Raw genomic sequence first — 114,382 nt, forward strand, 5'->3', positions numbered from 1 at the left:
CTCGGGAGTTTTGAGACCTTAGGCTCAAAACTTAGTCATGGAACTTCGAAGAAGGTCGCTGACGTCCGTACTCACCTAAGGAAAGTTTTCAATATGACTTTTTCTTTCTTACATGGTTTTATCCTTATCACGTACCACTAGTAAGTCTACTTTGGCGTGGCGAAGGATATATTCTGAGGAGGATCCGACCATTAACCGTTCGAAGGCATTGAGTCCGGTAGCTCCGACCATAATAAGGTCAACCCCTTCTTTACTTGGGATATCATTGGCTAAGAGGACTTTTGGATTTCCCATTTCTACAACAGTCACAACATTTTGAACGCCGACTTTTTCAGCACGTTCCTTGTAGCCCTTGAGCAATTCGTTGGCTTCTTCTTGCAATTCTTCGTAGACCTCAGCATCAAAAGTTGAGACGCTTTGAAGGGCACGGGTATCGATGACGTGGGCAATCGTCAATTTAGAGCCGTTGCGAAGAGAAACGTTAACCCCTTTTTCAAAGGCTAATTCTGCTTCATGAGAACCGTCGACAGCGACCATAATGTTTTCGTATTTTTGAGACATAATCCTACCTCCTTATAGCTTGAAAACATGGATAGAATAGAAGGGAATCCTATTCTTTATACACTTATATTTTATCTCTTTTGAGCTAGAATGTAAAGGTAAAGTCTCTCTTTTCTGCTATAATTTTGCTGAATTTTTAAAGTCCTCGGTTTGTACTCTATTTCAACTAGTGGTATAATAGAGATAATTTCGTGAATCGAGGCAGAATATGAAGGAATATAATAAATCAAGCAAACTCGAACATGTCGCTTACGATATTCGTGGTCCAGTCTTGGAAGAAGCCATGCGCATGCGAGCAAATGGAGAAAAAATTCTACGTTTGAATACGGGGAATCCTGCTGAATTTGGCTTTACAGCTCCAGATGAAGTTATCCATGATTTGATCATGAATGCGCGTGATAGTGAAGGCTATTCAGACTCAAAAGGAATCTTTTCAGCCCGCAAGGCTATCATGCAGTACTGCCAGTTGAAAAAAATTCCAAATGTGGATATTGATGATATTTACCTTGGGAATGGAGTGAGTGAGCTGATCGTCATGTCCATGCAAGGACTGCTCGACAATGGGGATGAAGTCTTGGTTCCCATGCCGGACTATCCTCTTTGGACAGCAGCCGTCAGCCTAGCTGGTGGGAATGCGGTTCACTATCTTTGTGATGAAGAAGCAAACTGGTATCCAGATATTGAGGATATCAAGTCGAAAATCACCTCAAACACCAAGGCTATCGTTGTCATCAACCCGAATAACCCAACAGGTGCCCTCTATCCGGATGAGATCCTGCTTGAGATTGTAGAGATTGCTCGTCAAAATAACTTGATCATATTTGCGGACGAGATCTATGATCGCTTGGTCATGGATGGGGAAAAACACACAGCTATCGCAAGTTTAGCGCCGGATCTCTTCTGTGTGAGTATGAATGGCTTGTCAAAATCTCACCGGATTGCCGGTTTCCGTGTTGGTTGGATGGTTCTGTCCGGACCCAAGCATCACGTGAAGGGCTATATCGAAGGCTTGAACATGTTGTCCAATATGCGTCTTTGTTCAAATGTCTTGGCTCAACAAGTTGTACAAACCTCTCTTGGAGGCTACCAATCTGTGGATGAACTCTTGCTTCCAGGTGGTCGCATCTACGAACAACGGAACTTCATCTACAAAGCTATTAATGATATTCCAGGCCTCTCAGCTGTTAAGCCAAAGGCTGGTCTCTATATCTTCCCTAAGATTGATCGGGACATGTACCGCGTGGATGATGATGAACAATTTGTTTTAGAATTCTTGAAGCAAGAAAAGATTCTCTTGGTTCATGGCCGCGGCTTTAACTGGAAAGATCCAGATCACTTCCGGATCGTTTACCTTCCACGTGTCGATGAGTTAGCTCAAATTCAAGAAAAAATGACTCGTTTCTTGAAACAATACAAACGCTAATCAGATGAAAGATTGAAGATGAAGGTCTTCAGTCTTTTTTGATTCATTTTATAAAATCCATGTCATCGAATCGACATTTTTCTGAATTGCGCATAATTGTAGAAAAAATAAATAATTTTCAGATAATTTGATTGAAATTCCCACACTTATATGATATACTTGAGCTGACTATATGCGAGGTTTATTATGGCAAACTTATTAGAAAAGACACGTAAAATTACATCCATCTTGAAACGGACTGATGAACAGTTGCAGTTCGAGATGCCTTACAATGATATTGCCCAACAATTAGCGGATATTATCCACTGTAATGCCTGTATCATTAATAGCAAGGGAACCCTTCTTGGTTATTTCATGCGTTACAAGACCAACAATGACCGGGTAGAAGCTTTCTTTCAAAATAAAAAATTACCAGAAGATTATGCCAAGGCAGCTAGTTTGGTCTACGATACAGAAGCTAATTTAGATGTGGACCATGATTTGAGTATCTTTCCGGTCGAAACCAAGTCTGAATTTCCTGATGGCTTGACGACCATTGCGCCTATTCATGTTTCTGGGATTCGATTGGGTTCCTTGATCATTTGGCGCAATGATAAACAGTTTGCGGATGATGATTTGATCTTGGTTGAGATTGCGAGTACCGTGGTAGGGATTCAAATGTTGAACTACCAACGCGAGGAAGACGAGAAGAATATTCGTCGTCGGACAGCGGTGAATATGGCTGTCAATACCTTGTCTTACTCTGAATTGCGTGCTGTTTCTGCCATCCTTAGTGAATTGAAAGGAAATGAGGGACAGTTGACTGCTTCTATCATTGCAGATCGGATTGGTATCACCCGCTCTGTGATTGTCAATGCACTCCGGAAATTGGAGTCAGCTGGTATTATTGAAAGCCGTTCTCTTGGAATGAAGGGAACCTATCTCAAAGTGTTGATTCCAGATATCTTTGAGGAAATTAAGAAAAGAGATTACTAATGACTAAAGCTTTGATTTCAATTGACTACACTGTCGATTTCGTAGCAGATGATGGTAAGCTTACAGCAGGTGCTCCTGCACAAGCTATTTCTGAGACTATTGCTCAGGTGACTCAGTTGGCCTTTGACCAAGGAGCCTATGTCTTTTTTGCCATTGATGCGCATGATGTAGAGGATCCATTTCATCCTGAAAGCAAGCTCTTCCCACCTCATAATATCATTGGGACCAGCGGACGTGATTTGTACGGCCCTTTGGCAGATTTTTATCAGGAGCATAAAACGGATACACGCGTCTTTTGGATGGATAAACGTCATTATTCTGCTTTTTCAGGAACGGACCTAGATATCCGCCTGCGGGAACGCCATGTAGATACCGTTATTTTGACAGGTGTCTTGACTGATATCTGTGTCCTTCATACAGCGGTTGATGCCTACAATCTCGGCTACCAGATCGAAGTCGTAGAACCTGCAGTGGCGGCGCTCACTCCTGAAAATCACCAGTTTGCCTTGAATCATTTCAAGCATGTCTTAGGGGCAAGCTTGGTAGACGGCGCACTAGCTGTATTAGATAAAAAATAAGAAAATTTTCTAAAAGAGGTCATAGACGGTTGTTTAGGCCTCTTTTTTGGGGCGTAGAAATTGTCTTCCTCTCTTGAAAATGGTATTCTAATGGAAGAAAATAAGGGGGAGTTATGAGTAAAAAAGCTGTCGTCTTTTCAGCGGATCTATCTTATATGGAAAAGTTGGAAACCGCTATGAAGTCACTGTGTGCCCATCAGGATCAGTTGAAAATTTATGTCTTAAATGAAGATCTACCAACAGAGTGGTTTGCCATCATGAATCAGCGCTTGCGCCAGTTGGATTCAGAAGTGATCAATTGTCGGATGTCTCCCGAGCAATTCCAATCCTTCTCGCTTCCAAGTGACCATATTCACTATGCGACCTATTTCCGTTACGCTATTCCAGAGTTTGTGGAGGAAGAACAGATCCTCTATCTGGATTGTGACATGATCTTTACACAGGATTTATCGCCTTTGTTTGAGGTCGATCTAAAAGGTTATGGACTGGGTGCGGTGGTCGATAAGCCAACGACGACAGATGGATTTAATGCTGGACTTTTGGTGATTGATAAGACTTGGTGGCAAGAGCACCAAGTGACAGAGGCGCTTTTTGACCTCACTCGTGAACACCATCAGCATGTTTATGGAGATCAAGGAATTTTGAATCTGTATTTCAAAGATGCGTGGTTTCCATTATCTTGGACCTATAATTTACAAGTAGGATCTGATAAGGATCAGTACCTCTATGGGGACTTGGATTGGTATGAAGCCTTTCAAGGGATTCCTGCGGTCATTCATTACACTTCTCATAATAAACCATGGACCTCCAAACGCTTCAATCGTTTTCGGGAACAATGGTGGTTTTACTATGCCCTCTCTTGGGAGGAAATTTTGCTTCGAAAACCGATTTTGAAGCAAACATATCAAGAGTTAGTGGGAGAATTTCCTTATCATGCTGCCATTTACACCAATACGGCAGATATCCACGAGTTGGAGACCTTGTTAAAAGAGCTACCAGACGTAGCGATTCATGTTCTTGCCCATAGCCATTTTGGTTTTAATTTGGTGCAATTGGAACGCTACCCCAACCTCTTTCTCTATCCCTCTTTTGATCCCTTGACCAGTCGAAAGGTCCTAGAAAAATTGGATTTCTATCTGGATATCAATCCCTATGATGAGGTGGATCAGATGACGCAAAGGATCCATCAATTGGGCTTACCGATTTTCTCTTTTGAAGGAACCAATCATGTGGAGAATGGAGAGAATCAAGTGTTTGCGGATGATCAGGTGCAGGAGATGGTGGCAACGATTCGCGATTATTTAAAGAGAAATGAGAAGAAGCATGGAAACAAATGAAGTAGTGAGTATCATCATTCCCATCTATAATGTAGAAGCTTATTTGAGACAATGTTTAGAAACGGTTATCCATCAGACTTACCCGCATTTAGAGATCATATTGGTCAATGATGGTTCGCCAGACCAGTCAGAAGAGATCTGTAAAGAATTTTTTAGGAAGGATGCGCGCATCCGCTACGTTCGCTAAGAAAATGGGGGCTTATCTGCTGCTCGGAATACAGGGATTGAGCTAGCGACTGGGGATTACATCACCTTTATTGATCCAGATGACTGGGTGACGGAGGACTATGTGGAAGTGCTCTATCGCCAACTGAAGAAGTATGATGCGGATGTTTCCGTAGCCAACTATAACCTCTATGATGACAGTAGTAGCAAATACTTGATCAAGGTAACGGACGACGATTATTCAGAGACCCTTTATGAGGGACGCGAGATCATGGACCACGATGCCATCCAGGAGACCAGAGATATGGCCTGGGCTTGTGCCATGATGAAGCTCTATAAGCGTAGCTTATTTGAAGGGCTTCGTTTTCCGGTTGGAAAAAATGTCGAGGATAACTTCCTGATGTACAAGCTCTTCTTAAAAGCCCATCGGGTAGTTCATACGGAGAAATGTATTTATTGGTATCGTGTGGGCCGTGCAGATACTCTGTCCCAGGTTTGGACAGAAAAGCGGGTACTCGATGAGATGGAAGCCAAGCAGGAGAAGTTGGCTCTACTGGGGATGTTGGGCTATGATTTGACTTGGCATCGCTATATCTACAAAACGCGCTTGAAACGGGCCCTTGAAAAATTAGAGGAAGCAGGCTTGCAAGGGTCAGAAACCTATGAGCGCGTGGTGACCAACCTCCGTTTTATTGAAACGATGGACTAATCCCTTATTGATGAGAAAGGATCAGCATGTTCATTATTGCATCAGAGCAGACCAGAGAGCTGGATCGTTTGCAAAAATACTTGGACAAACTTGGCCAGCCCTACCGGGTATTTGTGACCAATTTGGAGACAGATTTAGATCAACAGACAGAGAGTCTTGCGACCTTTTTTACCCAAAAAGACCCAGCATCAAAAATTGGAAAACCTTTATTTTTCAATGATCTAGCAGTTCCAGAATTATGGGAATGTTGGACACTAGGGATCACGACCTATCTTTTTGATGGTGAGGAACGTCGTGCCAATGTGGTTTTGCGAGGGGATATCTTGTCTCGAACGGTTGACAGAGTGGAGTGGTTTGGTCAGGGAGAAGAGATCGTATCCATTGATGTATACAACCGCTATGGCTGGAGAAGCAAACAGAGTCTCCTTACGGAAACCGGTCAATCCTATTTAGACATCTATTTGAACCCTCAGCAAGAAGAAGTCTTGCTTCACTTTGTCTCACAAGGAACCTTTTTGCATCAAACTCCTAAAGGACGGGATCGCCTGTATGCCAATAAGGAAGAGATGCAAAGAACTGTCCTAGAACAAGTCTTGCCGGAAGATGAAGCTGTTCTTTTGATGGACAAGTCATTACTAGATGTTGTGAAAGAGATACCAAAGGAAAGACTCGCCTACTGTGCCAGTGACGCGCATGATCTAGACGAGATCAAAGAACAAGTCAGTCAGATTTTGTTGGTAGAAGATGGTCTGTTGAGTGAGAAAATAGACGGAATCACAGCCTTGTCAGGGCTGGTAGATGTGGAGCAGGAAAGTTTTCAACCAGAAGCCATGGTTATGACGGCTTCTCAAGAGGTCGAAGGCCTATCTAGCCTGGTCCATCACTTCCCACAAGTCACCTTTCACATTGCTGCTTTGACGGCTATGGGGCCGAAATTAACAGACTTAGCGACTCGCTCCAATGTGCGCCTCTACCCAGGGATTTCGCTGGACAAATATGAGGACTTGTTATCCAGCTGCTCTATTTATCTGGATTGCAACCGAGGAGAAGAAGTGTGGAGTAGTAGTCTTCATGCTCTTGAAAATGGGCAAGTCTTATTTGGTTTGAAGAGCTCGGTTCATCAGGAAGCCTATAAAAACTTGAGCACAATCACAGATACAGTCGAAGAAATGAAACAGCAACTAGATACCTTGCTCCAGCATCCAGAGACCCACAAAGAATTGGTAAGAGAGCAGGCACGAATCTTGAAATTGCCTGAAAAAGAAGCTTTGGAAGAGCTGTTTAAGCGATTAGAGGGAGGAACCGCATGACCATTTATACCTTTAATCTATTAGTGGGATTCGAACCTAATGGGGTTGATGTTGCACAAGCCTCTCGGGCAAAGATGCTCCGGAGACTAGGAGTGGCAGCGAAGTTTGTCTTTACCACTTGGCCCACTCCAGAAAAATTGGCCTATTACCTCTCATTGGGGCACCGGGATGAGGAGTTGCTTTTTGCCCATTTAGCTTTTACGGATCAACAGACTACGGTCCCTCAAAAGACGGTAGGGGCCTTGCAAATGGAGTTTCAACTGACTCGTCTGGATGTTGTTGAAAAAACGGAAAGAGCCATTCGCTACCAATTTGCGGATGGAAACGCCTTAACCTTTCATCTGGATCCCTATCATCCAAACTGTGTCCGCTATGTAGACTATCTTTTGGCTGGAAATAGAATCAAGCGAGAGTATTATGGAGCTTGTAAACTCGCCACCGAGTATTTTCAGTATGGTAGTGTTGTCAGACGGACCTATCACAATCAAGATGGGACTATCGCTTTTGAAGAATCGAGGTTAGGTGGAAGCTGGCTCTATAAACTGGGGCCTGAGATTTTGACCAACCATACAGAAGTGATGAGACGTTTTTTGTCGCAGCTGTCGCTAAAAGAAGAAGATCTGATTTTGCTTGACCGGGCTTCGCGCATGGATTTTGCTCGTCCTTTGTTGGAGAAGGCTGCTCCTTCAAAGTTCGCCATGGTGTTTCATTCGGAGCATGAATTTGAAAATGGCCATCTCAATTATGAATATTATTATGTGTTCAAGTATGCCAAACGCTTCGATTATTTCATCACGGCAACGGATCTTCAAAAAGAAGTCTTGGAGCAGACACTTGCTAAACAAGGATGCCAAGGAATTCCAATCTATAGCATTCCAGTAGGGCATCTAGAAGAATTGACGGAATCACAAGGAGACAGACCTCCCTTTAGTGTGCTCACAGCTTCCCGCTTGGATCCAAGAAAACGCATCGATTTGGCCATTCGAGTAGTGGCTCAAGCTCATAAACGCCTCCCTGCCCTTCAGTTTGATATTTATGGAAAGGGTGGCGAAGCGGATAATTTGCACCATCTGATTCAGGAGCTTGCAGCACAAGATTATATTCACCTACGCGGTCATGCGGATCTTCAGCAGATCTATCCTTGCTACCAAGCCTACCTCACTACTTCTCAGTGGGAGACCTTTGGTTTGACTTTGATGGAGGCGGCTGGAGCAGGTTTGGCCTTGCTGGGCTTTGATGCCCGTTATGGCAATCCGACTTTTATAAAAGAGGGTGAAAATGGCTTTTTGGTACCTTATAGCGAGACAGTGCCAGAAGAACAATTGGTGAAAGAGTTGGCGGACAAGCTGGTCCAGCTCTTTGAAAGCGACCTTGCTCCATTTCACCAGGCTTCTTATGACTTGGCCTCTTCCTACCTCGCTTCTAAGGTCCAGGAAGTCTGGAAAGAGACTCTAATGGAGATGGGGCAATTCGGCGGAAAAGAAATATAAAAAGAAGAATCTGTAGCGACAAAAAAGTCCTACAGATTTTTTCTAAGGCAAGCAAATTGGGCTAAATTATGGTAAAATAGAGGGTATTGAATAATCATCATTTCACGAAAGGAAGCAAGATGAAAATTACGCAAGAAGAGGTAACCCACGTTGCCAATCTTTCAAAATTGAAATTCTCTCCAGAAGAGACAGCTGAGTTTGCGACAACCTTGTCTAAAATTGTCGACATGGTGGAATTGTTGGAAGAAGTGGTCACAACCGGTGTTGTCCCAACAACGACCATGGCGGATCGTAAAACCGTATTGCGTCCGGATGTTGCTGAAAAAGGGACGGACCGTTACCGCTTGTTTAAAAATGTACCTGAAAAGGATAACTACTACATCAAGGTACCAGCTATCCTAGAAGATGGAGGAGATGCCTAATGTCATTCAACCATAAAACCATTGAAGAGTTGCACGACCTCCTTGTCTCTAAGGAAATCTCAGCAACGGAATTGACACAAGCGACGCTTGACGATATCAAGGCTCGTGAAGAAGCGATCAATGCCTTTGTAACGGTGGCTGAAGAAGCTGCCCTTGCGCAAGCCAAGGCTATTGATGAAAAAGGAATTGATGCAAATAATCTCCTGTCAGGGATTCCGCTCGCAGTCAAAGACAATATCTCAACAGATGGCATCTTGACCACTGCAGCATCAAAAATGCTCTATAACTACGAGCCAATCTTTGATGCGACAGCTGTTGCCAATGCCAAAGCCAAAGATATGATTGTCATCGGAAAGACCAACATGGATGAATTTGCCATGGGTGGATCTGGTGAAACTTCATACTATGGACCAACCAAGAATGCTTGGGACCACAGCAAGGTGCCTGGTGGATCTTCTAGTGGTTCAGCAGCTTCTGTCGCTTCAGGTCAAGTTCGTTTGTCCCTTGGTTCTGATACTGGTGGTTCTATCCGTCAACCAGCCGCCTTCAACGGGATTGTTGGGCTTAAACCAACTTATGGAACGGTTTCCCGTTTTGGTCTCATTGCTTTTGGTAGCTCGCTTGACCAAATTGGGCCGTTTGCACCAACGGTTAAGGAAAATGCCCTCTTGCTTAATGTTATTACCAGTGAGGATGCCAAGGATTCGACATCTGCCCCTGTACGTGTAGCAGACTTTACTTCTAAGATTGGTCAAGACATTAAAGGCATGAAGATTGCCCTTCCGAAGGAATACCTTGGGGAAGGGATTGACCCAGAAGTCAAAGAAACTATCCTCAATGCGGCCAAACACTTTGAAAAATTGGGAGCAACTGTCGAAGAAGTTAGCCTTCCACACTCTAAATACGGGGTTGCCGTTTACTACATCATCGCTTCATCTGAAGCATCTTCAAACTTGCAACGTTTCGATGGGATTCGCTATGGTTTCCGTGCGGAAGATGCCAAAAACTTGGATGATATCTACGTGAACACTCGTAGTCAAGGCTTTGGCGATGAGGTCAAACGCCGTATCATGCTTGGTACCTTTAGTTTGTCATCTGGTTACTATGATGCTTACTACAAGAAAGCTGGTCAAGTCCGTACCCTCATTATCCAAGACTTCGAAAAAGTCTTTGCGGATTACGACCTCATCCTTGGTCCTACAGCTCCAAGCGTGGCCTTTGATTTGGATTCGCTTAACCATGATCCGGTTGCTATGTACTTGGCGGACCTCTTGACCATTCCAGTTAACTTGGCAGGTCTTCCAGGGATTTCGATTCCTGCAGGTTTTGCGCAAGGTCTTCCAGTTGGTTTGCAGTTGATTGGTCCGAAGTATTCGGAAGAGACCATCTACCAAGCTGCAGCTGCCTTTGAAGCAACAACGGATTATCACAAGCAACAACCCCTTATTTTCGGAGGTGACAATTAATGAACTTTGAAACAGTCATCGGACTTGAAGTCCACGTTGAATTGAATACAAACTCAAAAATTTTCTCACCAACCTCTGCTCACTTTGGGAACGAGCAAAATGCCAATACTAATGTGATCGACTGGTCTTTCCCAGGGGTGCTTCCTGTCTTGAACAAGGGTGTTGTGGACGCTGGTATCAAGGCTGCTTTGGCCCTGAATATGGATATCCACCAGCACATGCACTTTGACCGTAAGAACTATTTCTATCCTGATAATCCAAAAGCCTACCAAATCTCACAATTTGATGAGCCAATCGGTTACAACGGTTGGATTGAAGTGCAATTGGAAGACGGCTCAACGAAGAAAATCGGTATTGAACGGGCCCACTTGGAAGAAGATGCTGGTAAGAACACGCACGGAACAGATGGCTTCTCTTATGTAGACCTCAACCGTCAAGGGGTGCCATTGATCGAGATTGTATCTGAAGCAGATATGCGTTCTCCAGAAGAAGCCTATGCTTATTTGACAGCCCTCAAAGAAGTCATCCAGTACACAGGTATTTCTGACGTCAAGATGGAAGAAGGATCGATGCGGGTCGATGCCAATATTTCCCTTCGTCCATACGGTCAAGAGGAATTTGGTACCAAGACGGAGTTGAAAAACTTGAACTCCTTCTCCAACGTCCGTAAAGGTCTTGAATACGAAGTTGAGCGCCAAGCGAAAATCTTGCGTTCAGGTGGTGTCATTCGTCAAGAAACACGCCGTTATGATGAAGCCAACAAGAGCACGATTCTTATGCGTGTCAAAGAAGGAGCAGCGGATTACCGTTACTTCCCAGAACCAGACCTTCCTTTGTTTGAAATCTCAGATGAGTGGATTGAGGAAATGCGCACGGAGTTGCCAGAGTTTCCAAAAGACCGCCGTGCTCGCTATGTGGCAGAGCTTGGCTTGTCTGACTATGATGCCAGCCAATTGACAGCGACGAAAGTCACTTCTGACTTCTTTGAAGCAGCCGTAGCCCTTGGTGGAGACGCCAAGCAAGTGTCTAACTGGCTCCAAGGTGAAGTGGCGCAATTCATGAATGCAGAAGGCAAAACACTGGAAGAAATCCAATTAACACCAGAAAACTTAGTAGAAATGATTGCCATCATCGAAGATGGAACCATCTCTTCTAAGATTGCCAAGAAAGTCTTCGTTCATTTGGCGAAAAACGGTGGCGGTGCGCGTGAATACGTCGAAAAAGCCGGATTGGTACAGATTTCAGACCCTGAAGTCTTGATTCCAATCATCCACCAAGTCTTCGCAGACAATGAAGCAGCCGTAGCCGACTTCAAGTCAGGGAAACGGAATGCGGACAAGGCCTTCACAGGCTTCCTCATGAAAGCAACCAAAGGCCAAGCTAACCCACAAGTAGCCCTCAAGTTACTTGCTCAAGAATTGGCGAAGTTGAAAGAAGATTGATAGAAAAAGAACCAGCCGAGAGGTTGGTTTTTACTATCCATAAAATTGTGTTAGAATAGGAAAGACCATTACATATCAACTAGCATTAGGAGGAGTCACATGAACAAATTTTTAAGAGTTTTATTTATCCTAGTCATTATCGCTATGTCTGGAGCGATTATCTTCCAGCTATTCTTTCCATCCTATATGGGAAGTCATTCGGGATATGGTATTTCTGTCGGTTGGCAACGGGAGATTGGGGTTTGGAATATGGCTGTCCTTGTGATCTTGATTGCCGTCAATCTTAAATACGATTGGTTTTACCTTCGGACGGTGCTATTGGCCTTGATCATCGGTGGGCTTGGGATTGGGAGCAATCATCTTTTCAGTTATTTTCACTATCATCTGCCTGTCAATGGGATTGGTGTGCTTGAAAATTATCTCCTTGTCCTTGGTTGGATTGTAGGCTGGAGAATAGAGAATTCACGAATCAAGAAGAAGTAAGAAGGAGCAGTCGAAGGGCGGCTCTTTTTTATCTTCAGTTTCTTCTTGACAAAGTTTGTGAAAAGGCTTACAATAGATTTGTTGAGTTTCCTGAAAAGGAAAATGCAAATCATGGAAATATAAAGGAGATCATCATATGGCTACTATGAAAGCAGCTCGCTGGCATGCAGCAAAAGACGTTCGTATCGAAGAAGTGGAAGTACCTGAAGTACAACCACATCAAGTAAAAGTGGCAGTTAAGTTCACAGGGATCTGTGGGACGGACTTGCATGAATATTTGGATGGACCGATCTTCATCCCAACTGAAGAACATGTGTATTCTGGTCAAAAAGCACCGGTTACTTTGGGACATGAATTCTCTGGTGAAATTGTAGAAGTTGGAAGTGATGTGACTCGTGTCAAAGTTGGGGATCGTGTCACTATCGAACCAATTCTTGCAGAGCACAATTTGATTGGTGATTATAACCTTGATCCAAACTTGAACTTTGTCGGCCTTGCTGCAGATGGTGGTTTTGCCAATTATTGTGTTCTTGATGGGGATCTTGTCCATGTGATTCCAGATAGCTTGAGCTATGAACAAGCCGCTCTTACAGAACCTGCTGCGGTTGCTGTGTATGCCGTTCGTCAATCTGCTTTGAAAACTGGAGATACAGCTGTTATCTTTGGTTTGGGCCCAATTGGTCTTTTGATTGTTGAAGCCCTTCGTGCAGCAGGAGCATCAAAAATCTATGCGGTTGAATTGTCTCCTGAACGCCAAGCCAAAGCAGAAGAATTGGGAGCGATCGTTGTTCGTCCAGAAGAAGGAGAAACAATTGTAGAAGCCATCCATCGTTTAACAGGTGGTGGAGCAGATGTTTCTTATGAAGTTACTGGAGTTCCAGCTGTTTTAGGCCAAGCCCTTGCAGCCGTTCATAAAGCTGGGGAATGTATGGTTGTATCTATCTGGGAACGTGAAGCTAGCATCAATCCAAATGAATTCGCTATTCAAGAAAAATCCCTCAAAGGAATTATTGCCTACCGCCACATCTTCCCTAAAGTCTTGGAATTGATGGAACAAGGCTACTTCTCTGCTGAAAAATTGGTTACTAAGAAAATCAAATTGGAAAATATCGTTGAAGAAGGATTTATTGAATTAACACAAGATAAATCCCAAATCAAGATCTTGGTTCAACCTGAATAAGCGAATAAATTTATATGAAATAAAGCAAGGCTGAAACGTTTCGTTTCGGCCTTTTATGATACAATAAAAGTAAGGAATAGATTTGGGAGGGGACTATGTCAAAGACGATGAAAGGGACGCTCATGACCTTGATTGCTGGGATCGCTTGGGGCTTGTCAGGAGCCTGCGGCCAGTACCTGCTGGCTCATGGATTTACAGCAATTGGTTTGACAACGATTCGTTTAGTGTTTTCAGGAGCTGTACTACTGCTTCTTGCCTATCTAGCGGACCAGGAAAAAGTAAAGGCCTTTCTAACAGACCGCTCGTCATACATCCCCTTGCTTTTATTTGCATTTTTGGGTTTGTTAATGACCCAATTGACTTATTTAGAAGCGATTGATGCGACTAATGCAGGTACTGCAACTGTTTTTCAATATCTCTGTCCCATTGGAGTTTTGGCCTATTCTTGTGTTAAGGACCGAGTAGCTCCGACAGTATCTGAAATCTTTTCGATGATCTTAGCCATTGCAGGGACCTTTCTCATTGCAACCCATGGTCAACTCAATCAATTGGCAATCACTCCTAAGGGGCTAGCTTGGGGACTGGTTTCTGCCTTTGCCTATGCCCTCTACATCATTCTGCCTATTCAATTGATTCAAAAATGGGGCAGTATGTTGGTGATTGGTATCGGTATGCTCATTCCAGGACTTGTAATGATTCCCTTCACAGGAAGAAGACTTTTTCATGGCCAATATAGCATGGATAATCTAATGGGCTTGGTTGGCTTAGTGGTGATTGGGACCATATTTGCCTATACGGTCTTTTTGAAAGGGACAACTCTGATTGGACCGGTCAAAGGTAGCCTTCTTGCAGCTATTGAGCCTATTTCAGCTGTATTCTTTGCTTTTGCCATTATGAATGAACATTTCTTTGCCATTGATTTTATAGGAATGGCTATGATCCTCTTTGCGGTCCTCTTGATTTCCCTTAAGGATCTCATGATTCAAAAAGAAAAAGGAATCTTGTAAAACCAAAACCAATTATTTTTCAGTTAAAAGGTTGAGACGAAGATCTTGACCTTTTTATGATAGGGGAGAGTTATCACTATATAGCGTATACATAGCTAGAAAAAGATGTTAAAATAGAACAAAACTTTTTTAAGGAGATGAGAATGAAAAAGATTTTTAAATGGACCTTATTTGCTGTGGCGACCTTGAGTCTAGTAGCTTGTGGGACTGGTGCTCAAAAGACCAATTCGCAGCAAGCAAAGACAGAAAAAGCAGCGAAAAGCTCTGCATCTGACGGTCAAGTCGAGGTGAGTTTAAAAGGAGGGCAATACATCAAACCACCTGTCCTCAATGACTCAGAAGACGGAACCTATTTAGCCCTTCAATTAGAATTTAAAAATGTTGCCAAAGAATCTATCAACGTGTCAGATTCAGATATCACCATTTACGATGCAGATAATAACAAGGTCAAATTGCAGTCAGGAATTTATGACCACAGTGAAGCCTTCCAACTGCTCAAGAGTGATCAGTTGGCCCAGGATAAAAAATTAACCGGCTATATCGTTTTTCCAGTCGAAAAAGGCAAGAAGTACGAAGTGCAGTATGAACGAAAAAACTATAGCTCTGATAAAAAATCCAAGCCTTTAAAATTTGCGGTGGATTCTTCTCAGTATGAGGATAAGGTGGAAGCTTCCACTATTCTAGCAGATGAATACATCAATCAAGTTTACTTTAGTGGCCAACGAAAGGTCAAAAAGGATGACGCTTTTGTTTTGGGAACTGATTTGAAAAAGGAACGCAGTGATTTCCGTGCGAAATTTGCGGCTGATTTTACTCGTCAATTGCATGATTACCAATTCCCTGAAGAAGAAGTGACCCAGTTTATCGATGCTTATGAAAAAGAAAATGCTAAGCGTGCGAAATTAACCTATAAGGTTAAACAATATCTCCCGGACAAGGTGGTCATTAGTCTAAATCCTGAGACGGTCAGCATGGAAAAGACGATCTTAAACCACATGCAGACCTTCTATCAGGAACATCGAAAAGACTATCCAGGGATCATCGAAGCGAACCAGGCTCAAAACAAAGCCTATAGAGAGGAAATGATGGCTTCTCTGGCAGATCGCCCCTTGACGACGCCGGATCGATACGACTACCAGTTGACCTTTGTTAAGAAAGATGGCAAATGGGAAGTAGAAAAAGCCTACAATAGTGATAGTTTTATGGAAAAATTCGAGGGAAATCTTTCTTAATGCTGAAGTTGGCACTCCTAGGATATGAATCTAGGAGTGTTTTTATCTATAGTTTGAAACTATATCAAAACCCAAGAAACAAGAATTAGACGGAAACACCTATTAGTGATAAAATAATTTTAAGTTTGAAAGGAGATGAAGGCTTGTGTCTTTTTCTTATGAAGAGTTAGCAGAGATTCGCCACTATATCCACCAACACCCAGAATTGTCTGGTCAAGAATACCAGACAACCGCCTTTCTAAAAGAGCGTTTAGAAGAGTTGGGGATTCGTATTTTAGAGAGTGGATTAAAAACGGGTCTGATTGCAGAAATTGGGTCCGGCCAACCGGTGGTAGCACTTCGAGCAGATATCGATGCCCTTCCAATTTTGGAACAAACAAATCTTCCCTACCAAAGTCAGAATCCAGGAGTCATGCATGCATGTGGCCATGATTTTCATCAAACCAGTCTTCTGGGAGCAGCAGCCCTTCTCAAGGAAATAGAAGACCAGCTTGAAGGGACCGTACGCTTGATCTTTCAACCAGCAGAAGAAATCTCAGAAGGTGCTTTTGATGTTTTGGCAACAGGACTGTTGGAGGATGTTCAAGGAATTATTGGTTTTCACAACATTCCCCAGCTAAAAGCAGGGCAACTTGCCTTGAATGCTGGAGCTATGATGGCAGGGGTTGAGAAATTCAAGGTTACCGTGACAGGGGTTAGTAGCCATGCTGCAAGACCGGATTTGGGAGTTGATACGGTAACAGCCGTCACAACCATGGTTCAGAATGTACAATTATTAATTTCACGGACCATTTCTCCCTTTGAAACAGCTGTTTTATCGATTACGCATCTAGATGTGGGCTCAACCTGGAATGTGCTCCCAAAATCAGGCTATTTTGAAGGAACCATTCGTTCTTTTAATCCAAGTGTGCAAAGAGACTTGAAGGCACATTTTATTTCCATCATTCGACACATTGCAGAAAGTCTGGAAGTAGATGTGGCTTTTGAGTGGGGTGTGACACCGCCCGTTACCTTTAATGATGAGGAATTGACGAAAGTGGTTTGGGAAGCTTCACAAGGCTTGGCTGAAGTGATTCCAGCAAATCCTTCTACAGCTGGAGAAGACTTCGCCTTTTACCAAGAGCGAATTCCTGGAGTCTTTGCCTTTATTGGTTCGAATGGAGAGCCGGATGCGCCAGACCTCCATCATGATCACATGACCATCGATGATGCAGCCTTTGAGGTTTCGGTTCCCTATTATGTTGAAAATGCGCAAGCTTTATTGCGGTATTTTAAAGCCAAAGAAGTGTGATAAAGAAAAACTATCACCTCCATAAAAAATATATATTGGGCAAGTAAATGCTTTTTTGATAAAATTAAAAAATACTTTTAAAATGGCGTTTTATGTGCCTGAAACGAATAAGGAGATCCTATGAATCTAAAAAAAGTGATTAAGTATTCTGCTTTAGGATTAGTTGCAGTCCTTGCAACCAGTGCTTTAGTAGCATGTTCATCTGGTAAATCAGCCAGTGGTAAGAAAACCATTGAAGTTGGTACTGTTGGAACAACCAAACCATTCTCTTACGAAGAAAAAGACGGCAAGCTAACCGGTTATGAAATCGAAGTTTTGCGTGAAATCTTCAAAGGTTCAGACAAATATGAAGTAAACTTTAACAAAACAGAGTGGTCTTCAGTCTTCGCTGGCTTAGATAGTGACCGTTTCCAAATCGGTGCCAACAACATTAGCTACTCAAAAGAGCGGGAAGAAAAATACCTCTATCCAAATCCATATGCTCGCAATCCATTAGTATTGGTCGTACCAAAAGATTCTTCTATTAAATCTTTGGATGACATTGGTGGCAAGAAAACAGAAGTTGTTCAAGGAACATCTACTGCTAAACAATTAGAAGATTACAATAAAAAACATTCAGATAATCCAACTGACTTGCAATACACAGATGGAACCATTCAAACCATCATGGCTAATTTAGCGGATGGTCGTACAGATTACAAGATCTTCGAACGGATCTCAGTAGATACTATCATTCGTGATCAAGGCTATGACAACTTGAAGGTTATCGAGCTTCCAAGCGACCAACAACCTTATGTGTATCCAATTATTGCAAAAGAAGATAAAGACCTTCAAAAATTTGTCAACAAACGTATCAAGGAACTCTATGACAATGGAACCCTTGAAAAACTGTCTAAAAAATACTTTGGTGGAGTTTATCTACCAGAAGCAAAAGATATTAAAGAATAATATTTAATTAAAGGAGACTTCAAAATGAAATTGAAAAAAATTCTTGGTTTAACAGCTCTTGCAGCTATTGCAACATTTGCTCTTGCAGCATGTGGTTCTTCAAAATCATCTAGCAAAGATGGTGAAACAACTGTAAAAGTGGGTGTTATGACTTTGAGCGACACTGAAAAAGCTCGTTGGGATCAAGTTCAAAAGAACTTGGATGACGCTAAAACAGGAATCAAATTGGAATTCACTCAATTTACAGACTACTCACAACCAAACGTGGCTGTAAAAGATGGTAGCGTGGATATCAATGCTTTCCAACACTACAACTTCCTTGATAACTGGAACTCTAAAAACGACAATGCCCTTGTTGCAGTAGCAGATACCTACATCGCTCCAATCCGTCTTTACTCTGGTACAGAAAACGGTAAAAACAAATACACTTCAATTAAAGAAATTCCTAAAGGTGGAACAATCGCTGTACCAAATGACCCAACAAATGAAAGCCGTGCCTTGTATGTCTTGCAATCAGCTGGTTTGATTAAATTGGATACCAAAGATGGTCAATTGGCAAACGTGTCAAACATCAAAGAAAATCCAAAAGATTTGAAGATTTCTGAATTGGATGCTTCACAAACACCATCTGCTCTTCCATCAGTAGATGCTGCAGTCATCAACAATACCTTCGTTCGTGAAGCTGGCGTTGATTTCAAAAAAGCTATCTATGTTGAAAAGAAAGACAACAACTCAAAACAATGGTACAACGTGATCGCTGCTAAGAAAGATTGGGAAAAATCTGATAAAGCAAAAGCAATCAAAGAAATCATCAAAGCCTATCACAAAGACAATGTGAAGAAAGTGATCGAAGAATCTTCAGAAGGAATGGACCAACCAGTCTTCTAAGATTTGATCTCAAGTGTATGAAGGAGGTGGAGAAGCAATTCTCTACCTCTTATCGTGTATTAGGAGGAATGCATGCCTTTTGCAACAGAAGCGGAACAAATCCGTAAATTTGAAAATGATGAGGTCGCACAACACTATTTTGAAGTGTTGCGAACCTTGATTTCAAAAAAATCCATCTTTGCCCAACAAGTTGGTCTCAAGGAAGTAGCCAACTATTTGGGTGAAATTTTTACAGCTGCAGGAGCCAAAGTCGAAGTTGATGATAGTTACACAGCCCCTTTTGTGATTGCCAAATTTTTCTCGCCAAATCCTGAAGCCAAAACCATCATTTTTTATAACCACTATGATACGGTACCAGCTGATGGGGACCAACCTTGGACGGGAGACCCTTTTACCTTATCGGTTCATTATGGAACCATGTACGGTCGAGGGGTTGATGATGACAAGGGGCATATCACGGCTCGTCTCACAGCTCTTCGAAAATACATTCGTGAAAGTGGCGATTTGCCAGTCAATATCACCTTTATCATCGAAGGGGCAGAGGAGTCTGCATCGACGGACTTGGATAAATACTTGGCCAAACACAAGAAACACTTGCGTGGGGCAGACCTCCTAGTCTGGGAGCAAGGTACCCGAAATAATCAGGGACAGTTGGAAATTTCCGGTGGTAGCAAAGGGATCGTCACCTTTGATATGGTGGTGAAGAGTGCAGAAGTGGATATCCATTCCAGCTATGGTGGCGTGGTGGACTCTGCTTCTTGGTATTTGTTAAATGCTATCGCCAGTCTTCGTGACAAAGAAGGCCGAATCTTGGTGGATGGGATTTATGATCAGATCCAAGAACCCAATGAACGCGAGCTAGCTTTGATCGAGCAATATGCCAACAAAGGACCAGAAGATGTAGCGGAAACCTATGGTCTAACCCTCCCAATCTTGAAGGAAGACCGAAAAGAATTCCTGCGCCGTTTCTATTTTGAACCAGCCCTAAATATTGAAGGTTTTGGCTCTGGTTACCAAGGACAAGGTGTTAAAACGATTCTTCCGGCAGAGGCGCGTGCCAAGATGGAGGTGCGCTTGGTTCCAGGTCTAGATCCCAAGGATGTCTTAGAAAAGATCAAGCAACAATTGAAGAAAAATGGCTATGATCAGGTCGAATTGGTCTATACTCTCGGTGAAATGAGTTACCGAAGTGATATGAGTGCCCCATCGATTTTAAATGTCATTCGGCTGGCCAAAGACTTCTATAGTGAAGGAGTCTCTGTTCTTCCAACAACAGCGGGGACAGGGCCCATGCATACGGTATTTGAGGCTTTGCAGGTACCGATGGCAGCCTTTGGAATTGGCAATGCCAATAGCCGTGATCATGGGGGCGACGAAAATGTGAAAATCGCCGATTATTACACCCATATTGAATTGATAAAGGAGTTAATAGCAAGTTATGAGTAAAGCAATGATTCAGCTGGACCACATTGATGTGACCTTCCAGCAAAAGAAACGTCAGATCCAAGCCGTCAAAGATGTGACCATTCATATTAATGAAGGCGATATCTATGGGATTGTAGGGTATTCTGGAGCCGGGAAATCGACCTTGGTTCGGGTGATCAATCTCTTGCAAGTACCTAGTGCCGGAACCATCACTGTGGATGGAGATGTGATTTATCAAGATCAGGTGACCCTAAAACCGGCTGCCCTTCGGGAGAAACGTCGGGATATCGGGATGATTTTCCAACACTTCAACTTGATGGCCCAAATGACTGTCGCAGAAAATGTGGCTTTTGCTCTTAAACATTCTAAATTAAACAAAGAACAAAAGAATGAGAAAGTGGCGAAATTGTTGGATTTGGTTGGTCTAGCTGACCGTGCAGAAAATTACCCAGCCCAATTGTCTGGTGGACAAAAGCAGCGGGTAGCGATTGCGCGTGCCCTTGCCAATGATCCAAAGATTTTGATCTCAGATGAGTCAACTTCAGCCTTGGATCCAAAGACGACCAAACAAATTCTAGCTTTGTTGCAAGAATTGAACAAAAAACTTGGCTTAACCATTGTCTTGATCACCCATGAGATGCAAATTGTTAAAGATATTGCTAACCGGGTAGCTGTCATGCAAAATGGCGAACTGATTGAAGAAGGGTCTGTTTTAGATATCTTCTCAAATCCGAAAAATGCCTTGACGCAAGACTTTATCACAGTTGCAACAGGAATCGATGAAGCCATGGTAAAAATCAACCAACAAGCGATTGTTAAGAACTTGCCTGATGATTCGATTTTGGCGCATCTCAAGTATGCAGGTTCTGTGACGGATACAGCCATCATCAATGATATTTACAAGCAGTACCAAGTATCTGCCAACATTTTATTTGGGAACATCGAGATCCTTGATAACACGCCTGTTGGAGAATTGGTGGTCATCTTATCAGGTGAAAATCAAAATCTGGAAACGGCCAAAGCTGAGTTAGAAAATGCAGGAGTTTCCGTGACTATTGTGAAAGATGGGAGAAAAGCATGATCCAGTTAATTCAAACATATTTACCAAATGTCTATAAATTAGGGTGGTCTGGCCAGTATGGATGGGGAACCGCTATTTACTTGACTCTTTACATGACCGTTATTTCCTTCATTATTGGTGGATTTTTAGGCTTGGTGACAGGACTTTTGTTAGTCTTGACCCGTCCAGGCGGTGTCATCGAAAATAGAATCGTTTTCCAAATTTTGGATAAGATTACTTCCTTGTTCCGCGCCATTCCTTTCATTATCTTGTTGGCCTTTATTAATCCCTTGACCTACTTGCTCTTAAAAAATACCATCGGTCCTACAGCAGCTCTTGTTCCGCTATCCTTGGCTGTCTTTCCATTCTTTGCCCGCCAAGTCCAAGTAGTCTTGTCAGAATTGGATGGAGGCGTGATTGAAGCAGCACAAGCCAGTGGGGCAACCTTCTGGGATATTGTTGGTGTCTACCTTCGTGAAGGGCTTCCTGATTTGATCCGTGTAACAACAGTGACCATCATTTCCTTGATCGGAGAAACCGCCATGGCGGGTGCCGTTGGTGCTGGAGGATTAGGAACCTTGGCCATCAACTACGGGAAAAACATGTTTAACAATGATGTCATCTTTGTGGCGACCTTATTGATCCTGATTCTGATCGTTCTGGTCCAATTTATAGGGGACTTCCTTTCGAAGAAAATTAGCCACCGTTAGGATCAGTATCCAATGAATAGAATAAACGTGAATCAAATAAAACAAGTTGGAGCCTTCGTCTTTCTCTATTTTCTTGCGATTGGACTGGGGGTCTTAGTTGGAAATCTGGTCGATCATCAAGGAAATATGTTTTATGCTCCTGCCTTTTCGGCCCTGTTTGGCGGGACGATCTACCGCTATTATCTAGAAAAAATAAAAGGAGTTGGATCTATCTTTATAGTTGGCTGCGTGATCGGATCCTTCTTCCTCTTTTCGCGTCATGGTGCAGGGGCCTTTATTCCAGCCTTGATCGCCGGAAGTTTTGCGGAGATGGTCGCCTCAAGTGGTCGTTTTCGCTCGAATTTACGAAATGCCTTGTCTTTTGTTATTTTTGCCTTTGCGACAACAGGGCCCATTCTTATGATGTGGTTCTATCCAGCCAGTTACCGCATGTCGTTACTGGATCGTGGTAAATCGATAGACTATGTCAATCGGGTGATGGTATCACTAGATCTAGCAACCATCACTTGGTTTGTCCTCACGCTCATACTGGGTGCTGGATTAGGATGGGGACTATCATATATCCTACAGCCATTACTAATAAAAAGAAGAGGAAACTAAGAAAACCTGGGGAACCAGGCTTTTTTTGTTTTATCAAAAATATTTTTTACAAAATGTAAGATATATATTGCAAAATAGAAAATATAGTGTATAATAGAGCTATAAAAATAAGAAAGGAAAAGCCTGTGGCGAAAAATCTCAAATTAAAAATGGCCCGGGTCGAGCATGATATGACCCAGGGGGATCTTGCAGATGCCATTGGAGTGACGCGCCAGACCATCGGTCTGATTGAGGCGGGAAAGTATAACCCAACCCTCAGTCTCTGCCTTGCCATCTGTAAGACCTTGGATAAGACGCTGGATCAACTGTTCTGGGAGTAACAGTTTTAATAATAGAAAGAGGAAGAATATGAAACAAAAGAAAGAACCAATTGTAAAAGATGAACGGACCATGCTACTTGATGGAAAAATCGCAGGAGAACTTGTCCTTGGTATGACCTGCTTTATTGCCCTATCTGCCTTTGTGAAATCCAGTATCCTGGACTTAGACCTAGTAGCTTATCTCCCTGAGATGTTCCTTCTGATTGCCATGGGAGCCTATGCCTTTGTGAGAAGGATCAGTTCAGGGATTGATATCCGAGATATGTTAGAAAAAGATAGCTGGTTGAGTCGCCTTGGGTCAGGTCTATTCTTTGCTGTGCTTGTGACAGCTATGGATGTGATTGGAAAGCGAGAAGCAATGAGCTTTATGCTCAGTCCCAAGTATCTGGTCAAAATTTTATTAGAAATTCTCGTCTTTGCCCTCCTGACAGATCTGCTTGAAAAACCACTTGCTATTATCAATCGGAAAAAACAAGAGAAGATTGAGGCAGAGTTAGAGGATGAAGAATAAGGAGGAAGAGATGAGATTACAATTGCTGAACAAACAAATCATAGATGAACGAGAAGAAGGCTTAGCTAATAAGGCTGGTGCTGAGACGGCTGGTTTTCTTTGCCTTGCCTTAACTGTTTTTAGTGTGGGATCCATTTTTACATCTAAGGTGGGGCTCAGTCCAATCATGGTGGTAGCCTTACTCATCGTCTCAGGATTGTATTACTCTGTTCGTTGTCAACGATTGGGTGTGAAATTTATCAGTTATAGCTATCTAAATGCGACAGGAATTGTAGCAGTAACCTTTATTCTCTCCTTGTTCATCTGGGCCCAAAATTTTCAATTAAACCAAGCTGTCTATCAGGCCAATCCCTTCCATTCAAAATTTTTACTAGTACTTCCAATTACCTTTTTACTGAATCTTCCAATTGTATGGGGAGTGAATACCCTTGTAATGCTTCTTGCAAAAGTTGAGAAAAAACGCTATGAAGCCTATCTGGATCAGATGGAAAAAGAAGAGTAACTTGGTTTCATCGTGTAAAAGTCTGGTATCCCAGGCTTTTATTTTTCAGTCAAATAAATTGCATTCGTTTTCTTGGGAGAGTATACTGGTATAGTTGAATGAAAAATTCTGATAATTTAATCTTAGAAAAGAGAATATTATGGCAAAACCTATTCGCGTATTACTCTACTACCTCTATACTCCCATTGAAAATGCAGAACAATTTGCAGCCGACCACTTGGCCTTCTGTAAATCAATCGGCCTCAAAGGACGTATCCTAGTCGCTGACGAAGGAATCAATGGAACTGTTTCTGGTGACTACGAAACAACACAAAAATACATGGACTACGTTCACAGCCTTCCAGGTATGGAAGACCTCTGGTTCAAAATTGACGAGGAAGAAGAGCAAGCTTTCAAGAAGATGTTTGTACGTTATAAGAAAGAGATTGTCCACCTTGGTTTAGAGGATGATAATTTCGATAATGACATCAATCCTCTTGAAACGACAGGTGCTTACTTGTCTCCAAAAGAGTTTAAAGAAGCTCTTCTCGACGAGGATACCGTTGTTCTTGATACTCGAAACGACTACGAGTACGACCTTGGACACTTCCGTGGCGCTATTCGTCCTGACATCCGCAATTTCCGTGAATTGCCACAATGGGTCCGTGATAACAAGGAAAAATTCATGGACAAGCGTGTTGTCGTCTACTGTACTGGTGGAGTCCGTTGTGAGAAATTCTCGGGTTGGATGGTGCGTGAAGGCTACAAAGATGTTGGTCAATTGCATGGTGGAATCGCCACTTATGGGAAAGACCCTGAAGTTCAAGGCGAACTGTGGGATGGGAAAATGTACGTCTTTGACGAGCGGATTGCAGTCGATGTCAACCATGTCGATCCAAGTGTAGTTGGAAAAGATTGGTTTGATGGAACACCATGCGAACGCTATGTCAACTGTGGAAATCCTTTCTGTAACCGTCGGATCTTGACTTCAGAAGAAAACGAAGATAAGTACCTTCGCGGATGTTCGCATGAGTGCCGGGTTCACCCTCGCAATCGTTATGTTGAAGAACACAACTTGTCACAAGCAGAAGTTCGTGAGCGTTTGGCCCTTATCGGTGAAACGCTTGATGGAGCACCAGCATAATAGAAACAAACAGTCTGAAAGCTCAGGCTGTTTTTATATGGAAATTGGTTGAAAATTGTGCTATACTTTAGGTAAGCGATTTCACAAAGGAGAAAACAAATGAGTATCGTGTTTTCAATCAAAAATAAAAAGAGCTTATTTGGCTATCAGAAAGTACTCGCAGCACAGGAAGTTCTTAAATTAGTGGAGGGGTTAACAACCTACAACTATGATCCTGCCACCCTTCATCGTCCCTTAAATGATTTTGAAGGCTTGAACTGTATCGTATTTGGTAAGAGCGGTCTTCCTCTGCAGTTACGCTATTTTGATGAGGAAGAGTCTTATCAGATTCAGGTGCCCTCTTTTGCGATAGAAGAAGATTGGCAGTTGGCCCTTCGATGGATCAGTCGCCTAGGAGAAGTATTAGGAACGGAGATTGTGGCTAGCGACGGCGTGAGCTATACTCCAGATTCTATTTTCCATTTTGATTATGAAGTCGTTATCCTAGAAACGCTGGGTAATTTGACGAAAGAAAAAGATCTAAAAGAGTTTGAAGTACAAGGCTTCGCTCATCCGGTCTATTTGGATCGGGATACAGTGCAGGAAGTCTTGAACCATGTCCATCCACTAGAAGCCTACTCTGCCTTTATCAAGAAGATTCAATATAGTGCAGCTTATTTCAGTCAAGTCCGTTTTTATCAACAGGAGGAGACAGGAGCATTTTTAGCTAGCTATAGCTTGACAGAAGATACGGATACGGTCTTGCCAAGCGTGCCACATGTTCCTGCAGAATATGTAGAAATTGTGGGCTTAGCGGGTATCATTGATTGGCAAGTTCTTTTGGTTGCGATCGATGGAGATCCGGATAAGCCAGAAAACTACCATCCAATTGGTTCTCTTGCTCTGAAGAAACTTATAGAAGCGCTAGAGCCAGATGAATATCAGCTGCTAGATGCTAGTCAAATTGAAATTAAAAAATTATCCAAAGAACGCTTGCTAGAATTAGCGCAATTGGAGAACAAGTAAAAAATATCATAGTGAACTGTCCCTCCGACGTTTGATCCGAAAAATCTAACGTCTGGGAGCAGTTCTTTTTTATGCCCTTCCTTTGATCAAAAACCAATGACTAGGCTAATTGTGGTATAATAGGGGCCTAGAAGTAGAATGAAAGAGGTGCACGAAATGCTGTTAGAAGAATTTGATGCCAATCGACAGGCGATTATCAATCCACAAGACTTACACGAACCAATTGAAGGATTTCCCAAAGTAGTCATCTCTTGCTTTTCAAGAGTAACTTTTGCGCGCCTCCTTGAAAATTATGAACATGAGGTCGTTGCAAGAACCTCCATGGCTAATTTTGAAGTCATGGTCTATGGGATCACTATTGGAGACCAACAAATTGGTGCCTTTAATGCACCAGTTGGGGCTGCTTCCTGTGTGGGAATTATAGAGGACCTGATTCAATTTGGGATGGAAAAACTGGTGCTCTTTGGGACCTGTGGGGTATTAGATCGAGATATCGAAGCAACCTCCATCATCATTCCAACAGCGGCTCTTCGCGACGAGGGGACCAGTTACCACTATCTTCCGGCTAGTGATGAAGTGGAAGTAAACAAGAAAACCCTTCCTCTCTTCCAAGCCTTTCTGGACAGCCACAAGGTTTCCTATCAGTCAGGAAAAGTGTGGACGACAGATGCACCTTACCGGGAAACCACCGACAAGATGAAGCGACGAAAGGAAGCGGGAGCCATCTGTGTGGATATGGAATGTTCGGCAGTGGCAGCCCTAGCAGCTTATAGGGGCTTTGAGCTCTGCCATTTCTTCTACGCAGCTGACCACCTCTCGGAAGAAAAATGGGATATCCGAACCTTATCTAGTCATGAGGATTTAGATAGCAAGGATCGAATCGCGGAGTTAGCCATCCAATTTGCGCTCTTTTGGGGAAAGGCAAACTAAATGAAAGAAGCAATGATTGAACTGAAGGATTTTTCCTTCCAATACAAGAAGTAATTTTGCAAGATAGGATTGTTTCATCTAGATTCTAAGTCGAGACAGAACCTGATGGATCTTTCTCAATCAGGGACGTTTTTACAATCCATGGAGGTAATGACATGTCAGAAACGATTTTAGTAACAGGAGCTTCAGCTGGCTTTGGTCAAGCGATTTGCCGTCGCTTAGTAGCAGATGGATACCGTGTGATCGGGTCAGCTAGACGCATCGATAAATTACAGGCCCTTCAAGAAGAGTTGGGAGAAGCCTTTTATCCCCTGCAAATGGATGTGACGGATCTTTCTCAGGTAGATCATGCACTTTCCAGTTTGCCAAAAGATTGGGAGAAAGTGGATGTTTTGGTCAATAATGCTGGCTTGGCCCTAGGCCTCGCCCCAGCTTATGAAGCAGAGGTCGCAGACTGGCTGACCATGATTCAGACCAATATTGTCGGCTTGACCTATCTGACAAGGAAAATCTTGCCCCAGATGGTGGAACGAAATGATGGCTATATTATCAATTTGGGCTCTACAGCAGGAACTGTGCCTTATCCAGGGGCAAATGTTTACGGGGCATCCAAGGCTTTTGTCAAGCAATTCTCCCTCAATCTTCGGGCGGATCTAGCTGGCAAAAAGATTCGTGTCAGCAATATTGAACCCGGTCTTTGTGAAGGGACAGAGTTCTCTTCTGTTCGCTTTAAAGGAGACGAAAAACGGGTAGAAGCCCTCTATCGTGATGCCCATGCCATTCAACCTGAAGACATTGCTAACACCGTAGCTTGGTTGATCCAACAGCCCAAGCATGTCAATGTCAATCGGATTGAAATCATGCCGGTTTCCCAAACCTTTGGCCCTCAACCCGTTTATCGTGATTAAAAAGAGAAGCAACCACTCCACAAGGGGTTGGTTGTTTTTTATGTTTCCTCTGGTATAATAGAAGGCAAAGTAAGGAGAAAAAGATGACAGCTGCGTTAATTATTGGTTCTACAGTTTGTGATGTGATGATCTACTTGGATCGTTTGCCAAGTCGTGAAGGAGATGCCCATATTGATCACCAGCAATGGTCTGTGGGAGGTTGTGCCTTTAATGTCGTTAATATCCTTCATTTTTTGTCGCAACCCTACCAGTTTGTCTCGCCAGTTGGTTCTGGGATGTATGGTGATTTTATTCGGAGAGAGTTGAAACAATTAGGAATTTCCTCTAGCATCTCATTAGAAGGGGCCAATGGTTGCTGTTACTGCTTTGTAGAGTCTGATGGTGAGCGGACCTTCTTATCGGACCACGGAGTGGAGTATAGCTTCCAAGCAGAGTGGCTAAAAGAGATCGAGACAGATCGGTTTGATTACATCTACTTGTGTGGCCTTGAAGTCGAGGAGCCAACCGGTCTTGCATTGGTCCAGTCTATTTCGCAACTAGAAGGCCAGGTGATTTTCGCACCTGGGCCACGCGGACACTTGATTCCAAAGGATCGACTGGAAGCAATTTATGATCTGCATCCGATTCTCCATGTTAATGAGGCTGAAGCACTGGCTTTTTCAGGGTGTAGAGAGATCCAGCCAGCCATCGAACACTTGTATCAGAGAACGGGACAATTAGTCATTGTCACCTTGGGTGAAAACGGAGCGGTTGCCTATGATGGCAACTGGTATGAGGCAGACGGTTTTCCAACAGAAGTCGTCGATACAGTAGGCGCTGGAGATAGCCATGTAGGAGCCTTTATATCCGCTCGTCTAGAAGGCTTAGACATCGCGCAAGCCTTAAGCTTTGCCAACAAAGTCTCTAGCCAGATTGTTGCAAGTAAGGGCGTTCATCTGACAAAAGAGCAGCAAGAAGCCCTGCGAACAGAATTGAAACAAAAATAAAAAAGAGAGTGGGACAGAAATCGGTAATTCGTTAGAATTCGATTTCGTCGTCCCACCTCCTCACAGTTGAGTAGGGCTGTAAAAGCTGATGAAATCAGCGTATTATAGCCCACTCAACCACTGCGTCTTGCTCGACAATCCAAAAATAATTGAGAGGCTAGGACTTTTGTCCCAGCCTCTTATTTGACTTTTATTCTCTTAGCCCTTTGTATCTTACTACAATGGCCGCTTATTAGGCATGCCTGCTTTTCTTGGGTATTTATTGGGTGTTTCTTTTTTCTTTTCGACTACAGTGATATAGCGTGGATCGCCATTTGGCAATTCATATTGTAAATTGTCTTCAACCTTGCTAAAGAGCAGATTGAGGGCATTTTTGGCTTCTTCCAACTCTTCTTGAGCATTGCTGGCCTTGAGAGCAAGAAGACGTCCTCCTACTTTCAGGTAAGGGATGGTCAGTTCAGAGAGGACCTGCATGCGGGCAACAGCGCGGGCAGTTACGATATCAAATTGGGCACGAAAAGCCTTTTCTTGCGCAAAGTCCTCCGCACGTCCATGGTAGAAATGAACTCCGCTCAAACCTAACTCTTCAGCCAGCAAGTGGAGAAAATTGATCCGCTTATTGAGGGAATCAATGATGGTCACATCCAGCTCAGGGAATAGGATCTTCATTGGTAGGCTGGGAAAGCCAGCACCAGCTCCGATATCCAAGAGACGGATGGGTTGGTTTTCGATCAAACCTTGTAAAATGGGTGCGATCGAATCATAAAAATGCTTGAGATAGACTTCGTCTTTTTCGGTGATGGCGGTGAGATTAATCTTTTCATTCCATTCCACGAGGAGCTCAAAATACCGTTCGTATTGCTCTTTTTGACGATCAGTTAATGGAAAGCCGAGGTCGGCTAAAAGGACATAAAATTCTTCTGGTTTCATGCTTTTATTTTACCACAAAATAAGGGAAATTTGATATACTGGTAGAAAGAAATGAAAGGAATTCAATAAAATGATTTGGATTATTCTTGGGATCATTGTGGTCCTTGTGTTGATTGTAGTAGGAGTTTACAACGGTTTGGTGAAAAGCCGCATGCAAACTCGTGAAGCATGGAGTCAAATTGATGTGCAATTGAAACGTCGGAATGACTTGATTCCAAACTTGATCGAAACCGTTAAAGGCTATGCCAAGTACGAAGGAGATACACTAGCAAAAGTGACTCAACTTCGCCAACAAGTAGCGCAAGCTTCTTCACCTGCAGAAGCAATGGCAGCCAGTGATGCTCTTTCACGCCAAGTAGCAGGCATCTTTGCGGTGGCTGAAAATTACCCAGACTTGAAAGCCAACACCAACTTCATGCAATTGCAAGAAGAATTGACCAACACAGAAAACAAAATTTCTTATGCTCGTCAATTGTACAATAGTGTCACAAGCAATTACAATGTCAAGTTGGAAACTTTCCCAACAAACGTGATTGCTGGAATGTTCGGCTTCAGACAAGCTGAATTTCTTCAAGTGCCTGAAGAAGAAAAAGCAGTACCAAAGGTGGACTTTAGCGGATTAGGAGACTAATATGCTCTTTGACCAAATTGCAAGCAATAAAAGGAGAACCTGGATTCTCCTTATTGCTTTTTTCATACTCTTAGCTCTTATCGGAGCAGCCGTTGGTTACCTCTGGTTAGGCTCCTCCCTTGGTGGCGTCATCCTAGCTTTGATTATTGGTGGAATCTATGCCTTTAGCATGGTTTTTCAATCCACCGAAGTTGTCATGCGGATGAATGGGGCGCGTGAGGTAACGGAAGAGCAAGCCCCTCAACTCTACCATATTGTACAAGATATGGCTATGGTAGCCCAGATCCCCATGCCTCGGGTCTATATTGTAGATGATCCTTCTATGAATGCATTTGCGACAGGGTCCAATCCTCAAAATGCTGCTGTTGCAGCAACGACAGGTCTTCTAGCTGTGATGAACCGTGAGGAATTGGAGGGAGTCATCGGACATGAAGTCAGCCACATTCGCAATTACGATATTCGCATCTCTACGATTGCAGTGGCCCTTGCCAGTGCCATCACCATGCTTTCTAGCATTGGTGGCCGGATGATGTGGTGGGGCGGTGGCCGTAGCCGGGACGATGATCGAGAAGGTAGCGGTGGTTTAGAAATTATTATTCTGATCCTTTCCTTGCTTGCCATCGTTTTAGCGCCATTAGCAGCGACCCTGGTCCAGTTAGCCATTTCTCGTCAACGGGAGTTCCTAGCAGACGCTTCAAGTGTCGAATTGACACGGAATCCTCAAGGGATGATCAATGCTTTGTTAAAACTAGACAATAGCGAACCCATGCAACGACATGTCGATGATGCGAGCAGTGCTCTTTTTATCAACGATCCAAAAAAAGAATCCGGATTGCAAAAACTCTTTTATACCCACCCACCCATTGCTGAACGGGTGGCTCGCCTAAGAAAAATGTAAAAAAAAAATCCACCAAACGGTGGACTTTTTATTTGGTTGTTAAGAGGAGGGTAGTGAAACCAAGCATGGCAAAGGTCCCCCAAGCTAGGGGAAGGCTCCAGATAGCTAGACTAGAAAAGAGAGCTGTCCCAAGTGGCATGGCAAAGCTGACCATCAGTCCCAAAAAGCTAGAGGTAGAAGCTAATTTTTCAGCGGGCAATTTACTCATTAAAAGACTGGAAACTTTTGGGTTGATTTTTGCTACAAGATAACCAAGGAAAGTGATGAGTAGAAGGGAAAGAATGTCCCAGTGTACCAGGAGATTTGTGAACCCAAGCATGGTCAGCCCACCTGCGATCCACAGGAGGGTATGGTGGAGCGATTGCTTGGAAAAATAATCGTGGGGTGTCAGGCTAGCCCAGACCATGCTTAAAATAGTCACTGCCTCTAAGATCAAGAGGGATTGGCTAAAGCTCAACTGAAAGAAGGGGGAGTGAAGCAGTTGCAGATTGTAGATACCAGAGATGGATCCCCCAAGGGCATTGATGAGAACCAATGAGAAGAGCAACTTGCCAAAGTGGTGGACCTCCTCATCTGCAAAAATACTTTTGGCGTTCTGGTACATCTCTTGGCATTCGTGTAGCAAAGAATTCTTACTTTTGGGCTCAATGACAGGATCATGTGTCAGCTGTTTTTTTCTGATCAGGAGACAGGTAGAAGACAGGAGAAAAGTCATGGCATTGATCGAAGCGACCAGAGCAAAATTTTGATGGCTGATAGCTAGCAGCCAAACTCCTAGAGCTTGTCCAGAAATCGAACAGACCATACTAAGCAGTTGGTTGAAGGAATAGGCTTCCATCAAATCCTCGTCGGGGATGTTCTTTTTCATGATGGGGAGTTGCAAGCCTCCGCGATAATCACTCAAACAATCTGAAACAATGTTTAAAAAGCAAACAATCGAAAAGGCTAGGTAACCCGGAATCTTGGTCATGAGAGCAATAAGGATGAAGAGGATGGCTTGAAGATAGCCAATGCGGATCAACCAGTTAGCTTTTTTCTTCGTGCGGTCAGCCTTCATCCCGACAAAAATGGTAAAGAGGCTAGGAATAAATACAATGAGATTAGCAATGCCAACAGCTAGGCTCGGCTGTGGCATGCTGGCAGCAAAGACCACAAAGACCAGGTTGTAGATGGCAGCACCAAGTGTATTCAAAAAGCGAGAAAGACTGAGTATGGCAAAAATTTTATTACGGACTAAGAGTTTCATAAGCTTTCCTCCTTCATGTGATCAGTTGCTAGGACTTGTTTGATAGATCGAACGATCTGTTTGAAGAGGTCTAGTTTCTCATCATCAGAGAGAAGAAGTTCCTGATCCTTCAGATAAACGCTGGTATGTGAGAGAAGAAAGCGGAGGAAGTGGTTTTTTAGTTTGGTCATCATGGGAAGAACCTTCTTTCTTTACTTGATAGTCCTATTGTAAACCTAAAAAGCAAGAAAAAATTAATGTTGCATATTTTCAACAAAAACTCACAGAGTAGATCTGTGAGTTTTTAGGATTTATTGATCAGTTCTTGCAGGCCCTGTTTGTAGTAGTTGGCACTGTCCTTACAATCCAGAATAGAGAGAACCTGGATGGCCTGTTCCATCTTTTCAAGACCGATTTCTTTTTCTCCCTTTCGATAGAGAAATTCTCCTTTGGCGTAGAGATAAACCGTCCGAAGGTAGGCTTCGTTCTCAGAGTAAAAGTGGTCGTTAATTAGGTGGTCAAAAAAACATGCATCTTCAAATTCATTTGAACTAATGGCCAGAAAAAAGCCATTAAGGAAAATAGAATTGATGGCAGGACGAGAGGAATCTAGGAGAAGCTTGAAATCCTCCCTTTGGACCAACTCCTCTGTGTATTGTCGATAGAGGCGACTAGAGAAAAGTGGAGAGGTCAGAGAAAACAGGTTTAATTCAAAATTTCCCCAGATTGTGACAGAGAAGAGATAATCATGGAGGAAATCGAGTTCCTCTTGGCTAGCGGTGAGCTCTACTTCAGGATAGAAGCCAAGCATTTGGACTTTGAGAATAATGCTGGCTAAGAAGTCTTCTTTTTTCTGATATTTCTGATAGGCTTGCTGGTAGCTTTGGTACAAGGCTTGGTCGTGTTCTAAGCTCATGTTTTCATAGTGCTCTTTCAACAATTTGGGAATAAAAGAGTGCTGATCGATTCCAGCTAGATGGGAAAACTCACTGAGGCTGGTTTTGATCTGTTGAAGGGCCTGAAAAAAACGTTGCGTGGTCAGGTCATTTTCCCCTCTTTCAAATCGAGATAGCATGGAGCGTGAAAATTCGCCACCCGTAGCCTCCTCTAAAGAGATGTGGCGACTTTCACGTATTTGCCGAAAAACTGCTCCGATATCTTTCATGAATTCTCCTCTATCTAACATTGCTCAATGCCCTAGCAAGTGACCCTCTTTTGTCCAAGAGATGGTGGGACCTTGTGTACAACACCAATTGGCCTAGTTACTGTATCTTTTTTCATGATTATAACAAATTTTTGAGGAGACTTCTTGGTTGAGGGGCAGCTTCATGATATACTAGTAGTATCTAGAAGATTTGAGGACAAAAGAATGAACCTATTTACACAAGAAATCCGTAAAAATCCTGAAGGACTAGCCTTTGATCAAGAGTTGGATTTGCTCAAAGAATTGCAAAAGCGTAATCCAGAAATTCTTGATTTAAAGAATGTGACAGCGACAGGACGAGTAGCCTATGATACAGGCCTCTATGTCTTGGATTACCAGTTGAGCTATACCATCGTTTTGGCCTCTAGCCGAAGCATGGAGCCTGTTGAGCTTCAAGAGAGCTATCCTGTAACAGAGGTGTTTGCGGAGGATGTACAGTCTGACGCAGATATCGAGGCCCTAGAGGAAGACTTGATCCTTCCAATCGAAGGTGGGAAGATTGACCTGAGTGAAAGCGTAGCGGATAATATCCTGCTCAATATTCCTCTCAAGGTTCTCACTCCAGAAGAAGAGGCTGGACAAGGTTTTATTGAAGGCAATGATTGGAAAATCCTATCCGAAGAAGAATACCAAGCCGCTCAAGCGATTAAGAAAGAAGAAAACAGTCCTTTCGCTGGTCTAAATGGCTTGTTTGACGAAGAATAAGCTAGAGATTACATTTGATAAATTTAGACATAAATACAGGTCTTTTCTTTGAGGAAAGGCCTTCTTTTGATATACTAGGATTAATAAATAACAGAGGGGAGACCTCTAAAAAGGAGAAAAAGTATGGATACTTTATTTATTCCAGGTTGGTTGATTACCGGCCTAATAGTCGCAGTTATTATTTTGATTTTGCTTGTTAAAGGTTATGTGAACGCTAAACCCAACGAAGTCGTGGTCATTACCGGTCTTCGGAAACAACGTCACTTGCGTGGGAAAGCTGGCTTTATGATTCCCTTTGTTGAACAACGCTCTTATCTTGATATTGAGCAATTCTCGACAGATGTTCGGACGTCAGAAGCAGTCCCAACATTGGACTTCATTAACGTCCGTGCCGATGCAGCTGTTAAATTAAAAATTGGTACAACCGATGAAATGATTGCCCGGGCTGCAGAAAACTTCTTGAACTGGAATACGACAGATATTTCCAACTCTGTCCAAGATGTCTTGGAAGGAAACCTGCGGGAAGTGATCGGTCAGATGGAACTCCGTAAGATGGTCAATGACCGTCAAGAGTTTGCCTCAAAAGTGCAAGACAACGTAGCGCCAGACTTGGCTAAAATGGGTCTAGAAGTCATCGCCTTTACGGTTCAATCCTTCTCTGATGAAGGGGGAGTCATCGATAACCTCGGGATTGAAAATGTTGAAACCATTAAGAAAGATGCCTTGATTGCCAAAGCCAAAGCAGAACGCGAACGCAAGGAAGTCGAAGCAGAACAAGATAAATTGGCCAACGACAAACGCGTCGCTGCCGATCTTGAAATCGCGCAAAAACAAAACGAATTAAAACTCAAACAAGCAGCCCTCAAGCAAGAAGCAGATATTGCCCAAGCAAAAGCAGATGCCGCTAAAGGGATTGAGGCAGAAGTGCAACGTCGTGAACAAGAGCGCGTGGCAGCAGAAGCCAATATCATGAAACAGGAAAAAGAAGCGGAAGTCAAAGAGCGCGAAGTTAAGGTTCGTGAGCAAGAATTGGATGCCAACATCCGCAAACAAGCTGAAGCTGAAAAATATGCGCGTCAACAAGCTGCAGAAGCAGAATTGATTGAACGCCAACGCAAGGCGGAAGCAGAACTCTTCGAAACACAAAAAGAAGCCGAAGCTCGAAAAGCTCAAGCCGAAGCTGAGAAATTTGCCCAATTGCAAGAGGCCGAAGCTATTGAGGCTAAAGGTCGTGCCGAGGCTGAAGCCATTCGCTTGAAACTGGAAGCCGAAGCCAAAGGTTTGGACCAAAAGGCCGAAGCGATGAAGAAAATGCAAGAAGCAGCCATTACTGAAATGGTCGTTGACAAGTTGCCTGAAATTGCGCGTGCTGTCGCAGAACCATTAACCAAGGTGGATAAGATCACCATGTACGGGGAAGGCAATGCTTCTAAGATGGTGGGAGATATTATGCAAAGTATCGACCAAGTCTCTCAAGGAGCTGGATTTGATATTCGTCAATTGCTAGCAGGAGCTCTTGGGGTCAATATGACGGTCAATAAACTCAAAGAAGGAGAACAACCGGTCATTGAAGCAGAGGAGTTGGCTTCTAAAGAAGATTAATGCCATTCATCAAGAAGTGTCTGAGAACTGTTTCTCGGGCACTTTTGTTTTTAAGATCAAATGACTTGCATGATCTTCTCCCTCTAGAGAAGGCGGGAAGCTATTTTCTGCTTTCTTTTGAGGAGGAAAAATGGTAGAATAAAGGCAAACTATAAAGAGGAGTGTCACATGACTAAAGCAAACTTTGGTGTTGTTGGTATGGCCGTAATGGGTCGTAACCTTGCCCTTAATATCGAATCTCGTGGCTACACAGTTGCCATTTATAACCGTAGTAAAGAAAAAACAGAAGATGTGATTGCTTGCCATCCTGATAAAAACTTTGTGCCAAGCTATGATATCGAAAGCTTCGTAAACTCAATCGAAAAACCACGTCGTATCATGCTTATGGTTCAAGCAGGACCTGGTACAGACGCAACTATCCAAGCCCTTCTTCCACACTTGGATAAAGGTGATATCTTGATCGACGGAGGAAACACTTTCTATAAAGATACTATCCGTCGTAACGAAGAGTTGGCGAACTCAGGGATCAACTTTATCGGTACAGGTGTATCTGGTGGTGAAAAAGGTGCCCTTGAAGGTCCTTCTATCATGCCTGGTGGACAAAAAGAAGCGTATGACTTGGTAGCGGACGTTCTTGAAGAAATCTCTGCAAAAGCGCCTGAAGATGGAAAACCATGTGTGACTTACATCGGTCCTGATGGAGCTGGTCACTACGTGAAAATGGTCCACAACGGGATCGAGTACGGGGATATGCAATTGATCGCAGAAAGCTATGACCTCATGCAACACTTGCTTGGACTTTCTGCAGAAGATATGGCTGAAATCTTTACTGAATGGAACAAGGGTGAATTGGACAGCTACTTGATCGAAATCACTGCTGATATCCTTGGACGCAAAGACGACGAAGGTCAAGATGGACCTATCGTAGACTACATCTTGGACGCTGCAGGAAACAAAGGAACTGGTAAATGGACTAGTCAATCAGCGCTTGACCTTGGTGTGCCATTGTCACTCATTACTGAGTCAGTATTTGCTCGTTACATCTCTACTTACAAAGAAGAACGTGTTCACGCAAGCAAGGTTCTTCCAAAACCAGCTGCATTCAAATTTGAAGGAGATAAGGCTGAATTGATTGAAAAAATCCGTCAAGCCCTTTACTTCTCAAAAATCATCTCATACGCACAAGGTTTTGCCCAATTGCGCGTCGCTTCTAAAGAAAACAATTGGAACTTGCCATTTGCGGACATCGCATCTATCTGGCGCGATGGATGTATCATCCGTTCTCGTTTCTTGCAAAAGATCACAGATGCATACAACCGCGATGCAGATCTTGCTAACCTTCTATTGGATGAGTACTTCTTGGATGTCACTGCTAAGTACCAACAATCAGTTCGTGATATCGTAGCTCTTGCTGTTCAAGCCGGTGTACCAGTACCAACCTTCTCAGCAGCCATCACTTACTTCGATAGCTACCGTTCAGCTGATCTTCCAGCAAACTTGATCCAAGCACAACGTGACTACTTTGGTGCTCACACTTACCAACGTAAAGACAAAGAAGGTACTTTCCACTATTCTTGGTACGACGAAAAATAATCTTGCTCTATGGTCAAACGAGTTCTACTAGTAGAAAATGAGAAGCAAATCGCTCGCTTTATTGATTTGGAACTTCAAAAAGAGGGGTATCAAGTTGATGTGGTCGAGGATGGAAAAGCGGGTCTGGCTTTGATTACTGCGACCAAATATGATCTGATCTTGTTTAATTACGATCTGTCAGATATGTCGGGTGAAGCATTCGCAGAGGAAATCAGTCAGATTCGCCCAGCTTCTGTTTTGATTGTGTTGGATAGCCGCGAAAAAATTGCTGAGCACCAAGAGAGTATTCAGCGCTTTGCTGTTTCCTATATGGTCAAACCCTTTATTATCAGCGATTTAGTCGATAAGATCACAGCGATTTTTAGAGGACGTGATTATATTGACCAACATTGTAGCCAGATGAAAATTCCAACCTCATACCGCAATCTGCGCATTGATGTGGAACACCATACCGTCTATCGTGGGGAAGACATGATTAGTTTGACCCGCAGAGAATATGACCTCCTAGCGACTCTGATGGGAAGCAAGGGAGTGGTGACACGAGATCAGTTGTTGGAAAGTGTCTGGAAGTACGAGAGTACGGGGGAGACCAATATTGTTGACGTTTATATCCGTTATCTCCGTGGGAAAATTGATCTACCCGGTCAAAAAAGCTATATAAAGACCGTTCGTGGGATTGGCTATGCCATGCAAGACGCATTAGAATAAAATATTCGAACCCTTAGAGGGTTCGAATATTTTTATGCCCCAAGGGAAACGTTTGCGTTTGGAAAGGCTGGGTTTTGAAAAGGATTTGGCTTAAAAAAGATAAAAAAAGATAAAATTTGGAGAAAAAATGAATGTAAGGCTTTACAAATTTTTAAAATATGGTATACTAGAAACAAATTAAGCGCAAACGTTTTCTCAAAACAAAAGCCTTAAACAATATAAGGAGGTTGAATGATGAATAAAGGATCATTCAAAAGTTTATTTAGCTTTGAATTCTGGCAGAAGTTTGGTAAGGCCTTGATGGTCGTTATCGCTGTCATGCCAGCTGCTGGGTTGATGATTTCAATCGGGAAATCAATCCCTATGATCAACCCGAATTTATCTCCACTTGTTATTACAGGTGGGATTCTCGAACAAATCGGTTGGGGGGTTATCGGTAACCTTCACATCCTCTTTGCCCTTGCTATCGGTGGTAGCTGGGCCAAAGAGCGTGCTGGGGGTGCCTTTGCTGCTGGTCTCTCTTTCATCTTGATTAACCGTATTACCGGTGCAGTTTTTGGAGTGACATCTGCAATGTTGGCTGATAAGGATGCTACCGTTCATACGATCTTAGGTGGATCAATTAAAGTTGCAGACTACTTCATTAGTGTCCTTGAAGCACCGGCACTTAATATGGGGGTGTTTGTAGGGATTATCTCAGGTTTTGTTGGAGCAACTGCTTTCAATAAATACTATAACTACCGTAAACTTCCAGAAGCCCTTTCTTTCTTTAACGGGAAGCGCTTTGTCCCATTCGTTGTTATCGTTCGTTCAGCTCTTACAGCCTTGGTTTTGGCAGCCTTGTGGCCAGTGGTTCAATCAGGAATTAATGGATTCGGTGTCTGGATCGCCAACTCACAATCAACAGCTCCAGTATTGGCACCATTCTTGTTTGGTACCTTGGAACGTCTTCTCTTGCCGTTTGGTCTTCACCACATGTTGACCATTCCAATCAACTATACTCAATTGGGTGGTAGCTACCAAGTTCTTACAGGTGCTGCCAAAGGAACAACTGTATTTGGACAAGATCCACTTTGGTTAGCTTGGGTAACAGACCTTGTTAACTTGAAGAAGGCAGATCCTAGCCAATACCAACACTTGCTTCATGCGTACACACCAGCTCGTTTCAAAGTTGGTCAAATGATTGGATCATTTGGTATCTTGATGGGGGTTGTAGTTGCTATCTATCGCAATGTGGACCCAGATAAGAAAGAAAAATACAAAGGGATGCTTTTTGCAACTGCCCTTGCTACATTCTTGACAGGTGTTACTGAACCAATTGAATACATGTTCATGTTCATTGCAACACCTTTATACCTAATCTATGCCTTTGTTCAAGGAGCTGCCTTTGCAATGGCTGACTTGGTTCACCTTCGTGTCCACTCATTCGGTTCAATCGAGTTTTTGACACGTACCCCAATGGCCATCAACGCTGGTTTGGCATTAGATATCTTTAACTTTGTATGGGTAACAGTCCTCTTTGCCTTTATCATGTACTTCATTGCTAACTTCATGATTAAGAAATTCAATTATGCAACTCCAGGACGTAACGGTAACTATGAACAAAATGATGATGCCCCTGCGGGAGATGGTGCAGCAGCAGGTGCTGCTACAAGCTCAGCAAGCTCACAAGTCATTAACATCATCAACCTTCTTGGTGGACGTGCCAATATCGTAGACGTTGACGCATGTATGACTCGTCTTCGTGTAACCGTTAAGGACGCTGAAAAAGTCGGAACAGAAGAACAATGGAAAGCTGAAGGTGCTATGGGTCTTGTCATGAAAGGACAAGGTGTCCAAGCGATCTACGGACCTAAAGCTGACGTGTTGAAATCTGATATCCAAGACGTTCTTGATTCAGGTGAAGTCATTCCTGAAACACTTCCTAGCCAAATGACGGCAGTTCAAAAAGCTGAAGCAACCTTTAAAGGGGTAACTGATGAAGTGCACTCTGTTGCAGATGGTGAAGTGATTAACATCGAAGATGTGAAAGATCCTGTATTCTCACAAAAAATGATGGGAGACGGATTTGCAGTTGAGCCTGAAAATGGCCACATCGTTTCACCAGTTGCTGGTAAAGTTACTAGTGTCTTCCCAACCAAACATGCCCTTGGTTTGGTAACTGATAATGGTTTGGAAGTCTTGGTTCACATCGGTCTAGATACTGTTAGTCTTGAAGGAAAACCATTTGAGGTTAAAGTTTCTGAAGGTCAAACAGTGGCTGCTGGAGACCTCTTGGTGGAAGCAGACCTTGATGCAATCCGTGCAGCTGGTCGTGAAACTTCAACAATTGTTGTCTTCACAAATGCAGATGCGATTAAATCCGTTAAGGTCGAGCATACTGGTAAATTGGCAGCAAATGCGCCAGTTGCAACAGTAGAATTATAAGAGACGTCGGCAAAGAAAATGAGGTTGGGGCAGTGCACCCGGCCTCTTGCCGTTTCTTGATTTGGAGAGAAGGAGAAATCAGGGGATGAAATTTTTAACATTAAATTCCCATAGTTGGATGGAAGAGAATGCTCAGCAAAAATTTGAAACCCTCAAGGAACAAATTTTGGAAGCGCAATATGATGTGATCTGTTTCCAAGAGGTCAATCAAGAAATGGGCTCAGAAGCAGTCGAAACAGATGAGTATTATCAAGCCTTGCCATCATCTGTAGCCATTCACAAAGATCACTTTGTTCGCGTATTGGTAGAAGAGTTAGCTGCTCAAGGACTCCACTATTATTGGACTTGGGCTTATAACCATATTGGCTATGATCACCTCAATGAGGGTGTGGCCGTTCTTTCGCGTCAACCCTTGAAGGCGGATGAGATTTTGGTATCCAATATGGATGATCCAACGGACTACCATACTCGTCGAGTAGCCGTTGCCCATACAAGTGTAGATGGCAAAGAGATTGCTGTTGCCAGCGTCCATCTTTCTTGGTGGGACAAAGGTTTCCAATTTGAGTGGCCACGCATTGAGAACTACTTCAGCCAAGTAGGCAAACCCTTTATTCTAGCTGGTGATTTCAATAATCCTGCCGGTCAAGAAGGGTATGAGACGATTCTATCCAGTTCCCTTAAGCTTCAAGATAGCTTTATCGAAGCTAAAGAAACAAAGGGGACTTATACTGTAGGTCCTGGAATCGATGGCTGGACGGATAATCAAGTTCCATTGCGAATCGATTACGTCTTTGCAAGTCCAGAATGGGACATCCAGCGTCTACATGTCATTTTTGATGATCAAAACAAACCCCATGTCAGTGATCACTATGGCTTAGAAGCCGAATTATCACTTTAATATAAATGGAGAGTCGAAAGGAAAACGATTTTATTCAATCGTCCTTCGACTCTTTTTTATGGATCAATGAGGAGCAAGCATAGGGGATTCTCCTGTTCTTCTGCTTTCTTTACGATTCAATTTATGGTAAAATGAAGTGTTAAAACAGTTTAAGGAGGTAGCAAATGCGTTGTCCAAAATGTGGTGGAAGTAAGTCTAGTGTGGTGGATAGTCGACAAGCTGAAGATGGGAATACCATCCGTCGTCGCAGGGAATGCGAAGAGTGCCATTATCGCTTTACTACCTACGAACGAGTGGAAGAGCGGACTCTAGTGGTCGTCAAAAAGGATGGGACACGCGAGCAATTTTCTCGTGATAAAATCTTTAATGGTATTATCCGCTCAGCTCAAAAACGGCCTGTTTCTAGTGACGAAATCGAAGAAATTGTAAACCGGATCGAGCAAAAGGTTCGCAGCCAAAGTGATAATGAAATCAACAGTGAATATATTGGTTCGTTGGTCATGGATGAGTTAGCAGATCTAGATGAGATCACCTATGTCCGTTTTGCTAGTGTTTACCGGAGTTTCAAGGATGTCGGTGAGTTAGAGACCCTCTTGAAACAAATTACGAAGGGAACCAAGAAGAAAAAGGAAAAATAGATGAAGCCCAATACGCCTTTCGCATTTTTAAAAAATAATCTTCTTCCACCGGCAGGGGCTGCATTGGAGCAGTATTACCTGCCTATTTTGGAGACGGAAACAGTAGCAGTTTATCGTTATCTGCTCGCCTCTTATGATCAGGGTGAAAAACAATATTTACTTGCTCAAATCCTCAATCACTTAAATATAGGATTTCCACAGTTGCTACTCGCCTTTGATCGCTTAATTGCCATGGGGTTGATCGATCTCTATGAGGAAGAAGTTGGGATCACCATCCAGTTACATGCTCCTCTTGCCTCAGAACAATTTTTTTCGAATGCTGTTTTCAAACGCTTGCTTGAAAAAAAGATTGGGGAAAAGGCCGTGGAGGATCTGCTCCCAGCACGCTCTTTAGGGACTAGACGGCAAGTTTCCTTCTCGCAAGTCTTTGGACTAGATGCTGGGGAGGTGACTGTTCTTCCAAGTAAGAAACAGCAGTTTGATATGGAGATGTTTAAGCGAATGATGGGGCGTGATGGACTTCGTTTTGTGGATGAAGGAGAAGCAACCCTAGCCCTCTTTGCCATCGCAGAAGAGCAACAATGGACCTGGTATGAAACTTATCTTTTAGCGAAAGAAACAGCTGTAGACCGGATTGTCTCTCCAAAGAGAATGAAGCAAAAGTTGGCTCAGGCGAGCCAAGAGCAACCACGCATGTCCTATAGCCGTCAGGAAGAAACCATTCTGAGGGAAGCTAAGGCAAAATCCAGCCTACAATTTCTAGCAGAGATTAAGAAGGCGCGCAATGCGACCATTACGCAGAGCGAACGCAAGACATTATCCAAGTTAGCTGATCTAGGCTTACTAGACGAGGTGATCAATATTATCTTGTTGTTGACCTTTAACAAGACCCAGTCTGCTAATCTCAATGAAAAGTATGCTTTGAAGGTGGGAAATGATTTTTCTTATCAAGGGGTCAACAGTGCAGAACTAGCGATTTTAAAAGTTCGAGAACGCCAGGAACAAGCTAAGGGTCAAGGAAACAAGGGGACGAGTCCTACATCAGCCAAGGGCAAGCACAGCAATGTTCCCAAGTGGAGTCAACCAAATTATCAAAATCAAACCAGCCAAGCAGAAAAGGTGGATCTTGCTAAAGAGAAACAACGTCTGTTAGAAAAACTGAATCAAGGAGGTGAGTAGATGGAAAGTGTAGGTCAAACCATGTCTCACATGAACCGTGCGCGTCAATTTAACTATGAGGATTTGGTCGCACAGATCTTGGCAGACCAAGAAGTAGCTGCCTTTATCAAGGACCAGTCTTTGTCTGAACAAGAAATTCGACGGAGTATTTCAAAATTTAATCAATACATTAGTGAACGCAACCGTTTCTTATTGGGAGATCCAGATTATATTGCCAAAGGTTATAAACCCATCCTCACCATGAATGAGGGCTATGCGGATGTCGCTTATGAGGAAACACCAGAGTTAATCGAAGCCCAAAAACGAGCTGCGATCAACCAACGTCTCAACTTGATCAATCTCCCTTCAACCTTGAAAGAGGCGAGTCTAGCTAAGGTAGAGCTCGATGATAAGGGACGATTTGAGGCCTTTGAAGAATTAGCCAATTTTGTGGCCAACTATCCTGAATATCAAAAGGGGATCTACCTCTATGGTGATTTCGGAGTAGGAAAGAGCTACATGATGGCAGCCTTGGCTCATGATTTATCCGAAAAACGCCAGGCCTCTACTACCCTACTTCATTTTCCAAGTTTTGCTATCGATGTTAAAAATGCCATCAGTTCAGGCTTGGTCAAAGAAACCGTCGATCAGGTGAAAAAAGCCGAAATTTTAATTCTGGATGATATCGGTGCGGAACAGATGTCAGCCTGGGTGCGAGATGAAATCTTACAAGTGATTTTGCAGCACCGAATGCAGGAAAATCTCCCAACCTTCTTTACTTCTAACTTTAATTTTGAAGAGTTGGAACGTCATTTTGCAGCTTCGCGTAATGGAGATGAAACCTGGCAGGCCAAACGGGTCATGGAGCGCGTGAAATTTTTAGCCAAGGAAATCCATTTGGAAGGAGTCAATCGCCGATGAATGAAACCATCCGTTTAATGAAATCTCATTTTTCTGTTCGCCGTTTTAAGGAAGATGCCATCAAAGAAGTTGACCTCAAGGAAATTTTATCAGCTGGGCAGATGGCGTCAAGTTGGAAAAACTTTCAATCTTATTCTGTGATTGTGGTCAAAAGCAAGGAAAAGAAAGAAGCTCTTTACGACTTGCTTCCTCAAGAAGCGATTCGCCAATCAGATGTCTTTCTCCTCTTTGTTGGAGATTTAAACCGCGCTGAAAAAGCTGTCAAACTTCATGAGCAGGATTTCCATCCTGAAGGGGTGGACAACTTACTGATCACCTCAGTGGATGCGGCTCTAGCAGCTCAAAATATGCTATTAGCAGCTGAAAGTCTCGGCTACGGTGGAGTGATGATCGGCATGTTACGTTACTGTTCAGAAGAAGTCGCAGAACTCTTCCGTCTGCCAGATTATACCTACCCTGTTTTTGGGATTGCTCTCGGAGTACCCAATCAGCAGCATGCAGTGAAACCACGTTTGCCATTGGAGCAGGTTGCTTTTGAAGAAGAATACCAAGAACAAGACCTATCAGTTGTGACTGCCTATGACAAGGTTCAGGCAGATTATGCTGGAGCGCGTGCAACAGATAGCTGGAGCGAGCGCCTTGCAGCTCAATTTGGTCAACCTGAACAAGAAGAGACCAAAAAACTACTAGAAAAACACAAACTATTATGAAATGAAGAGAGGCGTTCTTGAACCGAAATCTCGCCTTTCATTAGAAAAGAGGAAATCATGGCCCTACCAACTATTGCGATTGTAGGCCGTCCCAATGTCGGAAAATCTACACTCTTTAACCGGATTGCCGGTGAGCGGATTTCCATCGTTGAGGATGTAGAAGGAGTCACTCGTGACCGCATTTATGCAACAGCTGAGTGGTTAAATCGAAAATTTAGTATCATTGATACAGGGGGGATTGATGACGTAGATGCCCCATTTATGGAGCAAATCAAGCATCAGGCAGAAATTGCCATGGACGAAGCAGATGTGATCGTCTTTGTTGTTTCTGGAAAAGAAGGGATCACGGATGCGGATGAATATGTCACTCGTATCTTGTATAAGACCCATAAACCGGTCATTCTTGCAGTCAACAAGGTGGATAACCCAGAGATGCGCAATGATATCTATGACTTTTATGCCTTGGGACTGGGTGAGCCACTACCGGTATCCTCTGTCCACGGGATCGGAACTGGGGATGTGCTCGATGCCATCATCGAAAATCTTCCGAATGATACAGAAGAAGAAAATCCAGATATCATCAAATTTAGCTTGATTGGTCGCCCAAATGTTGGGAAATCAAGCTTGATCAATGCGATCCTTGGAGAAGACCGGGTCATCGCAAGCCCTGTTGCTGGAACTACACGGGATGCCATCGATACCCATTTTACCGATGCAGATGGCCAAGAATTTACCATGATCGATACAGCCGGTATGCGCAAATCTGGTAAAATCTATGAAAACACTGAGAAATATTCTGTCATGCGTGCCATGCGTGCCATCGACCGTTCAGATGTGGTTTTGATGGTCATTAATGCCGAAGAAGGGATTCGGGAGTACGACAAGCGGATCGCTGGCTTTGCTCATGAGGCTGGTAAAGGTATGATCATTGTTGTCAATAAATGGGATACTATTGAAAAAGACAACCATACCATGAAGCAGTGGGAAGATGACATTCGCGATCAATTCCAATACCTTTCTTATGCGCCGATTGTCTTTGTTTCTGCCCTAACTAAACAACGCTTGCACAAGTTGCCAGAGATGATTAAACAGATCAGTGAGAGTCAAAATACGCGGATTCCTTCAGCTGTCTTGAACGATGTGATTATGGATGCCATTGCCATTAATCCAACGCCGACCGACAAAGGAAAACGCCTCAAGATCTTCTATGCGACACAAGTGGCAACCAAGCCGCCAACTTTTGTGGTCTTTGTTAACGAAGAAGAACTGATGCACTTCTCATACCTCCGTTTCTTGGAGAACCAAATTCGCAAGGCCTTTGTTTTTGAAGGAACTCCAATCCATTTGATTGCGCGAAAACGGAAGTAGGGAATACGAGACAAATGGATCAAAGTGGAGAAGGATATTTCAAATGATAAAATGCTCATTCTTCCAACTATGAAAACAACTAAAAGTAGCGCATAAGCGTTGCTTTTTTTAATAAGCTGGTAAAATGAAGTGGAGGATAGTCAGATGCGTAGTATCATAGTCCGGATATGCTTTATTCCTTAGCTTTTTTTAAGGTTGAGAAGAGTAAACTCATGAAGATCATGAGAGCTTTAGGTTTGTGTACTTATTATTTAAAATCTATCTGTATCTCTTGTTTCTCGGTTCGATCGTAAGCTTGGAGCTCTTGATCCTATTGTTGGGGATTTATTAAAAAATAGGTCGTATTTTTTGTGGGCTATCGGGATCTTTCTCCTCTCTATTTATCTATTCTGTCTATTGTTCGCTCAGACGGTTAAAAGAGAAAAATCATGGATAGCTGATTGAGGTAACTCTATTACGAAATCAGGTGAAAAGCTGGGACAAGACTGTCTCAGTTTTTTTCTAAAAGTAAGTTAAAATCCTTTTAATAGTAAAATTATCTTTTCTAATTTTATCTTAAATATGGTATAATAAAGGGATTAATCTAAGGTGGTAAACATGGCAAAATTAATTCCTGGGAAGGTTCGTTCACAAGGGAGCCTTCTCTATGAAGCTGGGAAGGTTTCCCTTCAGGAAGTAAAAGAAAAATACCTATATTTTCGGGTGGAAGAAGAAAGCTTGCGGTACAGTTTGGACGACGATGCTGTTTTTTGTAGCTGTGCTTTCTTTCAAAAGAAAAAATTCTGTACGCATCTGGCAGCTGTGGAAGCTTTTTTGAAGAATGATGACAGTGGGAAAGCAGCTCTTGCAAGTCTTGAAGAAGACGCCACGGCGACTGAAGAAACGCAGGAGAAGGTCTCTTTTGGAAGTTTGTTTTTAGACCAGGTTCTTCCAAAAATCGAAAAGAAAGCAACACGTTATGTCTTATCAGCAGTCGGGCAGGAGGATGAATACTCTGGTCAATTCTTGTGGACCCTTCGCATTCGTCGCTTGCCAGACGAGCGTTCTTATGTGATCAGAGATGTGCTAGCTTTTTTGCAGACCCTTCAAAAAGAAGGCCACTTTGCAATTGGCAAAAGTTACTATGAACCCATTTCTTATTTAGAATTTGATGGGCCTAGTCAGGATGTGATCAATTTCCTACAAGGCTTGGTCACAGATAGTGGCTCGAAAGAGCAAGATTTCTTTCCCAATGCTGGGCGCCATCTTTATTTTCCACCGACTCTCTTTGAAGAAGCTGTAGAATTACTGATGAATTTGGATTCTTTCCTCTTGCAATACAGCTTGTATGATTTTTCTGAAGTCTATTTTCAGGATGTCCATGGGGAGGAAGATCTCTTTCATTTTCAGGTGGAAGACCATGGTGATTTTTACGAATTGATCATTACGGAGCCACAAGTGAAGGTTGTCGAGTCGGCTGTTTACCTGTTTCGAAATGGTGTCTTCTATCACCTGACGCCCCAACAGCGAACCCTATGGAAGGCCATCCAAGATCTTCCAATGGATCAGGATCGCAAAAAACGCCTGCATTTTGATCCAACGGATCAGACCAAACTTTCCTATAGTCTAAAAGAGTTCAAAAAACTGGGACAAATAACAGCCCCGACCAGCTTTTTAATCCACGATTTCACTCCGGAATTTCATTTTGATCTAGCACAGGATCAGACTGTATTACTGGATGTTGTCTTTCAATACCAGGATCGTGTGGTGACCACGCGTGAGGAACTTCTCAATCTTCCTTATTCTAGTGATTTCGATAAGGAGCAAGAAGTCTTTTCAACCATGCTAGCAGCAGGTTTTACGGATGATTTTTCTTCCCAAAGAAGTCCTTTATCAAGTGAGCAAATCTATCCATTCTTTCACCAACAGATCCCGACTTTTGAAGCCTTAGGAGAGGTTACCCTCTCTGATAGCCTTTTAGATCTTTATCAAGTGGAGCGTCCAAAAATTGATGTTAAAACCAATGGCAGTCTACTGGAGATCGGTTTTGACTTTGAAAGTGTGGATCCAGCCGAAGTGGACCAGGTCCTCAAAGCTCTAGTAGGGCAAAAAGACTATTTTGTCAGCCATACAGGGAAAGTTCTTGTCTTTGATGAAGAAACCAAGAAGATCAGTCGAGCCTTAGCAGATCTGCGGGCGAAAATGAGCAAGGGTGGGAAACTACAAGCCCGCCGGATTGCCGCTTATCAGCTATCTGATTTGTTGGCAGATCAAGACAATGTTCATTTTTCAGAAGACTTTCGAAATTTAGCTCATGATTTGACTCATCCAGAAGACTTCCAACTCCCTCAGATGACAATCCAAGCGACCCTAAGGGATTACCAAGAAACAGGGGTTAAATGGTTCTCCATGTTAAATCATTATGGTTTTGGTGGTATTTTAGCGGATGATATGGGGCTTGGGAAAACCCTGCAGACTATTTCCTTCTTGACCAGTGTCGCAAAAAAAGAAACTAAAATCTTGATTCTAGCTCCATCTAGTCTCATCTACAATTGGAAACAAGAATTTTCAAAATTCGCTCCTCAGATGGAAGTGGCAGTCGTCTATGGTCTCAAGCAGCACCGAGATGAACTCATCGCAACCAATCCACAGGTAGTTATCACTAGTTACGCGTCTTTTCGTCAAGATGTGGAGGAATACCAGAAGAATCAGTATGAGTACTTGATTCTAGATGAAGCCCAGGTCATGAAAAATGCCCAAACCAAGATTGCCCAACACTTACGTGGCTTTGAGGTTCCGCATGTGTTTGCCCTATCTGGGACACCGATTGAAAATCATGTGGGTGAACTCTGGTCCATTTTCCAAATTGTCCTTCCAGGGCTCTTCCCAGCTAAAAGAGAATTTCAAAAATTGAGTCCTGAGACCATTGCACGATTTGTCAAACCTTTTGTCATGAGACGGAAAAAAGATGAAGTGCTCCAAGAATTACCGGACTTGATTGAAACAACCTACCACAATGAGTTGGATGAAAGCCAAAAAACGATCTATTTGGCTCAATTAAAACAAATTCAAGATCGGGTTCGAAGCTCTAGCGAGGAAGAACTAAATCGGAGCAAGGTGGAAATTCTCTCGGGTCTCATGCGTCTTCGTCAAATCTGTGATACCCCCGCCCTCTTTATGGAAGACTATCAGGGAGATAGTGGAAAATTGGAGAGTCTTCGAGATCTTTTGGGTCAAATCAAGGATGGTGAACACCGGGTTTTGATCTTCTCTCAATTTAGAGGCATGCTGGATATCCTAGAGCAGGAAATTGACCAGCTTGGCATGACCTCCTTTAAAATCACAGGTTCTACTCCCGCTAAAGATCGACAAGAAATGACCAATGCTTTTAATGAAGGTGAGCGCCATGCTTTTCTCATTTCTCTGAAGGCTGGAGGGGTTGGATTGAACCTCACTGGTGCCGATACGGTCATCTTAGTCGATTTGTGGTGGAATCCTGCAGTGGAAGACCAGGCTATTGGACGTGCCCATCGAATGGGACAGGAACAAAATGTTGAAGTTTACCGCATGATTACTCGTGGTACGATCGAAGAAAAAATCCAAGAACTACAAGCTTCCAAAAGACACTTGGTCTCAACGATTTTAGACGGAACGGAAACACGATCTAGTTTATCGGTTGAGGAAATTCGTGAGATTCTTGGAATTCAGTCAGAATAGCTTGAAAAATTCTGTGAATAGTTTATAATTAATGGAGTGTCGAAAGGAAGAAAGCATGACAGAAAAATATTTTCCTCAAGTAGGGGATAATGAGTTGATGTTAACAGAGATGCCCCACATGAACCTGTATGATGAAACAGACTTGATTAGTAACATTACAGGCGACTATGTGGATAAAAATTATTTGGAATGGCAACCGATTGCTGAAAATACCAAACCTAAGCATCCTTACCACCAACCATTAGAAGAGCCCCTACCGAAAAGACGGCCAGTAAGAAAACCTGATTTTAAAGAGCCGATTGATAAAAAAAGCCCAGCCAATCGTTATGCAGAGGAAGCGAGAGAGCGCGCTCGTGAAGATCTGAAAAAGAAACGCACAGCTCCCTATCTGACAACGGATCCAGCAGCTACTACAAGTAAACGGAAAAAATCATTTATTTCTGAACGAAAACCTGGTCAGCCAACGGCTCCCTTCCAAAAGGAAAATCCGGGTGAATTATTGAAATATAGCAAACGATTACGACAAGATCAGTTGATCCTTGCAGAGTTCGAATCTGCAGGAGAACCAGAAGTGGCAGAACCGACTGAAAAGAAAAACAATTATGATTTCTTAAAGACTAGCCAAATATACAATAAAGATCAGCACAAGTTGAAACCACAGCCAATTAAACAGGAATTGGATTTAACCCATCTAGATCAAGAATAAGGAGAAAACATGTCTAATACATACCATTTTATTGGAATTAAAGGAGCAGGGATGAGTGCTTTAGCCCTCATGCTTCACCAAATGGGACATACGGTTCAAGGGTCAGATGTTGAGAAGTATTACTTTACGCAACGTGGCTTGGAACAAGCAGGAATTCAAATTTATCCATTTGATGTGAAAAATTTGGAAGGCGACAAGATCCTCATTGCTGGGAATGCTTTCCGTCCAGATAACAATGTGGAAATTGCTTATGCAGATGAGCATGGCCTAACCTATAAACGCTACCATGAATTCCTTGGTGAATTTATGCGTGACTTCGTCAGCATGGGGGTTGCCGGAGCACACGGAAAAACCTCAACAACAGGGATGCTTTCTCACGTCTTATCAAATATCACTGATACCAGTTATTTGATTGGTGACGGGACAGGTCGTGGCTCTGCAGCAGCCAAATACTTTGTCTTTGAATCAGATGAGTATGAACGCCACTTTATGCCTTACCATCCTGAATACAGCATCATCACCAATATTGACTTTGACCATCCAGACTATTTCACGAGCTTGGAAGATGTCTTTAATGCCTTTAACGATTATGCCAAACAAATCAGCAAAGGCCTCTTCATCTACGGAGAAGACAAAGAATTGCGTCGGATTACCTCATCAGCACCAATTTATTACTATGGTTTTGATAAGGAGACGAACGATTTTGTGGCAAGCAACTTGCTTCGTTCAACGACTGGTTCAACCTTCAACGTTCATTTCCGTGGAGAAGATTTGGGGCAATTCCATATCCCAACTTTTGGTCGCCACAATATCATGAATGCTACAGCAGTCATTGGTTTGCTTTACATTGCAGGATTTGATTTAGATTTAGTCCGCGAGCAATTGAAGACCTTTGCTGGCGTGAAACGTCGCTTTACTGAAAAAGTAGTCAATGGAACAGTGATCATCGATGACTTTGCGCACCATCCAACGGAAATTATTGCAACCTTGGATGCTGCCCGTCAAAAATACCCAAGTAAAGAGATTGTGGCTATTTTCCAACCACATACCTTTACACGGACCATTGCCTTGTTGGATGAATTTGCTGAAGCCTTGAATCAAGCAGATGCTGTTTACTTGGCACAGATCTATGGTTCTGCACGGGAAGTCGATCACGGCGATGTGAAAGTTGAAGATTTGGAAGCAAAAATTGTCAAACGTTCAGCGATTATTACAGCTGAGAATGTTTCTCCTCTTCTTGACCATGAAAATGCGGTCTATGTCTTTATGGGAGCAGGAGATATTCAAACCTATGAATACTCATTTGAGCGTTTATTATCTAGTTTGACACATAGTGTACAATAAGAGATGATTGAGTCTGGAATCGATTGGTTCCAGACTTAAATTTATCTGTCCACTGAAGGAGTATGAGATGAGGAAAGCAGGATGATGATTCGATCAATCACCCCAGCTGATCAAGAACAGTTGCTGTTGCTAGAAGAAGAACTTCATGACAATGAAGAAAAGAAGCACAAGGCCACTCTTGAGGAAGCGCTAGGTTCGAAGGAAGCCATTTCTTTGCTTGCAGAGCAGGCGGGGGATGCTGTGGCTTACTTGTTGGCGACAGAAGACCAGCCTTTAAAAGGAGACCTAATTGTATTGCGACTAGCAGTGAGACCAGCCTTTCAAGGTCAAGGCTATGGTTCTATTTTGATCGCTGCTTTAAAGGATCTAGCTGTTCAAAAGGAAAAGGAAGCCATTTGGATCGATTGCCCAGAAGACTTACTATCTTATTTTTCCCAGCAAGGATTTCGAGATGAAGCTGAGTCTGATCGAGGTGTCCATATGGTTTGGGAACGATAGAAGGGGTAAATGATGAAAGAAAAGATTCACATTAGACAGGCAGAGCTGCAGGATTTGGATGCCATCGAGCGCATTGAGCTTGAAAATTTCTCAGAAGAAGAAGCGATTGCGCGTGAGATTTTAAAAGATCACATTGAAAAGATTCAAGCGACTTTTCTTGTAGCAGAGTGCGAAGGTCAGATTTTAGGGTACTTAGAAGGACCTGTTAGACCGGAGCGCTATTTGATCGATTCCTCTTTTTCAAAGGTTGAAGATCTAAGCCATCTAGAACAGGGTTTTATTTCCATTACGAGTCTATCCATTGCCAAAGAAGCCCAAGGACTTGGAGTAGGAACCCTCTTGCTTGAAGCGATGAAAGAGATCGCGATTAAGGAGGACCGTCAAGGGATCAATTTGACCTGTCATGATTATTTGATTCCTTATTACGAAAAGCAAGGATTTACCAATGAAGGTCTTTCAGAATCCCAATATGCGGGTGAGGTTTGGTACAATCTGGTCTGGGAAAATGAAAACCTTGATTAAATAGGTATTTTGAAGAAGAAGGGCGATTTGTATTGCTTTTCTAAATCTTTTAAGATATAATATTAAGGATTATGATGAGGGAGGTCAATTATTTGACTGATAAATCACAAGACAGTGAGAAGTTATTAAGCTTCAAAGAGCAGATCCTCAGAGACTTAGAAGAGGCAAATGAGCAACTTCTAAAGATCGAAAAAGAGTATGATCTACCTGATCGAAGCATTGAAACCCCTTCTTCACTGAAAGAGGAGGAAGAAGCAACACCACCTCCAAAAGAAGAAGCTGTTGTGGCTTCCACAGAAATACCAGTGGAGCCAGAAAAGGCGACTCCTGCTGTAGAAGAAAAGAGTGAGCTCACAAAGCCTGCTCCAAAAGAACCAAGTCAGGAACCGGTAGAGGAAAGCTTATCGCGCTCTTCTCGTAACCAGCGCCAACAAAAACAAAAGAAACAAAATAAAATCGCTAAGCGAATTGTGCGGACAGTGGTCAGCCTTTTGCTGATTGTGATCGTGGCTACAGGGATCTTTGCAGTGACCTATATCCATTCAGCTGTCAAGCCGATGGATAAAAATGCAACAGAATTCGTGACGGTTGAGATTCCAGCAGGTTCAAGTAATCGTGAGATTGGCGCGATCCTTGAGAAAAAAGGACTCGTGAAAAATGGTCAGTTCTTTAACTACTATACCAAGTTCAAGAACTATAGCAATTTTAAATCCGGTTATTTCAACCTTCAAAAGAGCATGGATTTAGAAACCATCATCCAAAAACTGCAGGAAGAGGGGACCAAAACTCCTCAGGCTCCAGTTCTTGGAAAGGTGACGATTCCAGAAGGCTATACCATTGATCAGATTGCGACGGCTATCACAGCAGATGTCTCTAGTAAGAAGGCAGGAAAGACTCCATTTAAGAAAGAAGATTTCTTGAAGGCTGTCCAAGATGATGCCTTTATTGAGAAGATGGTGGCCAAATATCCTAAGCTCTTGGCTAACCTGCCAAGTAAAGATTCTGGTGTTCGCTACCGTTTGGAAGGTTATCTTTTCCCAGCAACTTATAACTATGGGAAAGATACCACAGTGAAAGAAATGATCGATCAGATGCTGGCGGCCATGGATCAAAACTTAACCCCGTATTATGAAACACTTGAGAGCAAGAACATCAATGTAAACGAAGTATTGACCCTTGCTTCCTTGGTTGAAAAAGAAGGGGCGACGGATCAAGACCGCAAAGACATCGCAAGTGTCTTCTATAACCGTTTGAACCAAGACATGCCTTTGCAAAGTAATATTGCAATTCTTTATGCCGAAGGGAAGCTTGGTCAAAAGACGACCTTGAAAGAAGATGCAACGATCGATACAGAGCTGGATTCACCTTATAATATTTATAAGAATACCGGTTTGATGCCTGGTCCAGTGGATAACCCTGGAGTATCAGCGATCGAAGCGGCGGTGAACCCAAGTAAGACAGACTACTTGTATTTTGTCGCAAATGTCGAAAATGGTGAAGTCTTCTTCGCTAAGACATACGAAGAACACAATAAAAATGTAGAAGAACACGTCAATAGTAAATTGACACAAGCAAGTTCAAACTAGAAAAAGCATGTGGCGCGTCCACAGCTTTTTCATTCAAATAATAGAAAGAGAAGAATAATGGCAGAAAAAACATACCCAATGACCCTAGCAGAAAAAGAAAAATTAGAACTAGAATTAGAAGAATTGAAATTGGTCCGTCGACCTGAAGTCGTAGAACGGATCAAGATCGCTCGCTCATACGGTGACCTCTCAGAAAACTCTGAGTACGAAGCAGCAAAAGATGAACAAGCTTTTGTGGAAGGTCAAATCTCTAGTTTGGAAACAAAAATCCGTTATGCGGAAATCGTCGATAGTGACGCTGTTGCAGTAGACGAAGTAGCGATCGGAAAAACCGTTACAGTCCAAGAAGTTGGCGAAACAGATGAAGAAGTATACAGCATCGTCGGTTCAGCAGGGGCAGATGCCTTTGCAGGGAAGATCTCGAACGAAAGCCCAATCGGTCACGCATTGATTGGTAAGAAGACAGGTGACGTTGTCACTGTTGAGACACCAGCTGGAAGCTACCAAGTGAAAATTTTGAACGTAGAAAAAACAGCGTAACTATAAAACGCAAGCCCTCCAAGAGGGCTTGTTTTTTTTGTGTTCTTAATCCCCTTGTTAGGGTGTAAATTTTTCGTTGATTGATTGAAAGGGATTAAAAAAGCACCTGAACTAGAGGGTTCAGGTGCTTAAGTAATTCCGCTAGAATTTAGAAGTTTGTACTACTTTCTATTGCGTTGTTTTCCTGCATTGCGGTTGTTTTTTGGTTTGTGTTGAATTTGTGTCGTTGCAGTTGGTGTAACGTCTTTTTTCACACGGTGACTAGTCGCTTTTGGAGGATTGTTTTTGTATTCCTCAGCGACCCGCTTGCGAAGATTTGGACGAATCAAGTAGTTGATGACAAATTGTTGGATAATTTGGATCACCCCACCGACTACCCAGTAAAGAGTCACTCCGGCTGAAGAGATCAATGAGAAGACACCGATCATAATCGGGCTCATCAGTGATGCTTTACGCATACTTTCCTTTTGGGTTTCATCTTCAATCCCATGAAGAGAGAGCATACTTTGGATATAGTAGAGAACCGCTACGATAGCCGTCAAGAGCAAGCTTGGTTTTCCAAGAGCAATACCAAGGAAACTACTTTCTGCTACCCCTTTGGTGTGCTGAGCTGCAAAGAAGAGGGCAGAGAAGAATGGCATTTGGATCAAGAGTGGTAAACATCCAACTCCACCAAACATGCTAACCCCATTTTCACGTTGAGCAGCCATTAATTCTTGTTGTGCCAATAGCTTTTCTTCTTGTGTGCTAGCGTTTTTCATGCGCTCTTGGATTGGGCCAAGGATTGGTTTTAAGTAGTTCATCTTTTCAGATTGGTAGGTTGCCTTCCATGATTGGTACAAACCAAGTGGCAAGATGATTAAACGCACGATCAAGGTGACGATAATAATCCCGATCCCAAAGCCCAAGCCAAGGTTATTAGCAAAGAATTTGATGGCTTCGCCCATTGGACGGCCAAGAAGATTCCAAATCAATCCAGTTGGATTTCCAGTTTTCCGATCGACACTCACGCATCCTGATAAGAAGACGAGCGAAGCTAGTCCCATCGATGCCAATAATGCAAGTTTATTTTTTTTCACAAATCGTTCCTTCTTTTTTAAAATGTTACCTTTCTATTCTACTGTTTTTTTTGAAAATACACAATAGTTCTCTAGTCTTAATTTGCAATTTTGAAGTCCTTATAGTTTTCAAAGTTTGCTAACGTAACATCCAAATAAGTCACATGCGCAAACGGCGTAGGACCTTTGCGTATTTCTTGGATGAATTTGGCCATTTGACTGCTAGACTCTGCCTGAGCTAGAATACCAACCGTCCCATCGTCATTATTCCAGACACGGCCAGTGATCCCACCAATCTCCAAGGCAAGACTGTAGACTCCCCAGCGAAAACCAACTCCTTGAACCCGTCCTTGGGCAATCATTTTTACCTTTTGCATGTGCATCCTCCTTGACTCGAAGAAATCTATCTGAGGCATGATTTCTTCTTTTTCTTTGTGCTATAATAGGTCTATGAATATTATAACGTCTAAATCCAATAATGTAATCAAAAATGCTAAAAAATTACATCAAAAAAAATATCGGACAGATTCCTATCTCATTGAAGGTTGGCATCTCTTTGAAGAGGCAGTAGAAAATCAGGCGGAGATTCGTCAGATCTTTGTTTTAGAAGCCTATTTAGACCGGGTAGAGAATATCCAAAACGTCACTGTCGTGACTTCGGAGATCTTGAGTCTCTTGGCTGATTCGAAGACCCCTCAAGGAATTGTCGCAGAGATTCTTATAGAGCAGCCAGAACTTCCAGATCCGTTACAAGGTCGTTACCTCTATTTGGAGGATGTCCAAGATCCAGGTAATGTGGGAACCATGATTCGAACAGCAGATGCAGCCGGCTTTGATGGTGTCATGCTTTCGAAAGCATCCGCAGATCTATACAGTCTCAAGACTCTTCGATCCATGCAGGGCAGTCATTTCCATCTTCCTATCTGGAAAATGGACCGAGAAGAACTGTTTGAACGAGCTAGTCAATCCAATCTAGCGGTCCTCGCAACGACGCTATCAGAAGCTTCCATCAATTACCGTCAGCTTCCACAGACTAATCAGTTTATCCTGGTTATGGGCAATGAAGGCAAGGGCATCAGTCCAGAAATGGCTACACGAGCCGACCAGCTTGTTCATATTACCATGCCGGGTCGGGCTGAGAGTTTGAATGTTGCAGTAGCTGCTGGAATTTTGATGTTTCATTTAAGGAATTTTTGAGAAAAAGCAGTATACTTAAGTTGAAAAAAGAAATTGGTGGAAATCTTATTGGGAGAGCCTATCAAGGAAAGGTGGTGATCTGATGCAATATCATCGTGACAAAGAATACATGACCTATGTGGGACAGTTGATTCAGCACCCTAAGGTTCAAAAATTAGCCGACATCCCCCATCATATTCATTCCAATCGTTTGGAGCATTCCATTCATGTTAGCTATACTAGTTATAAACTGGCTAAAAAATTTGGCTGGGATGCTAAAAGTACGGCTCGGGGTGGCCTCTTGCATGACCTCTTTTATTATGATTGGCGCGAGACCAAGTTTACGAAAAGTCACGCCTGGATCCATCCCCGCATTGCCGTGAGAAATGCGCGAAAGATCACAGATCTCAATGCCAAGGAAGAAGACATCATTATTAAACACATGTGGGGTGCCACCCTTGCCCCGCCTCGCTACAAAGAATCCTTCGTAGTGACCATGGTGGATAAATACTGGGCTGTTAAGGAAGCTTCAGAACCTTGGCGTAAAAAGATGGCTAAAAGGAGATTTTTTCATCGAAAAATGTTAAAATCGTAGTAAACAAATTTGAAAGGAACTTGTTTATATGTATAATGATTCAGTAATCCAAGAACAAAGTGGATTGAATGCTTTTTATAACAAAATCTACTCATTAGTGGGGATCGGTGTTGGGATTTCAGCCCTTGTCTCTGGTCTTATGATGACAGTCTTTCAAGATTTCTTCGTTCAAATCTTGACAACAGCACCAATGGTTTACTATGCAGCAGTGGTTGTAGAATTGATCTTGGTCTTTGTTGCAAGTGGGAAGGCTGTTAAAAATAGCCCATCTGCTCTTCCGATCTTCTTGATCTACTCAGCTTTGAATGGCTTTACCTTGAGCTTTATCATTGCTCGCTACATGCAAGCAACTGTCTATAAGGCTTTCTTGGTCAGTGCCTTGATGTTTATTGTCATGGGAGCTATCGGACGCGTCGTGAAAAAAGACCTGTCTGGTATGGGACGTGCCTTGATGGGAGTCTTGATCGGTGTGATCATCGCTTCTGTTGTGAATATGTTCTTGAGAAGTTCTGGAATGGACTATATCTTGAGTATTATCTCTGTCTTCCTCTTTGCAGGATTGACAGCTTGGGATAACCAAAAGATTCGCTATGTCTATGATCAAACAAATGGTCAACCTGCTACAGGTTGGGCAGTAGCGATGGCTTTGGAACTTTATCTTGATTTTATCAACCTCTTTATCAGCCTTCTTCGTATCTTCGGAAGAAACGACTAATCAAAGAGAGATTGAGCTGGGGCAGTTGCCTCGGCTTTTTTTGTCTTCCGACTTGTGCTATACTAATAGTGACTAAAGAATAGAAATGAGCGCTTATGAAAACACCTTTTGTAACCCGTGAACAATTAGAAAGTCTGACCCAAGAATTCCCTACCCCTTTCCATCTCTATGATGAAGCAGGAATTCGTGAAACGGCTCGTGCCCTCCATCAAGCTTTTGCTTGGAATGAAGGATTTAAGGAATACTTTGCCATCAAGGCGACTCCCAACCCATCGATCCTAAAAATTTTGCAAGAAGAGGGCTGTGGTGTCGACACTGCCAGCTATGTCGAATTGTTGATGGCAGATAAACTGGGCTTTAGTGGAAAAGAAATCATGTTTTCTTCTAACAACACGCCAGCCGATGAATTTGTCTATGCGAGAGAATTAGGGGCAACTATCAATCTGGACGCCTATGAAGACATTGCTTTCTTGAAGTCTGTTACCGGCATCCCCAAGGTCATTTCTTGCCGCTATAATCCTGGTGGAGTTTTTGAACTGGGAACCGATATTATGGATAATCCTGAAGAAGCCAAGTTTGGAATGACCAAGGAGCAATTGATCCAAGCCTTTATTGAGTTGAAAGAACTAGGTGTGGAAGAGTTTGGTATTCACGCTTTATTGGCTTCTAATACAGTATCCAACGATTACTATCCAGAGCTAGCGCGTCAACTTTTTGAATTAGCAGTAGAAGTCGTCGAGAAAACAGGTGTCCACTTGGGCTTCATCAACCTCTCTGGTGGAGTTGGGGTCAATTACAAGCCAGAGCAAGAACCAAATGATATTGCCATTATTGGGGAAGGCGTGCATCGCGTTTTTGATGCGATTCTCAAACCGGCAGGCCTTGGTCATGTGAAAATCTATACAGAGCTTGGTCGCTTTATGCTGGCTTCACACGGCCTCTTGGTAACCAGAGTCACTCATAAAAAGAAAACCTATCGGACCTATGTTGGCGTCGATGCTTCAGCTGTGAATCTTCTCAGACCGGCTATGTACGGTGCTTATCACCATATTACCAATATGGATCGTCCAGAGGAACCGACTGAAGTGGTCGATGTCGTGGGAAGTCTCTGTGAAAATAACGATAAATTTGCGAAACAACGAGAATTACCCGTGACGGAGATTGGAGATTTGCTCGTGATCCATGACACTGGAGCCCATGGATTTTCAATGGGCTATCAGTACAATGCCAAGTTGCGTTCGGCAGAAGTTTTGCTTCAAGAAGATGGGCAGGCCCGTTTGATTCGTCGAGCAGAAAAACCAGAAGATTATCTTGCGACACTCTACGGCTTTGACATTGAAAAATAAGCGATTGTCTGATATAATGATAGTTATGTAAAAATAATGGATCGGAGAAAATTGTATGAATCTCTTTTTAGGAATTTTGTTGATTATTTTAGCTTTCTTTGGTGGGATGATTGCAGGAATGTTCTTGCTTCGTCGTCAATTTGAAAAAGAATTTGCATCAAACCCACGTTTGAATGTTGAAGCAGTTCGTACGCTTTTAGGTGCCAGCGGCCAACGTCCAAGCGAAGCAAAAGTTCAACAAGTCTATCGCCAAATTGTGAGCCAACAAAAATCAGCAATGGCGAAAAACAAGAAAAAATAAGAGTGGGGCAATCTCACGATAATAAATGAGAGGGGCTTGGAGGAATTTCTTAGTCCCTCCTTTTGGAAGGAAGAGATATGGATAACCGACCGATTGGTTTTTTAGATTCTGGAGTAGGGGGCCTGACTGTTGTCCGCGAATTGCTCCGTCAGCTTCCTCACGAAGATGTCGTCTATATTGGAGATTCAGCGCGTGCACCTTATGGTCCTAGACCAGCAGACCAAATTCGCGAGTATACTTGGCAGATGGTGAACTTCCTTCTGACCAAAAATGTCAAGATGATTGTCTTAGCCTGTAATACAGCGACGGCAGTGGTTTGGGAAGAAGTCAAGGAGAAACTTGATATTCCCGTTTTGGGAGTGATCTTGCCTGGAGCTTCTGCAGCCATTAAATCGACGACCCATCAAAAAATTGGGGTCATTGGGACACCGATGACGGTTTCTTCTGGAATTTATAAAGAGAAGATTCAAAGTCTGGCACCAGACATGGAAGTCAGCAGTTTAGCTTGTCCCAAGTTTGTTCCTTTAGTGGAATCAAACGAGTTGGCATCCAGTGTGACCAAAAAGGTGGTTTACGAAACCCTAAAACCACTAGTTGGAAAGGTTGATACCTTAGTCTTGGGATGCACCCATTATCCCCTTTTAAAACCGATCATTCAAAATGTGATGGGACCGGATGTCAAATTGATTGATAGTGGGGCAGAGTGTGTTCGGGATATCTCCGTTTTATTAAACTATTTTGAGCTCAATAAGAGTCGCGAACTCTTAGAGCAGACCCACCGCTTTTATACAACTGCAAATGCCAATAGCTTTGCAGCGATTGCCGAAAAATGGCTAGAACGTTCAGTGAATGTGGAGCATGTAAATTTATGAGTGACAAACTATTTGAATACAAAGATTCCCAAGATTGGTATATTGCCCAATGGGGAGAAGATGCAGACTACAACCAATTTAGTCAAGTCCCTGCAGAAGCTTCCACTCTGTTAGACCAGCTGGAACTTCTCTTTGCCAAGGATCCTGAAGGATTTCCTCTCAATCTATCGGTGATGCGCTATGGTTCAGCCTTTCGTTTTCTAACCTTTTTGACTGAAATCTTGAATGAAGTCAAGGGAAGATCTTTTGAAATTGTCCAGCGTCAAGGGGCCTTGCTCTTGGTTGAAAAAGGGAAATTGCTCTATTTGCATTTGCCAAGTGATGGGGTGGATGTGGAAGCCTTCTTGGGTCAAGATAAGGTCAAAGATACGATTCTTATTGCAACTCGAAATGAGGGAAAAACCAAAGAATTCCGTAATATGTTTGAAAAGCTGGGCTTTGAAGTGGAAAATCTCAATCAATACCCGGAACTTCCAGAAGTCGAAGAAACAGGGATGACCTTTGAAGAGAATGCCCGCCTAAAAGCTGAAACGATTGCAGAGCTAACTGGGAAAACAGTCTTAGCAGATGATTCAGGTTTGAAGGTAGATATCTTGGGAGGCTTACCAGGAGTTTGGTCAGCTCGTTTTGCGGGAGTTGGTGCGACAGATGCGGAAAACAATGCGAAATTGTTGCACGAATTGGCCATGGTTTTTGACTTGAAAGATCGCTCAGCTCAGTTCCATACGACCTTGGTGGTTGCAAGACCAGGCAAGGAAAGCCTAGTGGTGGAAGCAGATTGGCCAGGGTATATTAATTTTGAGCCCAAAGGGGAACATGGCTTTGGATATGACCCTCTCTTCTTAGTTGGGGAAACGGGCCGTGCTGCTGCTGAATTAACGCTAGAAGAAAAAAATACACAATCACATCGTGCTTTAGCTGTTAAAAAGTTATTGGAGGTATTTCCATCATGGCAAAGCAAACAATCATCGTTATGAGTGACTCGCATGGAGACCGCTCCATTGTTGAAGCTATTAAAGAAAAATACCTAGGCCAGGTCGATGGGATCTTTCACAATGGGGATTCTGAACTAAAAAGTGATGATCCTGTCTGGGAAGGGATCCATGTTGTCCAAGGGAATATGGATTTTTATGATGGCTATCCGGAACGCTTGGTGACCCAACTGGGGCCAACACGGATCATCCAGACCCACGGACATCTCTTCCAGATCAATTTTAGTTTTCAAAAATTGGATTTGTGGGCCCAAGAGGAGGAAGCAGATATCTGTCTATACGGCCACCTTCATATCCCAGATGCTTGGAAGGAAGGAAGAACCCTCTTTGTGAATCCTGGATCTGTTAGCCAACCTCGTGGTCTGATTCGCGAGTGTTTGTATGCCAAGATAGAGATTACCGATTCGAACTTCAAGGTAGAGTATTATACGCGAGATCATGAATTGTACCCTGAATTGACAAAGGAGTTTAGCAGATGATAGCAAAGGAATTTGAACGTTTCTTGCTGGCGCAGGAAGAGACGTTCTTAACTCCTGCCAAAAATTTAGCGGTCTTGATTGATACCCACAATGTAGACCATGCGGTTTTGCTGTTGAGTCAGATTAGCTATAGTCGCATCCCGGTAGTGACGGATGAACGCAAGTTTGTGGGGACGATCTCCCTAACGGATATTCTATCTTATCAATTGAAACACGAGATTCCTGAGGAGACTTTTGCTTCGATGGATATCGTAGACGTTGCAAAGAAGGAGGTCGGGGTCATCGGCTTAGACTTCAATTTGACAGAAGTCCTTCACAAGTTGGTGGATGACTCCTTCTTATCAGTGGTGGATGAAGAAGGGTATTTCCAAGGGATTATTACGCGGAAATCGATTCTCAAAGCCATCAATTCGCTAATGCATAATTTTTCAAATGAATACGAGATGATTCCAAAATGAAAGAATTTATTGCAAGTTTTATTGATCAAAAAGAACTAAGTGAAAATTCTCAGTCAGCCTATTTCTATGATTTGGACCAATTTATTGAATCAATTCATGGAAAAGTGACACCGACAAATTTGAGAATTTACCAAGCTTCGATTAAAGATTTTAAACCGGCGGTTCAAAAACGAAAATTATCCGCTGTTAACCAATTTTTATATTATTTGTATCAAGAACGCTTTATTTCTGAATACCATCGTTTGGTCTTGCCTAAAATTCAACCGGCCAAAACCCATGATCGTGAATTATTGGATCTGACCCATTTTTGGGAAGAATCAACCAACCCACAGGGACGCTTGATGGCCTTATTGATTCTGGAGATGGGCTTATTGCCAAGTGAGATCCTCCAAGTCAAAGTCGAAGATATTCAGCTGGACTTTCATGTCATTCGAGTGGGCAAAGATGGCCAAAAACGGGTTTTAAAAGTTCCAGATCCTTTACTGGATGAGTTGCAACTCTTCCTCGATGGTGTCTATCTCTTTGATAATAAAGGAAAATCTTACTCCCGTCAGTGGGGATTCCGACAATTAGAAGCCTTCTTGATCGAAAAAGGCAACCAAGACCTTTCGGCACAATCGATTCGTGAGCAGTATATTTTGAAACAACGTGAACTCGGTGTGGATCTCTTTAGTATTGCACGTGAATTGGGCCTGAAAACCATGGTGACATTAGAAAAATATAAATAATGGATATTAAAATTAAAGATTTTGAAGGGCCTTTGGACCTCTTGCTCCACTTGGTCTCTAAATACCAGATGGATATCTATGAGGTCCCCTTGATTGAGGTGATCGAACAGTATCTGGCTTATCTGGCGACTCTCCAGGCTATGAAACTAGAGGTAGCAGGGGAATACATGCTGATGGCTAGTCAACTAACCCTGATCAAGAGTCGTAGACTTCTTCCTAAGGTCGCAGAAGAGATGGATGAAGCAGAGGATCTAGAGCAGGATCTCCTTTCTCAATTGGAAGAGTACCGTACTTACAAGCAATTAGGAGAGTTGATGGCCTCGCAGCACGAGGAGCGCGCCCTCTATTATTCGAAACCGAAGATGGAATTGGTCTATGACGATACCGAATTACTTCATGATCGCACTACGGTAGATCTCTTCTTGGCTTTCTCAAAATTATTGACCAAGAAAAAAGAAGAATTCCGCCAGAACCATACAACCATTGTAAAGGATGAATACAAGATTGAGGATCTGATGGACCAGCTGCGTCACCGATTCCACGATCGCTCACAAGTTCTCTTGCAGGACTTGTTTCTAGAAGCAGCGGATCTCCAAGAGGTCATTACCCTATTTCTTGCAACCCTTGAATTAATCAAGATTCAAGAGGTCACAGTGGTACAGGATACGGCTTTTGGAGAAATTTACTTAAATAGGATTGAACATGAGCAAATTAGCTGAAATTGAAGCACTCTTATTTGTAGCGGGTGAAGAAGGAATTACTGCCAGACAAATCGCAGATCTTCTCTCTTTACCCCCAACAGGTGTGGTGCAAAGTTTAGAAAAATTGGCCCAAAAATACCAGGAGGACACAGATACGAGTCTCTGTTTGATGGAGACAGCTTCCCGTTATAAATTGGTGACAAAGGCAGACTACGCTTCGGTTTTACGAGACTATTCTAGAACGCCTATGAACCAAAGCTTGTCTCGGGCTGCCCTTGAAACCTTGTCAATCATTGCATATAAGCAACCGATCACCCGCGTAGAGGTCGATGATATTCGAGGCGTTAATTCCAGTGGTGCCATTACCAAACTACTGTCATTTGATCTGATCCGCGAAGATGGAAAAAAAGAAGTCCTCGGGCGTCCTAATTTGTATGTCACGACGGAGTATTTTTTGGATTATATGGGGATCAATCATTTGGAGGAATTGCCAAAGGTTGAGGAAGTGGACATCGATCCAGAGGAAGGTCAATTATTTTCAGAGAGAACAGAGGAACTAGATGAGAATTAACAAATATATTGCCCATGCAGGTGTGGCTAGTCGTCGCAAGGCCGAAGAACTGATCAAGCAAGGCTTGGTGACGGTCAATGGCCAAGTCGTGCGTGAATTAGCGACTATCATTAAAACCGGTGACCAGGTTGAAGTAGAAGGGACTCCAATCTATAACGAAGAAAAGGTCTATTATCTTTTAAATAAGCCACGTGGCGTCATCTCTAGTGTATCAGATGATAAAGGGCGGACAACAGTCGTTGACCTTTTATCTCAAGTACCAGAGCGCATCTACCCAGTGGGACGTTTGGACTGGGATACATCTGGTGTCTTGATTTTGACCAATGATGGCGATTTTACAGATGAGATGATTCACCCGCGAAATGAAATTGATAAGGTCTATGTGGCGCGTGTCAAAGGAATTGCCAATAAGGAAAACTTGCGTCCCTTGACGCGAGGGGTGACCATTGATGGAAAGAAAACCAAGCCAGCGACTTACGAGATTTTAAAAGTCGATGTTGAAAAGAACCGTTCAGTGGTTCAGTTGACCATTCATGAAGGGCGTAACCACCAGGTTAAAAAGATGTTTGAAGCTGTGGGACTTTTAGTGGATAAACTCTCCCGGACCCAGTTTGGGAATTTGGACGTCTCAGGACTACGTCCGGGTGAATACCGTCGCTTGAACAAAAAAGAAATTAGCCAGTTGCACAATCTAGCAGTGACTAAATCTAAAAAAGCATGAAAACAATCCTGATTGCGCTGGTCAGAGGCTATCAAAAATGGATCTCTCCCCTATTTCCGCCTTCTTGTCGCTTTCAACCGACCTGTTCCAATTATATGATCCAAGCGATTGAACGTTTTGGTGTGAAAGGTGTCTTGATGGGGATTGCAAGGATTCTACGTTGCCATCCTGGAACCAAAGTAGGACCAGACCCCTTGCCAGACCATTTTAGTCTGAAGCGAAATGAAGAATCAAAATAGGACGATCGCAAATAAACAGAAACACCCTTAGAAATTATTTTTCTAAGGGTGTTGATTTTGTAAAAGAGTTGTCTATCAGCGTTTAGACCATGTTTTAGGGAGGAAGAGTAGAATCATTGGATAGATTTCAAGCCGTCCGGCAATCATGGCTAAGGAAAGTAACAGTTTTGAAATCGGACTAAAGATGGAGAAGGTTTGACCTGTTCCAATCATAGGTCCAATGTTGTTGAAACAACTAAAGACAGCGCTGACAACCGTCATGAAGTTATTATTGTCTAGACTGACTACAAAGAGTAGGCCGATCGTGATAAAACTGTATATTGTAAAGTACTTGAGGATCTGATGCTGTGTATCCTTATCCAATACCGTATCATTGACATGCAAGGTCAGAACGCGATTCGGAGACAAGGTCGAAAGAACCTGATTTTTTGCGATTCGCCATAAGGTCAAGCACCGAATGACTTTTAGCCCCCCGGCGGTCGATCCAGCAGAACCACCGACAACCATCAGCATCAAGAGGATGAACTGAGAAAAGAGAGGCCATTTTTCCGTCGTTCCATAACCAAAACCGGTAGTGGTGATGATATTGGAAACTTGGAAGAAGGAAATCTCAAAACTCTTAGCGACATTGGCATAGAGATGAAGGACATTGTACGCGATCAAGACACTGGACACGAGGACGATGGTGATATAGGTCCGCAATTCCTCATCTTTAAAGAAGGCCTTGAATTTTCGGATCATGAGGAAGTAGTAGAGGTTAAAGTTAACCCCGAAGACTAAAACCCCGATACTGACCAAATAGGTGATTAAACTACTATTGTAGTGGGCAATTCCGTCGTTAAAAACGGTAAAGCCCCCGGTTCCAGCCGTCCCCATGGCGATGACAAAACTATCATAAAGGGGCATGCCAGCAAGGAAATAAAGAACCACAAAAAGGAAGAACAAGCCCAAGTACAAGAAGTAGAGGATTTGAGCTGTGTTTTTTAATTTGGAAACGACCTTGCCAAACACTGGACCAGGAACCTCCGCCTTCATGACTTCAAGGTGGCTGTTCTTATTATTGTCCATAATGGCAAGGGCGAAGACCAATACTCCCATCCCTCCAATTAAGTGGGTGAAACTGCGCCAAAAGAGGAGAGAATGGCTGAGGGCACCTACATCATCTAAAATCGTTGCCCCTGTTGTTGTAAAGCCAGAGCTGACTTCAAAAAAGGCGTCGATAATGTTGGGGATTTGCCCCGAAAAGACAAAGGGAAGGGCACCAAAGAAGGACCAGAGGATCCAACAGAGTGCTACAATCAGGACTCCTTCTTTAGCATAGATGTGAAAGTCCTTTGGTTTGTGAAAACTACCAAGGAGCCCCAGCCCAAGTAAGATGGCCATGGTTGCCCCAATTGAGACAAAAACCTTGGCAGGTTCCTGATAGATTGCAGCGACCACTAAGGGAACGATCAGGAGCGCTGCCTCGATTAAGAGGAGCTTGGACAAGAGGTAACGAATCATGCTTCTATTCATCAGGTTTACCTCTCAACTAAATCGTAGATTTTAGTGACATTTTGAATCAAGGTGGTTACGATAATCCGATCTCCTACCATCAAACGGTCATCTCCATTTGGGAAAATAGCCTTGCCGTCTCGAATAATGGCAGCGATCAAGACGCCTTTTTTCAATTTCAATTCAGAGAGGGGATATTGGGTTAGTTTATTGTCTTCCTTAATTTGGAACTGCAAGGTTTCAATCCGGCCGTTTGCGACATGGTGCAAGGCTTCTAGGTTTGAGAACTGTGCATTGTAGCGTCCACGAATAAAGTGCATAATGGTATCTACAGCGATGCGTTTTGGCGTAACGATACTGGTCATATCTTGATCGCCAATGATCTCCAACAGACTAGTTCGGTTGACCTTGGTAATGTTCTTTTTGACTCCGACAGAATTTAAGAACATGGAGGTGATGATGTTTTCTTCATCGACCCCTGTCAAAGTAGCCACAGCATCGAAGTTATTGGCACTCTCTTCTAAAAGAATGTCTTTAGCAGTTCCGTCTCCATGGACGACATAGAGATCAGGAAATTCCTTGCTAAAGAATTCCGCTCGTTCACGATTGACTTCTAAAACCTTGAGATCGATCTTGCGGCGCACATCTTGAAGAATATTGAGTAGGTAGTAGGCAATTTTCCCAGCACCAATGATCATCATGCTCTTAATGACTTGAGGACGAACATTGTTGTGGAAAAGAACGACCTCGATCCGGTTACCTGTTACGAAAATCTTGTCTTGAGGTTGCAAGACAAAATCTCCGTTTGGAATGGTGAGTTCGTTGCCACGCTCGATTGCGCAAACAATGACATTTCCGTATTTCTTCCGGAATTGGGAGAGGCTCATATTGCAGAGATTGCTATCTGGCTTGATCTTAAATTCCATCAAGGCTACCCGACCATTGGCAAAATGCTCCACAGAAAGGGCATTTGGGAAGTCAATGATATTGGCAATATAACGTGCTGTCAGCAATTCCGGATTGACAACTAGGGAGAAGCCCAAGATATTTTTTTCCTTGAAGTAGGAATTAGAATATTCCGGATTCCGTACCCGAACGATGGTCTCTTTGGCTCCCATTTTTTTAGCCAAAACAGCAGAGACCATATTCACTTCATCGTACTCGGTCATGGAAATGAAGATGTCGCAGTCTTCAACATCCGCTTGCTCCAAGATCTTGAAATTTGCCCCATTTCCTAAAATTCCAATGATATCAAATCGTTTGGTAATATGGTTAAGAACGGATTCGTCTTTTTCGATCAAAATAACATCGTGGTTTTCAGCAACGAGAGAACGACAAAGGGCCGTTCCGACCTTTCCTCCACCAACAACAATAATTTTCATAGAATACCTCCAGAGTATGCTTCTATCATACTCTATTTTCAAGAAAAATTCATCTTTTTTAAGGATTTTCTGGTGGAATTTTGAGAAGCTAAGAACAAGTAGGAAAAATGGTCAAAAGAGTAGAACGAGGAGGGATTGAAAACTTTGGTAAAGTTTCTTAAAAAAATCTAAAAAAACTATTGACAGGAGCTTCAAAAGTGTTATACTTAGAAAGTACCTTCGTTGATTTACCTCAAACCTGTTGTGAGTTAAGTTAATGAAGCTGTAACCACGCTGTTTGCTGAGCTTGACTCCGGGCAGTGTGGCTATTTTTTTATCAGAAAGAGATCGAGTATGAATATTGAAGAACTGGACTACCAAGAGTCAGCTGCTCAAAACCACATCGTCTTGTTCCAACCTCAGATTCCACAAAATACGGGAAATATTGCACGGACTTGTGCGGCGACCAATTCCCCCTTGCATATCATACGACCCATGGCTTTTCCGATCGATGATCGCAAAATGAAGCGAGCAGGACTCGATTATTGGGACAAGCTGGATGTCCGTTTTTATGATAGCCTAGAAGAGTTTATGGAAGCAGCGAGCGACGGTCAGGTACACCTAGTGTCCAAGTTTGCAAATCAGACCTATTCGGACGTTTCTTATCAGGATGGGAAGTCCCATTATTTCTTGTTTGGACGCGAAGATAAAGGATTGCCGGAAGAATTTATGCGCCAGCACGAAGAGAAGGCCATTCGCATTCCGATGAATGACGAGCATGTCCGTAGTTTAAATGTCTCCAATACCGTCTGCATGATTGTCTATGAGGCTCTCCGCCAGCAGGGCTTTAAGGGGCTGGAGTTGAGCCATCGTTATGAGCACGACAAGCTCAAATAAGAACGAAAAATTAAAAGACGAACGACGTCATCCATGACGTTACAAAAACTTGCCTAGGCAAGTTTTTTTTGTTATCATAAAAGGGTCTTCAGGGCAGGGTGTAATTCCCGACCGGCGGTGACTTTTGCTAGGAAATGTTCTTTTCCATACTCTAAAAGAAGTCCGCGAGCGCAAGCTGATGTGGTGTGACTCCACAACCGACAGTATAGTCTGGATGGGAGAAGACGAGAGACGAATAGACTGACAGCTATTCTGATCTGTTTAGAGCTGATGCATGGGAATAGTACGTTGGAGTCTAAGACGGACTAACGGCATGTTTCGATGGAGACCAGCTAAAGTAACTAGAATAGTTTCTAGTTTAAGCTTTGTTTAAATAGTTTAGAGTAGAATGATGGAGTAGACGTCTTTCCAGCTTCTCTAATTTTTAAAAAATTGGAGGAACCTGTTATGACAAATACACGTAAACTGACCCTAGTGGCTGTTTTATCCGCTTTATCTTTTATTTTGATGTTCTATCAATTTTCTTTCTTGATAGATTTCTTCAAAATTGATTTGAGTATCATCGCCATTTTGTTGGCCTTGGTCCTGTTGGATTTTAAAAGTGCCTTTTGGGTGACCTTGATCCGATCTGTCCTTAAATTAGCCCTTAATAATAAGGGGCTTGAAACCTTGATCGGATTACCAATCAATATCATTGGAGTTCTTGTTTTTGTTCTTGCTTTTGCATGGATTTGGAACAAGGAACGGACCCATGGTCGATTTGTCCTGGCAACGATTGTTGGAACGATCAGCTTGAGTATTACGATGGTATTGGTGAACTATGTCTATGCAATCCCTTTGTATGCTCGTTTTATGAACTATGATATTTCGAAAACACTAGGTCTTGTCCACTATTTAGCCGCAATGGTTGCACCGTTTAACCTGATCGAAGGGGTGATTTGGGCCATCGCATTTGGGTTGATCTATACCTTATTGCAACCGATTTTGAAAAAATATGAAAAATAAACAACAACATTGGGCGAAGGCAAGCTTCGCCCTTCTCATTTTTGTCATTCTTGGGTATGTGATTCGCTTTTACCCGCAACAATTAACAGGCTTTGATAGCACAATTCAATCTGCTATTCGAGGCGATCTGCCTGCAACACTGACGGCCTTCTTTACCAAGGTGACCCATGTCATGGATACTAAGATCATTGTCATCTGGGTGGGTCTTCTGCTAGCGGCATTTGCCTATAAGAAGTGGTACAGTGAGGCCCTCTTCCTTGGGAGCAATCTGGTATTGACTGGTCTTTTGGTGCTACTTCTAAAGAATATCTACCAGAGATCGAGACCAAGTATTCTTCATCTAGTAGAGGAAAAAGGCTTTTCTTTCCCGAGTGGTCATTCACTGGCGTCTACCCTTGTTTTGGGAAGTTTGATCATCATCATCAGCCAACATGTAAAACATAAAACAGCCCGCTATTGCCTTCAAGGCTTGCTGGTTCTGGGAATCGTGACCATTGTGGTTTCCCGCGTTTATGTCGGGGTCCACTACCCATCAGACGTTCTCGGCAGTATGATTTTAGGTCTTGCCGTCTTACAGTTTGAGTATCCCTTGTATGATCGCTTGCGATTTCAATGGCGCTTTACAGGGAAGCAAAAATAAGCATCTAACAACTAGGAGTTGAACTCGCGTTTTGAGTTCGACTCTTTTTTTTGCTATAATGAAGGATATGAAATCCTACAATACCTTGAATGATTATTATCGAACCTTATTTGGAGAAAAGACCTTTAAAGTCCCTATTGATGCAGGCTTTGATTGTCCCAATCGAGACGGAACAGTCGCCCACGGTGGCTGTACTTTTTGTACGGTCTCGGGTTCAGGAGATGCCATTGTGGCCCCAGAAGCTCCGATTCGAGAACAGTTTTACAAAGAGATTGATTTTATGCATCGGAAATGGCCAGATGTGAAGAAGTACCTGGTCTATTTTCAAAATTTTACCAATACTCACGATAAAGTGGAAGTCATTCGAGAGCGGTATGAACAGGCCATCAATGAACCAGGAGTGGTAGGAATCAACATTGGTACGCGTCCGGATTGTTTACCAGATGAGACCTTGGCCTACCTAGCAGAGCTGACAGAGCGCATGCATGTGACGATTGAGTTGGGGCTTCAGACGACTTATGAAGCGACTTCTGAATTGATCAATCGAGCCCATAGTTATGATCTCTATGTTGAAACAGTCAAGCGTATTCGCCAACAGGTGCCCAAGGCAGAGATCGTCTCCCATTTGATCAATGGCCTTCCTGGGGAGACCCATGAGATGATGGTGGAAAATGTTCGCCGTTGTGTGACCGATAATGAAATTGATGGCATCAAGTTGCACCTCTTGCATTTGATGACCAATACACGGATGCAACGGGACTATCATGAAGGACGACTTCAACTCATGAGCCAGGAGGAGTATGTCAAGGTCATCTGTGACCAGTTGGAAATCATCCCCAAACACATCGTCATCCACCGGATTACAGGGGACGCACCAAGGGATATGTTGATTGGCCCTATGTGGAGTCTCAACAAATGGGAAGTCCTAAATGCTATTGAAACTGAAATGCGTCGGCGTGGAAGTACCCAAGGATGTAAGCTAGAAGAAAAGGAGACTGCCAATGCTTCGACCACTTGAAATGGCCCATCAATTTTTAGCAGAAGTCATCACCAAAGAAGATGTGGTGGTGGATGCGACCATGGGAAATGGACATGATACGGCCTTTTTAGCCCAACTAGCAGGCCAGGTCTATGCCTTTGATATTCAAGAGCAGGCCCTTGTAAATACCCAAGAACGATTGGAAAAGTTGGGACTTCAACATGTCCGGTTGATTTTGGATGGCCACCAGCATGTGGACCAATATGTGGAGACCCTCAAAGCAGCTATTTTTAATCTGGGTTATCTGCCATCTGCAGATAAATCGGTCATTACTCTTCCAGCTACCACGATTGAAGCGATGGAAAAAATCTGTGCTCGCCTAGAAAAAGGTGGGCGAATGGCTATTATGATTTATTATGGTCATGAAGGAGGAGACATCGAGCGTGATGCAGTGCTGGACTTTGTCAGTCAGCTCCCTCAAAAAGACTATACAGCGACCATCTACCGGACACTGAATCAAGTGAATCAGCCACCGTTTTTGGTCATGATCGAAAAATTAGAAAGCTACCGTCATGGATAAAGAGTATTTAAAGAATAAAATCGAAGGATTGAGGCATCATTTTGTCGAATCAACCATCCACGAGCGTGCAATGGGTTTTTATGATGAAGCTCATATGACCAAAAAGATGCTCAAAATAAAAAAGAAATTGGTTTCGCTTGAGATGGAACGGTGCCAAAAGAAGATTGAGCACAAGGATGTAAGCAAGACAGACCAAAAGATTGCGGAGTTAAAACAGCAATTTGAGACCTGTTGCCAAGAACGTTAGGGAGGGAGTGATATGGAACTACTCCTTTATGCAGTGATCTTTTCGATGATTTTGATCGTCTCAAATGCCACCAATAAACTTGTGCCGAGCCTTCCTCTGCCCTTGATTCAAATTTTACTAGGGATTGGTTGGGCTCTCTTTGTGCCAGAAGAAAATTTTCATCTGGATACCGAGCTCTTTCTGGCCTTGGTCATTGGTCCTCTCTTATTTCGAGAAGCAGAAGAAGCAGATATTACTTCTGTCTTAAAGCACTGGCGGATCATCCTCTATTTGATTTTCCCAGTGATTTTTATCTCCACCATTAGTTTGGGCTGGGCAGCTCACTCCTTGTGGCTGAGTCTTCCTTTAGCAGCCTGTATGGCAGTAGGGGCGGCCCTTGGTCCTACAGACTTAGTAGCCTTTGCTTCCCTATCTGAGCGCTTTAGCTTTCCAAAGCGGGTTTCGAATATCTTAAAAGGCGAAGGATTACTAAATGATGCCTCAGGTCTAGTTGCCTTTCGAGTGGCCTTGGCAGCCCTTGCGACCGGAAGTTTCTCCCTTGGAGAGGCAGGGGTTTCCTTAGGAATCTCCATCATTGGAGGATTTGCGGTTGGGATCTTGACGGCCTTTGTGAACCGGTGGCTGCAAACCTTACTCTTGAGTGTTCGCGCTAGTGATATTGCTAGTGAATTGTTATTAGAACTGAGTCTCCCTTTGTTGACCTTCTTCCTAGCAGAAGAACTCCATGTCTCTGGTATCATTGCAGTAGTTGTGTCAGGGATCCTAAAAGCCAGTCGCTTTAAGCACATTACCCTCCTTGAAGCACGGGTAGATACTGTGAGTCATACTGTCTGGAATACGGTCAACTTTATCTTAAATGGGTCGGTCTTTGTCATCTTAGGAATGGAATTGGAAATGATTTCCAAGCCCATCTTAAGTAGTCCCATTTACAATAATCTTCTTTTAGTTCTTTCTGTCTTTCTGTTGACAGCCTTGCTCTTTTTGATTCGTTTTGTCATGGTTTACCTCTTTTATTGGTTCCGAACGGCTCGACTAAAAAAATCGTTGAGAAATTATCTAAAAGATGCCTTATTGCTGACCTTTTCAGGTGTGAAGGGAACGGTTTCGATTGCGACGATTCTTTTGATTCCAACCAAGATCGAAAAAGAATACCCCATCCTACTCTTTTTAGTGGCAGGAGTTACCCTTGTCAGCTTTATTGCTGGCTTAGTGGTACTTCCAAAATTATCAGAAGAAAAGGAAGAAACCAATGACTACCTGATGCAGATCGCGATTTTAAATGATGTCGTCATGGAATTAGAAGCAGACCTAAAGAATAGCAAGCACAAGGGGCCCTTGTATGCGGCAATTGATAACTACCATGGTCGCATAGAAAACTTGATTCTAGGCCAAGAAAACAGGCTCATTCAAAAGGACTGGGAACAGTTGAAGCTCCTGATTTTGAGTATTGAAAGTGACGGCTTGGAACAAGCCTATGAAGAAGGGAAGATTCGAGAGCGGGGCTACCGCGTCTACCAACGCTATCTTCGCAATATGGAGCAACGTGTCAATCGCAATCTTTCGTCTCGTTTAACCTATTACCTCTTGGTGTCTTTCCGTCTCTTGCGTTTATTAGTTCATGAGATCTTAACTTTTGGGTCTGGCTTGCGAAACTGGTGGACCCGAGAAGATAGAAAGTTAGAGGCTATTGATTATGACCAGATTGCGGCCCTTTATTTGGCCAATACGGAAATCATTATCGAAAGTTTGGAAGACCTCAAGGGGGTTTATCGGAGCAGTTTGATCTCTTTCCTACAAGAATCCCGTCTGAGAGAGACAGCTATTATTACCAGTGGGGCCTTTGTGGAGCGGGTTATTAATCGCGTAAAACCAAATAATATCGATGAAATGTTGAGAGGCTATTATTTGGAGCGTAAGATTATTTTTGAATATGAAGCGCAACACCTGATTACCGCCAAGCAAGCGCGCCGTATGCGACAAAATGTCAATGAATTAGAAAGCTATTCCCTAAGAGAAAGTGCCAATACGCTTCCATACGATTTAATCGAGTATGCACGGAATCGTTGAGATAAGAGTAAAAGAGGCTGGGACAAAAGTCCTAGCCTCTCTATTGTTTTTGGATTGTCGAGCAAGACGCAGTTGTTGAGTGGACTCTACTACGCTGATTTCATCAGCTTATACAGGCCTACTCAACTGTGCGGAGGTGGAACGACGAAATCGAATTCTAACGAATGACCGATTTCTGTCCCACTCTCTTTTTGCTTTATTCATTTTCTTTTCAGTGTGCGATTTCTGGTTTGACAAAGAGTCGCTCATCACCAAGATCAATAAGGGATACTGGTGCTTCATAAAATTGGCTAAGGACATGAGGAGTTAGGATCTTTTCCTTTGGTCCTTGCTCGACCACTTGGCCATGTTTGAGTAAGAGGACATGGGTCATGTCTGTTGTAATTTCCTCGGCATGGTGGGTGACGTAGATCATGGTAGGCGCGTGATCCAGTTGTTTGATATGATGGATCTGACGGAGGAGCTTTTCTCTGGCAAAGAGATCCAATCCACTAGAAGCTTCGTCAAAAATGATCAGATCTGGCTGGTCCATGAGGCTTCGTGCAATGAGAACGGTCTGCTTTTCTCCCTGGGAGAGCTCCTGGTATTTGCGACCGATCAAAGAGCTAGCTCCAATTGAAGTTAGCATATCCCGTGCCCAGTTTAGTTCTTCCTCCCCGTAAGCAGCATATAAGATACTACTCTTGTATTGACCAGTTAGGACAATTTGTTCTGTCAAAAGATGTTCTGGCAGTCTTTCTGAAATAAAGGAGCTAACGATCCCAATACGCTTCCGCAACTCTGGAATGCCCCCTTCTCCAAAGCGGGTTCCAAGGACAGTTACCTGGCCAGAACTAGCCCAGTATTCAGACATGAGAAGTTTGAGGAGGGTCGATTTTCCTGCCCCATTGAGGCCTAAAATGGCCCAACATTCATTTTCTTTTACTTGCCAGTTAATCTCTTTTAAAAGGGCTTTTCCATTGCGGATCAAATTGACATCTTGTAGTTCAATCAAATTATTCATAACTTCATCCTTTTGATTAAAATCTCCTTTATTCTATCATAAAATATGGTAGAATAGAAAACAGGAGGTAAGGAATGTTTCGAAATAGTAAATTGTTATTCTGGACATGTGAGATCTTATTATTGACGGTGATTTTCTATATTTGGAAATCAATGGGGACTTTAATTTCTCCATTTGTATCTGTTCTGAATACCATCCTCTTACCATTTTTAATTGCAGGTTTTTTATATTACATTACCAATCCGATTGTTGAATTGTTGGAAAAACACTTAAAAATCAAGCGTGTGTTTGGGATTTTGATCACCTTAGTACTGTTGTTTGGGATCATTGGCTTAGGGATCTTTTATCTGCTCCCTATCTTAATCAATCAGTTAACCAGCTTGATCAATTCAACTCAAGGACTTTACTGGGAAGTTCAAAGTTTGGTTCGAAAACTCTCGACCAATCCTTTGTTCCAGAATGTGAATATCCAGTCGACGATTCAGCAGTTGAATCTCTCTTATATGGATATCCTACAAAATCTCTTGAATAGTGTGACCAACAGTTTAGGAAGTGTGGTTAACACTATTGTCAATACGGTCTTTATCTTGATCATGACCCCTGTCTTCTTGGTTTATTTCTTGGTCGATGGGAAGAAGTTATTGCCGATGTTGGAGCGGACCATTTTACGCAATGACAAACTCCACATTTCAAGCCTCTTGATTAGTTTGAATGAAACGGTCTCTCGCTATATTAGTGGGATTTCGATCGATGCCTTTATCATTGGAACCCTAGCCTACATTGGCTATAGTTTTATTGGATTGAAGTACGCTTTGGTCTTTGCCATTTTTTCTGGATTGGCCAACCTCATTCCATATGTAGGACCAACCATCGGGTTGATTCCGATGATCATCACCTATGCCTTCACAGATATGGATATGATGATCAAAGCAGTCATTTACATGTTGATTATCCAGCAGATCGATGGGAATATTCTTTATCCGCGTATCGTTGGAGGCGTGATGAAGGTTCACCCGATTACCATTATGGTTCTCTTATTGCTCTCAAGTAATATCTACGGCATTATCGGGATGGTCGTCGCGATTCCAGTCTATTCGATTGGAAAAGAAATTGTAAAATTCTTGGTGAATCTTTATGATAACCACCGTGCTGCTAAGGAACAGAAGAAAAAAGAAGAATTTGGTATCATTAATAAATCATAGACTCTAGCGCCTATATGGGCCTTAGAGTCTTTTTTGTACATTTTTTTGAAAAATGCTGGAAAAAAGTCAACAAGTGCTATGAAATGTGTTAAAATATAAGTGATTTTGAAAGATAATATGAAAAGGTAGGAAAAGATGAGACTGCTCTTATCGAAAAAACAGAGACGCCAATTGCAATTGTTGGAAATCCTGATTAAGGAAAAAAGATGGTTCCACTTGAAAGAGTTGGCCAAGCGTTTGGATTGTACAGAACGTTCGTTAAAAGAAGATTTGTCTAATCTTCGTAGTACATTTGATGACTTTTTAATTGAATCCTCTACCAATGGGATCAAGATCAGTTATGAGGATTCGGTTGGGCTAGAAGTGATCTATCATCACTTTTTAAAAGAATCACAAGCCTTTGCCTTGATTGAATATCTTTTCTTCAACAAGGATGTTTCTAATGAATATATTTGCAGAAAGTTTGATTTGAGTTACCAATCTTTCTACCGCTTGATTCGGACGATTAATCAGAAGCTTCAAACCAAATACAATGTAAAGATTGATTTGAAACCCTTGAATCTTGTCGGGGATGAGATTGACGTTCGTTTCTTTTATGCCCAATATTTTGCGGAACGTTATTACTACATGGAGTGGCCTTTCCCAGAATTTAAGGAAGAGGCGGTGACCGATTTGATCACCTTCTTCTTCAAGCTCTATGGCTATCCATTGACCTTCTCTGTACTCAGGTCTTATAAAGTTCTCTTGACAGTCTACTTGTCACGGATTAAGCAAGGTTACTTCATCGACATGCCAACGAACTATGATGTGTATAAGGACCAGTATCAAGGGGTGACCAATGTCGAGGAGATGTTGCGCTACTTTAGCTTGCAGTTGGGTGTCGAGTTGAATGAAAAAGTGCTGGAGCAGTTCTTCATCATCTTCATTCAAGAGAATTTCTATTTCAGCCCAGAAAGCTTGATCGAAGCTGCAGAAACGGATCCTTATGCCAAAGAATCGACTAGACTCATCAAAGATATGTTCAAGGATCTATGCTATACCTATGATTTAGACATTGAAAATCTTGATGAGATGTTGATGCATGTCCATAACACGTCTCATCTCGATCGGAAGGAATTATTCTCTGAGTTTCTCTTATTTGATACCAAGACCAATACCAACGAAGATTTCATGAGCATCTTCCCAGCCTTCTATGATGATTTGAAGGAGCATATCATCACTTATATGAAGACCATGAAGCATGATTTGAATGATGAGATCATCAAGCACATGATCTATACGGTCTATACTCACTGGGAACGTCTCTTACCGCAGTTATTGCGCCGTCGGAAGTCCATTAAGGTCTTGATTATCAGTCGTTTTGACGATCACCATGCCAAATCCATGATCGATTTCCTTGATTTCTACTGTACGGATAACTTTGAATTTACGCAGATGATCAAGTACAATCTGACAGTGGATGATATTGAAGCTTCGGATGCCGACGTAGTGGTGGCCAACTTTATGATGCCTGAATTAAAGAAAAAACCATTTATTTGTACAAGTAGTCTCTCATCGCTTGAGCTGGTTGAAAAACTTAATGCCTTCTTTTATGATTTTACCAGTGCAGAGCATTAAAGACAAAGCCTTCTTAGAAACTTTCCTTAGGTGAGTACGGACGTCAGCGAACTTCGAAGAAGTTCCATGACTTAGTTTTGGACCTAAGGTTCCAAAACTCCCGAGTGCTAGAAACAATAGTGTTTCTAGCACTTTTCTCACGGCGGAAAGTTTCAGTGTAGGTTTGAATGAAACGATTATATATTTTGTTTTAAGTTTTCAGCGTTACTTAGGTTATTTTATGTGAAAAAACAATATGTTCACATTCTAAAATCAGGACTTGTTCCTGATTTTTTGATGGTAAAAAAAAGAAAATTTTATAGAAGAATGCAGGCTCTCCTATTTTGTGGTATAATATACAATATTATATACTGGAGGAAATTATCCATGGAAGACCCTGGCAGTCAGGAAATTTTACTGGAAGTTATTTTATTGATTGTTTTGACATTATTGAACGCCTTTTTCTCGGCGACTGAAATGTCAATGGTATCGTTGAATCGCTCTCGTGTAGAGCAAAAGGCTGAAGAAGGAGATAAAAAATACATTCGTCTTCTTAGAGTTTTGGAACAGCCCAACCATTTCTTATCCACTATTCAGGTGGGAATTACCTTGATTACCATCTTATCTGGGGCGAGTCTTGCGGATAGCCTTGGACATGTCATTGCTGGATGGATGGGCAATACCAAAACGGCTCTGGCAACTGGAAGCTTTTTATCTCTAGCATTTTTGACTTATATTTCGATCGTGTTTGGCGAACTCTATCCGAAACGAATCGCTATGAACTTGAAAGATGAGTTGGCTGTTCGAACAGCTCCGATTGTGATTCTATTAGGAAAAATTGTCAGCCCCTTTGTTTGGTTGCTTTCAGCGTCGACCAACCTTTTGAGCCGTATCACGCCAATGGAATTCGATGATCCGGATGAAAAGATGACGCGGGATGAAATCGAGTATATGCTGACCAATAGTGAAGCAACACTGGATGCTGACGAGATTGAGATGCTCCAAGGGATCTTTTCATTAGATGAAATGGTAGCGCGTGAAGTCATGGTCCCACGGACAGATGCCTTCATGGTTGATATCAATGATGATACTAAAGAAATTATTGAAAGTATCCTTAAGCAAAACTTTTCACGGATTCCTGTCTATGATGATGACAAGGACAATGTCATCGGCCTCATCCATACCAAACGTCTCTTGAACGAAGGATTTATCAATGGCTTTGATAATATTGTCTTAAGAAAGATTTTACAAGAACCTTTGTTTGTTCCAGAAACCATTTTTGTGGATGATCTTTTGAAGGAATTGCGCAATACGCAAAATCAAATGGCCATTCTGCTCGATGAATATGGAGGAATGTCTGGACTGGTCACTCTTGAAGACCTCTTGGAAGAAATCGTCGGTGAAATTGACGATGAGACTGACAAAGCGGAAATTGATGTCTTTGAAATTGCGGACAATACCTATGTCGTACAAGGAGCTATGTCACTAAACGACTTTAATGAATACTTTGGCGTTGAGTTGGAAAGTGATGATGTGGATACCATTGCGGGGTATTATCTGACAGAGGTTGGGCGGATTCCATCCTTGAAAGAACGCCTCAGCTGTGAAGTCGATAGTCAAAAGAAACACTTGATCCTGACTAACGACAAGGTGAAAAACGGTCGTGTGACCAAGGTGAAAGTTGAAATTTCTGAAATCGTCGAAGAAGATGAAGAAACCAAATCAAAAGAAGATTAGAAAATAGAGGCCTGGACGTGTTCCAGCCTCTTTTTTTTCTTGTCAGGGCTAGTTGAATTTTCAAAAAATTTGAAAAATTTCTGAAATAGTCTTGACAGCCAAAATAAATTAAGGTAAGATAATACCCATAAATAAAGAAAGCAGAAAATAAACATGAAGCAACAAGCCATTTCAACTCAAAAATTTTACTTTAGCTACTTTAGATAGTGTTTGTAGACATGATCTCATGGATGCAAACAACCCAAACAATTTGTTTGTATCTATGTGGCTAAGATTTTTGATGATGGTCCATAGAGCTAGTATCTAAATGGACCGAGGTTTTGTAACTTGTTGGAGAATTTCAAGCATCCGTTTAGAGAATGATCTAAGCGGATTTTTTGTTTATTTGCAGAAAAGGAGTTTTAAATGAAAGTAGTCAAAAAATTATTGGCACCAGTTTTGGTCGTAGGCCTTTTGTTAACATCATTGGTGACCTTACACCATCTGAAGGATGCAAAAAAAGACAATGTCTTTCGGATTGGGATTTCCCAGTACATCACCCATAAGTCACTCGATGCGACACGGAAAGGCTTTATCGATGAGTTGAAGAAAGAGGGATATGTGGATGGGAAAAATATCCAGATTGATTTCCAAAATGCTCAAGGAGAGCAACGAAATCTGAAAAACATTTCCAAACAATTGGCGGAGAAAAGTGATCTAGTCTTTGCGATTGCAACCCCTTCGGCTCAAAGTTTGGCTAATACGACTAAAACAACGCCGGTTGTCTTCTCAGCTGTGACCGATCCATTGGCAGCGAAATTGGTGAAAAACTTGAAAGAGCCTGGTGGCAATATCACAGGGACAAGTGACCAGTCAGAAGATGCGATCTCTACACAGGTAGACATGATTAAGCAAGTGCTTCCAACGGCGAAAACAGTTGGGATCCTCTATACGCAAAGTGAGCCTAACTCAGTCGTCCAAAAAGATAATGCGAAGAAGATCCTTGAAGCTAAAGGCTATCAAGTGGTTGAAAAAACAATTCTCGATAGTAACAATGTGAAAGCTGCAGCAGACAGTATCATGTCAGAAGCAGATATCGTCTTTGTTCCGACAGACAATATTATCTCTTCTACAATGGAAACTGTAAAACAGGTATCGATTAGTCATAAGGTGCCAGTTTTTGGAGGTTCTGCTGAAATGGTGGCTACTGGTGGCTTGTACAACTTTGGTACTGATTATGAGGAATTGGGAAGACAAGCTGCTCGGATGGCCATTCGCATCATGAAGGGTGAGAAACCCGGCAAAGTCGCAGTTGAAACACCTGAAAAATTAGAATTGCACACCAATAAAGAGATGGCTAAAGAGCTTGGAATTGATATTAGCTCGTTGAAGGTAGAAAAATAGGAGGTTTGAGATGAATTTTGTTTTATCAAGTTTATCAGAAGGTTTATTGTGGTCGATCATGGCGATCGGTGTTTACTTAACATTTCGAATTTTAGATATTGCTGATATGACGGCAGAAGGAGCCTTTCCACTTGGGGCAGCAGTTGTAGCATCTCAAATTCAAGCCGGAAGAAATCCTTGGCTTGCAACCTTGTTAGGCTTCCTGGCAGGGATGATCGCAGGATTGGTTTCAGGAATTCTCCATACAAAAATGAAAATTCCAGCCCTCTTGACAGGGATTGTCACTTTGACCGGTCTCTACTCTATCAATATTAAAATCATGGGGGGAGTACCCAACCTCTCTATTGGCGATGCCAGTACCATTTTCAAAAGTGTCATGAAATTGGGCTTGTCCAATGAAGAAGCAGTCTTTTTGATTAGTATTTCTTGCTTGATCATCGTCTGTATCTTGTTAACTCTCTTAATGAAGACGCAACTTGGCTTGGTTTTGCGCTCGACTGGTGATAACATTCCAATGAGTGAGGCCAATGGGGTCAATGTAGATAACATGAAGATGTTGGGCTACATGATTTCCAATGGCTTGATTGCCCTTTGTGGAGCGATGTTTGCGCAAAATGATGGTTTCTCAGATGTGACTTCTGGTACAGGGACGATCGTGGTTGGCTTAAGTGCGGTGATTATTGCTGAAGTTTTGATCCACGAATTGACCATTGGTTGGCGCTTGCTTTCCATCGGGGTTGGAGCCATTGTTTACCGTTTGATTATCTTAAATATTTACGAGATCCCAAATCTCGATCAAAATATGGTTCGTCTCTTCAATGCGATCTTGCTCGCGATTGTCTTGTTCGCTCCTGAGGCGCAAAAACGTCTTCGTGTTCGTGGATTGAAGTTAGGAAATAAGTAGGAGAAAAGTATGGCAACATTATTATCAATTGAAGGTATTCATAAGACATTTGAAGCAGGAACAGTCAATGAAAACCATGTCTTAAAAGGCTTGGATCTCCAAGTAGAAGAAGGAGACTTCATTTCGGTTATCGGTGGAAATGGAGCTGGGAAATCAACCTTGATGAACATCTTGGCAGGAAATCTAGTCGTGGATGAAGGGGATATCTTGCTAGAAGGTAACTCCATCAAAAATGCGAGTGTTCGTAGGCGTGCGAAAGATATTGCGCGTGTCTTCCAAGATCCCAAGATGGGGACAGCTTCTCGTTTGACCATTGAAGAAAATATGGCCATTGCCCAACGTCGGGGGAAATCTCGTGGTTTGGGCTGGGGAGTTCGGGAGAAAGATCGCGAATTATTCCGTGAAGCCTTGAAGGAACTGAATATCGGTTTAGAGAACCGCCTCAAAGTCGATACCCAATATTTGTCTGGTGGGCAACGTCAAGCTTTGACCTTGGTCATGGCAGCCTTGGTCAAACCCAAACTCTTGCTTCTGGATGAACACACCGCAGCGCTCGATCCCAAGACCAGTGAAATGGTCATGGAATTGACACAAAAGATTGTGGAAAGCCATGATTTGACAACTTTGATGATTACGCATGATATGAACCATGCCATTGAATACGGCAACCGCTTGATCATGCTCTACCAAGGCAAGATCGTTGTCGACGTCAAAGGAGAAGAAAAGAAAAACCTAACGGTTGAAGATTTGATGCGCCTCTTCCAACAAAACAGTGGTGAAACCCTGGTAAGTGATGAATTGGTATTAGGATAAAATGAGAGTGGGACAGAAATCGGTTATTCGTTAGAATTCGATTTCGTCGTCCCACCTTCGCACAGTTGAGTAGGGCTGTAAAAGCTGATGAAATCAGCGTATTAGAGCCCACTCAACCACTGCGTCTTGCTCTACAATCCAAAAATAATTGAGAGGCTAGGACTTTTGTCCCAGCCTCCTTTATTTCCTCCGTTCTGCATAGTCGACAAAATGAAACTTGTCTAATTTGTGTCGGCTTTCGGTGAATTGGAATTGGCGTCCGTCTGCTAGGTGAACTTGGGAACGGACCGTCACCACGTGTTGGTCTTTTCCAAGATCCAGTAAGATCTTATCGAGATTATCGATTGGTGAAATCAAGATTTCTTTTTTGGCATAGCCAATCTGCAATTTCAAGTCTTCTTCTATATATTGGTAGATAGAGTGCTGGGCAATTTCCTTGGTCAGGCCAGGGATCAGCTCTCTGTCTAGGTAATCAATATCTAAGACAGAAGCGACACCATCCACCACCCGTTGCCGGGTTACTTTCCAAACCAAACGGTGAAGAGGGAAACCTGTCTTTTTAGCTCCTTTTTCATCGATACTGATTTGTTCCAAACGAATGACATTGGTTTCTGAGCGAAGACCAGAAGCTTTGACGATTTCTTGATAGCTGGTTAATTGGGAAACGGGGAAGTCAAAGTGTGCTTGCCTACAAATTTGCGACCCCATCCCTTGAACAGTCTCGATAAAGCCTTCTTCCTGCAAGAGCTCAAACGTCTCTATCATACTTGGGGCAAGGAAATGAGTGAACGTGGTGGTTGGAGTGCCCTTTTCTGGAATAACCATGACCAACCTCGTGCTTTGAATCGCTTTGTAGATATCAAGAACTTCCGCAATGAAGGAGCGACCATGCTCGCAGCTAGCATTCACTTGTCACGTGGGACCCCTTATATCTATATGGGGGAAGAAATCGGCATGATTGATCCAGACTATGATTCGATGGCAGATTACGTGGATGTGGAGTCCATCAATGCTTACCAAATGCACTTGGACCAAGGCAAGTCACCTGAGCAAGCCTTCAAGATTATCCAAGCTAAGTCACGTGATAATTCACGTACGCCCATGCAATGGGATGCTTCTCTAAATGCCGGTTTTTCAACAGGCACGCCATGGTTGAAAGTTGGGAAGTCCTATAAAGACTTCAACGTTGAAAAGGAGATGGATGGACCAATCTTTACCTTCTATAAAGAATTGATTCGCTTGCGCAAAGAAATGCGGATCATTTCAGAAGGAAGCTACCAGCCAGCACTGGAAGATAGTCAAGAAGTCTATGCTTTTGAACGCCACTTAGACGGTCAAAAACTCTTGGTACTCAATCATTTCTATGGAAGTGAAGTTGAAGTAGCGATTCCAGAAGACTACCAAGCATGGCGCGTGCTCTTGTCCAACTATGAGAATGTAAAGCTTTCTGAAAAAGTAATTCTGAAACCGTATCAGACACTGGCAATTTTAGCTTAAGTTCTTGACACTTCGATCTTTTTGGGTCGAAGTGTTTTTCTTTTTGAAAAATATTTTTGAAAGCGCTTGAAAATGCAAAGTCATTCCCTTATAATAAAAGAGGAAAACTTTTTAGGGATGGAGAAACGCATGAGAAAAAACGGTAAAAAGATTCGCCTACTGGGAGTAGCCACCTTATTGGCTAGTCAGTTGGGGGTCTTTAGCAGTGCCCTCACGGTAGTTGCAGACGAGACCACAGCTTCGACTTCAGAGCCAGCGCTTGTGACGAATACTAGCAGCGAGGAAAGCTCGACAAATCATTCGACTTTCGCTACAACAACAACTACAGACGCTACGACGAGAGCTTCGAGTGATAAAGAAGAGACATCTAGCAGTTCCTCAGACGCTACTGAGGAGAAAACGGTTAAGATCGGGGACATTCAAGGGGAAGCGCAACGCTCTCCACTGGAAGGCCAAAAGGTAGCCATCAAAAATGTAGTGGTGACCAAGACAGACCGCTATGGTTTTTATGCCCAAGATATTGAATCGGATGGGAATAGCCGTACTTCAGATGGGATTTATGTAGTTTCTAAATACAAGGTCAAGGTCGGTGACAAGGTTAAAATCACTGGTACCGTCAAGGAAGGCTATATGGAAGAGGTTACCTTGGGAGCTGGGAAAACCTTTAAGGAACCAACGAATAGTTTAACGGTGACCATGCTGGTCGATGCTTGGATCACAAAAGATGGGACAGCCCCTCTTCCAGAAGCTGTGAATATCACTGAGGGCATGCCAGCAGATGTGAAGCCTAATCCGACTGCTTATGCTCCAGAAACTGATGCTCTCGATTATTGGGAAAGCTTGGAAGGAATGCTCACGGTGGTGAAGAAACCGCATGTCCTTGGTCCCCAGTACAAAGGAGATATCTATGTATTGGGAGAAGATTTTACAGGCCTTCCTTTAAACAATATTGGGGGTCTGAATCTACGGCCACATGCGCAAAATACAGCGACGATCCCGATTTATGTTGGGAATCAATTTGTCGCAAAAGCCAAGGATTACTTTACAGAAGACGTAACAGGAGTGGTAACGTATCGGAATAGCTTTTATAAGTTAGAACCTACTCAACAGTTGACAGTCCAAGATGGTGGTTTGCAGCGTCAAGCAGCTCAAACCCAACCAAGTGAGGACAAGCTGACCATCGCTTCCTACAATATTGAAAATTTCTCGGCCAACAATGCCAAAAATGAAACCCCAGAGGATAAGGTGACGCTGATTGCCAATTCCTTTATCCATGAAATTCACAATCCAGACATCATTACTTTGATCGAAGTGCAGGACAATAATGGTAGTGTGGATGACGGAACGACCAGTGGTGTTGAAAGTGGACTCAAACTAGCCAATCGGATCAAGGAATTGGGTGGCAAGAGCTATGAGTATACGGAGGTTGCTCCAGTAGATGGCGCTGACGGAGGAAAGCCTGGTTCCAATATTCGTTTGGGAATCCTCTACAATCCAGAACGCGTAACCTTAGCCAAAAAAGAGGCAGCAACTAGCAACGAGGCAGCGCAATTTGACAAGGGACACCTGGTTAAAAATCCAGCTCGGATTGCCCCTAATGACCCATCGTTTGATCATACTCGCAAGTCCTTAGCTGTTGAATTTGAATTCAAAGGTCAACCAGTTGTGGTGATTGCCAATCACTTGAAATCAAAAATCGGAGATGATGCTATTTATGGTGCAAGTCAACCAGCAGTGGAACATACCTTGCCAACTCGTGAAGCACAAGCCAGTGTCATCCATCAATTCGTTCAAGAAGGCTTGAAGCAAAATCCTAAGACCACTTTTGTTTTGACGGGTGATTTTAATGACTACGATTTCTCAACCACGGCACAGATCCTTGCGGGTAGTGAACTAACCAACTTAATGGCTCAACATGATGTAGGCGATCGCTATTCTTATTTCTACCGTGGAAGCAATCAAGTTTTGGATAACATTTTTATCTCAAACAACATGGCAGCCAAAGCAAGGTTTGAACCCGTCCATATCAATGCTTCCTTTATGAAGGAACATGGTCGTGCATCAGACCATGATCCTGTCTTGGTCCAAATCGACTTTAGTGGAGCACAAACTCCAGGAACGCCGACGGATGATCAACAAGGGAATACAGGACAACCAACGGATCAAACCATCCCTTCCTCATCGAATACAGGATCTCAACTAGTCCCTCATCAGGCTCAAGCCAATGAACAAAAGAGTTCACCATCTGAAAGCAAAGAGAAGGGCAAGAACGAAGATGAGAAGCAAGACGACAAGGAAGAGGCAGCAACAGAAACGAAGACACCAGGAAAACGGAAAATCCTCCCATCTACTGGACAAGAAACAAGCTATCTAGCTCTTTTTGGAGTGGCAATAGCTACGATGAGTCTTGTCTGGTATAAGAAGAAAAAGACTTACTAACGTTTTCAAAAGAAAGATCTAAAAAAGGAGTCGCTGGCTCTTTTTTTCTCCTAAAATACAGGACAGATAGTCCCATATTGGAAACTGTACTAGGACAATGAAAACTACTGAAAAGAACAGTTTCTTTTCAAAAAGAAGCTTAAACTCTTTAAAATAGATGGAATCGTGTTATAATAAAATCATAAAACGTTTTCAAGAGAAGAGGTTCCTCAATGGAAAATGAAACAGTTGACTATGGAAAAGTAACAGGAATGGTACACTCAACAGAAAGTTTTGGTGCAGTAGACGGGCCTGGGATCCGCTTTATTGTCTTCCTTCAAGGCTGTCAAATGCGGTGTCAATACTGCCACAATCCAGATACTTGGGCAATGGAAACCAACAAGTCCCGTGAGCGGACGGTGGATGATGTCTTAGAAGAAGCCCTCCGTTATCGTGGATTTTGGGGCGAAAAAGGGGGAATCACTGTCAGTGGTGGAGAAGCCCTCTTGCAGATTGACTTTTTGATTGCACTTTTTACCAAGGCTCAAGAGTTGGGCATTCATTGTACTTTGGATACCTGTGCTCTTCCTTTCCGGAATACGCCTCGTTATTTGGAAAAATTTGACCGCTTGATGGCAGTGACAGACTTGGTGCTTCTTGATATCAAGGAAATCAATGATGAACGACACAAAATTGTGACCAGCCATACCAATAAAACGATTCTAGCTTGTGCCAAGTATTTGTCTGATATTGGCAAGCCCGTTTGGATTCGCCACGTCTTGGTGCCAGGTTTGACAGACCGAGATGACGACTTGATCGAACTTGGAAAATTTGTTAAAACCCTTAAAAATGTCGATAAATTTGAGATCCTTCCTTACCATACTATGGGGGAATTCAAATGGCGTGAATTGGGAATTCCGTACAAATTGGAGGGTGTGAAACCACCGACAAAAGAACGGGTCCAAAATGCAAAAGATTTGATGGAAACAGAAAGTTACCAAGATTACCTGAAACGGGTCAAAGGATAAAGAAGAAAAACAGTTGGCAATCCCAACTGTTTTTTCTAGTGAATGCATTGTTCTTCCCTTTCTTTAAACGGAAAAACGTGTTAAAATAGAGTGAATCTATAAATGAAATAAAGAGGTAGAAATATGTCAAAAATTCTCGTTTTTGGTCACCAAAATCCTGACTCAGATGCTATCGGCTCATCTGTAGCTTTTGCTTATCTTGCAAAAGAAGCATATGGTTTGGATACAGAAGCAGTGGCTCTTGGAACTCCAAATGAAGAAACAGCTTTCGTATTGGACTATTTTGGTGTGGAAGCACCACGCGTCATCACATCAGCTAAAGCAGAAGGTGCAGAACAAGTCATCTTGACGGACCACAATGAATTCCAACAATCTGTTTCAGATATTGCTGAAGTAGAAGTTTATGGTGTAGTGGATCACCACCGTGTGGCTAACTTTGAAACTGCTAGCCCACTTTACATGCGTTTGGAACCAGTTGGATCAGCATCTTCTATCGTTTACCGCATGTTCAAAGAACACGGTGTAGCAGTGCCAAAAGAATTGGCAGGTTTGATGCTTTCAGGTTTGATTTCAGATACCCTTCTTTTGAAATCTCCAACTACCCACCCATCTGATAAAGTCATTGCGCCTGAATTGGCTGAATTGGCTGGTGTCAACTTGGAAGAATACGGTCTTGCCATGCTCAAGGCTGGTACTAACTTGGCAAGCAAATCAGCAGAAGAATTGATCGATATCGATGCTAAGACTTTTGAATTGAACGGAAACAACGTTCGTGTGGCTCAAGTGAATACAGTTGATATTGCGGAAGTTTTGGAACGCCAAGCTGAAATCGAAGCAGCTATCCAAGCTGCCAATGCAGCTAACGGCTACTCTGACTTTGTTTTGATGATTACAGATATCGTCAACTCAAACTCAGAAATTTTGGCCCTTGGTGCCAATATGGACAAGGTAGAAGCTGCTTTCAACTTCAAACTTGAAAACAACCACGCTTTCCTTCCAGGTGCCGTTTCACGTAAGAAACAAGTGGTGCCTCAATTGACAGAAAGCTTTAATGCTTAATGATAGGTGGGAAAACCCATTATTAAAAAGGAGTTTCGGCTCCTTTTTTGCTAGGAGAAGATCATGTTAGAGACGGGCGATTTGATTTTTGTCAGTGAAAATACAGAAATGGGGCAAGCCATCCAGACATCAACTGGCAACTATAGCCATGTGGCCATCTTTTTGGACGATTCCATTTATCATGCAACGGTGGAAGGCGGTGTCCTTGCCCAATCCCCTGAAGATTTCTTTGAAGCTGAGAAAGCATATGACCTTTATCGCTACCCGAAAATCGATCTCAAAGAAGTCAAGAAGCGGGCAGAAAACCTTTTAGGGACTCCCTACAATGCTTCCTTTTATCCGGATGGAGATGGTTATTACTGTTCCCAGTTCATCGCAGAACTACTCCCTATTTTTGAAACCATTCCCATGAAGTTTGGAGATGAGGAACAGGAGATTAGTCCGTTTTGGGAAGATTACTACAGAGGGCTCGGTCTAGCCGTTCCTCTAGATCAGCCCGGGACCAACCCGAGTCAGTTAGCCCAATCACCACAGCTACAGTTTAAAGAAAGGTATTTGGATGATTTGGATTCATGAAACAACAATCTGAATCTTTGATACAGTTTATAAGAGTTACATCAAACTAAAGAAAAATAATATTTTAAAAATATGTTCTACCTTCGAATACAACTTGTAAAAGTTGTATTTTTTTCTAATATCCTCTGGATGTTTCTTGTTTAGACAGATAAAATATGATATACTTCACAAAAAAACTAACCACTGGTTAGTTTTTGATGGAAATCAAAGGAGGAAGTAAATATGTCTTTCTTGTATCGTTTATTAACACGTACAAAACAAATCAGTCCACATATAAGAAAGTTTGAGTTCGAATTGGGTGTTTTTGTTGTCAGCATATGGCTAGTTGAATCATCTAGTCGCTTTTATGTGATTGATACGGGAATGCGAGGAATGGAGAAGTACGCTGCCCAGTTTTTACTCCCACAAAAAATTGAAGCAATTTTTCTGACCCATGGACATCCAGATCATATCAAAGGTTTGCCCTATCTTAGACAGTACTTTGGTAACATCCCGACTTTAATCAGTGAGAAGGAATTCCCCTATATTTCAGGCAAAGAGCCTTTTCCAAATAGAAAAGAGAAAGAAAAAGTCATTTTTGACCCGGCTACTTTTATAACTGTTGAAAGTCAAGAAGGTCAAGACTTGTTAAGTAGGGCAGGATTAAAACCACTATTTTCTCCTGGTCATTCACCTGGTCATGTTGTTTATTACCATGAAGAGGATCAAGTTTTAATCGCTGGAGATCTTTTCACAGCTACGAGAGGTGGAAAGTTGCGTCCACCAATGAAAGGATATACAGCAGATATGAGACAAGCTTTAGCTAGTGGTGAAAGAATTCTCAAGGATTATTCACAGGCACTTGTTAGTGTTTGTCATGGTAGTGAGGTAAAAGATGCAGTACGAGATTTTGAGGCATCGGATGGGTTTAAAGGGAGTTTGTAATGGCAAAGGATACAAGGTCCAGAATTATCAGAGTAGCAGAGGAAATTTTCCGAAAAGAACCTTACCAGAAGGTGGGAATTAGGCAGATTGCTCAAGCTGCAGGATGTTCACATACAGCTATTTATCAGTATTTTAAAAAGAAAGAGGATATATTATATGCAGTAGCGGAAAAACCGTTAACTCACCTCTATCATACTTGCTTAGAAATCAGTCATTCCAAGCAGAATGATAAGGAACGTCTGCTTCAAATCTGTCAAACATACGTGGATTTTGGGTTTAGAGAACGTAATTTTTATGAATTATTGATTTTTTACCGTGGAGAGCATGAAGATTCAGGCGATTGTTCGCAACCGTTGATGCAATTGAGAATGAAAAGTTATCGTTTATTGGAAGAAGCTATTGATGTCTTTTTACCGAAAGACTTATCTGATGCAGAAGCGCTAAATATTCGTAGTGGAATCTTTATTTTTTTACATGGCTTAGTGAGTATCTACAGTAGGGACAATGAAGAATGTCCAGAACGCATTAGGCAACTACTGACTGATTTTATTTCTTTTAAAATAATAGAAATGAAATGAGTTGGAATAACTTATGGGGCTTCTACAGTAAACTTGGATTGAAAAGACTAAGTTCTTTTATTGCCTTATTTTCCCCTCTTGCCTGCCTATCCATAAATTGAAGATTTTGTCCTTTGGTATTGATTTCGCTTAAACTAATTTTTATGTTACAATAAGAACGAACCGATAAAACAGTAAACGAGACCTATTCATGATTACAATCATTAATCCCACACGTTTGACACGTCAGCCATTTTTCAAGGACTTGATCAACTTTTTGGATCAGCACGACGATGTGATCCTGCGGCAAATCAAGGCCCAATTTCCAGATCAACCAGTGGATAAGCTGATGGAGGAATATATCAAAGCGGGCTTCATCCTTCGAGAAAATAAACGCTACACCCTCAACCTGCCCTTCTTGGAGTCAGCTGATCGAGTGGACCTGGATCAGGAGGTCTTTGTCCGAGAGGACAGTGCAGTTTATCAAGAATTAAAAGCCAAGGTCTTCCAAACGGAACTCCGCAATACTACCAATGAAGCGATTCTCATAGAGGAGACGGACTTTGAACGAAATGCACAGACCCTTTCCAATTACTTCTACAAGGTTGCCCACCAATATCCATTGACAGAGGAGCAAGAAAAGCTCTATGCTATTTTGGGCGATGTCAATCCTGAGTATGCTCTCAAGTATATGACTAGCTTTTTGCTCAAATTTCTCAAAAAAGAAGTAGTCCAGCAAAAGCGCAAGGACATCTTTGTCGACAGTTTAGTTTTATTGGGCTACATCATTCAAAATGAAGATGGAAAGTATGAGTTAGCTGTCGAATTTGATAAAGAACGATTCATTTTTATAAAAAAATAAAGGCTAGGAATTTTCCTAGCCTTTTTTCATTTGATCATAGATAACGTTCAGCGATGGCGGCGTCACCTGGATACTCTTCTTTTACGCCATTGACGATTTGGTAGTAGTCCGCTCCTTTTCCGGCGATAATGACGGCATCTTCAGGCTTGCTGGTTGTTGCCATGGCCAGTTGAATGGCTTCTTTGCGATCTGCGATTTTCTCGACAGGGCGCGTGATGAAGCTACTAATCTCTTCAGCGATTGCCAAAGGATCTTCATAGTTGGGATCATCCGCTGTGAGGAAGACTTGGATCTCAGGATGCTCCTCTAAGAGCAAACCAAAGTCTTTGCGACGGCTCTCTCCTTTATTCCCAGTTGATCCAAGGACCAGTGAAATGGTCCCCGTTTGATGGGTTTCAACAACTGAGAGCAGTTTTTTCAAGCTATCTCCATTATGAGCGTAGTCGATGAAAACCTTAGCGCCGTTTTTCTGAGTCAAGACTTCCATTCGGCCAGGAACACGCGTCTTAGCAATCCCTTTTTGGATATCCTCGAGGCTCGCACCTAGGCGAAGGCAGGCAAGACCTGCAGCCACAGCATTTTCTTGGTTGAAATGTCCAATCAGTTGGATTTCATAGTTTCCAGCTAATTTACCAGTGGCTGAGAAGCTAAAGGCCTTAGAGTTTTCAATTTGATTCTCAGACTGGCTTCCATAAAAATCGTGGTCTTGGCTTGCGACTTGATCCTCTAAAACTTGGAAATGATCCATATCGCTATTGATGACAACGGCTTGGCTATTCTTCATGAGGAGACGTTTGTGGTAGAAATAATCCTCAAAAGTTGGGTGTTCAATTGGGCCAATATGGTCTGGACTGATGTTGAGAAAAACACCAACGTCAAAGGTCAGACCGTAAACCCGTTTCACTAGATAAGCTTGACTGGAAACTTCCATAATGAGGTGGGTCCGATCATTGGCTACTGCCTCAGCCATCATGGCAAAAAGATCCAAGCTCTCTGGAGTTGTCAGGGTCGATTTAAAGAAGTTTTTACCATCCAGTGTTGTATTCATGGTCGACAGCATAGCTGGTCGGTGACTTTGTTCCAAAATATGGTAAGCAAAATAGGCCGCGGTTGTCTTTCCCTTAGTCCCTGTGAAGGCCAATAGTTTTAATTGTTTCTCAGGGTGTCCATAAAACTCCATGGCGATTAAGCTCATGGCCTGTTTGATATCATTGACGAGGATGGCAGGAATACCAACTTCATAATCTTTTTCAGAGACATAAAAGCCGAGTCCATTAGAAATAGCCTGTTCCAGGTATTCTTTTTTGAAGTTGGCCCCTTTAACAAAAAAGAGGGTACTAGCAGAAACCTTACGGCTATCATAGCTAATAGCGTCAAAACTTGTTCCTTCTAGATGGTAGTAGTATTCACCATTTACTAGAACTTCTCGGAAATTTTGGTCTTGTTTTAAAATGTTGAGGGTTTGTTCAATTGTAATCATAAAACTATTGTAAACCGAAAGTCTGAATTTTACAAGTAACATGGAAAAGTTTATAATGAAGAGAAGAAGAAACGAAAGAGGACGTTTATGAGTCACGAACAAAATGACCAGCAAGCCCAGATGCTACGCGGGACTGCCTGGATGACAGCCAGCAACTTTATCAGCCGTTTGCTAGGAGCCGCTTATATTATTCCTTGGTATATTTGGATGGGAAAATATGGGCCACAAGCCAATGGTCTTTTTACAATGGGCTACAATATCTATGCTTGGTTTCTCTTGATTTCGACAGCCGGAGTACCCGTAGCTGTTGCTAAGCAAGTAGCCAAATACAATACCCGGGAGCAAGCGGATCATAGCTTTGCTTTGATTCGGGGCTTCTTGAAATTTATGGGAATTCTAGGCCTTGGATTTGCCATTCTCATGTATCTGTTGTCTCCTGTCTTTGCGAGTCTTTCAGGTGGGGGAAAAGAGTTGATTCCGATCATGCAGAGCCTTTCTTGGGCTGTCTTGATCTTTCCTTCCATGAGTGTCATTCGGGGATTTTTCCAAGGTTTTAACAACATGAAGCCTTACGCTATAAGCCAGATTGCAGAACAAGTCATTCGGGTCATCTGGATGTTGCTCACGACCTTCTTCATTATGAAGATTGGCTCAGGTGATTACGTGCAGGCTGTGACGCAGTCGACCTTTGCGGCCTTTATTGGTATGGGAGCGAGCCTTCTGGTGCTCTTTTATTACCTTGCAAAGACAGGCTTGCTCTCTTCTATTTTTAGAAAGCAAGAGGGAAGTGAAGGGATTGACACTCGGGCTCTCTTGATCGATACGATTCGGGAGGCCATTCCTTTTATCATCACAGGTTCCGCGATTCAGCTCTTCCAAATTGTTGACCAGATGACCTTTATCAATGTCATGTCTTGGTTCACAGATTATAGTCAAAAGCAGCTATTGGTCATGTTTAGTTATTTCTCTGCTAATCCAAACAAAATCACCATGATCTTGATTGCAGTAGCGACTTCGATTGGGGGAGTTGGGATTCCTCTGTTGACAGAGAATTATGTCAAGGGGGACCTAAAAGCAGCTGGGAAGCTCGTACAGGATAACTTGACCATGTTGCTAGCTTTCTTGCTTCCAGCCACCTTTGGTGCAGTAGCAGTCGCAAAACCACTTTATACGGTTTTCTACGGGCAACCAGATGGCTTGGCCTTAGGACTTTTCATCGTAGCGATGTTGCAGACCGTAATTCTCGGTCTTTACACGGTCTTATCGCCAATGATTCAAGCCCTCTTTCAAAATCGCAAGGCCATTCGCTACTTCCTTTATGGGGTAGTGGTGAAATTGGTCCTACAGATTCCATTTATTTTGGTCTTTCGTTCTTATGGGCCGCTTCTGTCAACGACCATTGCCTTAATGGTGCCAATCGTCCTCATGTATCGAGAGATCCAAACCATTACTCAGTTTAATCGCACCATCGTCTTTAAGCGGACCTTGCTTGGTTCTATCCTGACTGTGGTGATGCTACTTGGAGTCTTGATCGCTGGTTTGATTTTGGGCTGGATTTTCCCACCAAATGGCCGTGTATCGAGCATGATTTATATCGTCGTCATTGGCGGATTAGGAGTTGCTATATATGGAGCCTTAGGATTATGGCTACGGTATTTTGACCGCTTTATCGGAGGTCAAGCTACACGTCTCAGACAAAAATTTCGGATTAAATAAATTAGAGGTTGGGACAAAAGTCCTAGCCTCTTCTTGTTTTTGGATTGTCGAGCAAGACGCAGTGGTTGAGTGGGCTCTAATACGCTGATTTCATCAGCTTATACAGGCCTACTCAACTGTGCGGAGGTGGAACGACGAAATCGAATTCTAACGAATGACCGATTTCTGTCCCACTCTCTTTTTTTATAGTTTGAAACTATAGCTAGGTCTTGAAAATGGGAAAACCGCTCTCCTCATAATAGTGATAAAATAGTAAGCAGTTAGATTGAATGTTTATCGGAGGGCAATATGAGTAAAAAACGCAATATCAATACGATCTTGGCACAGGCAGGAATCAAGTCGGATAAAGTAACGGGAGCTTTGACAACTCCTTTGCATTTCTCTACGACTTACCAACACCCAGAATTTGGTCAGTCTACAGGTTTTGACTATACCCGTACGAAAAATCCAACACGCGCAACAGCTGAGAAGACTTTGGCAGCTATCGAAAGTGCAGACTATGCTTTGGCGACAAGCTCTGGAATGTCAGCCATCGTGCTTGCTTTTAGCATTTTCCCAGTTGGTTCAAAAGTCTTAGCCGTTCGTGACCTTTATGGCGGTTCTTTCCGCTGGTTTAACCAACAAGAGCAAGAAGGCCGCTTCTCTTTCACCTATGCCAATACAGAAGAAGAACTGCTTCAACACCTAGAAAAGGATCAAGTAGATGTCCTCTATATTGAAACACCAACTAATCCATTGATGTTGGAATTTGATATTGCTCATTTAGCCAAATTGGCCCATGCAAAAGGTGCCAAAGTCGTGGTGGACAATACCTTCTATAGCCCGATCTATCAACGCCCGATTGAAGAGGGAGCGGATATTGTTCTTCATTCAGCAACCAAGTACCTGGCTGGTCACAACGATGTCTTGGCTGGTGTTGTCGTGACAAATGATGCAGACTTGTATGACAAACTCTTTTACAATTTGAACACGACAGGTGCTGTTCTTTCCCCATTTGACAGCTATCTGCTGATCCGTGGTCTCAAAACGCTCTCTATCCGGATGGAGCGCTCCACAGAGAATGCTCGCAAGGTGGTCGAGTTTTTGAAAACCTCCCCTCAGGTCAAAGAAGTCCTCTACACTGGAAAAGGTGGAATGGTCTCCTTTAAAATTCAAGATGAGAAAAAAATTCCTAACTTGTTGAATTCCCTTCAAGTCTTTACCTTTGCAGAAAGCCTTGGCGGAGTTGAAAGTTTGATCACTTATCCTACCACCCAAACTCACGCGGACATTCCTGCAGAAGTTCGTCATTCATACGGTTTGACAGATGATCTTCTTCGGTTGTCCATCGGAATCGAAGATGCGGATGATTTGATTGAAGATTTGAAACAAGCATTGGAGGCTTAAGATGACCAAATATGATTTCACGACTTTACCGAATCGCTTGACCCACCATACCTACAAATGGAAAGAAACAGAGACCGATCCAGAAATCATTCCAGCTTGGATCGCGGACATGGATTTTAATGTCATTCCAGAAGTACGAGAAGCTGTTATCGGCTATGCAGACCAAATGGTCTATGGCTACACCTATGCATCGGATAGCCTCTACCAGTCTATCCTTGATTGGGAAAAAGAAGAGCATGGCTATTCCTTTGACAAGGAAGCTGTCGTCTTTATCGAAGGCGTTGTTCCAGCTATTTCAACAGCTATTCAAGCCTTCACCAAGGAAGGGGATGCTGTCTTAATCAATACACCGGTCTATCCTCCATTTGCCCGAAGTGTCAAACTCAATCGTCGAAAATTGATCGAAAATTCATTAGTTGAAAAGGATGGTCTTTTCCAAATTGATTTTGATCAGCTGGAAAAAGATATTGTGGAGCAAGAGGTTAAACTCTATGTTTTGTGTAATCCGCACAATCCTGGAGGCCGTGTATGGGATTGTGAAGTCTTGGAAAAAATCGGCCACCTTTGTCAAAAACATGGTGTCCTTCTCGTTTCAGATGAGATCCACCAAGATTTGGCCTTGTTTGGCCACCGTCATACCAGTTTTAACACGGTTGATCCAAGCTTTAAAGATTTCAGTTTGATCTTAACTAGTGCTACCAAGACTTTCAATATTGCAGGAACAAAAAATTCCTATGTGGTCATTGAAAATCCAAAACTTCGTACAGCTTTTAAACAACGGCAATTGGCTAATAATCAACATGAAATCTCAGGCTTAGGGTATATTGCTACAGAAGCGGCTTATCGTCATGGCAAGCCTTGGTTGACAGAGCTCAAGCAAGTCTTTGAAAAACACATTGACTATGTCGTAGATGAATTGCATGAAAACACTAAAATCCGTGTCATGAAGCCCCAAGGAACCTATCTTCTTTGGTTGGACTTTTCAGCCTATCCTTATAGCGATGATGAGCTGCATGCTAAAATCCATGACCAAGCCAAATTGATTTTGAACCGTGGAACAGATTTTGGAAAAGAAGGAAACTTGCATGCCCGCCTCAATGTGGCAGCTCCCTTCACCCTCATTGAAGAAATTACCAAACGTTTGGTGGAAACTTTTCACAAATAAGTGTTGACTTTCTGTAAGTGAAGGAGTACAATAAACTCGAAATACGGTAGGTGAGGCTACCACAAGGATACGGATGACTACCGCAAAGCAGTGGAGACACTACTCGTTGGTCAACAGTCCTGATCGCAAAGGTCAAGACTAAGCTCATTTCATTGCCTTGTGGAGCTAAAGCTTGGACGGTCAGTTTTTTGAGAGTTTTGATTGAAAAATAAATGACGAGTTTCATGAGTCCTACCGATCGAGGGTAGGACTCTTTTTTATGCCTTACCAAGAAAAGAGAAAGGAGAGAGCTATGATACAAATCGACGATCATCCCGAACCGCACCGAACCAGCCAATCGCTGATTTGTGTCGTAGGGACTCCAAAAGTGATTGGCTCCTGATTGAAAAAGGAGATACCAATGCAAACAAATAAAGAAAGACTCATTGCTGCCCTTCAAGAACCACTTGAAAGCACCTTTGCCGACTACAAAACCAGTGCCCTTGGTTTAGTTGACGATCAAGTAGAAGAAAACCGCGATATTTATGGCGAAAATGTCATCACAAAAGGTCAAGAAGATTCCATGATCAAAAAGATCTACGAATCCATCATCAATCCTTTTACGGTGATTTTGTTGGTCATTGCGCTGGTTTCCTTCATCACTAATGTCTGGCTAGCAAAACCAGGTGAACAGGATCCAACGACCTCTATCATCATTGTGATCTTGGTCTTGATCTCAGGTGGGATCCGCTTCATTCAAGAATTGCGGAGTGATAAAGCTGCCAGCAACCTATCACGTATGATAGTCAATACAGCGACCGTTCTGCGTGATGGGTCGGAACAAGAAATTCCGATCAATGAAATCGTCGTAGGAGATGTGATCAAACTGAGTGCTGGCGACATGATCCCAGCAGATGTGGTCTTGATTGATTCCCGTGACTTCTTTGTCCAACAATCTGGTCTCACAGGGGAAAGTGATGCTGTTGAAAAGGTTTGTCTCAGAAAAGCCGACAGTCAGAATCTAGATAGTCTCTTGGAGAGTGAAAGCTTGGCCTTTATGGGAACCAATGTCATCTCCGGACGGGCGACAGCCTTGGTCTTGGTCGTGGGGGATGAAACCATGATGGGTGCTATTGAGCAAACCATCAACACCTATGACGAACCAACCTCATTTGAGAGAGAAATGAATACCATCTCTTGGCTCTTGATTCGGCTCATGTTAGTGATGGTGCCCGTTGTCTTTGTGATCAATGGTCTCACAGATGGTGACTGGTTAGAAGCGGGTGTCTTTGCCCTCAGCGTTGGGGTTGGTTTGACTCCGGAAATGCTGCCGATGATTATTACAGCGAGTCTTGCTAAAGGCTCCATCATCATGGCAAAAGAAAAAGTCGTTATCAAAAAACTCAATGCCATCCAAGACCTTGGGGCTATTGATATTTTGTGTACAGATAAGACAGGTACCTTGACTCAAGATGAAATCGTTTTGGAGTATCCGCTTGATATCCATGGCGAATTGGATCTATCAGTTCTTCGTCGGGCTTACTTGAATTCCTATTTCCAAACCGGGCTAAAAAATTTGATGGACCGAGCGATTATCAATCGGACCCAGAAAGAAGCCAAGAAACATGAAATCGTCCGCGATCTGGATCAAACCTTCCATAAGATTGATGAATTGCCCTTTGATTTTGAACGTCGTCGCATGAGTGTCATTGTCAAAGACGAAGACGGTGTGGTCAGCATGGTGACCAAGGGTGCCTTGGAAGAAATGCTTTCTGTATCGAATTATGTTGAGTACAAGGGGGAGATTAAACGCCTGACAGATGAAGTCCGTCAAGAGGTCCTCGCTGAAGTTGCTCAGTTAAATGAACAAGGTCTTCGTGTTTTGGGCGTCAGCTACAAAACCGACTTGGACGAAAATGACATCTTTAGTGTTGAAGATGAACGAGACATGATCCTAACCGGTTACCTTGCCTTTCTTGATCCACCAAAACCTTCTGCAGCTCCAGCAATCAAAGCTCTTGCAGAATATGGGGTAACCACCAAGATCTTAACTGGGGACAATGAAAAGGTCACCCAAGCTGTCTGTGAAAAAGTAGGACTAGATGTCGAGCGGATTCTTTTGGGAAGCGAAATCGATACGATGACTGACCAAGAGTTAGCACAAGTTGTGGAAACAACAACGGTCTTTGCCAAATTATCACCCGATCAAAAAGCGCGGATCATCCTCTGCCTCAAGAACAATGGCCACAAGGTGGGTTACATGGGAGATGGGATCAACGATGCTCCATCCATGAAGGTCTCAGACGTTGGGATCTCCGTGGATACCGCTGTGGATATCGCCAAGGAAACGGCAGATGTCATCCTTCTGGATAAGGACTTGATGGTCCTTGAAAAAGGTTTGGTTGAAGGTCGCAAGGTCTATGCCAATATGACCAAGTATATCAAGATGACGGTCTCTTCTAACTTCGGGAACATCTTTTCTCTGCTCTTTGCCAGTATCTTTTTGCCTTTTCTTCCAATGGCTCCCGTTCATTTGATTGTGCTCAATCTTATCTATGATCTTTCTTGTATCGCCCTTCCTTTTGACAATGTCGACAAGGAATTCCTCAAGAAACCTCGTATCTGGGAAGCAAACTCTATCATGCGCTTTATGGCCTGGATTGGTCCAATTTCATCAGTATTTGATATTATTACCTACATGCTTCTTTATTTCCTTGTTGTCCCAATGATTTTAGGTCATGGCTACAACCATGGAGCAGCAGATGCAGCAGCCTTTATCATGGTGTTCCAAACTGGATGGTTTATTGAATCTATGTGGTCTCAAACCATGGTTATTCATATGTTGCGTTCACCAAAACTTCCATTTATCCAAAGTCGTCCAGCCTTCTCAGTCGTGGTGACGACTCTAGCAGCAGCCTTCTTTGTAACCTCCCTTCCATATAGTCCTTTGGCTTCTATCTTGAAGTTGAGCCAACTAAATGGATTGTACTTTGTTCTATTGTTTGCTATTATCGTCCTCTATATGCTTAGTGTGACGGTTGTCAAACGTATCTATATTAAGAAGTACAAAGAATGGTTGTAATTGATTGATAGAAAGAGTGAGTCCGAACTCAAAAAATTAAGTGTAAGGGCTCTCTTTTTTTTGTAAAATTTGGTATAATAAGAAGAATGTAAAGTTGGAAATGAAGATTTCCATGTGCTGTGAGTATCAAAGAGGGACTGAAAGAAAGAGTAGAGTTTGACTCCACTTTTATCATAGCTCTTTTTTGAATAATAACAGCTTAGAAAGAAGGATCTCAAAATGGGAAAATTAGAAGTTATTACACATCCACTGATTCAACACAAATTATCTATTCTTCGTCGTACAGATACCTCTACGAAGGCCTTTCGTGAATTGGTAGATGAGATTGCTATGTTGATGGGCTACGAAGTGTTGCGTGAATTGCCTCTTGAGGATGTTGAAATTGAAACTCCTATTACCAAAACCGTTCAAAAACAAATCGCAGGGAAGAAATTGGCTATTGTCCCCATTCTTCGTGCAGGGATTGGGATGGTTGATGGTCTCTTGAGTTTGGTACCAGCTGCTAAGGTTGGCCATATCGGGATGTACCGTGATGAAGAAACCTTGAAACCAGTTGAATACTTGGTGAAATTGCCAGAAGATATTGATCAACGTCGTATCTTTGTAGTAGACCCGATGCTTGCTACGGGTGGATCCGCTATTCTAGCGATTGATTCCTTGAAAAAACGTGGCGCTAGCCATATCAAATTTGTCTGCCTAGTATCAGCGCCAGAAGGGGTGAAAGCTCTTCAAGAAGCTCACCCAGATGTGGATATCTTTACAGCAGCCCTCGATGATCATTTGAATGAACATGGCTACATTGTTCCTGGTCTTGGGGATGCAGGTGACCGTTTATTCGGTACCAAATAAGAAACCATTCATTATAAGAAAAGTCCGAAAGGTGCTTAAGATTTGACCTTTTTTGACCATTGGTTTATAATAGCACATATACTTTGAACCTCACGAATCGTGAGAATGAATGGATACTAAAGGAGAAGAATAGATGATTCCAGTAGTTATTGAACAAACCAGTCGTGGAGAACGTTCTTACGATATTTATTCCCGTCTGTTGAAAGATCGAATTATCATGGTAACAGGACCAGTTGAGGACCAAATGGCTAACTCCATTATCGCTCAATTGCTCTTCTTGGATGCCCAAGATAATACAAAAGATATCTATATGTATATCAATACCCCAGGGGGCTCTGTCTCAGCAGGTCTCGCCATCGTAGATACGATGAACTTTATCAAGTCAGATGTCCAAACCATTGTTATGGGGATGGCAGCATCTATGGGAACTATCATTGCTTCAAGCGGTGCGAAGGGCAAACGCTTCATGTTGCCAAATGCCGAGTACATGATTCACCAACCAATGGGTGGTACTGGTGGTGGTACCCAGCAAACCGATATGGCGATTGCAGCAGAACACTTGCTCAAAACACGGAATAACTTGGAAAAAATTCTTGCGGAAAATTCAGGTCAATCCATTGAAAAAGTGCATGCTGATGCGGAGCGAGATAATTGGATGAGTGCACAAGAAACGCTTGAATATGGCTTTATTGATGAAATCATGGCCAATAATAAATTGGGCTAAACCATTCTATGGGAAGGTCCGTCAAGAGGCTGGGACAAAAGTCCTAGCCTCTCAATTGTTTTTGGATTGTCGAGCAAGACGCAGTTGTTGAGTGGGCTCTAATACGCTGATTTCATCAGCTTATACAGGCCTACTCAACTGTGCGGAGGTGGAACGACGAAATCGAATTCTAACGAATGACCGATTTCTGTCCCACTCTCTTTTTTGCTCTCATAAAAGAGTAGTTCTTTTTCTTGAAATTTGATATACTAGTAACAGAACGAGAAAGGGATTGACCATGTTTGAGAAACAAGAAAGAACAGGCTTAATTGTTAAATTGTATTACAATCGCGACGGGAAAAAATTACAATCAGTCGGAGATGTCTTGTACCATTCTAAGAAATGCCGTTATGTCCAATTGTATGTGGACAGTGACAAGGCCGATCAAGTCATGGAAGACTTAAAGAAAGAACGTTATGTCAAAAAGGTCTTGCCTTGCCATCTCAAAGATTTAGATACAGATTTTGTGGGGAGTTTACAACGATTGGAGACCCCATCTGTGGTCACAGAAGGATAGAAAACGCAATCATTTGATGGATTGCGCTTTTTTTATTGACAATTGTCAGATAATTCGGTATATTCTTAATGTATTTAATTTAAGATTCATTTAAGGAGATCATTACAAATGAAGAAAAAATTTGCTCTTTCATTTTTAACCATTGCAAGTGTCGCTCTTCTTGCTGCTTGTGGTGAAGTTTCTACTTCAGGTTCAAACACAACTGGTAACGAAATCGGCAAGGAACTAAAAGTCGGTTTTAACTTTGAAAAAACTGGTGAAGTAGCAGCCTACGGTAGCGCTGAACAAAAAGGTGCTCAATTGGCCGTTGATGAAATCAACGCTAAGGGTGGAGCTGACGGTAAGAAGATCGTTGTCACAGATAAAGATAACAAATCTGAAACAGCTGAAGCAGCTACAGTCACTACAAACCTTGTCACTCAATCAAAAGTGAACGCTCTTGTAGGACCTGCAACTTCAGGTGCTACTGCAGCAGCGGTTGCCAACGCTGGTAAAGCAGGTGTTCCATTGGTCACACCATCAGCAACTCAAGATGATTTGACAAAAGGTCAAGATTACCTCTTCCGTGCAACCTTTATCGATAGCTTCCAAGGAAAAATCATTGCTAAATACACAACTGATAACTTGAAAGCGAAGAAAGTCGTTCTTTACTACGATAACTCATCTGACTATGCGAAAGGGATTGCTGAAGCCTTCAAGAAATCTTACAAAGGTGAAATCGTAGCAACAGAAACATTCCAATCTAAGGATACAGACTTCCAAGCTGCCCTTACAAAAATCAAAGATAAAGACTTCGATGCGATTGTTCTTCCAGGTTACTACACTGAAACTGGTAAGATCGTAAACCAAGCGCGTGGTATGGGAATCAAACAACCAATCATTGGTGGGGATGGATTTAGTGATGCTAAATTCGTTGAACAAGCAACACCTGCTGCAGCTACAGACATCTACTACGTAGCTGGATTCTCTACTGAAGGTGAAATGACTGATAAAGCCAAGAAATTCGTAGAAGCATACAAAGCGAAATACAATGAAGAACCTTCAATGTTCGCTGCTTTGGCTTATGATTCAGTTTACATGGTTGCCGAAGCATCTAAGGGTGCTAAGAACTCTGTCGAATTGAAAGATAACCTTGCGAAGTTGAAAGACTTGGAAGGTGTGACTGGTACAATGTCAATTGACAAGAACCACAACCCGGTTAAATCAGCTCTTATGATTGGCTTGAAAGATGGTAAAGTCAAATCAGTTGAGTCTGTTAAACCATAATTATCATTTGTTGTTTGTACAAGAGGCTGGGAGAATGAAAATTCCTGGCCTCGCTCTTTATTGTTAGAAAGGATGGTTCAAATGCTCCAGCAATTAGTGAACGGTCTAATCTTGGGAAGCGTTTATGCACTCTTGGCCCTTGGTTATACCATGGTGTATGGAATTATCAAATTGATCAACTTTGCCCATGGGGATATCTATATGGTAGGTGCCTTTATGGGATATTTCTTATTGAACTCGTGGAAAGTGAACTTCTTTGTAGCCTTGCTCCTAGCCATGGTTGGGACAGCTATTTTAGGGGTTGTAATTGAATACCTGGCTTATCGTCCGCTTCGTCATTCGACTCGGATTGCAGCCTTGATCACAGCCATCGGGGTTTCCTTCTTACTCGAATATGGGATGGTCTTCTTCGTCGGTGCCAATACCCGTTCCTTCCCGCAAGTGATTAAAACAGTTCGTTACAACTTTGGTCCTATTTCAATCTCCAATATTCAGTTGATGATCTTGGGAGTGTCTGTTTTCTTGATGGTCGCTCTTCAATTTATTATTCAAAAAACAAAGATGGGGAAAGCCATGCGGGCTGTATCTGTTGATAGTGATGCCGCTCAATTGATGGGGATTAACGTAAACCGTACGATCAGCTTTACCTTTGCTTTGGGATCAGCTTTGGCAGGTGCTGGTGGTGTCTTGATTGGTTTGTATTACAACTCGATCGAGCCTTTGATGGGGATGACACCAGGGATCAAAGCCTTTGTCGCAGCCGTTCTTGGGGGAATCGGAATCATTCCAGGTGCTGCCCTAGGTGGATTTGTTATCGGTTTGTTAGAAACCTTCGCTACAGCGATCGGTCTTTCAGACTTCCGTGATGCCATTGTGTATGCCATCTTGATTGTGATCTTGCTCATCCGTCCAGCAGGTATCCTCGGTAAAAATGTGAAAGAGAAGGTGTAAGCCATGAAACAAAATTTAAAAGTGAATTTAGTCTGGCTTGGTCTTTTGATTGCAGGTTTTGCCTTGATCCAAGTCTTGGTTGCAGCAGGTGTTCTCAACCTCTTCTATATCCAAATTTTGGAACAAATCGGGATTAATATCATCCTTGCAGTTGGTTTGAACCTCATCGTTGGTTTTTCAGGTCAATTCTCACTCGGTCATGCCGGATTTATGGCCATTGGTGCCTACTCTGCAGCCATTCTCGGCTCCAAATCACCAACCTATGGAGCGTTCTTTGGTGCGATGGTTTTAGGTGCTTTGATCGCAGGTGCTGTGGCTTTGATCGTTGGGGTTCCAACCCTTCGTTTGAAAGGGGACTACCTCGCGATTGCGACACTTGGGGTTTCTGAAATCATCCGGATCTTGATCGTTAATGGTGGGACTCTCACCAATGGTGCTGCTGGGATCCTTGGTTTGCCAGCCTTTACAACCTGGCAATTGGTTTACCTTTTTGTCGTGATTACAACCATCTTTACCATCAACTTCTTACGCAGTCCAATTGGACGTTCTACCCTCTCTGTTCGTGAAGATGAAATCGCAGCAGAATCTGTTGGGATCAATACGACCAAAGTCAAAGTCATCGCCTTTGTATTTGGTGCGATCACAGCGGCGATTGCTGGATCTCTCCAAGCTGGCTTTATCGGCTCCGTTGTTCCTAAAGATTATTCTTTCACCAATACTATTAATGTCTTGATCATTGTCGTGTTTGGTGGTTTGGGATCAATGTCAGGAACAGTTGTGGCAGCCATCGTCTTGGGGATCTTGAACATGGTGCTTCAAGACTTCTCAAGTGTACGTATGATCATTTACTCATTGGCTTTGATTCTCGTGATGATCTTCCGTCCAGGTGGTCTTCTTGGAACATGGGAATTCAGCTTGAAAAAACTACTCTCAAAAAAGGAGGCTAACTAATGGCACTTCTTGAAGTAAAAAATTTAACAAAAAACTTTGGTGGTTTGACAGCCGTTGGGGATGTGACCATGGAACTCAATGAAGGGGAATTGGTTGGGTTGATTGGGCCAAACGGTGCCGGAAAAACAACCCTCTTCAACCTCCTAACAGGGGTATATGAACCAAGTGAAGGAACCATTACTTTAGATGGTCACCTATTAAATGGTAAAGCACCTTATAAAATCGCTGCAGGTGGTCTGGGACGGACTTTCCAAAATATTCGTCTCTTTAAAGACTTGAGCGTTTTGGATAATGTCTTGATTGCCTTTGCCAATCACCACAAACCACATGTCTTTGCGAGTCTTTTCCGCTTGCCAAGCTATTACAAGAATGAAGAAGCTTTGAAAGCAAAAGCCCTTGAATTGTTAGCCATTTTCGGTTTGGAAAAAGAAGCAGATACCTTGGCTAAAAACTTGGCTTACGGACAACAACGTCACTTGGAAATCGTTCGTGCCCTTGCTACAGAGCCAAAAATCCTCTTCTTGGATGAACCTGCTGCAGGAATGAACCCTCAAGAAACAGCAGAATTGACCCAATTGATCCGTCGCATTCAAAAAGAATTTAATATTACGATCATGCTGATCGAGCACGATATGAGCTTGGTCATGGAAGTAACGGAACGGATTTATGTATTGGAATATGGTCGATTGATTGCTCATGGTACGCCAGATGAAATCAAGAATAACAAACGCGTAATCGAAGCATATCTAGGAGGTGAAGCCTAATGTCTATGTTAAAAGTTGAAAATCTTTCTGTACACTATGGCATGATCCAGGCTGTCCGTGATGTCAGTTTCGAGGTAAATGAAGGAGAAGTTGTTTCTCTTATCGGTGCTAACGGTGCTGGGAAAACATCTATTCTTCGTACCATTTCAGGTTTGGTGCGTCCAAGTGCTGGGAAAATTGAGTTTTTGGGTCAGGAGATTCAAAAGGTTCCAGCTCAAAAGATTGTAGCAGCAGGACTCTCTCAAGTTCCAGAAGGTCGCCACGTCTTTCCAGGCTTGACCGTTATGGAAAACTTGGAAATGGGAGCTTTCTTGAAGAAAGACCGAGAAGAAAACCAAGCTAACTTGAAGAAGGTCTTCTCCCGTTTCCCACGTTTGGAAGAACGGAAGAACCAAGATGCAGCCACCCTATCTGGTGGGGAGCAACAAATGCTTGCAATGGGTCGTGCCCTCATGTCGACGCCAAAACTTTTGCTCCTGGATGAACCTTCTATGGGATTGGCCCCAATCTTTATCCAAGAAATCTTTGATATCATCCAAGATATCCAAAAACAAGGAACAACTGTTCTCTTGATTGAACAAAATGCCAACAAGGCCCTTGCCATCGCAGACCGCGGTTATGTTCTCGAAACAGGGAAAGTCGTTCTTACCGGAACAGGAAAAGAACTCTTAGCCTCAGAAGAAGTCCGCAAGGCCTACCTTGGTGGATAAGATTTTTAAAGTTTGTTTGAAAGGAAAGGTCCTAAAGGCCTTTCTTTTTTTATCTCTCTTGTTTGATTTTTCTAAATTTTGAAAACAAGAGAAAACTGCTGAAAGCGTTTGAAATCATTCTAAAAATCAAGTATAATAAAACTAAGAAAAGCAAAGGAGAATGATTATGGCTGTTAAAGATTTTATGACCCGTAAAGTAGTGTATATTAGTCCAGATACAACAATTGCTCATGCGGCAGATTTGATGCGGGAACAAGGCTTGCACCGCTTGCCAGTCATTGAAAATGACAAATTGGTCGGCTTGGTGACAGAGGGCACGATTGCAGAAGCAAGTCCATCTAAAGCAACAAGCTTGTCTATTTTTGAGATGAACTATCTGTTGAACAAGACCAAGGTCAAAGATGTCATGCTTCGTGATGTCATTACTGTCTCTAAATTTGCCAGCCTCGAAGATGCGACCTATCTCATGTATAAGAACAAGGTGGGAATTCTTCCGGTTGTAGACAATGACCAAGTATCCGGTGTCATCACAGACCGTGATATTTTCCGTGCCTTCCTCGAAGTATCCGGTTATGGAGAAGAAGGAGTTCGTGTTCGCTTTGTGACAGAAGATAAGGTTGGTGTTCTAGAACAAATCATTCACTTGATTGTAGAAGAAGGGTATAACATCGCCAATACAGTCAATATCCCAACAAAAGACGATCGTGTGGTTATCGAAGTTCAAATTGATGGGGTGACAGATCTAGAAGGGATCCGTAGTAAATTTGAAGCCAACGGTTTGAAAGTCGATGAAATCACTCGAACAACCGCAAAAGCTATTTAATAAAAAATCAGGCTGGATGACAATCCAGTCTGATTTTTGTATAAAGTAACTTAATAAATTCTGTAAAAATAATTAAGATTTTATTAATTATGACGTGTATTCTAAGATTTTCCGCCGTGAGAAAAGAGCATGAAACATACTTGTTTCATGCTCTCGGAATTTTTGAGATATTAGGCTCAAAAATTAGTCATGGAACTTCCTGGATTGCTGAAATCATCCACTGGATAATTTCACCTAACGTCCGTACTCACCTAAGGAAAATCGTAAATAGAAAAACAAAGCTAGATGAGAATCTAGCCTTATTTTTTCTATTAACGGGTAATGGGTTGTTTTTCTTTATCTAAAGTAAAGCCTTCGCCGAGAATTTCATGGGCTTCTGAAATGGTGATAAAGGCGAATGGATCGATCTGATTGATGATGTCTTTCATTTGTTTCATCTCATTCCGTGAAACGACACAGTAGACGATATCCAGGTCCTTACGGCTGTAATAGCCCATCCCGCGGATAAAGGTAATCCCGCGACCCAGATCATCAGATACCTTTTTGGCAATTTCTTCTGGTTTAGATGTAACGATGAGGAAGCCTTTTCCAGCAAAACCACCTTCCCCAATCAAGTCGATCACAAGGGTGTCAATCAGGATGAAGAAGAGAGTATACATGGCGGTACGGACATCTTGGAAGACTACGACAACAGTTGTCAGAACAATGGCATCTACAATCAACATGAGTTTTCCCATACTGAGAGAAGTGTATTTATTAAAGATGCGAGCGAGGATATCTGTTCCTCCAGTGGTTCCTCCAGCATTGAAGATGATCCCTAGCCCCAAACCAAGCACAACCCCTGAGGCAATACAGGCAAGCAGAATATCTCCTTTAAAGGCGTCAAAGATGAAGTGATGGTAGCGGTGGCTGAGGGGCATGGCTTCAAAAATAGCCATCCAAGCCGAAACCGAAAAGGTCCCCAGTAAGCTCAGATAAAGAGATTTCTTGCCCAGCAGCTTCCAAGCCAAAACGAAGAGAGGGATATTGATCAGCAAGTTCATGATGGATACAGGGATTTTGAAAAGATAATAGGTGATCAAGGTAATCCCTGTCGCTCCTCCTTCATAGAAGTGAAAGGGAATGACTAAAAAATAGATCCCAAATGAAAAAATGCCGGCCCCAAAAATGATAGCCAGAATATCTTTAAATTTAAACATGATAGGTTGTCTCCTAAAACTTTATAAGAATATTGTAACAAAAAAGTGAAAAAATGAAAATGACTTTGAAAAATTTTCTCTCCTAAAATACAAGATTTTTACCCTTATTTTTGGTAAAATAAAAAGAAGAAAAACAGAAAGAGGATACTATGGTAAACGGTACATTAATTTCATTTGAAGGTCCAGAAGGAGCGGGAAAATCATCGGTCCTAGAAGCCATTTTGCCTCTACTTGAAGAAAAAGGAATTCCTTTTATTACAACCCGTGAACCAGGTGGTGTCGACATTGCCGAAAAGATCCGCCAAGTCATTTTGGATCCAGACCATACTAGTATGGATGCCAAGACCGAGTTGTTGCTCTATATTGCTAGTCGCCGGCAGCATTTGGTGGAACGTGTCTTGCCAGCCCTTGCCGCTGGAAGGGTTGTCTTGATGGACCGCTTTATTGACAGCTCGGTGGCTTATCAAGGGTATGGTCGCGGTCTGAGTGCGGAAGACATCGAGTGGCTCAATCAATTCGCGACAGATGGTCTTAAGCCAGACCTCACCCTTTACTTTGATCTGGATGTCGAAGAAGGGCTCGCACGAATTGCGAAAAACCAAGAGCGGGAAGTCAATCGTTTGGATATGGAAGGATTGGAGCTTCACCAAAAAGTCAGACAAGGTTATTTGGCCTTGTATGAAAAGGAACCAGAGCGCATCGTGAAAATCGATGCCAGTCAATCTTTTGAAGCAGTCTTTACGGATGTCTTGACTGTTTTAGAAAATCGCTTGGGGACATTGAAATGAATCTAGAAGAGATCCAACAGCTCCAGCCAGAATTGGTGGAGCGCTTCACCCAGATCCTAGAACACAAACAGCTCAGTCATGCTTATCTCTTTACAGGTTCTTTTGCCAGTTTTGAGATGGCCCTCTTGCTAGCTCAAAGTCAGTTTTGCGAAGATTTGCAGGGAGTCTGGCCTTGTGGCAAATGCAGGTCCTGTCGCTTGATTGCTGAAGAAGAATTCTCAGATGTGAAGATCGTGCGTCCAGTCAACCAGATCATAAAGACCGATCGTATTCGCTCGCTCGTTCAAGACTTTTCTCAATCCGGATTTGAAGGAAGTCGGCAGGTCTTTATCGTCCAAGATGCGGACAAGATGCACACAAATGCAGCGAATTCTCTCTTAAAGGTTATGGAAGAGCCCCAGAGTGAGATCTATCTCTTCTTGTTGACATCCGATGAAAACTTGATTTTACCGACCATCAAGAGTAGGGCCCAGCAGGTCCATTTTCCCAAAAAGCAAGCCTACCTAACTGAATTGCTAGAAAAAGAAGGTTTGATCAAATCACAGGCGAATTTAGTAGCTCGTTTTAGTTTTAGTCTCGAAGAAGCAGAGCAGCAAAAAAAGAATGCTACGTTTTTTGAACTGGCCAAAGTTTGTGATCAATTCATCGAACGTTGTCGATCCAATTTGAATCGTGCTTATTTGGAAGTGACCCGCTTAGTGAGCCTAACAGATGATAAGGAAAAACAAAGCCAGGCCTTTCGTTTGATGGAGTTGGCTTTAGAAGAGCAGTTGTGCTTGAGTCGCTCCCAGCAGTTGCTTGAGAAATTGAGTCTTGCTCGCAGGATGTGGAAGGCCAATGTTTCTTTTCAAAATGCTCTAGTATATATGGTTTTGAGCTTAGAAAGTTAAGGAGTCAGAATGAATAAAAAAGAATTATTTGATGCTTTAGACGGCTTTTCTCAGAATTTGTTGGTCACCTTGGCTGAAGTCGAAGCCATCAAGAAAAATTTGAAACAAGTCATCGAAGAAAATACAGCTCTTCGCTTAGAAAATGATAAATTGAGAGAGCGTTTGGGGGAAGTGGAGAAGACTTCATCCGCAAAGTCACAACACCATGGTCGTGAAAATTTGCAACGTATTTACAACGATGGTTTTCATATCTGCACTTATTCCTATGGTCAACGCCGTGAGAACGATGAAGAGTGTATGTTTTGTGACGAGTTGTTATTTAGGGAGTAAGCATGCAGATCCAACGAAGTTTTAAAGGGGAAAAGAAAACTGGGGTGCTTTACTTGGTCCCAACACCGATCGGTAACCGGGAGGATATGAGTTACCGCATGGTCCAGACCCTAAAGGATGTGGACTTGATCGCAGCTGAGGATACTAGAAATACAGGCCTCTTGCTCAAGCATTTTGAGATTGCGACACCCCAGACCAGCTTTCATGAGCACAATGCCATGGAGAAAATTCCAGATCTGATCGCCCATTTAGAATCTGGAAAAGACTTAGCGCAAGTCTCAGATGCAGGACTCCCTAGTATTTCTGACCCTGGTCATGATTTGGTCAAGGCAGCGATTGAACGCGAGATTCCTGTCGTAGCTGTGCCTGGTCCTAGTGCAGGTATAACGGGTTTGATTGCCAGTGGCCTAGCCCCTCAACCTCATATTTTTTATGGATTTCTGCCTCGCAAAGAGAGGCAACAGAAGGCCTTTTTCCAAGAAAAAGTGGCCTATCCGGAGACTCAGATCTTTTATGAATCGCCTCATCGAGTGAAGGCAACCTTAGAGAATATGTTGGCTGTCTATGGGGATCGTCCTGTCGTCCTGGTTCGTGAATTAACCAAGATCTACGAGGAATATACTCGTGGCAGTATTTCTGAGTTAGTCGCATTTCTTGAAGAAAATCCTCTCAAAGGGGAGTGCCTCTTGATTGTCGAAGGATCCAAGGAAGAAGAGCTAGACCTAGAAGAGGTCGACTTGATCCAAGAGATCGATACCTTGGTCCAAGAGGGCATGAAGAAAAATCAAGCAATTAAACAGGTCGCCAAACAATACGGCCTGCAAAAGAGTGAGCTCTATGCTCGTTACCATCAAGACTAGGAAAGGTTGGAAGCAGGATGGAAATTAGAATGGCTTATCCCAATGAGATCAAGCGAATTATGGAAATCATCCAAGATGCTAAGGAAAGCCTGGCTCAAAGACAGGTCGACCAGTGGCAGGATGGCTATCCAGATGAAGAGATCATTTTTGAGGATATTCTAGAAAGTCGTGGCTATGTGGCAGTTGAAGATCAGGAAGTTGTCGCCTATGCAGCCGTTCACAAGGGAAATGAAGCGGCCTATAATGAGATTTACGATGGCAAGTGGGAGCATGATAATTATAAGTATGTCACTTTTCACCGTGTCGCTGTAGCCAAAGAAGCTGCTGGCAAAGGGGTGGCTCAGACCTTCCTTCAAGGTTTAATCGAAGGGGAAAAAGGGCCAGATTTCCGTTGCGATACGCACCCGGATAATGTGGTGATGCAGCATTTACTTGAAAAATTGGGCTACCATTATTGTGGAAAGGTCCCTATTGATGGCGTCCGCCTGGCTTATCAAAAGATCAAGCGAAAAGTAGAAACCAGTTTATTCCAAGTGGTCTCAGAAGAAGACCGCTGGGATCAAAGAGCAGAAGCGGCCTACAATGACTCTCTATCTTAAACAATTTTATGAAAGCCCTATGGGGCTTCTTTCGATCA

General features: G+C 42.6%; 113 protein-coding genes, 3 pseudogenes and 2 riboswitches (1 of these 118 running past the window's edge). Of the genes and pseudogenes, 103 read left to right on the forward strand and 13 right to left on the reverse strand.

The features are described from left to right. Positions 1-108: 108 nt before the first annotated feature. Positions 109-561 (reverse strand): universal stress protein, encoded by a 453-nt coding sequence (locus HMPREF2917_RS00785; RefSeq protein ID WP_003008541.1) that lies wholly within the window; start codon positions 559-561, stop codon positions 109-111. Between the two features lie 208 nt (positions 562-769). Here HMPREF2917_RS00785 and HMPREF2917_RS00790 point away from each other — a divergent pair, with 208 nt between their 5' ends. From HMPREF2917_RS00790 to HMPREF2917_RS00935, 29 genes and pseudogenes are all read left to right on the forward strand, one after another. After that, positions 770-1,984, forward strand: coding sequence for a pyridoxal phosphate-dependent aminotransferase (locus HMPREF2917_RS00790; protein WP_049473129.1), 1,215 nt, complete (start codon positions 770-772; stop codon positions 1,982-1,984). A gap of 186 nt (positions 1,985-2,170) precedes the next feature. After that, on the forward strand, positions 2,171-2,959 hold the full coding sequence (codY, locus tag HMPREF2917_RS00795) for a GTP-sensing pleiotropic transcriptional regulator CodY (RefSeq protein ID WP_024054997.1): 789 nt from the start codon (positions 2,171-2,173) through the stop codon (positions 2,957-2,959). Next, a complete protein-coding gene (locus HMPREF2917_RS00800; RefSeq protein WP_070588724.1) occupies positions 2,959-3,537 on the forward strand; it encodes a cysteine hydrolase family protein in 579 nt (192 codons plus the stop codon). Before codY ends, HMPREF2917_RS00800 begins: the two co-directional genes overlap by 1 nt. A gap of 113 nt (positions 3,538-3,650) precedes the next feature. Next, entirely contained in the window at positions 3,651-4,874 is a 1,224-nt protein-coding gene (locus HMPREF2917_RS00805; protein ID WP_070588725.1) for a glycosyltransferase, read from the forward strand. After that, positions 4,861-5,748, forward strand: a pseudogene (locus tag HMPREF2917_RS00815) (glycosyltransferase family 2 protein). The gene HMPREF2917_RS00805 and the pseudogene HMPREF2917_RS00815 overlap by 14 nt, the downstream one beginning before the upstream one ends. 26 nt (positions 5,749-5,774) lie before the next feature. After that, positions 5,775-7,058 carry a glycosyltransferase family protein gene (locus HMPREF2917_RS00820; protein ID WP_070588728.1) on the forward strand — a complete coding sequence of 428 codons (1,284 nt, stop codon included), beginning with the start codon at positions 5,775-5,777 and terminating at the stop codon, positions 7,056-7,058. Next, positions 7,055-8,548, forward strand: coding sequence for a glycosyltransferase (locus tag HMPREF2917_RS00825; protein WP_070588729.1), 1,494 nt, complete (start codon positions 7,055-7,057; stop codon positions 8,546-8,548). Before HMPREF2917_RS00820 ends, HMPREF2917_RS00825 begins: the two co-directional genes overlap by 4 nt. 119 nt (positions 8,549-8,667) lie before the next feature. After that, positions 8,668-8,970: an Asp-tRNA(Asn)/Glu-tRNA(Gln) amidotransferase subunit GatC gene (gene gatC / locus HMPREF2917_RS00830; RefSeq protein ID WP_070588730.1), complete on the forward strand. Its 303-nt coding sequence runs from the start codon at positions 8,668-8,670 to the stop codon at positions 8,968-8,970. Continuing rightward, complete coding sequence (gatA, locus tag HMPREF2917_RS00835) at positions 8,970-10,436, forward strand: Asp-tRNA(Asn)/Glu-tRNA(Gln) amidotransferase subunit GatA (RefSeq protein ID WP_070588731.1); 1,467 nt, start codon at positions 8,970-8,972, stop codon at positions 10,434-10,436. Before gatC ends, gatA begins: the two co-directional genes overlap by 1 nt. Then, entirely contained in the window at positions 10,436-11,878 is a 1,443-nt protein-coding gene (gene gatB / locus HMPREF2917_RS00840; protein ID WP_003013267.1) for an Asp-tRNA(Asn)/Glu-tRNA(Gln) amidotransferase subunit GatB, read from the forward strand. Before gatA ends, gatB begins: the two co-directional genes overlap by 1 nt. A 99-nt stretch (positions 11,879-11,977) precedes the next feature. Then, complete coding sequence (locus HMPREF2917_RS00845) at positions 11,978-12,361, forward strand: hypothetical protein (RefSeq protein WP_070588732.1); 384 nt, start codon at positions 11,978-11,980, stop codon at positions 12,359-12,361. Positions 12,362-12,497: 136 nt separating this feature from the next. Next, positions 12,498-13,541: a 2,3-butanediol dehydrogenase gene (locus HMPREF2917_RS00850; protein ID WP_070588733.1), complete on the forward strand. Its 1,044-nt coding sequence runs from the start codon at positions 12,498-12,500 to the stop codon at positions 13,539-13,541. 95 nt (positions 13,542-13,636) lie between these two features. Beyond that, positions 13,637-14,548, forward strand: a complete 912-nt coding sequence (locus HMPREF2917_RS00855) for a DMT family transporter (RefSeq protein ID WP_003008510.1) — start codon at positions 13,637-13,639, stop codon at positions 14,546-14,548. A 143-nt stretch (positions 14,549-14,691) separates the two neighbouring features. Next, a complete protein-coding gene (locus HMPREF2917_RS00860; RefSeq protein ID WP_037608055.1) occupies positions 14,692-15,780 on the forward strand; it encodes a DUF4352 domain-containing protein in 1,089 nt (362 codons plus the stop codon). 145 nt (positions 15,781-15,925) lie between these two features. Next, positions 15,926-17,071 (forward strand): amidohydrolase, encoded by a 1,146-nt coding sequence (locus HMPREF2917_RS00865; RefSeq protein WP_070588734.1) that lies wholly within the window; start codon positions 15,926-15,928, stop codon positions 17,069-17,071. A 120-nt stretch (positions 17,072-17,191) separates the two neighbouring features. Continuing rightward, positions 17,192-18,019, forward strand: coding sequence for an amino acid ABC transporter substrate-binding protein (locus HMPREF2917_RS00870; protein WP_031572958.1), 828 nt, complete (start codon positions 17,192-17,194; stop codon positions 18,017-18,019). 24 nt (positions 18,020-18,043) lie between these two features. Continuing rightward, on the forward strand, positions 18,044-18,907 hold the full coding sequence (locus HMPREF2917_RS00875) for a MetQ/NlpA family ABC transporter substrate-binding protein (protein ID WP_023918949.1): 864 nt from the start codon (positions 18,044-18,046) through the stop codon (positions 18,905-18,907). 72 nt (positions 18,908-18,979) lie between these two features. Beyond that, a complete protein-coding gene (locus HMPREF2917_RS00880; RefSeq protein WP_070588735.1) occupies positions 18,980-20,353 on the forward strand; it encodes a M20/M25/M40 family metallo-hydrolase in 1,374 nt (457 codons plus the stop codon). Continuing rightward, positions 20,346-21,413, forward strand: coding sequence for a methionine ABC transporter ATP-binding protein (locus HMPREF2917_RS00885; RefSeq protein WP_049486347.1), 1,068 nt, complete (start codon positions 20,346-20,348; stop codon positions 21,411-21,413). The genes HMPREF2917_RS00880 and HMPREF2917_RS00885 overlap by 8 nt, the downstream gene beginning before the upstream one ends. After that, positions 21,410-22,102: a methionine ABC transporter permease gene (locus HMPREF2917_RS00890; protein WP_003008487.1), complete on the forward strand. Its 693-nt coding sequence runs from the start codon at positions 21,410-21,412 to the stop codon at positions 22,100-22,102. The genes HMPREF2917_RS00885 and HMPREF2917_RS00890 overlap by 4 nt, the downstream gene beginning before the upstream one ends. Before the next feature lie 12 nt (positions 22,103-22,114). Beyond that, positions 22,115-22,702: an MptD family putative ECF transporter S component gene (locus HMPREF2917_RS00895; RefSeq protein WP_070588736.1), complete on the forward strand. Its 588-nt coding sequence runs from the start codon at positions 22,115-22,117 to the stop codon at positions 22,700-22,702. A 125-nt stretch (positions 22,703-22,827) separates the two neighbouring features. Further along, positions 22,828-23,022 carry a helix-turn-helix transcriptional regulator gene (locus HMPREF2917_RS00900; protein WP_003005328.1) on the forward strand — a complete coding sequence of 65 codons (195 nt, stop codon included), beginning with the start codon at positions 22,828-22,830 and terminating at the stop codon, positions 23,020-23,022. Between the two features lie 28 nt (positions 23,023-23,050). Further along, entirely contained in the window at positions 23,051-23,533 is a 483-nt protein-coding gene (locus tag HMPREF2917_RS00905; RefSeq protein ID WP_070588737.1) for a DUF6773 family protein, read from the forward strand. Positions 23,534-23,543: 10 nt separating this feature from the next. Then, complete coding sequence (locus HMPREF2917_RS00910) at positions 23,544-24,035, forward strand: DUF6773 family protein (RefSeq protein WP_070589698.1); 492 nt, start codon at positions 23,544-23,546, stop codon at positions 24,033-24,035. A gap of 139 nt (positions 24,036-24,174) precedes the next feature. Continuing rightward, positions 24,175-25,158, forward strand: coding sequence for an oxygen-dependent tRNA uridine(34) hydroxylase TrhO (locus HMPREF2917_RS00915; protein ID WP_045759784.1), 984 nt, complete (start codon positions 24,175-24,177; stop codon positions 25,156-25,158). Between the two features lie 99 nt (positions 25,159-25,257). Then, positions 25,258-26,163: a DUF4299 family protein gene (locus HMPREF2917_RS00920; RefSeq protein WP_070588738.1), complete on the forward strand. Its 906-nt coding sequence runs from the start codon at positions 25,258-25,260 to the stop codon at positions 26,161-26,163. Positions 26,164-26,319: 156 nt separating this feature from the next. After that, on the forward strand, positions 26,320-27,093 hold the full coding sequence (locus HMPREF2917_RS00925; RefSeq protein WP_070588739.1) for a nucleoside phosphorylase: 774 nt from the start codon (positions 26,320-26,322) through the stop codon (positions 27,091-27,093). Positions 27,094-27,248: 155 nt separating this feature from the next. Further along, positions 27,249-28,001: an SDR family oxidoreductase gene (locus HMPREF2917_RS00930; protein ID WP_070588740.1), complete on the forward strand. Its 753-nt coding sequence runs from the start codon at positions 27,249-27,251 to the stop codon at positions 27,999-28,001. 83 nt (positions 28,002-28,084) lie between these two features. After that, entirely contained in the window at positions 28,085-28,987 is a 903-nt protein-coding gene (locus HMPREF2917_RS00935; RefSeq protein ID WP_070588741.1) for a carbohydrate kinase family protein, read from the forward strand. Between the two features lie 216 nt (positions 28,988-29,203). Here the strand turns inward: HMPREF2917_RS00935 and rsmG are convergent, their stop codons facing one another. Then, a complete protein-coding gene (gene rsmG, locus HMPREF2917_RS00940; RefSeq protein WP_070588742.1) occupies positions 29,204-29,917 on the reverse strand; it encodes a 16S rRNA (guanine(527)-N(7))-methyltransferase RsmG in 714 nt (237 codons plus the stop codon). A 70-nt stretch (positions 29,918-29,987) separates the two neighbouring features. Between rsmG and HMPREF2917_RS00945 the strand changes: the two genes are divergently transcribed. Together HMPREF2917_RS00945 and htpX are read left to right on the forward strand one after the other, a co-directional pair. Beyond that, the gene (locus HMPREF2917_RS00945; protein ID WP_023918932.1) at positions 29,988-30,548 is read left to right on the forward strand and encodes a LemA family protein; all 561 of its coding nucleotides are present in this window, start codon (positions 29,988-29,990) and stop codon (positions 30,546-30,548) included. A gap of 1 nt (position 30,549) precedes the next feature. Further along, positions 30,550-31,446 (forward strand): zinc metalloprotease HtpX, encoded by an 897-nt coding sequence (htpX, locus tag HMPREF2917_RS00950; protein ID WP_023918930.1) that lies wholly within the window; start codon positions 30,550-30,552, stop codon positions 31,444-31,446. Positions 31,447-31,474: 28 nt separating this feature from the next. On the opposite strand, the gene HMPREF2917_RS00955 is transcribed toward htpX, so the two are convergent. From HMPREF2917_RS00955 to HMPREF2917_RS00960, 3 genes are all read right to left on the reverse strand, one after another. Further along, a complete protein-coding gene (locus tag HMPREF2917_RS00955; protein ID WP_070588743.1) occupies positions 31,475-32,692 on the reverse strand; it encodes an MFS transporter in 1,218 nt (405 codons plus the stop codon). Further along, on the reverse strand, positions 32,689-32,865 hold the full coding sequence (locus HMPREF2917_RS11465) for a hypothetical protein (protein WP_176745941.1): 177 nt from the start codon (positions 32,863-32,865) through the stop codon (positions 32,689-32,691). The genes HMPREF2917_RS00955 and HMPREF2917_RS11465 overlap by 4 nt, the downstream gene beginning before the upstream one ends. A gap of 110 nt (positions 32,866-32,975) precedes the next feature. Beyond that, complete coding sequence (locus HMPREF2917_RS00960; protein WP_070588744.1) at positions 32,976-33,836, reverse strand: helix-turn-helix domain-containing protein; 861 nt, start codon at positions 33,834-33,836, stop codon at positions 32,976-32,978. A 204-nt stretch (positions 33,837-34,040) separates the two neighbouring features. Here HMPREF2917_RS00960 and HMPREF2917_RS00965 point away from each other — a divergent pair, with 204 nt between their 5' ends. From HMPREF2917_RS00965 to greA, 18 genes are all read left to right on the forward strand, one after another. After that, positions 34,041-34,580, forward strand: a complete 540-nt coding sequence (locus tag HMPREF2917_RS00965) for a YceD family protein (protein WP_003005275.1) — start codon at positions 34,041-34,043, stop codon at positions 34,578-34,580. A gap of 123 nt (positions 34,581-34,703) precedes the next feature. Continuing rightward, positions 34,704-36,182, forward strand: a complete 1,479-nt coding sequence (locus tag HMPREF2917_RS00970) for a flotillin family protein (RefSeq protein ID WP_003005145.1) — start codon at positions 34,704-34,706, stop codon at positions 36,180-36,182. Positions 36,183-36,350: 168 nt separating this feature from the next. Next, positions 36,351-37,775, forward strand: coding sequence for an NADP-dependent phosphogluconate dehydrogenase (gene gndA, locus HMPREF2917_RS00975; protein ID WP_003017375.1), 1,425 nt, complete (start codon positions 36,351-36,353; stop codon positions 37,773-37,775). Between the two features lie 9 nt (positions 37,776-37,784). Continuing rightward, positions 37,785-38,483, forward strand: coding sequence for a response regulator transcription factor (locus tag HMPREF2917_RS00980; protein WP_049483336.1), 699 nt, complete (start codon positions 37,785-37,787; stop codon positions 38,481-38,483). A gap of 234 nt (positions 38,484-38,717) precedes the next feature. After that, positions 38,718-40,910, forward strand: a complete 2,193-nt coding sequence (locus HMPREF2917_RS00985; protein ID WP_037608409.1) for a PTS transporter subunit IIBC — start codon at positions 38,718-38,720, stop codon at positions 40,908-40,910. 85 nt (positions 40,911-40,995) lie between these two features. Beyond that, positions 40,996-41,808: an endonuclease/exonuclease/phosphatase family protein gene (locus tag HMPREF2917_RS00990; protein ID WP_049492433.1), complete on the forward strand. Its 813-nt coding sequence runs from the start codon at positions 40,996-40,998 to the stop codon at positions 41,806-41,808. A 164-nt stretch (positions 41,809-41,972) separates the two neighbouring features. Further along, complete coding sequence (gene nrdR / locus HMPREF2917_RS00995) at positions 41,973-42,446, forward strand: transcriptional regulator NrdR (RefSeq protein ID WP_003005476.1); 474 nt, start codon at positions 41,973-41,975, stop codon at positions 42,444-42,446. Next, positions 42,447-43,625: a replication initiation and membrane attachment family protein gene (locus HMPREF2917_RS01000; protein WP_070588745.1), complete on the forward strand. Its 1,179-nt coding sequence runs from the start codon at positions 42,447-42,449 to the stop codon at positions 43,623-43,625. Then, entirely contained in the window at positions 43,626-44,525 is a 900-nt protein-coding gene (dnaI, locus tag HMPREF2917_RS01005; protein ID WP_003008404.1) for a primosomal protein DnaI, read from the forward strand. After that, positions 44,522-45,235 carry a nitroreductase family protein gene (locus tag HMPREF2917_RS01010; RefSeq protein ID WP_070588746.1) on the forward strand — a complete coding sequence of 238 codons (714 nt, stop codon included), beginning with the start codon at positions 44,522-44,524 and terminating at the stop codon, positions 45,233-45,235. The genes dnaI and HMPREF2917_RS01010 overlap by 4 nt, the downstream gene beginning before the upstream one ends. A gap of 57 nt (positions 45,236-45,292) precedes the next feature. Further along, positions 45,293-46,603 carry a ribosome biogenesis GTPase Der gene (gene der / locus HMPREF2917_RS01015; RefSeq protein ID WP_031575509.1) on the forward strand — a complete coding sequence of 437 codons (1,311 nt, stop codon included), beginning with the start codon at positions 45,293-45,295 and terminating at the stop codon, positions 46,601-46,603. Between the two features lie 597 nt (positions 46,604-47,200). After that, positions 47,201-50,299, forward strand: a complete 3,099-nt coding sequence (locus tag HMPREF2917_RS01020) for a pilus expression-regulating Snf2 family helicase (RefSeq protein WP_070588747.1) — start codon at positions 47,201-47,203, stop codon at positions 50,297-50,299. 55 nt (positions 50,300-50,354) lie between these two features. Then, on the forward strand, positions 50,355-51,005 hold the full coding sequence (locus tag HMPREF2917_RS01025; RefSeq protein ID WP_049486121.1) for a divisome accessory protein ZapJ: 651 nt from the start codon (positions 50,355-50,357) through the stop codon (positions 51,003-51,005). A 9-nt stretch (positions 51,006-51,014) separates the two neighbouring features. Beyond that, positions 51,015-52,349: a UDP-N-acetylmuramate--L-alanine ligase gene (gene murC / locus HMPREF2917_RS01030; RefSeq protein ID WP_003008389.1), complete on the forward strand. Its 1,335-nt coding sequence runs from the start codon at positions 51,015-51,017 to the stop codon at positions 52,347-52,349. 81 nt (positions 52,350-52,430) lie between these two features. Then, a complete protein-coding gene (locus HMPREF2917_RS01035; protein WP_003008386.1) occupies positions 52,431-52,847 on the forward strand; it encodes a GNAT family N-acetyltransferase in 417 nt (138 codons plus the stop codon). A 12-nt stretch (positions 52,848-52,859) separates the two neighbouring features. Beyond that, the gene (locus tag HMPREF2917_RS01040) at positions 52,860-53,369 is read left to right on the forward strand and encodes a GNAT family N-acetyltransferase (RefSeq protein ID WP_176745951.1); all 510 of its coding nucleotides are present in this window, start codon (positions 52,860-52,862) and stop codon (positions 53,367-53,369) included. Positions 53,370-53,440: 71 nt separating this feature from the next. Then, positions 53,441-54,955, forward strand: coding sequence for an endolytic transglycosylase MltG (mltG, locus tag HMPREF2917_RS01045; RefSeq protein WP_176745942.1), 1,515 nt, complete (start codon positions 53,441-53,443; stop codon positions 54,953-54,955). A gap of 57 nt (positions 54,956-55,012) precedes the next feature. Beyond that, entirely contained in the window at positions 55,013-55,495 is a 483-nt protein-coding gene (gene greA, locus HMPREF2917_RS01050; protein WP_013904027.1) for a transcription elongation factor GreA, read from the forward strand. A 161-nt stretch (positions 55,496-55,656) separates the two neighbouring features. Here the strand turns inward: greA and yidC are convergent, their stop codons facing one another. Then, on the reverse strand, positions 55,657-56,574 hold the full coding sequence (gene yidC / locus HMPREF2917_RS01055; RefSeq protein ID WP_013904026.1) for a membrane protein insertase YidC: 918 nt from the start codon (positions 56,572-56,574) through the stop codon (positions 55,657-55,659). Between the two features lie 77 nt (positions 56,575-56,651). Next, the gene (locus tag HMPREF2917_RS01060) at positions 56,652-56,930 is read right to left on the reverse strand and encodes an acylphosphatase (RefSeq protein WP_041826422.1); all 279 of its coding nucleotides are present in this window, start codon (positions 56,928-56,930) and stop codon (positions 56,652-56,654) included. 73 nt (positions 56,931-57,003) lie between these two features. Here HMPREF2917_RS01060 and HMPREF2917_RS01065 point away from each other — a divergent pair, with 73 nt between their 5' ends. The 14 genes from HMPREF2917_RS01065 (at position 57,004) to yidD (ending at position 66,447) form a co-directional block, all read left to right on the forward strand. Further along, positions 57,004-57,750: a TrmH family RNA methyltransferase gene (locus HMPREF2917_RS01065; protein ID WP_070588749.1), complete on the forward strand. Its 747-nt coding sequence runs from the start codon at positions 57,004-57,006 to the stop codon at positions 57,748-57,750. Positions 57,751-57,832: 82 nt separating this feature from the next. Continuing rightward, on the forward strand, positions 57,833-58,324 hold the full coding sequence (locus tag HMPREF2917_RS01070; protein ID WP_013904023.1) for an HDIG domain-containing metalloprotein: 492 nt from the start codon (positions 57,833-57,835) through the stop codon (positions 58,322-58,324). Between the two features lie 28 nt (positions 58,325-58,352). Then, entirely contained in the window at positions 58,353-59,039 is a 687-nt protein-coding gene (locus HMPREF2917_RS01075; protein WP_003008369.1) for a Bax inhibitor-1/YccA family protein, read from the forward strand. Positions 59,040-59,134: 95 nt separating this feature from the next. Then, a complete protein-coding gene (locus HMPREF2917_RS01080; RefSeq protein WP_070588750.1) occupies positions 59,135-60,385 on the forward strand; it encodes a diaminopimelate decarboxylase in 1,251 nt (416 codons plus the stop codon). Positions 60,386-60,440: 55 nt separating this feature from the next. Further along, positions 60,441-60,686, forward strand: a complete 246-nt coding sequence (locus HMPREF2917_RS01085; protein ID WP_003008364.1) for a YneF family protein — start codon at positions 60,441-60,443, stop codon at positions 60,684-60,686. 77 nt (positions 60,687-60,763) lie between these two features. Continuing rightward, entirely contained in the window at positions 60,764-61,558 is a 795-nt protein-coding gene (gene racE / locus HMPREF2917_RS01090) for a glutamate racemase (RefSeq protein WP_003008361.1), read from the forward strand. Further along, positions 61,555-62,535 (forward strand): nucleoside-triphosphate diphosphatase, encoded by a 981-nt coding sequence (locus HMPREF2917_RS01095; protein WP_070588751.1) that lies wholly within the window; start codon positions 61,555-61,557, stop codon positions 62,533-62,535. The genes racE and HMPREF2917_RS01095 overlap by 4 nt, the downstream gene beginning before the upstream one ends. After that, positions 62,508-63,029, forward strand: a complete 522-nt coding sequence (locus HMPREF2917_RS01100; RefSeq protein ID WP_003008356.1) for a metallophosphoesterase — start codon at positions 62,508-62,510, stop codon at positions 63,027-63,029. Before HMPREF2917_RS01095 ends, HMPREF2917_RS01100 begins: the two co-directional genes overlap by 28 nt. Continuing rightward, positions 63,026-63,487, forward strand: coding sequence for a cyclic-di-AMP-binding protein CbpB (gene cbpB / locus HMPREF2917_RS01105; protein WP_003008353.1), 462 nt, complete (start codon positions 63,026-63,028; stop codon positions 63,485-63,487). The genes HMPREF2917_RS01100 and cbpB overlap by 4 nt, the downstream gene beginning before the upstream one ends. Beyond that, a complete protein-coding gene (gene xerD, locus HMPREF2917_RS01110) occupies positions 63,484-64,215 on the forward strand; it encodes a site-specific tyrosine recombinase XerD (RefSeq protein WP_049507053.1) in 732 nt (243 codons plus the stop codon). The genes cbpB and xerD overlap by 4 nt, the downstream gene beginning before the upstream one ends. Next, positions 64,215-64,934 carry a segregation/condensation protein A gene (locus HMPREF2917_RS01115; protein WP_049472072.1) on the forward strand — a complete coding sequence of 240 codons (720 nt, stop codon included), beginning with the start codon at positions 64,215-64,217 and terminating at the stop codon, positions 64,932-64,934. Before xerD ends, HMPREF2917_RS01115 begins: the two co-directional genes overlap by 1 nt. After that, positions 64,918-65,487 (forward strand): SMC-Scp complex subunit ScpB, encoded by a 570-nt coding sequence (gene scpB, locus HMPREF2917_RS01120; protein WP_003017403.1) that lies wholly within the window; start codon positions 64,918-64,920, stop codon positions 65,485-65,487. The genes HMPREF2917_RS01115 and scpB overlap by 17 nt, the downstream gene beginning before the upstream one ends. After that, the gene (locus HMPREF2917_RS01125) at positions 65,477-66,208 is read left to right on the forward strand and encodes a pseudouridine synthase (RefSeq protein ID WP_003005375.1); all 732 of its coding nucleotides are present in this window, start codon (positions 65,477-65,479) and stop codon (positions 66,206-66,208) included. Before scpB ends, HMPREF2917_RS01125 begins: the two co-directional genes overlap by 11 nt. After that, positions 66,205-66,447, forward strand: coding sequence for a membrane protein insertion efficiency factor YidD (yidD, locus tag HMPREF2917_RS01130; RefSeq protein WP_023918885.1), 243 nt, complete (start codon positions 66,205-66,207; stop codon positions 66,445-66,447). The genes HMPREF2917_RS01125 and yidD overlap by 4 nt, the downstream gene beginning before the upstream one ends. 75 nt (positions 66,448-66,522) lie before the next feature. Here yidD and HMPREF2917_RS01135 read toward each other — a convergent pair whose 3' ends face one another. Together HMPREF2917_RS01135 and trkA are read right to left on the reverse strand one after the other, a co-directional pair. After that, positions 66,523-67,962 (reverse strand): TrkH family potassium uptake protein, encoded by a 1,440-nt coding sequence (locus tag HMPREF2917_RS01135; RefSeq protein ID WP_031577101.1) that lies wholly within the window; start codon positions 67,960-67,962, stop codon positions 66,523-66,525. Positions 67,963-67,967: 5 nt separating this feature from the next. Beyond that, the gene (trkA, locus tag HMPREF2917_RS01140) at positions 67,968-69,323 is read right to left on the reverse strand and encodes a Trk system potassium transporter TrkA (RefSeq protein ID WP_031577099.1); all 1,356 of its coding nucleotides are present in this window, start codon (positions 69,321-69,323) and stop codon (positions 67,968-67,970) included. A gap of 333 nt (positions 69,324-69,656) precedes the next feature. Here trkA and HMPREF2917_RS01145 point away from each other — a divergent pair, with 333 nt between their 5' ends. From HMPREF2917_RS01145 to HMPREF2917_RS01175, 7 genes are all read left to right on the forward strand, one after another. After that, entirely contained in the window at positions 69,657-70,199 is a 543-nt protein-coding gene (locus HMPREF2917_RS01145) for a tRNA (cytidine(34)-2'-O)-methyltransferase (protein WP_024055209.1), read from the forward strand. Positions 70,200-70,279: 80 nt separating this feature from the next. Continuing rightward, a riboswitch (FMN riboswitch) is annotated at positions 70,280-70,429 on the forward strand. A 202-nt stretch (positions 70,430-70,631) separates the two neighbouring features. Continuing rightward, complete coding sequence (locus HMPREF2917_RS01150) at positions 70,632-71,204, forward strand: ECF transporter S component (RefSeq protein WP_324250312.1); 573 nt, start codon at positions 70,632-70,634, stop codon at positions 71,202-71,204. Further along, positions 71,194-71,844 (forward strand): phosphatase PAP2 family protein, encoded by a 651-nt coding sequence (locus tag HMPREF2917_RS01155; protein ID WP_031577095.1) that lies wholly within the window; start codon positions 71,194-71,196, stop codon positions 71,842-71,844. Before HMPREF2917_RS01150 ends, HMPREF2917_RS01155 begins: the two co-directional genes overlap by 11 nt. 58 nt (positions 71,845-71,902) lie before the next feature. After that, the gene (locus HMPREF2917_RS01160; RefSeq protein ID WP_031577092.1) at positions 71,903-72,862 is read left to right on the forward strand and encodes a tRNA modification radical SAM protein MnmL/YtqA; all 960 of its coding nucleotides are present in this window, start codon (positions 71,903-71,905) and stop codon (positions 72,860-72,862) included. Then, on the forward strand, positions 72,846-73,403 hold the full coding sequence (locus HMPREF2917_RS01165) for a tRNA 5-(aminomethyl)-2-thiouridylate-methyltransferase MnmM (protein WP_003013293.1): 558 nt from the start codon (positions 72,846-72,848) through the stop codon (positions 73,401-73,403). The genes HMPREF2917_RS01160 and HMPREF2917_RS01165 overlap by 17 nt, the downstream gene beginning before the upstream one ends. Beyond that, the gene (locus HMPREF2917_RS01170) at positions 73,396-73,650 is read left to right on the forward strand and encodes a hypothetical protein (RefSeq protein ID WP_031577090.1); all 255 of its coding nucleotides are present in this window, start codon (positions 73,396-73,398) and stop codon (positions 73,648-73,650) included. Before HMPREF2917_RS01165 ends, HMPREF2917_RS01170 begins: the two co-directional genes overlap by 8 nt. Before the next feature lie 12 nt (positions 73,651-73,662). Next, complete coding sequence (locus HMPREF2917_RS01175) at positions 73,663-75,717, forward strand: cation:proton antiporter (protein ID WP_070588752.1); 2,055 nt, start codon at positions 73,663-73,665, stop codon at positions 75,715-75,717. A gap of 211 nt (positions 75,718-75,928) precedes the next feature. On the opposite strand, the gene HMPREF2917_RS01180 is transcribed toward HMPREF2917_RS01175, so the two are convergent. Next, positions 75,929-76,720, reverse strand: a complete 792-nt coding sequence (locus HMPREF2917_RS01180) for an ABC transporter ATP-binding protein (RefSeq protein ID WP_070588753.1) — start codon at positions 76,718-76,720, stop codon at positions 75,929-75,931. Positions 76,721-76,794: 74 nt separating this feature from the next. On the opposite strand from HMPREF2917_RS01180, the gene HMPREF2917_RS01185 reads away from it, so the two are divergent. The 6 genes from HMPREF2917_RS01185 (at position 76,795) to HMPREF2917_RS01210 (ending at position 84,355) form a co-directional block, all read left to right on the forward strand. Then, positions 76,795-77,922 (forward strand): AI-2E family transporter, encoded by a 1,128-nt coding sequence (locus tag HMPREF2917_RS01185; RefSeq protein WP_003008322.1) that lies wholly within the window; start codon positions 76,795-76,797, stop codon positions 77,920-77,922. A 135-nt stretch (positions 77,923-78,057) separates the two neighbouring features. Beyond that, entirely contained in the window at positions 78,058-79,539 is a 1,482-nt protein-coding gene (locus tag HMPREF2917_RS01190; protein ID WP_070588754.1) for an AcpB/EbpR/MafR family transcriptional regulator, read from the forward strand. A gap of 366 nt (positions 79,540-79,905) precedes the next feature. Continuing rightward, positions 79,906-81,255 carry a hemolysin family protein gene (locus HMPREF2917_RS01195; protein WP_070588755.1) on the forward strand — a complete coding sequence of 450 codons (1,350 nt, stop codon included), beginning with the start codon at positions 79,906-79,908 and terminating at the stop codon, positions 81,253-81,255. A gap of 405 nt (positions 81,256-81,660) precedes the next feature. Beyond that, positions 81,661-82,638 (forward strand): ABC transporter substrate-binding protein, encoded by a 978-nt coding sequence (locus HMPREF2917_RS01200; protein WP_070588756.1) that lies wholly within the window; start codon positions 81,661-81,663, stop codon positions 82,636-82,638. A 10-nt stretch (positions 82,639-82,648) separates the two neighbouring features. Further along, positions 82,649-83,542 (forward strand): ABC transporter permease, encoded by an 894-nt coding sequence (locus HMPREF2917_RS01205; protein WP_003005682.1) that lies wholly within the window; start codon positions 82,649-82,651, stop codon positions 83,540-83,542. A gap of 9 nt (positions 83,543-83,551) precedes the next feature. Further along, positions 83,552-84,355 (forward strand): ABC transporter ATP-binding protein, encoded by an 804-nt coding sequence (locus tag HMPREF2917_RS01210; protein WP_023918859.1) that lies wholly within the window; start codon positions 83,552-83,554, stop codon positions 84,353-84,355. A gap of 180 nt (positions 84,356-84,535) precedes the next feature. Here HMPREF2917_RS01210 and treR read toward each other — a convergent pair. Continuing rightward, a pseudogene (gene treR, locus HMPREF2917_RS01215) lies at positions 84,536-85,114 on the reverse strand (trehalose operon repressor); the annotation flags it as partial. On the opposite strand from treR, the pseudogene HMPREF2917_RS01220 reads away from it, so the two are divergent. From HMPREF2917_RS01220 to HMPREF2917_RS01255, 8 genes and pseudogenes are all read left to right on the forward strand, one after another. Beyond that, positions 85,088-85,852: pseudogene (locus HMPREF2917_RS01220) on the forward strand (alpha-amylase family glycosyl hydrolase); the annotation flags it as partial. The pseudogenes treR and HMPREF2917_RS01220 sit on opposite strands and share 27 nt — an antisense overlap. Positions 85,853-85,981: 129 nt before the next feature. Beyond that, a complete protein-coding gene (locus HMPREF2917_RS01225) occupies positions 85,982-88,291 on the forward strand; it encodes an endonuclease/exonuclease/phosphatase family protein (RefSeq protein ID WP_070588757.1) in 2,310 nt (769 codons plus the stop codon). Positions 88,292-88,503: 212 nt separating this feature from the next. Beyond that, positions 88,504-89,298 carry a pyruvate formate-lyase-activating protein gene (gene pflA / locus HMPREF2917_RS01230; protein WP_003005017.1) on the forward strand — a complete coding sequence of 265 codons (795 nt, stop codon included), beginning with the start codon at positions 88,504-88,506 and terminating at the stop codon, positions 89,296-89,298. A gap of 123 nt (positions 89,299-89,421) precedes the next feature. Beyond that, positions 89,422-90,357 carry a manganese-dependent inorganic pyrophosphatase gene (locus HMPREF2917_RS01235; RefSeq protein WP_003005572.1) on the forward strand — a complete coding sequence of 312 codons (936 nt, stop codon included), beginning with the start codon at positions 89,422-89,424 and terminating at the stop codon, positions 90,355-90,357. A 63-nt stretch (positions 90,358-90,420) separates the two neighbouring features. Then, positions 90,421-90,933, forward strand: a complete 513-nt coding sequence (locus HMPREF2917_RS01240; protein WP_070588758.1) for a YiiX/YebB-like N1pC/P60 family cysteine hydrolase — start codon at positions 90,421-90,423, stop codon at positions 90,931-90,933. A 222-nt stretch (positions 90,934-91,155) separates the two neighbouring features. After that, positions 91,156-91,857 carry an MBL fold metallo-hydrolase gene (locus HMPREF2917_RS01245; protein WP_070588759.1) on the forward strand — a complete coding sequence of 234 codons (702 nt, stop codon included), beginning with the start codon at positions 91,156-91,158 and terminating at the stop codon, positions 91,855-91,857. Beyond that, positions 91,857-92,435, forward strand: a complete 579-nt coding sequence (locus HMPREF2917_RS01250) for a TetR/AcrR family transcriptional regulator (protein ID WP_070588760.1) — start codon at positions 91,857-91,859, stop codon at positions 92,433-92,435. Before HMPREF2917_RS01245 ends, HMPREF2917_RS01250 begins: the two co-directional genes overlap by 1 nt. A 190-nt stretch (positions 92,436-92,625) precedes the next feature. Continuing rightward, positions 92,626-93,276: a DUF1803 domain-containing protein gene (locus HMPREF2917_RS01255; protein ID WP_070588761.1), complete on the forward strand. Its 651-nt coding sequence runs from the start codon at positions 92,626-92,628 to the stop codon at positions 93,274-93,276. Positions 93,277-93,310: 34 nt separating this feature from the next. Here the strand turns inward: HMPREF2917_RS01255 and HMPREF2917_RS01260 are convergent, their stop codons facing one another. Beyond that, entirely contained in the window at positions 93,311-94,756 is a 1,446-nt protein-coding gene (locus HMPREF2917_RS01260; RefSeq protein ID WP_070588762.1) for a UDP-N-acetylmuramoyl-L-alanyl-D-glutamate--L-lysine ligase, read from the reverse strand. 87 nt (positions 94,757-94,843) lie between these two features. On the opposite strand from HMPREF2917_RS01260, the gene HMPREF2917_RS01265 reads away from it, so the two are divergent. The 13 genes from HMPREF2917_RS01265 (at position 94,844) to HMPREF2917_RS01325 (ending at position 109,678) form a co-directional block, all read left to right on the forward strand. Beyond that, positions 94,844-96,472: a putative polysaccharide biosynthesis protein gene (locus HMPREF2917_RS01265; protein ID WP_070588763.1), complete on the forward strand. Its 1,629-nt coding sequence runs from the start codon at positions 94,844-94,846 to the stop codon at positions 96,470-96,472. Positions 96,473-96,760: 288 nt separating this feature from the next. Further along, positions 96,761-97,858 carry a cystathionine gamma-synthase gene (locus HMPREF2917_RS01270; RefSeq protein ID WP_070588764.1) on the forward strand — a complete coding sequence of 366 codons (1,098 nt, stop codon included), beginning with the start codon at positions 96,761-96,763 and terminating at the stop codon, positions 97,856-97,858. A 1-nt stretch (position 97,859) separates the two neighbouring features. After that, positions 97,860-99,023: a MalY/PatB family protein gene (locus HMPREF2917_RS01275; protein ID WP_070588765.1), complete on the forward strand. Its 1,164-nt coding sequence runs from the start codon at positions 97,860-97,862 to the stop codon at positions 99,021-99,023. 35 nt (positions 99,024-99,058) lie between these two features. Further along, a riboswitch (M-box (ykoK) riboswitch) is annotated at positions 99,059-99,216 on the forward strand. A gap of 207 nt (positions 99,217-99,423) precedes the next feature. After that, positions 99,424-102,084, forward strand: coding sequence for a magnesium-translocating P-type ATPase (mgtA, locus tag HMPREF2917_RS01280; protein ID WP_070588766.1), 2,661 nt, complete (start codon positions 99,424-99,426; stop codon positions 102,082-102,084). Positions 102,085-102,303: 219 nt separating this feature from the next. Continuing rightward, complete coding sequence (gene upp, locus HMPREF2917_RS01285) at positions 102,304-102,933, forward strand: uracil phosphoribosyltransferase (protein ID WP_003005574.1); 630 nt, start codon at positions 102,304-102,306, stop codon at positions 102,931-102,933. A 133-nt stretch (positions 102,934-103,066) separates the two neighbouring features. Beyond that, a complete protein-coding gene (gene clpP, locus HMPREF2917_RS01290) occupies positions 103,067-103,657 on the forward strand; it encodes an ATP-dependent Clp protease proteolytic subunit ClpP (RefSeq protein ID WP_021153673.1) in 591 nt (196 codons plus the stop codon). Between the two features lie 277 nt (positions 103,658-103,934). After that, entirely contained in the window at positions 103,935-104,213 is a 279-nt protein-coding gene (locus HMPREF2917_RS01295) for a DUF2129 domain-containing protein (RefSeq protein WP_003013098.1), read from the forward strand. Between the two features lie 108 nt (positions 104,214-104,321). Further along, positions 104,322-105,479, forward strand: a complete 1,158-nt coding sequence (locus HMPREF2917_RS01300) for an ABC transporter substrate-binding protein (protein ID WP_023918808.1) — start codon at positions 104,322-104,324, stop codon at positions 105,477-105,479. A gap of 81 nt (positions 105,480-105,560) precedes the next feature. Continuing rightward, entirely contained in the window at positions 105,561-106,430 is an 870-nt protein-coding gene (locus HMPREF2917_RS01305; protein ID WP_021153669.1) for a branched-chain amino acid ABC transporter permease, read from the forward strand. 3 nt (positions 106,431-106,433) lie between these two features. Further along, positions 106,434-107,381, forward strand: a complete 948-nt coding sequence (locus HMPREF2917_RS01310; RefSeq protein ID WP_070588767.1) for a branched-chain amino acid ABC transporter permease — start codon at positions 106,434-106,436, stop codon at positions 107,379-107,381. Further along, positions 107,381-108,145, forward strand: a complete 765-nt coding sequence (locus HMPREF2917_RS01315; RefSeq protein ID WP_048689704.1) for an ABC transporter ATP-binding protein — start codon at positions 107,381-107,383, stop codon at positions 108,143-108,145. Before HMPREF2917_RS01310 ends, HMPREF2917_RS01315 begins: the two co-directional genes overlap by 1 nt. Continuing rightward, positions 108,145-108,855 (forward strand): ABC transporter ATP-binding protein, encoded by a 711-nt coding sequence (locus HMPREF2917_RS01320; protein ID WP_003005434.1) that lies wholly within the window; start codon positions 108,145-108,147, stop codon positions 108,853-108,855. Before HMPREF2917_RS01315 ends, HMPREF2917_RS01320 begins: the two co-directional genes overlap by 1 nt. Positions 108,856-109,021: 166 nt before the next feature. Further along, entirely contained in the window at positions 109,022-109,678 is a 657-nt protein-coding gene (locus HMPREF2917_RS01325) for a CBS domain-containing protein (RefSeq protein ID WP_003005183.1), read from the forward strand. 311 nt (positions 109,679-109,989) lie between these two features. Here HMPREF2917_RS01325 and HMPREF2917_RS01330 read toward each other — a convergent pair whose 3' ends face one another. After that, a complete protein-coding gene (locus HMPREF2917_RS01330) occupies positions 109,990-110,877 on the reverse strand; it encodes a YitT family protein (RefSeq protein ID WP_070588768.1) in 888 nt (295 codons plus the stop codon). A 149-nt stretch (positions 110,878-111,026) separates the two neighbouring features. On the opposite strand from HMPREF2917_RS01330, the gene tmk reads away from it, so the two are divergent. The 6 genes in view from tmk to HMPREF2917_RS01360 are tightly spaced (at most 17 nt apart) and all read left to right on the forward strand, a layout consistent with a single transcriptional unit that may run on beyond the window. Beyond that, entirely contained in the window at positions 111,027-111,665 is a 639-nt protein-coding gene (gene tmk / locus HMPREF2917_RS01335; RefSeq protein WP_070588769.1) for a dTMP kinase, read from the forward strand. After that, entirely contained in the window at positions 111,662-112,555 is an 894-nt protein-coding gene (locus tag HMPREF2917_RS01340; RefSeq protein ID WP_070588770.1) for a DNA polymerase III subunit delta', read from the forward strand. The genes tmk and HMPREF2917_RS01340 overlap by 4 nt, the downstream gene beginning before the upstream one ends. Positions 112,556-112,564: 9 nt before the next feature. Continuing rightward, a complete protein-coding gene (yabA, locus tag HMPREF2917_RS01345; RefSeq protein WP_003005416.1) occupies positions 112,565-112,885 on the forward strand; it encodes a DNA replication initiation control protein YabA in 321 nt (106 codons plus the stop codon). Positions 112,886-112,887: 2 nt separating this feature from the next. After that, on the forward strand, positions 112,888-113,745 hold the full coding sequence (gene rsmI / locus HMPREF2917_RS01350) for a 16S rRNA (cytidine(1402)-2'-O)-methyltransferase (RefSeq protein ID WP_049523254.1): 858 nt from the start codon (positions 112,888-112,890) through the stop codon (positions 113,743-113,745). Positions 113,746-113,762: 17 nt separating this feature from the next. Continuing rightward, complete coding sequence (locus HMPREF2917_RS01355) at positions 113,763-114,344, forward strand: GNAT family N-acetyltransferase (protein ID WP_070588771.1); 582 nt, start codon at positions 113,763-113,765, stop codon at positions 114,342-114,344. Continuing rightward, on the forward strand, positions 114,328-114,382 hold the beginning of the coding sequence (locus tag HMPREF2917_RS01360) for a methylated-DNA--[protein]-cysteine S-methyltransferase (RefSeq protein ID WP_049523250.1). Its footprint extends 437 nt past the window's final position; 55 of the gene's 492 nt are visible here — the first part of the coding sequence; it begins with the start codon at positions 114,328-114,330; its stop codon lies off the right edge, out of view. The genes HMPREF2917_RS01355 and HMPREF2917_RS01360 overlap by 17 nt, the downstream gene beginning before the upstream one ends.

It is taken from the genome of Streptococcus sp. HMSC061E03 (assembly GCF_001813505.1).
Taxonomy (GTDB): domain Bacteria; phylum Bacillota; class Bacilli; order Lactobacillales; family Streptococcaceae; genus Streptococcus.

Bases quoted from the DNA above. Each gene is read 5' to 3' on its own strand.
- HMPREF2917_RS01010 (WP_070588746.1), top strand. From the start codon at position 44,522: ATGAATGAAACCATCCGTTTAATGAAATCTCATTTTTCTGTTCGCCGT.
- scpB (WP_003017403.1), top strand. From the start codon at position 64,918: ATGAGCAAATTAGCTGAAATTGAAGCACTCTTATTTGTAGCGGGTGAA.
- HMPREF2917_RS01265 (WP_070588763.1), top strand. From the start codon at position 94,844: ATGAGTCACGAACAAAATGACCAGCAAGCCCAGATGCTACGCGGGACT.
- HMPREF2917_RS00895 (WP_070588736.1), top strand. From the start codon at position 22,115: ATGAATAGAATAAACGTGAATCAAATAAAACAAGTTGGAGCCTTCGTC.
- rsmG (WP_070588742.1), bottom strand. From the start codon at position 29,917: ATGAAACCAGAAGAATTTTATGTCCTTTTAGCCGACCTCGGCTTTCCA.
- gatB (WP_003013267.1), top strand. From the start codon at position 10,436: ATGAACTTTGAAACAGTCATCGGACTTGAAGTCCACGTTGAATTGAAT.
- HMPREF2917_RS01000 (WP_070588745.1), top strand. From the start codon at position 42,447: ATGAAGCCCAATACGCCTTTCGCATTTTTAAAAAATAATCTTCTTCCA.
- der (WP_031575509.1), top strand. From the start codon at position 45,293: ATGGCCCTACCAACTATTGCGATTGTAGGCCGTCCCAATGTCGGAAAA.
- HMPREF2917_RS01020 (WP_070588747.1), top strand. From the start codon at position 47,201: ATGGCAAAATTAATTCCTGGGAAGGTTCGTTCACAAGGGAGCCTTCTC.
- HMPREF2917_RS01025 (WP_049486121.1), top strand. From the start codon at position 50,355: ATGACAGAAAAATATTTTCCTCAAGTAGGGGATAATGAGTTGATGTTA.
- HMPREF2917_RS00870 (WP_031572958.1), top strand. From the start codon at position 17,192: ATGAATCTAAAAAAAGTGATTAAGTATTCTGCTTTAGGATTAGTTGCA.
- HMPREF2917_RS01340 (WP_070588770.1), top strand. From the start codon at position 111,662: ATGAATCTAGAAGAGATCCAACAGCTCCAGCCAGAATTGGTGGAGCGC.
- HMPREF2917_RS11465 (WP_176745941.1), bottom strand. From the start codon at position 32,865: ATGATGACCAAACTAAAAAACCACTTCCTCCGCTTTCTTCTCTCACAT.
- HMPREF2917_RS01315 (WP_048689704.1), top strand. From the start codon at position 107,381: ATGGCACTTCTTGAAGTAAAAAATTTAACAAAAAACTTTGGTGGTTTG.
- HMPREF2917_RS01295 (WP_003013098.1), top strand. From the start codon at position 103,935: ATGTTTGAGAAACAAGAAAGAACAGGCTTAATTGTTAAATTGTATTAC.
- tmk (WP_070588769.1), top strand. From the start codon at position 111,027: ATGGTAAACGGTACATTAATTTCATTTGAAGGTCCAGAAGGAGCGGGA.
- HMPREF2917_RS00790 (WP_049473129.1), top strand. From the start codon at position 770: ATGAAGGAATATAATAAATCAAGCAAACTCGAACATGTCGCTTACGAT.
- HMPREF2917_RS00930 (WP_070588740.1), top strand. From the start codon at position 27,249: ATGTCAGAAACGATTTTAGTAACAGGAGCTTCAGCTGGCTTTGGTCAA.
- HMPREF2917_RS01310 (WP_070588767.1), top strand. From the start codon at position 106,434: ATGAAACAAAATTTAAAAGTGAATTTAGTCTGGCTTGGTCTTTTGATT.
- HMPREF2917_RS00890 (WP_003008487.1), top strand. From the start codon at position 21,410: ATGATCCAGTTAATTCAAACATATTTACCAAATGTCTATAAATTAGGG.
- HMPREF2917_RS01300 (WP_023918808.1), top strand. From the start codon at position 104,322: ATGAAGAAAAAATTTGCTCTTTCATTTTTAACCATTGCAAGTGTCGCT.
- HMPREF2917_RS00820 (WP_070588728.1), top strand. From the start codon at position 5,775: ATGTTCATTATTGCATCAGAGCAGACCAGAGAGCTGGATCGTTTGCAA.
- HMPREF2917_RS00960 (WP_070588744.1), bottom strand. From the start codon at position 33,836: ATGAAAGATATCGGAGCAGTTTTTCGGCAAATACGTGAAAGTCGCCAC.
- nrdR (WP_003005476.1), top strand. From the start codon at position 41,973: ATGCGTTGTCCAAAATGTGGTGGAAGTAAGTCTAGTGTGGTGGATAGT.
- HMPREF2917_RS00935 (WP_070588741.1), top strand. From the start codon at position 28,085: ATGACAGCTGCGTTAATTATTGGTTCTACAGTTTGTGATGTGATGATC.
- HMPREF2917_RS00845 (WP_070588732.1), top strand. From the start codon at position 11,978: ATGAACAAATTTTTAAGAGTTTTATTTATCCTAGTCATTATCGCTATG.
- HMPREF2917_RS01040 (WP_176745951.1), top strand. From the start codon at position 52,860: ATGAAAGAAAAGATTCACATTAGACAGGCAGAGCTGCAGGATTTGGAT.
- HMPREF2917_RS00880 (WP_070588735.1), top strand. From the start codon at position 18,980: ATGCCTTTTGCAACAGAAGCGGAACAAATCCGTAAATTTGAAAATGAT.
- HMPREF2917_RS01320 (WP_003005434.1), top strand. From the start codon at position 108,145: ATGTCTATGTTAAAAGTTGAAAATCTTTCTGTACACTATGGCATGATC.
- HMPREF2917_RS01235 (WP_003005572.1), top strand. From the start codon at position 89,422: ATGTCAAAAATTCTCGTTTTTGGTCACCAAAATCCTGACTCAGATGCT.
- HMPREF2917_RS00800 (WP_070588724.1), top strand. From the start codon at position 2,959: ATGACTAAAGCTTTGATTTCAATTGACTACACTGTCGATTTCGTAGCA.
- HMPREF2917_RS00990 (WP_049492433.1), top strand. From the start codon at position 40,996: ATGAAATTTTTAACATTAAATTCCCATAGTTGGATGGAAGAGAATGCT.
- HMPREF2917_RS01095 (WP_070588751.1), top strand. From the start codon at position 61,555: ATGAGTGACAAACTATTTGAATACAAAGATTCCCAAGATTGGTATATT.
- HMPREF2917_RS00885 (WP_049486347.1), top strand. From the start codon at position 20,346: ATGAGTAAAGCAATGATTCAGCTGGACCACATTGATGTGACCTTCCAG.
- HMPREF2917_RS01075 (WP_003008369.1), top strand. From the start codon at position 58,353: ATGTATAATGATTCAGTAATCCAAGAACAAAGTGGATTGAATGCTTTT.
- HMPREF2917_RS01080 (WP_070588750.1), top strand. From the start codon at position 59,135: ATGAAAACACCTTTTGTAACCCGTGAACAATTAGAAAGTCTGACCCAA.
- HMPREF2917_RS01165 (WP_003013293.1), top strand. From the start codon at position 72,846: ATGCTTCGACCACTTGAAATGGCCCATCAATTTTTAGCAGAAGTCATC.
- gndA (WP_003017375.1), top strand. From the start codon at position 36,351: ATGACTAAAGCAAACTTTGGTGTTGTTGGTATGGCCGTAATGGGTCGT.
- HMPREF2917_RS01170 (WP_031577090.1), top strand. From the start codon at position 73,396: ATGGATAAAGAGTATTTAAAGAATAAAATCGAAGGATTGAGGCATCAT.
- HMPREF2917_RS00905 (WP_070588737.1), top strand. From the start codon at position 23,051: ATGAAACAAAAGAAAGAACCAATTGTAAAAGATGAACGGACCATGCTA.
- HMPREF2917_RS00925 (WP_070588739.1), top strand. From the start codon at position 26,320: ATGCTGTTAGAAGAATTTGATGCCAATCGACAGGCGATTATCAATCCA.
- pflA (WP_003005017.1), top strand. From the start codon at position 88,504: ATGGAAAATGAAACAGTTGACTATGGAAAAGTAACAGGAATGGTACAC.
- HMPREF2917_RS01115 (WP_049472072.1), top strand. From the start codon at position 64,215: ATGGATATTAAAATTAAAGATTTTGAAGGGCCTTTGGACCTCTTGCTC.
- HMPREF2917_RS01210 (WP_023918859.1), top strand. From the start codon at position 83,552: ATGGCAACATTATTATCAATTGAAGGTATTCATAAGACATTTGAAGCA.
- HMPREF2917_RS01125 (WP_003005375.1), top strand. From the start codon at position 65,477: ATGAGAATTAACAAATATATTGCCCATGCAGGTGTGGCTAGTCGTCGC.
- HMPREF2917_RS00910 (WP_070589698.1), top strand. From the start codon at position 23,544: ATGAGATTACAATTGCTGAACAAACAAATCATAGATGAACGAGAAGAA.
- HMPREF2917_RS00920 (WP_070588738.1), top strand. From the start codon at position 25,258: ATGAGTATCGTGTTTTCAATCAAAAATAAAAAGAGCTTATTTGGCTAT.
- HMPREF2917_RS01305 (WP_021153669.1), top strand. From the start codon at position 105,561: ATGCTCCAGCAATTAGTGAACGGTCTAATCTTGGGAAGCGTTTATGCA.
- yabA (WP_003005416.1), top strand. From the start codon at position 112,565: ATGAATAAAAAAGAATTATTTGATGCTTTAGACGGCTTTTCTCAGAAT.
- HMPREF2917_RS01190 (WP_070588754.1), top strand. From the start codon at position 78,058: ATGAGACTGCTCTTATCGAAAAAACAGAGACGCCAATTGCAATTGTTG.
- rsmI (WP_049523254.1), top strand. From the start codon at position 112,888: ATGCAGATCCAACGAAGTTTTAAAGGGGAAAAGAAAACTGGGGTGCTT.
- xerD (WP_049507053.1), top strand. From the start codon at position 63,484: ATGAAAGAATTTATTGCAAGTTTTATTGATCAAAAAGAACTAAGTGAA.
- HMPREF2917_RS00915 (WP_045759784.1), top strand. From the start codon at position 24,175: ATGGCAAAACCTATTCGCGTATTACTCTACTACCTCTATACTCCCATT.
- HMPREF2917_RS01175 (WP_070588752.1), top strand. From the start codon at position 73,663: ATGGAACTACTCCTTTATGCAGTGATCTTTTCGATGATTTTGATCGTC.
- HMPREF2917_RS00965 (WP_003005275.1), top strand. From the start codon at position 34,041: ATGAACCTATTTACACAAGAAATCCGTAAAAATCCTGAAGGACTAGCC.
- cbpB (WP_003008353.1), top strand. From the start codon at position 63,026: ATGATAGCAAAGGAATTTGAACGTTTCTTGCTGGCGCAGGAAGAGACG.
- mltG (WP_176745942.1), top strand. From the start codon at position 53,441: ATGATGAGGGAGGTCAATTATTTGACTGATAAATCACAAGACAGTGAG.
- HMPREF2917_RS01185 (WP_003008322.1), top strand. From the start codon at position 76,795: ATGTTTCGAAATAGTAAATTGTTATTCTGGACATGTGAGATCTTATTA.
- HMPREF2917_RS00850 (WP_070588733.1), top strand. From the start codon at position 12,498: ATGGCTACTATGAAAGCAGCTCGCTGGCATGCAGCAAAAGACGTTCGT.
- HMPREF2917_RS00955 (WP_070588743.1), bottom strand. From the start codon at position 32,692: ATGAAACTCTTAGTCCGTAATAAAATTTTTGCCATACTCAGTCTTTCT.
- HMPREF2917_RS01135 (WP_031577101.1), bottom strand. From the start codon at position 67,962: ATGAATAGAAGCATGATTCGTTACCTCTTGTCCAAGCTCCTCTTAATC.
- murC (WP_003008389.1), top strand. From the start codon at position 51,015: ATGTCTAATACATACCATTTTATTGGAATTAAAGGAGCAGGGATGAGT.
- racE (WP_003008361.1), top strand. From the start codon at position 60,764: ATGGATAACCGACCGATTGGTTTTTTAGATTCTGGAGTAGGGGGCCTG.
- HMPREF2917_RS01205 (WP_003005682.1), top strand. From the start codon at position 82,649: ATGAATTTTGTTTTATCAAGTTTATCAGAAGGTTTATTGTGGTCGATC.
- HMPREF2917_RS00985 (WP_037608409.1), top strand. From the start codon at position 38,718: ATGAATAAAGGATCATTCAAAAGTTTATTTAGCTTTGAATTCTGGCAG.
- HMPREF2917_RS01270 (WP_070588764.1), top strand. From the start codon at position 96,761: ATGAGTAAAAAACGCAATATCAATACGATCTTGGCACAGGCAGGAATC.
- HMPREF2917_RS01225 (WP_070588757.1), top strand. From the start codon at position 85,982: ATGAGAAAAAACGGTAAAAAGATTCGCCTACTGGGAGTAGCCACCTTA.
- HMPREF2917_RS01035 (WP_003008386.1), top strand. From the start codon at position 52,431: ATGATGATTCGATCAATCACCCCAGCTGATCAAGAACAGTTGCTGTTG.
- HMPREF2917_RS01325 (WP_003005183.1), top strand. From the start codon at position 109,022: ATGGCTGTTAAAGATTTTATGACCCGTAAAGTAGTGTATATTAGTCCA.
- HMPREF2917_RS01260 (WP_070588762.1), bottom strand. From the start codon at position 94,756: ATGATTACAATTGAACAAACCCTCAACATTTTAAAACAAGACCAAAAT.
- HMPREF2917_RS00945 (WP_023918932.1), top strand. From the start codon at position 29,988: ATGATTTGGATTATTCTTGGGATCATTGTGGTCCTTGTGTTGATTGTA.
- gatA (WP_070588731.1), top strand. From the start codon at position 8,970: ATGTCATTCAACCATAAAACCATTGAAGAGTTGCACGACCTCCTTGTC.
- HMPREF2917_RS00860 (WP_037608055.1), top strand. From the start codon at position 14,692: ATGAAAAAGATTTTTAAATGGACCTTATTTGCTGTGGCGACCTTGAGT.
- HMPREF2917_RS00825 (WP_070588729.1), top strand. From the start codon at position 7,055: ATGACCATTTATACCTTTAATCTATTAGTGGGATTCGAACCTAATGGG.
- HMPREF2917_RS01195 (WP_070588755.1), top strand. From the start codon at position 79,906: ATGGAAGACCCTGGCAGTCAGGAAATTTTACTGGAAGTTATTTTATTG.
- HMPREF2917_RS00970 (WP_003005145.1), top strand. From the start codon at position 34,704: ATGGATACTTTATTTATTCCAGGTTGGTTGATTACCGGCCTAATAGTC.
- HMPREF2917_RS01255 (WP_070588761.1), top strand. From the start codon at position 92,626: ATGATTACAATCATTAATCCCACACGTTTGACACGTCAGCCATTTTTC.
- HMPREF2917_RS01180 (WP_070588753.1), bottom strand. From the start codon at position 76,720: ATGAATAATTTGATTGAACTACAAGATGTCAATTTGATCCGCAATGGA.
- HMPREF2917_RS01200 (WP_070588756.1), top strand. From the start codon at position 81,661: ATGAAAGTAGTCAAAAAATTATTGGCACCAGTTTTGGTCGTAGGCCTT.
- codY (WP_024054997.1), top strand. From the start codon at position 2,171: ATGGCAAACTTATTAGAAAAGACACGTAAAATTACATCCATCTTGAAA.
- HMPREF2917_RS00805 (WP_070588725.1), top strand. From the start codon at position 3,651: ATGAGTAAAAAAGCTGTCGTCTTTTCAGCGGATCTATCTTATATGGAA.
- upp (WP_003005574.1), top strand. From the start codon at position 102,304: ATGGGAAAATTAGAAGTTATTACACATCCACTGATTCAACACAAATTA.
- gatC (WP_070588730.1), top strand. From the start codon at position 8,668: ATGAAAATTACGCAAGAAGAGGTAACCCACGTTGCCAATCTTTCAAAA.
- dnaI (WP_003008404.1), top strand. From the start codon at position 43,626: ATGGAAAGTGTAGGTCAAACCATGTCTCACATGAACCGTGCGCGTCAA.
- HMPREF2917_RS01355 (WP_070588771.1), top strand. From the start codon at position 113,763: ATGGAAATTAGAATGGCTTATCCCAATGAGATCAAGCGAATTATGGAA.
- HMPREF2917_RS00855 (WP_003008510.1), top strand. From the start codon at position 13,637: ATGTCAAAGACGATGAAAGGGACGCTCATGACCTTGATTGCTGGGATC.
- HMPREF2917_RS01275 (WP_070588765.1), top strand. From the start codon at position 97,860: ATGACCAAATATGATTTCACGACTTTACCGAATCGCTTGACCCACCAT.
- trkA (WP_031577099.1), bottom strand. From the start codon at position 69,323: ATGAAAATTATTGTTGTTGGTGGAGGAAAGGTCGGAACGGCCCTTTGT.
- HMPREF2917_RS00785 (WP_003008541.1), bottom strand. From the start codon at position 561: ATGTCTCAAAAATACGAAAACATTATGGTCGCTGTCGACGGTTCTCAT.
- HMPREF2917_RS01245 (WP_070588759.1), top strand. From the start codon at position 91,156: ATGTCTTTCTTGTATCGTTTATTAACACGTACAAAACAAATCAGTCCA.
- mgtA (WP_070588766.1), top strand. From the start codon at position 99,424: ATGCAAACAAATAAAGAAAGACTCATTGCTGCCCTTCAAGAACCACTT.
- yidD (WP_023918885.1), top strand. From the start codon at position 66,205: ATGAAAACAATCCTGATTGCGCTGGTCAGAGGCTATCAAAAATGGATC.
- clpP (WP_021153673.1), top strand. From the start codon at position 103,067: ATGATTCCAGTAGTTATTGAACAAACCAGTCGTGGAGAACGTTCTTAC.
- HMPREF2917_RS01070 (WP_013904023.1), top strand. From the start codon at position 57,833: ATGCAATATCATCGTGACAAAGAATACATGACCTATGTGGGACAGTTG.
- HMPREF2917_RS01240 (WP_070588758.1), top strand. From the start codon at position 90,421: ATGTTAGAGACGGGCGATTTGATTTTTGTCAGTGAAAATACAGAAATG.
- HMPREF2917_RS01330 (WP_070588768.1), bottom strand. From the start codon at position 110,877: ATGTTTAAATTTAAAGATATTCTGGCTATCATTTTTGGGGCCGGCATT.
- HMPREF2917_RS01060 (WP_041826422.1), bottom strand. From the start codon at position 56,930: ATGCAAAAGGTAAAAATGATTGCCCAAGGACGGGTTCAAGGAGTTGGT.
- HMPREF2917_RS01160 (WP_031577092.1), top strand. From the start codon at position 71,903: ATGAAGGATATGAAATCCTACAATACCTTGAATGATTATTATCGAACC.
- HMPREF2917_RS01065 (WP_070588749.1), top strand. From the start codon at position 57,004: ATGAATATTATAACGTCTAAATCCAATAATGTAATCAAAAATGCTAAA.
- HMPREF2917_RS00875 (WP_023918949.1), top strand. From the start codon at position 18,044: ATGAAATTGAAAAAAATTCTTGGTTTAACAGCTCTTGCAGCTATTGCA.
- HMPREF2917_RS00980 (WP_049483336.1), top strand. From the start codon at position 37,785: ATGGTCAAACGAGTTCTACTAGTAGAAAATGAGAAGCAAATCGCTCGC.
- HMPREF2917_RS01085 (WP_003008364.1), top strand. From the start codon at position 60,441: ATGAATCTCTTTTTAGGAATTTTGTTGATTATTTTAGCTTTCTTTGGT.
- HMPREF2917_RS01100 (WP_003008356.1), top strand. From the start codon at position 62,508: ATGGCAAAGCAAACAATCATCGTTATGAGTGACTCGCATGGAGACCGC.
- HMPREF2917_RS01145 (WP_024055209.1), top strand. From the start codon at position 69,657: ATGAATATTGAAGAACTGGACTACCAAGAGTCAGCTGCTCAAAACCAC.
- HMPREF2917_RS01155 (WP_031577095.1), top strand. From the start codon at position 71,194: ATGAAAAATAAACAACAACATTGGGCGAAGGCAAGCTTCGCCCTTCTC.
- htpX (WP_023918930.1), top strand. From the start codon at position 30,550: ATGCTCTTTGACCAAATTGCAAGCAATAAAAGGAGAACCTGGATTCTC.
- HMPREF2917_RS01250 (WP_070588760.1), top strand. From the start codon at position 91,857: ATGGCAAAGGATACAAGGTCCAGAATTATCAGAGTAGCAGAGGAAATT.
- greA (WP_013904027.1), top strand. From the start codon at position 55,013: ATGGCAGAAAAAACATACCCAATGACCCTAGCAGAAAAAGAAAAATTA.